The 115,343-nt window shown below is 40.6% G+C and carries 111 protein-coding genes, 3 tRNA genes, 3 rRNA genes and 1 pseudogene (2 of these 118 only partly in view); 28 read left to right on the forward strand and 90 right to left on the reverse strand.

Going from position 1 to position 115,343, the window contains the following annotated elements:
• Positions 1–45, reverse strand: the 5' portion of a protein-coding gene (gene proB, locus FFU37_RS13925) for a glutamate 5-kinase (RefSeq protein ID WP_002957876.1). Its footprint begins 1,062 nt before the window's first position; the window shows 45 of its 1,107 coding nt (coding positions 1–45); it begins with the start codon at positions 43–45; the stop codon falls past the left edge of the window.
• 869 nt (positions 46–914) lie between these two features.
• On the opposite strand from proB, the gene FFU37_RS13930 reads away from it, so the two are divergent.
• Entirely contained in the window at positions 915–2,762 is a 1,848-nt protein-coding gene (locus FFU37_RS13930) for a cation:proton antiporter (protein WP_002957877.1), read from the forward strand.
• Positions 2,763–2,831: 69 nt separating this feature from the next.
• On the opposite strand, the gene FFU37_RS13935 is transcribed toward FFU37_RS13930, so the two are convergent.
• The 21 genes from FFU37_RS13935 to rpsJ all read right to left on the reverse strand — a co-directional run bounded on the left by FFU37_RS13935 (position 2,832) and on the right by rpsJ (position 19,196).
• Complete coding sequence (locus tag FFU37_RS13935) at positions 2,832–3,470, reverse strand: tetratricopeptide repeat protein (protein WP_024597265.1); 639 nt, start codon at positions 3,468–3,470, stop codon at positions 2,832–2,834.
• Positions 3,471–3,581: 111 nt separating this feature from the next.
• The gene (locus tag FFU37_RS13940; RefSeq protein ID WP_024597266.1) at positions 3,582–4,895 is read right to left on the reverse strand and encodes an adenylosuccinate synthase; all 1,314 of its coding nucleotides are present in this window, start codon (positions 4,893–4,895) and stop codon (positions 3,582–3,584) included.
• A 214-nt stretch (positions 4,896–5,109) separates the two neighbouring features.
• Positions 5,110–5,988: a protease modulator HflC gene (gene hflC, locus FFU37_RS13945; RefSeq protein ID WP_138489740.1), complete on the reverse strand. Its 879-nt coding sequence runs from the start codon at positions 5,986–5,988 to the stop codon at positions 5,110–5,112.
• A 5-nt stretch (positions 5,989–5,993) separates the two neighbouring features.
• Positions 5,994–7,163 carry an FtsH protease activity modulator HflK gene (hflK, locus tag FFU37_RS13950; protein WP_002957881.1) on the reverse strand — a complete coding sequence of 390 codons (1,170 nt, stop codon included), beginning with the start codon at positions 7,161–7,163 and terminating at the stop codon, positions 5,994–5,996.
• Between the two features lie 100 nt (positions 7,164–7,263).
• A complete protein-coding gene (gene hflX / locus FFU37_RS13955) occupies positions 7,264–8,553 on the reverse strand; it encodes a ribosome rescue GTPase HflX (protein ID WP_138489741.1) in 1,290 nt (429 codons plus the stop codon).
• Between the two features lie 15 nt (positions 8,554–8,568).
• Positions 8,569–8,832, reverse strand: coding sequence for an RNA chaperone Hfq (hfq, locus tag FFU37_RS13960; protein ID WP_024597268.1), 264 nt, complete (start codon positions 8,830–8,832; stop codon positions 8,569–8,571).
• A 78-nt stretch (positions 8,833–8,910) separates the two neighbouring features.
• Entirely contained in the window at positions 8,911–9,828 is a 918-nt protein-coding gene (gene miaA, locus FFU37_RS13965) for a tRNA (adenosine(37)-N6)-dimethylallyltransferase MiaA (protein ID WP_138489742.1), read from the reverse strand.
• Between the two features lie 10 nt (positions 9,829–9,838).
• Positions 9,839–11,686, reverse strand: a complete 1,848-nt coding sequence (mutL, locus tag FFU37_RS13970) for a DNA mismatch repair endonuclease MutL (RefSeq protein ID WP_138489743.1) — start codon at positions 11,684–11,686, stop codon at positions 9,839–9,841.
• Positions 11,687–11,722: 36 nt separating this feature from the next.
• The gene (locus FFU37_RS13975; protein WP_138489744.1) at positions 11,723–13,066 is read right to left on the reverse strand and encodes an N-acetylmuramoyl-L-alanine amidase; all 1,344 of its coding nucleotides are present in this window, start codon (positions 13,064–13,066) and stop codon (positions 11,723–11,725) included.
• Between the two features lie 27 nt (positions 13,067–13,093).
• On the reverse strand, positions 13,094–13,561 hold the full coding sequence (tsaE, locus tag FFU37_RS13980; protein WP_002957887.1) for a tRNA (adenosine(37)-N6)-threonylcarbamoyltransferase complex ATPase subunit type 1 TsaE: 468 nt from the start codon (positions 13,559–13,561) through the stop codon (positions 13,094–13,096).
• A gap of 671 nt (positions 13,562–14,232) precedes the next feature.
• Positions 14,233–14,490, reverse strand: coding sequence for a 30S ribosomal protein S17 (gene rpsQ, locus FFU37_RS13985; RefSeq protein WP_002957888.1), 258 nt, complete (start codon positions 14,488–14,490; stop codon positions 14,233–14,235).
• Positions 14,490–14,681: a 50S ribosomal protein L29 gene (rpmC, locus tag FFU37_RS13990; RefSeq protein WP_002957889.1), complete on the reverse strand. Its 192-nt coding sequence runs from the start codon at positions 14,679–14,681 to the stop codon at positions 14,490–14,492. Before rpmC ends, rpsQ begins: the two co-directional genes overlap by 1 nt.
• Entirely contained in the window at positions 14,681–15,094 is a 414-nt protein-coding gene (gene rplP / locus FFU37_RS13995) for a 50S ribosomal protein L16 (protein ID WP_002957890.1), read from the reverse strand. Before rplP ends, rpmC begins: the two co-directional genes overlap by 1 nt.
• 12 nt (positions 15,095–15,106) lie before the next feature.
• Positions 15,107–15,808: a 30S ribosomal protein S3 gene (gene rpsC, locus FFU37_RS14000; RefSeq protein WP_002957891.1), complete on the reverse strand. Its 702-nt coding sequence runs from the start codon at positions 15,806–15,808 to the stop codon at positions 15,107–15,109.
• 11 nt (positions 15,809–15,819) lie between these two features.
• The gene (gene rplV, locus FFU37_RS14005; protein WP_002957892.1) at positions 15,820–16,152 is read right to left on the reverse strand and encodes a 50S ribosomal protein L22; all 333 of its coding nucleotides are present in this window, start codon (positions 16,150–16,152) and stop codon (positions 15,820–15,822) included.
• Positions 16,153–16,165: 13 nt separating this feature from the next.
• On the reverse strand, positions 16,166–16,444 hold the full coding sequence (gene rpsS / locus FFU37_RS14010; RefSeq protein WP_004588689.1) for a 30S ribosomal protein S19: 279 nt from the start codon (positions 16,442–16,444) through the stop codon (positions 16,166–16,168).
• Between the two features lie 15 nt (positions 16,445–16,459).
• A complete protein-coding gene (gene rplB / locus FFU37_RS14015; protein WP_002957895.1) occupies positions 16,460–17,284 on the reverse strand; it encodes a 50S ribosomal protein L2 in 825 nt (274 codons plus the stop codon).
• 15 nt (positions 17,285–17,299) lie between these two features.
• The gene (gene rplW, locus FFU37_RS14020; RefSeq protein WP_002957896.1) at positions 17,300–17,602 is read right to left on the reverse strand and encodes a 50S ribosomal protein L23; all 303 of its coding nucleotides are present in this window, start codon (positions 17,600–17,602) and stop codon (positions 17,300–17,302) included.
• On the reverse strand, positions 17,599–18,204 hold the full coding sequence (gene rplD, locus FFU37_RS14025) for a 50S ribosomal protein L4 (RefSeq protein WP_002957897.1): 606 nt from the start codon (positions 18,202–18,204) through the stop codon (positions 17,599–17,601). Before rplD ends, rplW begins: the two co-directional genes overlap by 4 nt.
• Before the next feature lie 17 nt (positions 18,205–18,221).
• Positions 18,222–18,857 (reverse strand): 50S ribosomal protein L3, encoded by a 636-nt coding sequence (gene rplC, locus FFU37_RS14030; RefSeq protein WP_002957898.1) that lies wholly within the window; start codon positions 18,855–18,857, stop codon positions 18,222–18,224.
• Between the two features lie 27 nt (positions 18,858–18,884).
• Positions 18,885–19,196: a 30S ribosomal protein S10 gene (gene rpsJ / locus FFU37_RS14035; protein WP_002957900.1), complete on the reverse strand. Its 312-nt coding sequence runs from the start codon at positions 19,194–19,196 to the stop codon at positions 18,885–18,887.
• A gap of 417 nt (positions 19,197–19,613) precedes the next feature.
• On the opposite strand from rpsJ, the gene plsB reads away from it, so the two are divergent.
• The gene (gene plsB, locus FFU37_RS14040; RefSeq protein ID WP_138489745.1) at positions 19,614–22,052 is read left to right on the forward strand and encodes a glycerol-3-phosphate 1-O-acyltransferase PlsB; all 2,439 of its coding nucleotides are present in this window, start codon (positions 19,614–19,616) and stop codon (positions 22,050–22,052) included.
• Positions 22,053–22,072: 20 nt separating this feature from the next.
• Here plsB and tesB read toward each other — a convergent pair whose 3' ends face one another.
• On the reverse strand, positions 22,073–22,930 hold the full coding sequence (tesB, locus tag FFU37_RS14045) for an acyl-CoA thioesterase II (RefSeq protein ID WP_002957902.1): 858 nt from the start codon (positions 22,928–22,930) through the stop codon (positions 22,073–22,075).
• Between the two features lie 77 nt (positions 22,931–23,007).
• Here tesB and FFU37_RS14050 point away from each other — a divergent pair, with 77 nt between their 5' ends.
• Both FFU37_RS14050 and FFU37_RS14055 read left to right on the forward strand, forming a co-directional pair.
• Entirely contained in the window at positions 23,008–23,466 is a 459-nt protein-coding gene (locus tag FFU37_RS14050; protein ID WP_138489746.1) for an EVE domain-containing protein, read from the forward strand.
• 69 nt (positions 23,467–23,535) lie between these two features.
• Positions 23,536–24,570 (forward strand): cytosolic protein, encoded by a 1,035-nt coding sequence (locus tag FFU37_RS14055; RefSeq protein ID WP_138489747.1) that lies wholly within the window; start codon positions 23,536–23,538, stop codon positions 24,568–24,570.
• Positions 24,571–24,606: 36 nt separating this feature from the next.
• Here the strand turns inward: FFU37_RS14055 and FFU37_RS14060 are convergent, their stop codons facing one another.
• Positions 24,607–24,804: a PLDc N-terminal domain-containing protein gene (locus FFU37_RS14060; protein ID WP_002957905.1), complete on the reverse strand. Its 198-nt coding sequence runs from the start codon at positions 24,802–24,804 to the stop codon at positions 24,607–24,609.
• Complete coding sequence (locus FFU37_RS14065) at positions 24,804–25,871, reverse strand: potassium channel family protein (protein WP_138489748.1); 1,068 nt, start codon at positions 25,869–25,871, stop codon at positions 24,804–24,806. The genes FFU37_RS14060 and FFU37_RS14065 overlap by 1 nt, the downstream gene beginning before the upstream one ends.
• Before the next feature lie 169 nt (positions 25,872–26,040).
• On the opposite strand from FFU37_RS14065, the gene FFU37_RS14070 reads away from it, so the two are divergent.
• Complete coding sequence (locus tag FFU37_RS14070) at positions 26,041–27,351, forward strand: short-chain fatty acid transporter (RefSeq protein ID WP_138489749.1); 1,311 nt, start codon at positions 26,041–26,043, stop codon at positions 27,349–27,351.
• Positions 27,352–27,397: 46 nt separating this feature from the next.
• Here the strand turns inward: FFU37_RS14070 and FFU37_RS14075 are convergent, their stop codons facing one another.
• From FFU37_RS14075 to FFU37_RS14110, 10 genes are all read right to left on the reverse strand, one after another.
• A complete protein-coding gene (locus FFU37_RS14075; RefSeq protein WP_138489750.1) occupies positions 27,398–29,536 on the reverse strand; it encodes a peptidase domain-containing ABC transporter in 2,139 nt (712 codons plus the stop codon).
• Between the two features lie 152 nt (positions 29,537–29,688).
• Entirely contained in the window at positions 29,689–29,952 is a 264-nt protein-coding gene (locus FFU37_RS14080; RefSeq protein ID WP_039488988.1) for a hypothetical protein, read from the reverse strand.
• Positions 29,953–30,000: 48 nt separating this feature from the next.
• Complete coding sequence (locus tag FFU37_RS20430; protein WP_175413908.1) at positions 30,001–30,261, reverse strand: hypothetical protein; 261 nt, start codon at positions 30,259–30,261, stop codon at positions 30,001–30,003.
• Positions 30,262–30,452: 191 nt separating this feature from the next.
• Positions 30,453–31,709 carry a peptidase domain-containing ABC transporter gene (locus FFU37_RS20510; RefSeq protein ID WP_336432858.1) on the reverse strand — a complete coding sequence of 419 codons (1,257 nt, stop codon included), beginning with the start codon at positions 31,707–31,709 and terminating at the stop codon, positions 30,453–30,455.
• 161 nt (positions 31,710–31,870) lie between these two features.
• A complete protein-coding gene (locus FFU37_RS20515; protein ID WP_336432859.1) occupies positions 31,871–32,593 on the reverse strand; it encodes a cysteine peptidase family C39 domain-containing protein in 723 nt (240 codons plus the stop codon).
• Positions 32,594–32,924: 331 nt separating this feature from the next.
• Positions 32,925–33,152, reverse strand: coding sequence for a Blp family class II bacteriocin (locus FFU37_RS14095; protein WP_138489751.1), 228 nt, complete (start codon positions 33,150–33,152; stop codon positions 32,925–32,927).
• A gap of 200 nt (positions 33,153–33,352) precedes the next feature.
• On the reverse strand, positions 33,353–33,589 hold the full coding sequence (locus FFU37_RS14100) for a DUF1496 domain-containing protein (RefSeq protein ID WP_138489752.1): 237 nt from the start codon (positions 33,587–33,589) through the stop codon (positions 33,353–33,355).
• Positions 33,590–33,607: 18 nt separating this feature from the next.
• The gene (locus FFU37_RS20320) at positions 33,608–33,751 is read right to left on the reverse strand and encodes a hypothetical protein (protein WP_175413909.1); all 144 of its coding nucleotides are present in this window, start codon (positions 33,749–33,751) and stop codon (positions 33,608–33,610) included.
• 203 nt (positions 33,752–33,954) lie between these two features.
• Positions 33,955–35,196, reverse strand: coding sequence for a beta-barrel domain-containing protein (locus FFU37_RS14105; protein WP_138489753.1), 1,242 nt, complete (start codon positions 35,194–35,196; stop codon positions 33,955–33,957).
• A 186-nt stretch (positions 35,197–35,382) separates the two neighbouring features.
• Positions 35,383–36,399 (reverse strand): site-2 protease family protein, encoded by a 1,017-nt coding sequence (locus FFU37_RS14110; RefSeq protein ID WP_138489754.1) that lies wholly within the window; start codon positions 36,397–36,399, stop codon positions 35,383–35,385.
• Positions 36,400–36,565: 166 nt separating this feature from the next.
• Here FFU37_RS14110 and FFU37_RS14115 point away from each other — a divergent pair, with 166 nt between their 5' ends.
• Positions 36,566–37,777 carry an EAL domain-containing response regulator gene (locus FFU37_RS14115; protein WP_138489755.1) on the forward strand — a complete coding sequence of 404 codons (1,212 nt, stop codon included), beginning with the start codon at positions 36,566–36,568 and terminating at the stop codon, positions 37,775–37,777.
• 32 nt (positions 37,778–37,809) lie between these two features.
• Here the strand turns inward: FFU37_RS14115 and FFU37_RS14120 are convergent, their stop codons facing one another.
• Positions 37,810–38,886 carry a hemolysin family protein gene (locus tag FFU37_RS14120; RefSeq protein WP_002957910.1) on the reverse strand — a complete coding sequence of 359 codons (1,077 nt, stop codon included), beginning with the start codon at positions 38,884–38,886 and terminating at the stop codon, positions 37,810–37,812.
• Positions 38,887–38,970: 84 nt separating this feature from the next.
• Here FFU37_RS14120 and FFU37_RS14125 point away from each other — a divergent pair, with 84 nt between their 5' ends.
• Together FFU37_RS14125 and FFU37_RS14130 are read left to right on the forward strand one after the other, a co-directional pair.
• A complete protein-coding gene (locus FFU37_RS14125; RefSeq protein ID WP_138489756.1) occupies positions 38,971–41,466 on the forward strand; it encodes an alpha/beta hydrolase family protein in 2,496 nt (831 codons plus the stop codon).
• A gap of 216 nt (positions 41,467–41,682) precedes the next feature.
• The gene (locus FFU37_RS14130) at positions 41,683–42,387 is read left to right on the forward strand and encodes a response regulator transcription factor (RefSeq protein ID WP_002957913.1); all 705 of its coding nucleotides are present in this window, start codon (positions 41,683–41,685) and stop codon (positions 42,385–42,387) included.
• On the opposite strand, the gene FFU37_RS14135 is transcribed toward FFU37_RS14130, so the two are convergent.
• The 7 genes from FFU37_RS14135 to nudE form a co-directional block, all read right to left on the reverse strand.
• Complete coding sequence (locus FFU37_RS14135; protein ID WP_039488984.1) at positions 42,384–43,895, reverse strand: YifB family Mg chelatase-like AAA ATPase; 1,512 nt, start codon at positions 43,893–43,895, stop codon at positions 42,384–42,386. The two genes, FFU37_RS14130 and FFU37_RS14135, sit on opposite strands and share 4 nt — an antisense overlap.
• A gap of 34 nt (positions 43,896–43,929) precedes the next feature.
• The gene (locus tag FFU37_RS14140; RefSeq protein ID WP_002957915.1) at positions 43,930–44,544 is read right to left on the reverse strand and encodes a trimeric intracellular cation channel family protein; all 615 of its coding nucleotides are present in this window, start codon (positions 44,542–44,544) and stop codon (positions 43,930–43,932) included.
• Positions 44,545–45,185: 641 nt separating this feature from the next.
• A tRNA-Met gene (locus FFU37_RS14145) sits at positions 45,186–45,262 on the reverse strand.
• 62 nt (positions 45,263–45,324) lie between these two features.
• Positions 45,325–45,401 (reverse strand) — tRNA-Met (locus FFU37_RS14150).
• Between the two features lie 77 nt (positions 45,402–45,478).
• Positions 45,479–45,555, reverse strand: a tRNA-Met gene (locus tag FFU37_RS14155).
• Positions 45,556–45,691: 136 nt separating this feature from the next.
• Entirely contained in the window at positions 45,692–46,495 is an 804-nt protein-coding gene (cysQ, locus tag FFU37_RS14160) for a 3'(2'),5'-bisphosphate nucleotidase CysQ (protein WP_138489757.1), read from the reverse strand.
• A complete protein-coding gene (gene nudE / locus FFU37_RS14165) occupies positions 46,488–47,060 on the reverse strand; it encodes an ADP compounds hydrolase NudE (protein WP_039488983.1) in 573 nt (190 codons plus the stop codon). The genes cysQ and nudE overlap by 8 nt, the downstream gene beginning before the upstream one ends.
• Before the next feature lie 61 nt (positions 47,061–47,121).
• On the opposite strand from nudE, the gene yrfG reads away from it, so the two are divergent.
• A complete protein-coding gene (gene yrfG / locus FFU37_RS14170; RefSeq protein WP_007378908.1) occupies positions 47,122–47,769 on the forward strand; it encodes a GMP/IMP nucleotidase in 648 nt (215 codons plus the stop codon).
• A gap of 15 nt (positions 47,770–47,784) precedes the next feature.
• Here the strand turns inward: yrfG and FFU37_RS14175 are convergent, their stop codons facing one another.
• The 3 genes from FFU37_RS14175 to FFU37_RS14185 form a co-directional block, all read right to left on the reverse strand.
• The gene (locus FFU37_RS14175) at positions 47,785–48,408 is read right to left on the reverse strand and encodes a dUTP diphosphatase (RefSeq protein WP_002963012.1); all 624 of its coding nucleotides are present in this window, start codon (positions 48,406–48,408) and stop codon (positions 47,785–47,787) included.
• A gap of 80 nt (positions 48,409–48,488) precedes the next feature.
• Entirely contained in the window at positions 48,489–48,857 is a 369-nt protein-coding gene (locus tag FFU37_RS14180) for a YacL family protein (protein ID WP_002963010.1), read from the reverse strand.
• Between the two features lie 116 nt (positions 48,858–48,973).
• A complete protein-coding gene (locus FFU37_RS14185) occupies positions 48,974–49,198 on the reverse strand; it encodes a hypothetical protein (protein WP_002963009.1) in 225 nt (74 codons plus the stop codon).
• A gap of 303 nt (positions 49,199–49,501) precedes the next feature.
• Between FFU37_RS14185 and uvrD the strand changes: the two genes are divergently transcribed.
• The 3 genes from uvrD to FFU37_RS14200 all read left to right on the forward strand — a co-directional run bounded on the left by uvrD (position 49,502) and on the right by FFU37_RS14200 (position 54,666).
• Positions 49,502–51,667 (forward strand): DNA helicase II, encoded by a 2,166-nt coding sequence (gene uvrD, locus FFU37_RS14190; RefSeq protein ID WP_138489758.1) that lies wholly within the window; start codon positions 49,502–49,504, stop codon positions 51,665–51,667.
• Complete coding sequence (locus FFU37_RS14195) at positions 51,645–53,714, forward strand: tRNA(Met) cytidine acetyltransferase TmcA domain-containing protein (RefSeq protein WP_138489759.1); 2,070 nt, start codon at positions 51,645–51,647, stop codon at positions 53,712–53,714. The genes uvrD and FFU37_RS14195 overlap by 23 nt, the downstream gene beginning before the upstream one ends.
• A gap of 103 nt (positions 53,715–53,817) precedes the next feature.
• Entirely contained in the window at positions 53,818–54,666 is an 849-nt protein-coding gene (locus tag FFU37_RS14200; protein WP_039488976.1) for a hypothetical protein, read from the forward strand.
• Positions 54,667–55,057: 391 nt separating this feature from the next.
• Here the strand turns inward: FFU37_RS14200 and rrf are convergent.
• From rrf to FFU37_RS14305, 21 genes are all read right to left on the reverse strand, one after another.
• Positions 55,058–55,172: ribosomal RNA gene (rrf, locus tag FFU37_RS14205) — 5S ribosomal RNA — on the reverse strand.
• Positions 55,173–55,317: 145 nt separating this feature from the next.
• Positions 55,318–58,207, reverse strand: a 23S ribosomal RNA gene (locus FFU37_RS14210).
• A gap of 300 nt (positions 58,208–58,507) precedes the next feature.
• Positions 58,508–60,043, reverse strand: a 16S ribosomal RNA gene (locus FFU37_RS14215).
• Together the 16S, 23S and 5S rRNA genes form the textbook arrangement of a ribosomal RNA operon.
• A 1,092-nt stretch (positions 60,044–61,135) precedes the next feature.
• The gene (gene rplQ, locus FFU37_RS14220) at positions 61,136–61,537 is read right to left on the reverse strand and encodes a 50S ribosomal protein L17 (RefSeq protein ID WP_002959450.1); all 402 of its coding nucleotides are present in this window, start codon (positions 61,535–61,537) and stop codon (positions 61,136–61,138) included.
• A gap of 39 nt (positions 61,538–61,576) precedes the next feature.
• Positions 61,577–62,563 (reverse strand): DNA-directed RNA polymerase subunit alpha, encoded by a 987-nt coding sequence (locus FFU37_RS14225; RefSeq protein WP_002959452.1) that lies wholly within the window; start codon positions 62,561–62,563, stop codon positions 61,577–61,579.
• 24 nt (positions 62,564–62,587) lie between these two features.
• Complete coding sequence (gene rpsD / locus FFU37_RS14230; RefSeq protein ID WP_002959461.1) at positions 62,588–63,208, reverse strand: 30S ribosomal protein S4; 621 nt, start codon at positions 63,206–63,208, stop codon at positions 62,588–62,590.
• A gap of 21 nt (positions 63,209–63,229) precedes the next feature.
• Positions 63,230–63,616 carry a 30S ribosomal protein S11 gene (rpsK, locus tag FFU37_RS14235; protein WP_002959471.1) on the reverse strand — a complete coding sequence of 129 codons (387 nt, stop codon included), beginning with the start codon at positions 63,614–63,616 and terminating at the stop codon, positions 63,230–63,232.
• Between the two features lie 12 nt (positions 63,617–63,628).
• Positions 63,629–63,985 (reverse strand): 30S ribosomal protein S13, encoded by a 357-nt coding sequence (gene rpsM, locus FFU37_RS14240; RefSeq protein ID WP_002959473.1) that lies wholly within the window; start codon positions 63,983–63,985, stop codon positions 63,629–63,631.
• 125 nt (positions 63,986–64,110) lie between these two features.
• Positions 64,111–64,224: a 50S ribosomal protein L36 gene (gene rpmJ, locus FFU37_RS14245; RefSeq protein ID WP_002959476.1), complete on the reverse strand. Its 114-nt coding sequence runs from the start codon at positions 64,222–64,224 to the stop codon at positions 64,111–64,113.
• Positions 64,225–64,246: 22 nt separating this feature from the next.
• Positions 64,247–65,575, reverse strand: a complete 1,329-nt coding sequence (gene secY / locus FFU37_RS14250) for a preprotein translocase subunit SecY (protein ID WP_002959478.1) — start codon at positions 65,573–65,575, stop codon at positions 64,247–64,249.
• Positions 65,576–65,585: 10 nt separating this feature from the next.
• Entirely contained in the window at positions 65,586–66,020 is a 435-nt protein-coding gene (gene rplO / locus FFU37_RS14255) for a 50S ribosomal protein L15 (RefSeq protein WP_002959480.1), read from the reverse strand.
• Positions 66,021–66,024: 4 nt separating this feature from the next.
• Positions 66,025–66,207 (reverse strand): 50S ribosomal protein L30, encoded by a 183-nt coding sequence (gene rpmD / locus FFU37_RS14260; RefSeq protein WP_002959482.1) that lies wholly within the window; start codon positions 66,205–66,207, stop codon positions 66,025–66,027.
• 2 nt (positions 66,208–66,209) lie between these two features.
• A complete protein-coding gene (gene rpsE / locus FFU37_RS14265) occupies positions 66,210–66,716 on the reverse strand; it encodes a 30S ribosomal protein S5 (protein ID WP_002959485.1) in 507 nt (168 codons plus the stop codon).
• Between the two features lie 9 nt (positions 66,717–66,725).
• Complete coding sequence (gene rplR, locus FFU37_RS14270) at positions 66,726–67,076, reverse strand: 50S ribosomal protein L18 (protein WP_002959486.1); 351 nt, start codon at positions 67,074–67,076, stop codon at positions 66,726–66,728.
• Positions 67,077–67,085: 9 nt separating this feature from the next.
• Positions 67,086–67,619, reverse strand: a complete 534-nt coding sequence (gene rplF / locus FFU37_RS14275) for a 50S ribosomal protein L6 (RefSeq protein ID WP_002959488.1) — start codon at positions 67,617–67,619, stop codon at positions 67,086–67,088.
• A 13-nt stretch (positions 67,620–67,632) separates the two neighbouring features.
• Complete coding sequence (rpsH, locus tag FFU37_RS14280) at positions 67,633–68,025, reverse strand: 30S ribosomal protein S8 (protein WP_002959491.1); 393 nt, start codon at positions 68,023–68,025, stop codon at positions 67,633–67,635.
• Positions 68,026–68,046: 21 nt separating this feature from the next.
• Positions 68,047–68,352: a 30S ribosomal protein S14 gene (gene rpsN / locus FFU37_RS14285; protein WP_006794245.1), complete on the reverse strand. Its 306-nt coding sequence runs from the start codon at positions 68,350–68,352 to the stop codon at positions 68,047–68,049.
• A 10-nt stretch (positions 68,353–68,362) separates the two neighbouring features.
• The gene (gene rplE / locus FFU37_RS14290; RefSeq protein ID WP_010554915.1) at positions 68,363–68,902 is read right to left on the reverse strand and encodes a 50S ribosomal protein L5; all 540 of its coding nucleotides are present in this window, start codon (positions 68,900–68,902) and stop codon (positions 68,363–68,365) included.
• Positions 68,903–68,918: 16 nt separating this feature from the next.
• Positions 68,919–69,233 carry a 50S ribosomal protein L24 gene (rplX, locus tag FFU37_RS14295; protein WP_002959496.1) on the reverse strand — a complete coding sequence of 105 codons (315 nt, stop codon included), beginning with the start codon at positions 69,231–69,233 and terminating at the stop codon, positions 68,919–68,921.
• A 10-nt stretch (positions 69,234–69,243) separates the two neighbouring features.
• Positions 69,244–69,612 (reverse strand): 50S ribosomal protein L14, encoded by a 369-nt coding sequence (rplN, locus tag FFU37_RS14300; RefSeq protein WP_002959498.1) that lies wholly within the window; start codon positions 69,610–69,612, stop codon positions 69,244–69,246.
• Positions 69,613–69,884: 272 nt separating this feature from the next.
• Entirely contained in the window at positions 69,885–71,855 is a 1,971-nt protein-coding gene (locus FFU37_RS14305; RefSeq protein WP_138489760.1) for an AsmA family protein, read from the reverse strand.
• 232 nt (positions 71,856–72,087) lie between these two features.
• On the opposite strand from FFU37_RS14305, the gene FFU37_RS14310 reads away from it, so the two are divergent.
• The 8 genes and pseudogenes from FFU37_RS14310 to FFU37_RS20520 all read left to right on the forward strand — a co-directional run bounded on the left by FFU37_RS14310 (position 72,088) and on the right by FFU37_RS20520 (position 79,063).
• A complete protein-coding gene (locus tag FFU37_RS14310) occupies positions 72,088–72,507 on the forward strand; it encodes a hypothetical protein (RefSeq protein WP_002959502.1) in 420 nt (139 codons plus the stop codon).
• Positions 72,508–72,515: 8 nt separating this feature from the next.
• Entirely contained in the window at positions 72,516–72,716 is a 201-nt protein-coding gene (locus tag FFU37_RS14315) for a helix-turn-helix transcriptional regulator (protein WP_002959505.1), read from the forward strand.
• Positions 72,717–72,871: 155 nt separating this feature from the next.
• The gene (locus FFU37_RS14320) at positions 72,872–74,035 is read left to right on the forward strand and encodes a hypothetical protein (protein WP_024606326.1); all 1,164 of its coding nucleotides are present in this window, start codon (positions 72,872–72,874) and stop codon (positions 74,033–74,035) included.
• 276 nt (positions 74,036–74,311) lie between these two features.
• Positions 74,312–74,998, forward strand: a complete 687-nt coding sequence (locus FFU37_RS14330) for a TorF family putative porin (RefSeq protein ID WP_033020855.1) — start codon at positions 74,312–74,314, stop codon at positions 74,996–74,998.
• Positions 74,999–75,190: 192 nt separating this feature from the next.
• Entirely contained in the window at positions 75,191–75,904 is a 714-nt protein-coding gene (locus FFU37_RS14335; RefSeq protein WP_138489762.1) for a YIP1 family protein, read from the forward strand.
• 55 nt (positions 75,905–75,959) lie between these two features.
• The gene (locus tag FFU37_RS14340) at positions 75,960–77,126 is read left to right on the forward strand and encodes an efflux RND transporter periplasmic adaptor subunit (protein ID WP_138489763.1); all 1,167 of its coding nucleotides are present in this window, start codon (positions 75,960–75,962) and stop codon (positions 77,124–77,126) included.
• Positions 77,126–77,833, forward strand: coding sequence for an ABC transporter ATP-binding protein (locus FFU37_RS14345; protein WP_024594267.1), 708 nt, complete (start codon positions 77,126–77,128; stop codon positions 77,831–77,833). The genes FFU37_RS14340 and FFU37_RS14345 overlap by 1 nt, the downstream gene beginning before the upstream one ends.
• Positions 77,826–79,063, forward strand: a pseudogene (locus FFU37_RS20520) (ABC transporter permease). Before FFU37_RS14345 ends, FFU37_RS20520 begins: the two are co-directional and overlap by 8 nt.
• 13 nt (positions 79,064–79,076) lie before the next feature.
• Here FFU37_RS20520 and FFU37_RS14355 read toward each other — a convergent pair.
• The 4 genes from FFU37_RS14355 to FFU37_RS14370 all read right to left on the reverse strand — a co-directional run bounded on the left by FFU37_RS14355 (position 79,077) and on the right by FFU37_RS14370 (position 84,367).
• Positions 79,077–79,406 carry a Bor/Iss family lipoprotein gene (locus FFU37_RS14355; protein WP_138489764.1) on the reverse strand — a complete coding sequence of 110 codons (330 nt, stop codon included), beginning with the start codon at positions 79,404–79,406 and terminating at the stop codon, positions 79,077–79,079.
• Positions 79,403–79,714 (reverse strand): Bor family protein, encoded by a 312-nt coding sequence (locus FFU37_RS14360; RefSeq protein WP_002959514.1) that lies wholly within the window; start codon positions 79,712–79,714, stop codon positions 79,403–79,405. The genes FFU37_RS14355 and FFU37_RS14360 overlap by 4 nt, the downstream gene beginning before the upstream one ends.
• 183 nt (positions 79,715–79,897) lie before the next feature.
• Positions 79,898–83,476: an ABC transporter permease/M1 family aminopeptidase gene (locus FFU37_RS14365; protein WP_138489765.1), complete on the reverse strand. Its 3,579-nt coding sequence runs from the start codon at positions 83,474–83,476 to the stop codon at positions 79,898–79,900.
• A gap of 9 nt (positions 83,477–83,485) precedes the next feature.
• Positions 83,486–84,367, reverse strand: coding sequence for an ABC transporter ATP-binding protein (locus FFU37_RS14370; RefSeq protein WP_002959519.1), 882 nt, complete (start codon positions 84,365–84,367; stop codon positions 83,486–83,488).
• Positions 84,368–84,554: 187 nt separating this feature from the next.
• Here FFU37_RS14370 and FFU37_RS14375 point away from each other — a divergent pair, with 187 nt between their 5' ends.
• Entirely contained in the window at positions 84,555–85,232 is a 678-nt protein-coding gene (locus tag FFU37_RS14375; protein WP_024594835.1) for a nitroreductase family protein, read from the forward strand.
• Here FFU37_RS14375 and FFU37_RS14380 read toward each other — a convergent pair.
• Positions 85,225–85,533, reverse strand: coding sequence for an ArsR/SmtB family transcription factor (locus FFU37_RS14380; protein WP_024594836.1), 309 nt, complete (start codon positions 85,531–85,533; stop codon positions 85,225–85,227). The two genes, FFU37_RS14375 and FFU37_RS14380, sit on opposite strands and share 8 nt — an antisense overlap.
• A gap of 287 nt (positions 85,534–85,820) precedes the next feature.
• Between FFU37_RS14380 and FFU37_RS14385 the strand changes: the two genes are divergently transcribed.
• Positions 85,821–86,165, forward strand: coding sequence for a rhodanese-like domain-containing protein (locus FFU37_RS14385; protein ID WP_024591370.1), 345 nt, complete (start codon positions 85,821–85,823; stop codon positions 86,163–86,165).
• 15 nt (positions 86,166–86,180) lie between these two features.
• Here FFU37_RS14385 and FFU37_RS14390 read toward each other — a convergent pair whose 3' ends face one another.
• The 7 genes from FFU37_RS14390 to FFU37_RS14420 all read right to left on the reverse strand — a co-directional run bounded on the left by FFU37_RS14390 (position 86,181) and on the right by FFU37_RS14420 (position 95,921).
• A complete protein-coding gene (locus FFU37_RS14390) occupies positions 86,181–86,582 on the reverse strand; it encodes a DUF1801 domain-containing protein (RefSeq protein WP_138489766.1) in 402 nt (133 codons plus the stop codon).
• A gap of 36 nt (positions 86,583–86,618) precedes the next feature.
• Entirely contained in the window at positions 86,619–87,164 is a 546-nt protein-coding gene (locus FFU37_RS14395) for a PH domain-containing protein (RefSeq protein WP_138489767.1), read from the reverse strand.
• A 176-nt stretch (positions 87,165–87,340) separates the two neighbouring features.
• Positions 87,341–91,642 carry an alpha-1,6-glucosidase domain-containing protein gene (locus tag FFU37_RS14400; protein WP_138489768.1) on the reverse strand — a complete coding sequence of 1,434 codons (4,302 nt, stop codon included), beginning with the start codon at positions 91,640–91,642 and terminating at the stop codon, positions 87,341–87,343.
• Positions 91,643–91,664: 22 nt separating this feature from the next.
• Positions 91,665–94,538, reverse strand: a complete 2,874-nt coding sequence (locus FFU37_RS14405; protein ID WP_138489769.1) for a TonB-dependent receptor — start codon at positions 94,536–94,538, stop codon at positions 91,665–91,667.
• A gap of 166 nt (positions 94,539–94,704) precedes the next feature.
• A complete protein-coding gene (locus tag FFU37_RS14410; RefSeq protein WP_039490504.1) occupies positions 94,705–95,322 on the reverse strand; it encodes a LysE family translocator in 618 nt (205 codons plus the stop codon).
• Positions 95,323–95,505 (reverse strand): hypothetical protein, encoded by a 183-nt coding sequence (locus FFU37_RS14415; protein ID WP_002959534.1) that lies wholly within the window; start codon positions 95,503–95,505, stop codon positions 95,323–95,325. It lies immediately after the preceding gene.
• A 17-nt stretch (positions 95,506–95,522) separates the two neighbouring features.
• Complete coding sequence (locus FFU37_RS14420) at positions 95,523–95,921, reverse strand: DUF3224 domain-containing protein (protein ID WP_138489770.1); 399 nt, start codon at positions 95,919–95,921, stop codon at positions 95,523–95,525.
• 91 nt (positions 95,922–96,012) lie between these two features.
• On the opposite strand from FFU37_RS14420, the gene FFU37_RS14425 reads away from it, so the two are divergent.
• Positions 96,013–97,791, forward strand: a complete 1,779-nt coding sequence (locus tag FFU37_RS14425) for an ABC transporter transmembrane domain-containing protein (protein WP_138489771.1) — start codon at positions 96,013–96,015, stop codon at positions 97,789–97,791.
• On the opposite strand, the gene FFU37_RS14430 is transcribed toward FFU37_RS14425, so the two are convergent.
• Positions 97,792–98,424, reverse strand: coding sequence for a YiaD family glycine zipper/OmpA-like lipoprotein (locus tag FFU37_RS14430; RefSeq protein WP_002959537.1), 633 nt, complete (start codon positions 98,422–98,424; stop codon positions 97,792–97,794). It lies immediately after the preceding gene.
• A 190-nt stretch (positions 98,425–98,614) separates the two neighbouring features.
• On the opposite strand from FFU37_RS14430, the gene chrA reads away from it, so the two are divergent.
• On the forward strand, positions 98,615–99,769 hold the full coding sequence (chrA, locus tag FFU37_RS14435; RefSeq protein ID WP_039490510.1) for a chromate efflux transporter: 1,155 nt from the start codon (positions 98,615–98,617) through the stop codon (positions 99,767–99,769).
• On the opposite strand, the gene FFU37_RS14440 is transcribed toward chrA, so the two are convergent.
• The 4 genes from FFU37_RS14440 to speA are packed head-to-tail and all read right to left on the reverse strand — an operon-like array spanning position 99,726 to position 104,747.
• The gene (locus FFU37_RS14440; RefSeq protein WP_039490513.1) at positions 99,726–100,985 is read right to left on the reverse strand and encodes a mechanosensitive ion channel family protein; all 1,260 of its coding nucleotides are present in this window, start codon (positions 100,983–100,985) and stop codon (positions 99,726–99,728) included. The two genes, chrA and FFU37_RS14440, sit on opposite strands and share 44 nt — an antisense overlap.
• Positions 100,982–101,902, reverse strand: coding sequence for a 1-acylglycerol-3-phosphate O-acyltransferase, YihG family (yihG, locus tag FFU37_RS14445; RefSeq protein ID WP_138489772.1), 921 nt, complete (start codon positions 101,900–101,902; stop codon positions 100,982–100,984). Before yihG (FFU37_RS14445) ends, FFU37_RS14440 begins: the two co-directional genes overlap by 4 nt.
• Before the next feature lie 25 nt (positions 101,903–101,927).
• The gene (gene yihG, locus FFU37_RS14450; protein ID WP_002959542.1) at positions 101,928–102,806 is read right to left on the reverse strand and encodes a 1-acylglycerol-3-phosphate O-acyltransferase, YihG family; all 879 of its coding nucleotides are present in this window, start codon (positions 102,804–102,806) and stop codon (positions 101,928–101,930) included.
• A gap of 60 nt (positions 102,807–102,866) precedes the next feature.
• A complete protein-coding gene (gene speA / locus FFU37_RS14455; protein ID WP_002959544.1) occupies positions 102,867–104,747 on the reverse strand; it encodes a biosynthetic arginine decarboxylase in 1,881 nt (626 codons plus the stop codon).
• 198 nt (positions 104,748–104,945) lie between these two features.
• On the opposite strand from speA, the gene speE reads away from it, so the two are divergent.
• On the forward strand, positions 104,946–105,809 hold the full coding sequence (gene speE, locus FFU37_RS14460) for a polyamine aminopropyltransferase (RefSeq protein WP_010554937.1): 864 nt from the start codon (positions 104,946–104,948) through the stop codon (positions 105,807–105,809).
• A 180-nt stretch (positions 105,810–105,989) separates the two neighbouring features.
• Here speE and FFU37_RS14465 read toward each other — a convergent pair whose 3' ends face one another.
• The 3 genes from FFU37_RS14465 to FFU37_RS14475 form a co-directional block, all read right to left on the reverse strand.
• A complete protein-coding gene (locus FFU37_RS14465; protein WP_138489773.1) occupies positions 105,990–107,591 on the reverse strand; it encodes a methyl-accepting chemotaxis protein in 1,602 nt (533 codons plus the stop codon).
• Between the two features lie 65 nt (positions 107,592–107,656).
• Complete coding sequence (locus FFU37_RS14470) at positions 107,657–108,889, reverse strand: hypothetical protein (protein WP_138489774.1); 1,233 nt, start codon at positions 108,887–108,889, stop codon at positions 107,657–107,659.
• The gene (locus FFU37_RS14475; protein ID WP_039490518.1) at positions 108,879–109,502 is read right to left on the reverse strand and encodes a cupredoxin domain-containing protein; all 624 of its coding nucleotides are present in this window, start codon (positions 109,500–109,502) and stop codon (positions 108,879–108,881) included. The genes FFU37_RS14470 and FFU37_RS14475 overlap by 11 nt, the downstream gene beginning before the upstream one ends.
• Before the next feature lie 158 nt (positions 109,503–109,660).
• Here FFU37_RS14475 and FFU37_RS14480 point away from each other — a divergent pair, with 158 nt between their 5' ends.
• On the forward strand, positions 109,661–111,703 hold the full coding sequence (locus FFU37_RS14480; RefSeq protein WP_138489775.1) for a glycoside hydrolase family 97 protein: 2,043 nt from the start codon (positions 109,661–109,663) through the stop codon (positions 111,701–111,703).
• A gap of 42 nt (positions 111,704–111,745) precedes the next feature.
• On the opposite strand, the gene FFU37_RS14485 is transcribed toward FFU37_RS14480, so the two are convergent.
• From FFU37_RS14485 to ompR, 3 genes are read right to left on the reverse strand one after another with little or no spacing between them, the layout of a single operon-like run.
• Positions 111,746–112,459 carry an ion transporter gene (locus tag FFU37_RS14485; RefSeq protein WP_024594282.1) on the reverse strand — a complete coding sequence of 238 codons (714 nt, stop codon included), beginning with the start codon at positions 112,457–112,459 and terminating at the stop codon, positions 111,746–111,748.
• Positions 112,460–112,517: 58 nt separating this feature from the next.
• Entirely contained in the window at positions 112,518–113,825 is a 1,308-nt protein-coding gene (gene envZ, locus FFU37_RS14490; protein WP_138489776.1) for a two-component system sensor histidine kinase EnvZ, read from the reverse strand.
• Positions 113,826–113,830: 5 nt separating this feature from the next.
• Positions 113,831–114,550: an osmolarity response regulator transcription factor OmpR gene (gene ompR / locus FFU37_RS14495; RefSeq protein WP_002959552.1), complete on the reverse strand. Its 720-nt coding sequence runs from the start codon at positions 114,548–114,550 to the stop codon at positions 113,831–113,833.
• Positions 114,551–114,745: 195 nt separating this feature from the next.
• Here ompR and greB point away from each other — a divergent pair, with 195 nt between their 5' ends.
• Complete coding sequence (greB, locus tag FFU37_RS14500; protein WP_002959554.1) at positions 114,746–115,225, forward strand: transcription elongation factor GreB; 480 nt, start codon at positions 114,746–114,748, stop codon at positions 115,223–115,225.
• A gap of 116 nt (positions 115,226–115,341) precedes the next feature.
• Positions 115,342–115,343, forward strand: partial view of a hypothetical protein gene (locus tag FFU37_RS14505; protein ID WP_138489777.1) — a 2-nt sliver only. Its footprint extends 310 nt past the window's final position; only 2 of the gene's 312 nt are visible here; only part of the start codon is in view: it crosses the right edge, with 2 bases visible at positions 115,342–115,343; its stop codon lies beyond the right edge, outside the window.

The raw sequence follows: 115,343 nt of genomic DNA on the forward strand, positions 1-115,343 counted from the left end.
ACTACCTACTTTAAGTACGATACGTCGCCAATTTAACTTTTGCATAAATGCTCAACTTTCCATTTTATCTGCGCTCACCTTAATTAGACGAGCTAAAACTAAGTAGCTAGGTTTAAAACATAGCTTCGAATTTGTCTTTCATTTAGGCAACACTTTTTTACACACACGCGAAAACCATATCTAAAACAATAAGCTTAGATTTAAGGTTAAGTATAAAGTAGCAACAACCCAATAATATTGAGCAGCACTAATCAAAAAATTTAAAAGTGTTGTTTATGCATCGCTGTAAAAAGCTGTGTGTGGCTTTTTTATTAACAACATACATAGAGCCTCTAAAGTCTGATACACCAACAGATAGGGTGAAGACCAAAGGACCGAGATTTAACCGCCACGATGGGGGTTAAACATTGAAAGTAATAGTTCAACTCAAACCTTTATTTACTTAAATAATTAAATAAACTTGTTTAGCAAAACCATACCAAGAGTTCGGCAAATGAAATTATGTAGTGTTCGAATACTAGTAACACCACTAATGCATGATTATAAAGATTAAAAATGACGTTAAGATTAACAAACCACTTTTACTTCCAATAAACTTCATTAGATAACTAATTATTAGAACACGAAGTATATTACACTAAATACCCCTTAAAAATCAAGGTTAAAATTCGAGCGAAGCTAATTCCTTCTCGTTTGTGGTGTTAGATTGTTATTAAAATTCAACCAATTAAACAATTAATACCGCTTAAAATAAGGCGGCTTTACACGCGCAAAATAATTTAAGCCTACTAATCTTCTATAAGCAGCTAAAATTGATTAGTAATATTTGAATTTCCCGTGTATACCCCTGTATTAATAATTAACAAAAGTTATACTTTCTAAACAAACCGTCATAAATAAGGAATTCTTAATCTATGTCAGCAATTTACATAGCCGGTATCGCACTTTGCTCTGTGCTTGCCCAATGGGTCGCGTGGGCTTTTAGAGTGCCCGCTATTCTTTTCTTATTGCTTACTGGTCTTTTACTTGGGCCATTTAGTGGTGTTTTAGACCCTGATGCATTGTTAGGTGATTTACTGTTTCCAGTTGTATCACTAAGCGTTGCCATCATTTTATTTGAAGGATCCTTAACTCTGCATTTCAGAGAGCTCAAAGGAATCGGAAAAGTTGTAAGGAACCTTTGCTCCATCGGCATGCTTACTACCTGTATTATTATTAGTCTCAGCGCCTATTGGTTACTTGAACTTAATTGGCGTGTAGCTGCGGTATTAGGTGCAGTGCTAGTTGTAACAGGCCCTACTGTTATAGCACCGCTATTAAACTCAATGCGCCCAACACAAGACATTGACCGCATACTTCGATGGGAAGGTATTGTAATAGACCCGATCGGCGCATTATTCGCTGTATTAGTATTTGAAGCCGTAATGCTGGTAGGCCAAGGCGAAGTATTTAGCCACACTATTATTGCTTTAGTTAAAACCCTAGGTGTTGGATTAAGTATTGGTGTTGCTGCTGGTTGGTTAACAACACTATTAATGCGCCGCGAATGGCTACCATTTGAATTACATAAGTTTGGTATATTGGCATTAGTACTCATTAGTTTTTCTGTATCAAACTATTTAAGCCATGAATCAGGCCTATTAGCAGTGACTGTATTTGGTATTTGGCTTGCTAACCAAGACGATTTAGAAATAGATTCTGTACTTGAGTTCAAAGAAGACTTGTCGATGATATTAATATCAACGCTGTTTATTTTACTTGCAGCACGCTTACAGCTCTCTGATTTAATGATGCTCGACAGCGATGTATTTATATTTTTAGCTATCGTGCTTTTTGTTGCTCGTCCACTGTGTATTGCTATTTCGACCTTTGGTACTGACTTACCAATGAAGTCTCGTTTGGTACTTGCCTGGATAGCTCCACGCGGTATAGTCGCCGCAGCCGTTGGGTCGGTATTTGCGCTTAGTATGATGGAGTCTGGTGTTGCTGATGCTGAAAAAATGGTACCTCTTATATTTACAGTAATTATAATTACCGTTGTACTACAGAGCTTAACCGCCATCCCTGTTGCCAAGCTATTAGGTGTACGCCAACCGTCGCCAAATACAATATTAATTATTGGTGCAAACCATGTATCGCGTGCAATCGGCCGAGGCTTACAAGAGCAAAACATTCCGGTTCACCTGTCAGATCCTGCATGGGAAAACTGCAGAATGGCACGTATGGATGGTTTAGCTTGTTATTATGGTAACCCGCAATCAGAGCATGCTGAACGCTACTTACCTCTAACAACGATTCGTAGTGTATTAGCGTTATCGCCAAATCGTCATCATAATGCGTTAGGTGTTCAATACTTTTCTCATTTACTTAATGAAAAAAATGTATTTTCGCTACGCTCATCAACGTCGCATGCAAAAGCAAATAAAGACAGCGCAACGTTTTTATCTAGACAAATACTGTTTGGAGACGAAGGCTCGTATGCACGTTTAAGCAGTATTATAGCTAAAGGCGGTAAGGTTAGTTCAACACGCATCTCGGATGAGTTTAGCTGGGAACAATACTTAGAAATGAACCCTGAGGCTATCCCTTTATTTATTCTCAAAGGTGATAAAGACAGTGATGACGATACACCAATTAAGCTAAGACCGTTTACAATCAACATGGAAAAACCGCCGCAAGAAGGCGAACGCGTTGTTGCATTGCAGCCGCCTAAAATGTCAGTTTTAAAAGACCCGCAAACAAAGGCTAAAGAAGACAGTTAAATACTTTTACAAACTGTAAAAACTAAAAAACCCTAACTTAAAAAGTTAGGGTTTTGTTTTTAAAAGCCATTAAATAGGAAGGCGGGCTCGAGCAACCACACTATCTGGCATTTTTTGCGCTAACTTAGTCAGCGCTCGCTCAATTTTTTTATGAGTCGCTTTATCTGCCACCATAGAATTAAATAGCCAACGATAGGCATCTTCAAAATCACGCGGGCTGCCATAGCCATCATTAAATAATTTAACTAAACGTAGTTGTGCTTTTAAATTGCCTTGCGACGAGGCTTCACGCAAATAGGTAATTGCCATTGCTTTATCTTGCTGAACTAAGCGACCAGTGTCATAGTATCGTCCCAATTGCTCTAGCGCTGCCGCTAAGCCTTGCTCAGCTGCTTTTCGCATGTAATACACACCTAACTCTACATTGCGATCAACGCACACGTTATAAGCCAGCATATCGCCGTATAAAAATTGATAAGACGGCAATGCCATTTTATTGGCTCGTGCTTCTATATCTTGCACCAACTGGCAATCATCTGCCTTTACGCGCGCTAAATGCGTATTTTTATTTATTAACGCAATTAGCTCTGATTCTGTATACAGCGGCACAGCAGCAGGGCTTTCTGTAGCTAAGCTGTTGGTTGCTATAAATAAAGACAGCGGTATTAGCGAAAGCCTTAGTACGCAATTACGATTAAATAAACGCATGTTCACCACTTATATAAATAAACTTATTAAATAATATACAAAGATCGTTCCAAGGTGAATTTTAGACACAAAAAAAGCTGCACGAAGCAGCTTTTTTTAATCTAATGGTAATTACGCAAACGGATTGCGAAGCACCATAGTTTCTACACGGTCAGGACCTGTAGAAATAATATCAATTGGAACACCCGTAATTTCTTCAATACGTTTGATGTAGTCAATCGCAGCTTTTGGTAAACCGTCAAGACTCGTTACACCAACAGTGTTTTCTGACCAACCTGGCATCTCTTCGTATACTGGTGTTACTTTATCGTAACCTTCGGCCGCTAATGGTGTTACGTTAGTAACTGTGCCATCTTCAAGCTTGTAACCAGTACAGATTTTAAGTGTTTCTAAGCCATCTAAAACATCAAGCTTAGTTAAACAAAAACCTGAAATACTATTGATTTGAACTGCACGGCGCATAGCCACTGCATCTAACCAACCAGTACGACGAAGTCGACCTGTTGTAGCGCCAAACTCATGGCCTTTATCACCTAGGTGCTTACCAACTGGATCTTGTTTATCAAGACCGTCGTAAAGCTCTGTAGGGAAAGGACCTGAACCAACACGTGTCGTGTACGCTTTAATAATACCTAAAACGTAATCAAGGTTTAATGGACCAAAACCTGCACCAGTCGCAACGCCACCAGCGGTAGTGTTTGAAGATGTTACATAAGGGTAAGTACCATGATCTATATCAAGTAACGTACCTTGTGCACCTTCAAATAAAATGTTTTCGCCTGCTAAACGCGTTTGATCTAAAAGCTCAGTTACATCTACAACCATTGCTTTTAAGATATCAGCAACAGCCATTGCATCATCAAACGTTTTTTGGAAATCTACAGCATCTACTTTGTAGTAGTTAACTAAAGTGAAGTTGTGGTACTCAAGCACTTCTTTTAATTTAGCTGCAAATACTTCAGGATTAAATAAATCGCCTACGCGTAAACCACGACGTGCTACTTTATCTTCGTACGCAGGACCGATTCCACGGCCAGTTGTACCAATAGGTTTATCGCCACGAGCTGTTTCGCGGGCTACATCTAATGCAACATGGAAAGGCAAGATTAGCGGACATGCTTCACTTATTAAAAGACGCTCGCGTACTGGTACGCCGCGCTCTTCAAGCATGCCAATTTCTCTCATTAGCGCTTCTGGTGATAAAACTACACCATTACCAATCACACATTTAACATTGTCACGTAATACACCCGATGGAATAAGGTGTAGAACCGTCTTTTCACCTTCGATAACTAAAGTATGACCCGCATTGTGGCCACCTTGATAACGAACTACTAAAGATGCTTTGTCTGTAAGGAGATCAACTACCTTACCCTTTCCTTCGTCACCCCATTGGGTGCCTAATACAACAACGTTTTTACCCATCGTAAATTCACTTAGAGAAAATTAGGACGAGATTTTACCAGAAAACTAAAGTAAAGATCACCCCTGTTCAGCTTATTTTTTCTGCGGGCAATTGTTATATCCAAATATTGACCAATAACCACATAAATAACAGTGATTTAACGCACTAGTTTGTATTTAACAAAAAGCCCCGCAAATGCGAGGCTTTTTAACTTTTAAATAATTAACGTAAAGTCTATTGAGCTTTAGCGCCTTTCATATATTGGAAGAAGTCGCTATCTGGTGAAAGCACCATAACGTCTTGCTTATCTTTAAAAGTCTTTTTGTAAGCTTCCAGCGAACGTACAAAACTAAAGAACTCAGGGTCTTTGTTGTACGCATTAGCATAAATGCCTGCAGCATCAGCATCGCCTTGACCACGTACAGAACGTGCATTACGTTCAGCATCAGCAAGCATTACAGTTACTCGACGGTCAACTCCCGCACGAATAGTCTCTGCTTTTTCCTGACCTTCAGAACGGTGCTCTTTTGCAACCGCAGTACGCTCAGCGCGCATACGTTGGTAAATAGAGCTACTCACTTCTTGTGGTAGGTTAATTTGCTTAACACGTACGTCTAGTACTTCAATACCTAGCTCACGTGCACTTTCAGAAGCTTGTACTAACGCTTCTTCCATTAACTCGCTACGCTCACCTGATACAATTTCGCGAATTGTACGTGTACCAAAGTTTGTACGAAGACCATTGTTTACTTTTTGCTTAAGTAGCGTTTCAGCATATTGCTTATCGCCACGAGCACGTAAGTAAAAGGCACTAAAGTCATTAACGCGCCATTTTACAAACGAATCAACAATTAAGTCTTTTTTCTCGCTAGTAACAAAGCGATCTGGCGCACCATCTAGCGTTTGAATACGTGCATCAATACGACGTACTTGGCTAAAAAATGGTACTTTAAATTGTAGGCCTGGGCCATATACAATCGCTTTATCGCCGCTATCTTTTTGTACTTTACTGAATAACATTACAATTGCTTTTTGCCCTTCAGGTACAACAAATACCGATGAGAAAGACATAACAATGGCAGCTAATAGTATTACTAAACTAAAGTTTTTCATTATGATTATCTCCCATCATTGAAGCGGTCGTTGTTAAAGCGGTCATTGCCACTATTAACAGAGCTATTGCGCGACGTATTCACTTTATTACGTAAGTCTTGAATATCACTTGAACTTGGAAGTGCAACTCGTGTTGCGGTTCCTTGCTTGTCCATGATTTTATCAAGAGGTAAATACATCATGTTATTGCCGCCTTTAACATCAACCAATATTTTAGAACTACTCCCTAACACTTCTTCCATTGCATCAATGTATAAGCGCTCACGAGTAACTTCTTTAGCTGCTTGATATTCAGGTAAAAGCTTTTCAAAGCGAGCTACCTCACCTTGTGCTTCCAATGTAATGCGCTCTTGATAACCTTCCGCTTCTTGAGTCATACGCGTTACTTGACCACGAGCACGCGGTTCAATTTCACGAGCATATGCTTCTGCTTCACGGATGAAACGTTCTTCATCTTCTTGTGCAGCAATTGCATCATCAAATGCATCTTTAACTTCAGTTGGTGGACGAGAGTCTTTAAAGTTCACGTCAGTAACAATTAAACCTAAGTTATATGGTTCGATAATCTTATTAAGCTCATCCCATGTATTTTGACGAACAACCTCACGGCCATTAGTTAATACTTGGTCCATTTTTGCATGGCCCACAACATAACGCAGTGCACTGTCTAGCGCTTCTTCTAAGCTACTATCAGCGTTAGTTACGCTAAATTCATAAAGGTATGGGTCAATAACACGGTATTGCACCTGAAACTCAACGCTCACTACGTTTTCGTCTTCAGTAAGCATAAAACCAGAAGCCGATAATGAACGAACTGCTTCAATATCTACTGGGATTACCGTTTCGATGAAAGTCATTTTCCAACGCAAACCAGGATCAGCAATTCGGTCATATTTACCAAATTGTAGAACCACACCACGCTCGGCCTCTTTAACCGTATAAATACCACTTAACGCCCATACAATAACGGCGATAATAAGTATGAATGAAATACCGGCTCCGCCAAGTCCACCGCCGCTACCATTGCCGGATTTTTTCCCGCCAAATAAGCCGCTGAACTTGTTACTAAACTTGCGGAACACCTCGTCTAAATCAGGTGGGCCTTGATCACGTCCGCCTTTATTATTCCACGGATCTTTGTCATTGCCATTATTACCCGGTTCATTCCAGGCCATAGCTATACTCCATTGTTATCTAAATAAATTAGGAAATTGTGTTAAATCTAACAAATCTACCGCGTTTCTCATACAAAAACCGACATTAAAACGTCAATTTTTAATTACGGTTGATAAAACCAGCAATTTCAGGACCAAATTCTTTAATTAAACGATTCCACTCAACCATTGGCATTCTAACATCTAACAGCCAATTACCTTGCTCATCAAATTGCTCTTCATGCACTGCATTTAAACTGAACAATGCAGCCCTTAAGCGACCATACAATGGCGTAAGAAACAATGTTTCGTTAAACATCTTCTTAGCTAGTAGCTCACTGATAGCCTCGCTAAGTAATTCACACCCTTCACCAGTCTGAGCGCTAAGCCATACTCTTATAGGTTGGCCTTCGTCGCCTCGATCAATACGTGGGCTTACGTTATCCAGCGCATCAATTTTATTATAAATTAATAGCTGTGGTACTTCATCGGCCTCAATTTCTTTAAGCACCGATTGTACTTGTTCAATATTTTCTTGCAGACGTGAGTCTGCTGCATCAATTACATGTAACTGCAAATCAGCTTCGCGAGTTTCAGTAAGCGTTGCTTTAAAAGCAGCAACTAAGTCATGTGGTAGGTGACGAATAAAGCCCACTGTATCAGCTAAGATAACAGGGCCAACATCACCTAACTCAAGCTTACGTAGAGTCGGGTCAAGCGTGGCAAACAACTGATCGGCCGCGTATACATCTGAATTTGTAATTCGATTAAATAATGTAGATTTACCCGCATTGGTATAACCAACTAATGAAACTGTAGGTATTTCGTTGCGAGTACGAGCTCGCCTACCTTGTTCACGTTGCACTGCAACTTTAGCTAAACGTGCACGAATATTTTGAATACGGGCGCGAAGTAATCTTCTGTCAGTTTCAAGTTGAGTTTCACCAGGGCCACGTAAACCAATCCCGCCTTTTTGACGTTCAAGGTGAGTCCAGCCTCGAATTAATCGAGTCGACATATGGCGAAGTTGAGCCAATTCAACTTGCAGCTTACCCTCGTGGGTACGTGCGCGTTGGGCAAAAATATCAAGAATTAGCGTCGTTCTATCAAGCACACGACATTGACAAACGCGCTCTAAATTACGCTCTTGTGATGGCCTGAGTTGATGATTAAAAATTACGACATCTGCTTTGTGGATTTTGACAATCTCAGCTATTTCTTCTGCTTTACCGGTACCGACGAATAGTTTCGGATGTGGTGCTTGACGGCTGCCTTGCACAACCGCCAAACTACTAACACCAGCAGAAGATACCAACATTTCTAATTCGTGAAGATCTTCACGATCTCCTTCTTTAGGCAAGTCGATATGAACTAAAATTGCCTGTTCGCCGGATTCATAGCGGTCAAACAAACATTATGCTCCTAATTAAAAGTTTCCAGCTTCTGCCTCTTCAGTGTCTTCACTCCCTTGAACTGCTTGGAAGTTAACTGCGCGAGCAGGGACAACTGTAGAAATTGCATGCTTATAAACCATTTGATTTACGGTGTTCTCTAGTAAAATAACAAATTGGTCAAATGACTGAATTTTGCCTTGTAATTTTATGCCATTTACCAAAAAGATTGATACTGGAATGCGCTCACGTCGTAGTGCATTCAAAAATGGGTCTTGTAACGATTGGCCTTTTGCCATGTTATTGTTCCTTCGTTCTAGGTGTTATTATAATTAAGTGGCTGAACTTATTTGATAAAAAACAATATTCAACTACTACTAGCTTAGCGAACTTACTACACGATGCAAGTTTTCTTCGTCGCCTGTTGTTAACCAAGTAACATCAGGCCAACTACGAAGCCACGTTAACTGCCGTTTTGCCAGCTGACGTGTTGCTGCGATGCCACGAAAAACCATTTCATCATGGTTTGTTTCACCCGCAAGGTAATCCCACATTTGTCTATAACCAACACAACGAATAGAAGGCATATTGGGGTGTAAATCCTTACGTAGATATAGGGTCGAAACTTCATTTTCAAACCCCTGATCAATCATTATTTTAAACCTTTCTTCAATTCGGCGGTGTAATTCACTGCGTTCTTGCGGTGCAATCGCAAATTGATGAAAAGTATAAGGTAAAGCCGGCTGTTTTTGCATTTGCAACTCAGTCATGGTCTTACCAGTTAACCTGTAAACCTCTAAAGCTCGATTAATTCTTTGTGAATCATTTTCACTTATTTTTTCGGCTGCTTTTCGGTCAACTTTAACTAATTCTTTATATAAATGAGGCCAGCCAAATTCTTTCGCTTGCGCTTCTAACTCTGCTCTTATCTCTGTATCTGCTTCAGGTAAAGGCGATAAACCATCAATTAAAGATTTGAAGTACAGCATTGTACCTCCAACCAATACAGGCACTTTACCTTGTCTGTGAAATTCGTCAATTTTTTGCACTGCATCGCGCCTAAAATCTGCAACTGAATACGTTTCACTCGGGTCAAGTAGATCAATTAAATGATGCGGAGCTTTGGCTAATTCTTCCGCATCAGGTTTTGCTGTACCAATGTCCATACCTTTATACACTAGCGCTGAATCTACGCTGATTATTTCTGTATTTAAATGCTCGCACAGCGAGATTGCCAATGCTGTTTTACCTGCTGCAGTTGGACCCATTAAAAATATAACTGGTAAATTACTCAACACTGATACCTTAATCTAATTGCGTTAAATAGTGATTTAGCTCTATTTTAACTGCTTTTTTACGCAAGCGTTCAATAGTTTGTGGATTATTTTGTAAGCGCATTTGTTGCGCTAAAAATACATTGCTTAAATAAAATCGGGTCGGCACGCATTTCATTTGCCATTCTAACCAATTTTCTATATTTTCAAGTTTTGCTTTACACGCATCAAGTAGCTCACCTACCGCTGCACTTACGTCAAGTAAATATAAACACGCTGGCAATTTTTTAACCATTACAAATTGTTTTTCTATTACAAGTTCAAAACCAAGTAAGGTAAACCACGATTGCTGGGATTCTATAAGTAAGCAATCTTCTTTTTCTAAGTTTACTCGCACTGGTAACAAAAGGGCTTTCCCTTCTAAACTTCCGAACTCTTTAATTTGACTATGCCAATCATCAACTAATGCATATTTAAAATGTGAGCAATACAATTGCTGTTCTTCACTAAAGACACACACTCCTTCACTAACACTTATAATAGAAACAGCTTTTAAGACATTATCCACAGATACGGACTGGTGTTGTGCTGCAGATATATTGGCTGCATTATCAAAATGCGCGGCGTGTTGCTCACTCACTCCTTGATAAAACGCATTTACGTCATGATGGCTCGTACTTGGTGCAGCACGGTATGCACCGCCAACACTTCTAGTACCTGAGGACGAACTTGAGCTACCAGCACTTCCAGAGTAAGAGGGCTGTAATTGCGATTTAGGGTAATCAAACACTCCTTCGCTTTCTATATTATTAGCACTGCTATGCGTTGACTCAATGAACGCTGGCGTGAATTCTGCTTCTGTGCTCGCTGATTCGTTAGTGAATTCGCCTTGCAATGGCACGACTACCTGTTTAATAGCTTGCAATATAAAATCATGAATTAACCGCCCTTGATGAAAACGCACTTCATGCTTAGCAGGGTGAACATTTACATCAACCTGCCGAGGGTCAATATCAATATAAATGACAAAACCGGGTAATTCTTGTGTTCCACTTACTTCTTCAAATGCCTGGCGTATCGCATGCAAAATAAGCTTATCGCGCATCATGCGATTATTCACATAAGTGTACTGAGTCGTATTCGCTGAGCCTACAGGCAGCACCCAACCATGCAACTGTAAACCGCCTTCTCCTGATTGAATATGCAAACCTTGCTCGGCAAAGGCCTTGCCTGCAACTTGTGCTACGCGTGTTATAGCCTGAGAGGGATCAGTTTTGGCACGATACTGCCTTACTACTTTTTCGTTGTGAGTTAGTGTAATAGAGACATCAAAGCGACTAAGCGCAATACGCTTTATCAACTCATCAATATGGCTAAATTCAGTTTTTTCGGTGCGTAAAAATTTACGACGTGCTGGAGTATTAAAAAATAAATCTTTTACTTCAATGGTTGTGCCATCGGGATGCGCTACAGGTTTTACTTGAACGGCCATGTCGCGGCCTTCTGCAAAAGCTTGCCAAGCTGCTTCTTGCTCTTTTGGTTTTGAGCTCAGCGTTAAACGCGACACAGAACTAATTGACGCAAGTGCTTCCCCTCTAAAGCCAAGTGAGCAAATGTTTTCAAGGTCATCAAGTGATTTTAATTTACTTGTCGCGTGGCGAGAAAGTGCGAGCGTTAGCTCATCTTTACTTATCCCTGCGCCATTATCACGAATACGAATAAGTTTGTGGCCGCCGCGCTCAATATCAATTTGAATACGCGTTGCGCCAGCATCTAAGCTATTTTCAACAAGCTCTTTTACTACCGACGCTGGGCGCTCAACCACTTCGCCTGCGGCAATTTGGTTGGCTAAACGCGCGGGTAATATTTCAATATTCATGAGACTTCCTAGCAAACATTGCGCTAATAATAATGACTAACTTTGAGGTATATCGAGCTCTTGCCCAATAAATAAGGTATTAGAACTAAGCTTATTAACTTGTTTTAATTTATTGACTGTAACGCCATAGCGACTCGCTAACATACTTAAAGATTCACCGGGGCGTACTTTATGCTTTGTTGGATATTGCGACTTTAATTTAGCAAATAAAGAATCATCCGGTGGATTTTTCAAATAATAATTTTTAATTGAAGTAAATATAGCTTTAGCTAAACGCTCTTGATGATTAGGGCTTTTAAGTAGCTTTTCTTCTCGCGGGTTAGATATAAACCCTGTTTCTACCAAAATAGATGGAATATCTGGTGATTTTAGTACTGCAAGGCTTGCATGCTGGGGATCTTTTTTATGCAGTTTGGCAACCTTACGAAGCTCTTTAACCACTTCATCAGCTACATTTAAGCCAGTTTTCATAGAGTGGTCCATCGACATATCAAGCAACGCTTGTGCTAGATATTTTTCATTGGCGGCATCTTTCATTACATCAGCAGCGCCACCTAATAGCTCGGAGTGTTTTTCTTTATCTTCTATCCATTTACCTATTTCTGAATTAGCACGTCTTAATGATAAAACCCACACAGAGGCACCATTTGGCCCAGGGCTTGTAAATGCATCAGCATGAATAGAAACAAAAAAATCTGCCTTTTTTTCACGGGCTCGATTAGTACGGGTATTTAATTTTACAAAATAGTCACCGCTTCGTACCATGCGCGAAATCATGCCACGTTCGCCATCAATCATGCGCTCTAAACGTTTAGCAATTTGCAGTGTAACTGTTTTTTCGTAGGTGCCTGATGGCCCAATTGAACCAGGATCTTCGCCGCCATGCCCCGCATCAATTGCAATAACAATGTCGCGCTCTTGGCTTAGTTGACGGTTTTTAGCGGCTGTTTGAGCAGGAGAAACAACTGTAGTAGCTTGGCTTTTATTGTATAAATCAACAACGAGTCTATTTTTATAAGGGCCTGTAGGTGCGAGGGCAAATACCACTGGCTTTATTGGCGCACTTAATTCAAATACTAAACGTACGCTTTGTTTATTTTTAGGTTTTGAGTAACGTAATTTGCTTACTATTTGATGTTTCGGGGGCACACCTGGCAATGTTTTTAACTCGCTAGTATTTTCTAAATCAATCACTAGGCGGCTAGGGTTTTTAAGCATGAAATAGCTAAAGTCGGGCTTATCATTTAAATCAAATACCACGCGCGTACTATCTGGAGACGGCCATACACGCACACTATTGATTGTGTTTTTAGCCCATAGCGGCAAGCTTATGGTAATAACCATAAGATAAATAAAAAGTTTAACTACACCTCGGCTCATTGGATAATTACTGCCTTAACTATATTATTATTGATTATTTAGTTTTTCGACAATTGCTATACCGCGCTCACTCGCACTATTTATAACAATTTTACGTTCGTTACCCACATAGCTTAGAGTAATATCTAAATCAGGCACAGGAATAAATTCACCACCCTTTTCAGGCCATTCAACAACACAAATTGCGTCTGCTGAGAAATAATCGCGTATTCCCATGTATTCGAGTTCTTCAGGATCACCTAAGCGGTATAAGTCAAAATGATAAACATTTGCACGCTCAAGCTCATAAGGTTCTACTAGTGTATAGGTCGGGCTTTTAACCTTACCTGTATGGCCAAAGCCTTGCACTACACCTCGTGTAAACGTTGTTTTACCAGCACCTAAATCACCATGTAAATAAATAACCGCACCTTGCTCTATAATATCAGCAACGCGATTACCCATTGCAACCGTGGCAATCTCATCAGTTAAATGAAATTCAAAACTACGCGTCATTATTACCTCAAAAATTCATTCAAAAGCGCATATTTGCTAATCATACCAGAATATTCATTTAAGGCGATAAATTGAGGTTTTAGACATAAAAAAACCACACAAGCGAATGATTAAAGTTATATTTGAATATCTATTTTCGATACCTTAAAACTGTAACATTGAAATAAAGTAAGAGAAAAGTAACGCTACGGCTGAGATGCCTATAGCAAGTATTAAAGTTACTGAGATATGTAAGCTTATAATCAAACTTTTGTGATTCAACCACTAGTTCTGATACCAAAAATATATAACAACAACGGAGTTGATGACACAAACCAGAATAACTACCCTGCATGCTTTTGTATTTCTGATAAAAAGATAATACCAACTAACTTAACGTCTTTAGTTTTAAGAGTTTTCATAAAATAATACCAATTCGCTTAATTAAGTGATCTATTTTGAGGCTGGAAAAACGTGTTGATAGCTAGGCAAAAAATTCGCTATTTAGTTGTTCTAAATGAGCATTTTTTAACGCAGGTAGCTACACGTTTAGCCCCGCAAAATGATTAAGTATTATTGCGGATTGGTATAAGTCCTAAATGTGTAAACACGTTTCAGGATAAGGCAGTTCCAGAAAACAAAAAGCCCCGGCTAATGCCAGGGCTTTTTTACAAAACTAACTTAATTAAAAATTAAGCTTGTTTTGGACTAGAAATAACGTCTACTAAAGTCCAAGATTTATTCTTAGAAATTGGTGCGCATTCACGGATAGTAACTACGTCACCCGCTTTTGCTGTGTTATTTTCGTCATGTACGTGTAACTTAGTCGTACGTTTAATGAATTTCCCATAGATTGGGTGCTTCACATAACGTGCGATAGCGATAGTGAAAGATTTTTCCATCTTGTCGCTGATTACACGGCCTTGAAGAGTACGAATTTTATCGCTCATTATTGACCTGCCTTCTGGTTAATAACTGTTTTTACACGCGCGATATCGCGGCGTACTGTTCTTAGCGTGTGTGTCTGAGCTAACTGACCAGTGCTAGCTTGCATGCGCATATTAAATTGCTCACGAAGTAGTCCTAGAAGTTCAGCATTAAGCTCTTCTACGCTTTTATCTTTTAGTTCGCTAGCTTTCATCACATTACCGTCCGAGTTACGAAAGTTGTTTTGAATGGCAGTTTACGAGCAGCAAGGTCAAACGCTTCACGAGCAAGCTCTTCTGAAACACCTTCCATTTCGTAAAGTACTTTACCAGGCTGAATTTCAGCAACCCAATATTCAACAGAACCTTTACCTTTACCCATACGAACTTCAAGAGGTTTTTCTGTAATCGGTTTGTCAGGGAAGACACGAATCCAGATTTTACCTTGACGTTTCACGTGACGCGTCATAGCACGACGAGCTGCTTCGATTTGACGAGCAGTCATACGGCCACGGCCAGTTGCTTTCAATCCGAAAGTACCGAAGCTTACTTTGTTACCGTTTTGCGCTAAACCGCGGTTGCGGCCTTTGTGCATTTTACGGAATTTTGTACGTTTTGGCTGTAACATTACTCGCTACCTCTACTTAGCACTTTTCTTGGCTTTCTTTGGTGCGCGTTTAGCTGGCTTCTCTTGCTCTTGTACTAGTGGTAAACCACCAATAACTTCGCCTTTGAAGATCCAAACTTTAACACCAATGATACCATAAGTGGTTAAGGCTTCAGAAGTTGCGTAATCGATATCAGCACGAAGAGTATGTAGAGGTACACGACCTTCACGATACCATTCTGAACGTGCGATTTCAGCGCCGCCAAGACGACCGCTAACTTCAACTTTAATCCCTTTAGAACCGATGCGCATTGCATTTTGTACCGAACGCTTCATAGCGCGACGGAACATAACACGACGTTCTAGTTGAGAGGCAATGCCGTCTGCTACTAGTTGTGCATCTAGTTCTGGTTTACGTACTTCAGAGATATTAATCTGAGCAGGTACACCAGCGATTTTAGTTACCGCTTGACGTAATTTTTCTACGTCTTCGCCTTTTTTACCGATAACAACACCCGGACGAGCCGTGTGAATTGTTACTCGGATTGATTTTGCTGGACGCTCAATAACGATTTTAGACACAGAAGCCGTTTTTAATTCCTTAGTAAGGAATGTACGAACTTTGTGATCGCCAAAAAGCTGTGCAGAGAAATCTTTTGAACTCGCGTACCAGGTAGAAACCCAAGGTTTAGATATACCTAGGCGAATACCAGTAGGATGAACTTTTTGTCCCATTACTTATACTCCTAGCTATCTGAAACCATAACAGTGATATGGCTTGTACGCTTAAGGATGCGATCTGCGCGTCCTTTAGCACGAGGCATAATACGTTTCATTGTAGGACCATCGTCCACAAAGATCGTTGTTATACGAAGCTCATCAATGTCAGCACCTTCGTTATGCTCTGCGTTAGCAATAGCAGACTCAAGTACTTTCTTAACTAATACAGCCGCTTTCTTAGGGCTGTACGCCAGGATTTCTAGTGCGCGATCTACAGGTAACCCGCGGATCTGATCTGCAACTAGACGTGCTTTTTGCGCCGAACCAGAGGCGAATTTATGTTTAGCTAATGCTTGCATTTATCTTCCCCTCTTATCGTTTCTTCGCTTTCTTATCCGCAGCATGGCCACGGTAAGTGCGAGTTGGTGCAAATTCACCTAGTTTGTGACCGATCATTTCGTCAGAAACGAAAACTGGTACGTGCTGGCGACCATTATGGACAGCAATGGTCAATCCGATCATGTTAGGTATGATCATTGAACGACGGCTCCAAGTTTTAATTGGCTTTTTCTCACCGCTTTCCAAAGCTTTCTCTACCTTCTTCAGCAAGTGTAGGTCTATAAAAGGACCCTTCTTGAGAGAGCGTGGCATGGCTATTCCTCAATATTACTTAGTACGACGACGTACTATAAATTTATCCGTACGCTTGTTCTTACGCGTCTTCGCACCTTTAGTCGGTTTACCCCATGGAGACACAGGATGACGACCACCAGATGTACGACCTTCACCACCACCGTGTGGGTGATCTACCGGGTTCATGGCAACACCACGAACTGTCGGACGAATACCACGCCAGCGATTTGCACCTGCTTTACCAAGTGAACGAAGCATATGCTCAGCATTGCCTACTTCACCTAGAGTCGCACGACAATCAGATTCAACTTTACGAACTTCGCCTGAACGAAGACGTAATGTTACATACTGACCATCACGAGCAAGGATTTGAACGTATGCACCAGCAGAACGTGCGATTTGAGCACCTTTACCTGGTTTTAATTCTACGTTGTGAACAGTCGAACCTACAGGCATATTACGCATTGGTAATGCATTACCAGGTTTGATTGGTGCATCAACACCAGACTGGATTGCATCGCCAGCTTTTAAGCCTTTTGGTGCGATAATGTAACGACGCTCACCGTCTGCATATAATACAAGAGCGATGTTTGCGCTACGATTTGGATCGTATTCTAAACGTTCAACAGTGGCTGGAATGCCATCTTTAGTACGTTTAAAATCGATTAAACGGTAATGTTGTTTATGACCACCACCGATATGACGAACCGTAATACGACCATTGTTATTACGACCACCTGATTTAGAGTTTTTCTCTAAAAGTGGTGCGTATGGCTTACCCTTATGTAGATCAGAGTTAACCACTTTAACTAGGTGACGACGGCCCGCAGAAGTAGGCTTACACTTTTGAAGTGCCATAATTCTATCCCCTTATTACTCGGCGCCGCCGACAAAGTCTAGCTCGCTGCCTTCTTTAAGAGTAACGTAAGCTTTTTTCCAGTCGCTACGACGACCGAAACGTGCGCCAGTACGTTTTGTTTTACCCTTAACGTTAAGTGTGCGAACACCCGTTACTTCTACTTCAAAAAGCTTCTCAACTGCTACTTTAATTTCAGCTTTAGTTGCGTCATTTACTACTTTAAAAACAATAGTATTGTTTTCTTCAGCAGCAATTGTGCTTTTTTCAGAGATATGTGGAGCAAGGATCACTTTTAAAAGACGTTCTTCGCGAATCATGCTAGCGCCTCCTCAAGTTGCTTAACAGCAGCGGCTGTAATAAGTACCTTATCGAAAGCAATTAAGCTTACAGGATCGATACCAGCTACATCACGTGTGTCAACCTTATAAAGGTTACGTGCCGATAAGAAAAGATTTTCATCTACTTCTTCAGTCACGATAAGAACATCTTTAAGCTCAAGTTCTTTAAGCTTAGCAACTAGTTCTTTAGTTTTTGGTGCTGCTAGAGCAAAACTTTCAACAACGATTAAACGCTCTTGACGAACTAATTCAGATAAGATGCTTTTAATCGCACCACGGTACATTTTACGGTTTACTTTTTGGCTGTGGTCTTGTGGTTTAGCTGCAAAGCTAACGCCACCTGAACGCCAAATTGGGCTACGGATTGTACCGGCACGTGCACGGCCAGTACCTTTTTGAGCCCATGGTTTTTTACCACCACCGCTTACTTCAGAACGTGTCTTCTGAGCACGAGTACCTTGACGAGCACCTGCTGCGTATGCAACAACTACTTGGTGTACTAATGCTTCGTTAAACTCACGTCCAAAAGTAGCTTCAGAAACTTCAAGACCGCCAGAAGCGTCTTTAATTGCTAATTCCATCACTAAATCTCCAGGACTTATGCTTTAACAGCTGGTTTAACGATAACGTCACCGCCAATAGCTCCAGGTACTGCACCCTTAACTAAAAGCAAATTACGCTCAGCGTCAACGCGAACTAGTTCTAAGTTTTGAGTCGTTACACGCTCAGCACCCATATGACCGGCCATTTTCTTACCTTTAAACACCTTACCAGGTGATTGGTTTTGACCGATTGAACCAGGAGCACGGTGAGATAGAGAGTTACCATGTGTAGCGTCTTGCATGCTGAAATTCCAGCGCTTAACACCACCTTGGAAACCTTTACCTTTAGAAGTACCGGTTACGTCAACCTTGTTGATTTCGTTGAATAATTCAACAGTAAGCTCAGCGCCTACTTCAAAATCGCCTTCACCACCGTTAAGGCGGAATTCCCACAGACCGCGACCCGCTTCAACACCAGCTTTAGCGAAATGACCCGCTTTAGCTTTGTTTACACGACTTGCTTTTTTAGTGCCTGCGGTTACTTGAAGCGCGTTATAACCGTCTGTTGCGTCAGATTTGATCTGAGCAATGCGGTTAGGTGTCGCTTCAATAACTGTCACAGGGATAGATACACCATCTTCAGTGAAGATTCGTGTCATACCCACTTTACGACCGACTAGACCTAATGCCATTTTCCTAAAACCTCTCTAATCTTTCGATTAACCCAGGCTGATTTGAACATCAACACCAGCAGCAAGATCTAAACGCATAAGCGCGTCTACAGTCTTGTCAGTTGGTTCTACGATGTCTATCAGACGTTTATGGGTGCGGATCTCGTACTGATCACGCGCATCTTTATTAACGTGCGGTGAAGTTAGTACAGTAAAACGTTCAAAGCGTGTAGGTAGTGGGATTGGACCACGTACTTGTGCGCCAGTGCGTTTCGCAGTTTCCACGATTTCTGCCGTTGATTGGTCAATCAAACGGTGGTCAAAAGCTTTTAGGCGAATACGAATGCGTTGATTTGACATTCTTAACCTCAATATAAAGAGCATATAAAAGAGCATAAAAAAACGACCGAAACAATCTTAAAACTTAAGATGTCGGCTGTTTGATTATATCTACGTTGAGTTCCAAATCGGAACTCCTGTTTATTAGCTTGAAATCCAAGCTTAATTTATCCTTTCTAATTCCCAGAGGAATTTTGAAAGCCTGCGTATTATAGAGGTATTGGTGATAAATGCAACAACTATTTAGAAACAATGTAATGAATACTAATTTGATTAAATATGCGTCCATACATGTTCAATAGCTATACTTGAACTAATGCTTTTGATGCTAGTCAACAAACAACTAAACATCTTAATTGCGCAAACTAAGGGATTTTTAGATATTATGGTATCCTGTTGCGCTAATTTTGCCCTTAATACTCTCAATATGGTGAGTCGATGCGTATTTTTAATTATTGTTTAAATGTTATGTCTGCTGGATTTAGTCGCTTATTTGTGAAAAGCAAAGTGCTGCCAGAAAATCCTATTAAACAGTATGATCTAAACCCTGAGTACCCTACATTTTACATAGTGCGTTTAAATTCACGTTTTGATTTAGCCGCGCTGGCACATGTTTGTAAAAAGAATGGCCTACCTAGCCCAACAGAAGAGCAAGTGCTAGGGACTCAAAATTTAGACCGTTTTATTGGTATTAAAAATCCTCCACCGTTATTTGGTGATGAAGCAAAACCAACCAATGCTTTAGCCCAAGGCAAGCAAATTATTGAGTACTTAATAAAAAGCGGTCAGCAAAACGTACAAGTGGTGCCTGTTACTATTTTATGGGGGCGCGATCCAGGTAAAGAAAAGCCAGGACTACGTACTTTAATTACACACTCTCTTACTCCAAGCTGGTTTAGAAAGTTTTTTGTGGTGTTATTTTCAGGGCGCGATAACTTTATTCGCTTTAGCCAACCACTCGACTTATCACTTTTAGTCAATGAAAAAGCCGATGTAAGTGAGTTACCTCATAAATTATTACGCGTAGCGCGTGTTCACTTTAAGCGCCAAAAGCTAGCTGCTACAGGCCCTAAAATGCCATCTCGTGAGCAATTGTTTAATTCATTATTAGCGTCACCTACTATAAAAAAAGCAATTCAAGATGAAGCTAACGCTAAAAACATTAGCCAAACAGAAGCTCGTCAAAATGCACTTAAGCTACTTGATGAAATAGCCGCTAATTACTCTGAAGCAATGATACGTGTGGCCGAAAGGTTTTTAACTTGGTTATGGAATAAGCTTTATAATGGTATTGATATTAAACACGCCGAACAAATTCATGAACTAACAGATAAAGGCCATGAAATAATTTATATGCCTTGTCATCGCAGCCATATGGATTACTTACTGCTTACTTACTCTATTTATCATTTAGGTTTAGTACCTCCGCATATAGCTGCAGGTATAAATCTTAACTTTTTCCCTGCCGGAGGCATATTTAGACGCTCTGGTGCGTTTTTTATTCGTCGCTCGTTTGCAGGTAATAAACTTTATTCTGCCATATTCAAAGAGTATTTAAGCCAACTGTTTATTAAAGGTTACTCTGTTAAGTTTTACACGGAGGGCGGTCGAAGCCGAACTGGACGCTTACTGCCGCCTAAAACGGGCATGCTATCTATGACATTACAAGCAATGCTACGCGGAATAGACAGACCAATATCTATTGTACCTGTGTACATTGGCTACGAGCACGTCATGGAAATTAACACCTACCTTAAAGAGCTGGATGGTAAAGATAAAAAAGGCGAATCTATATTTGGTATTTTTAAGGCAATCAAAAACCTTAAAAACTACGGTCGTGGTAATTTAAACTTTGGCGATCCAATCTCTATTAACCAATACTTAAACGATAACCAACCTGATTGGCGTGATTCAATACACCCAACTGACGTGCAAAAGCCACAATGGTTAGCACCACAAGTAACTAAACTTGCCGACCAAGTAATGGTTAAAATTAATAATGCAGCGGCGCTTAATGCGGTTAATTTACTAGCGATGATATTGCTGGTTAACGATAAACAAGCATTGAGTAAACCAAAGCTATTAGCTCAGCTTGATTTTTATCTGCGCTTACAGCGTGATGCCAGCTACAGTAACAAAGTAACTACACCAGACGAAACTCCAGAGCAATTACTAACGCATGCATTAAAGCTTAATAAGTTTGAAGTTATCAGTGATGAGTTTGGCGAAATTATTACGATTAGCGATAAAGAAAAAGTACTGTTTAACTACTACCGAAACAATATTTTGCACTTGTTTGCAGTACCAAGCTTAATTGCACTACATCTATTTAAACAACACAGCACTACGATTGCTCAATGCCAACAACTTGTAAAAACATTTTATCCGCTATTTGCTAAAGAATGGTATTTACAACCTCTTGATGAAAACTACATAACGCGTATTTTAGCTAATTTTGCCGATCAAAATTTAATTGAGTTTGATGGCGATAACATTCATATAACGAACAGTAACGACTGCTTAGCTAAGCTAGAAATGCTTGGACGAGCACTTAGCTTTACCCTACAACGTTACGCTATTGTGATTGGTTTTATTCAAACAAGTGATGGCATTGAAAAAGCCGAGCTTGAAAGAGAAAGCCAAGTACTCGCACAACGTTTAGGTACACTGCATGGTATTAAAACACCTGAGTTTTTTGACAAAAAAGTACTTGTTAGTTTTATTGAAAACTTACGTGGTGAGTCATTAATAACAGAGGGTGATAAGGGCTTAGTAGGTAGCACACAACTATGTGAAACCTACGCACACCTTAAAACATTACTGCCAGCACGCGTCTGGCAGTCAATCAGCGATATAGTTCAAGATCTGTGTAACTAGCAATGAATTTACAGAAGGGGTTAGCGTTGACGCATAACCCCTTCTTGCATTGTTGAGGCAACCAAGTTGCCTTGGCGATCAAAAAACTGCCCCCGTACCAAACCACACCCATTACTCGCACTTGGACTATCAATTGAATACAAAATCCAATCATCCATTCTAAATGGACGATGAAACCACATTGCATGATCAATAGTAGCTACTTGCATATTTGGCTGCATAAACGATACACCATGAGGTTGTAATGCAGTTGGTAAAAACTCAAAATCAGACGCATACGCTAATAAGTAATTATGGATACGCTGATCGTCCGGCATTTCACCATTAGCTTTAAACCAAATATGCTTTACCGGCTCCATAACTTCTGGTTTAAACGGGTTATGAAAAGTAACCGGTCGCATTTCAATAGGCATTTCACGGGTAAACTTATTACGGATAACCTCTGGGATATGCGAAGCGTTATCTTGGTAAAACTCAAGCGATGAACGTAATTCTTCAGGTGCGGGAACATCAGGCATTGTCGCTTGATGCGACAACCCATTTTCTTCACCCTGAAATGACGCGGTCATATAAAAAATAGGTTTACCGTACTGAATTGCTTTGACTCGGCGCGTACTAAAGCTCTTACCATCACGAATAGTTTCAACGTCATAAACAATGGGTTTAGCCGGATCGCCTGGGCGTAAAAAGTAAGAATGTAATGAATGAACTATTCGCCCTTCAGGTAGGGTTTCTTTGGCAGCAGAAAGCGCCTGCCCCATTACTTGACCACCAAATACAGCACCAAAGCCTAAATCTTGGCTTTGTCCTCGATATAAACCTTGCTCAATTTCTTCAAGTGTTAACAACGACAATAAATCATCTAATACTTGGCTCATTATTTCTTCCTCATTACCCTAGTGTCCAAATGATACTATACAATAGTGGGAAGTAAATATTTGTTAGGAATACTGTTATGGCTTACTGGCTATTTAAAACTGAGCCCGATGCGTTTTCATTAGATGACTTAAAAAATGCACCAAAGCAAACGACTCTTTGGGAAGGCGTGCGTAATTACCAAGCACGAAATTTTATGCGTGACGGCGTTAAGGTCGGTGATTCAGTCATGATTTATCATTCAAGCTGCAAACACGTGGGCGTAGCCGGCATTGCCGAGGTTACCAAAGAAGCTTACCCAGACCCCACTCAATTTGATTTAAGCAGCGACTATTACGATGCAAAAGCCACCAGCGACAAACCACGTTGGGTTGTTGTTGAGGTTACTTATCAAAGCCATTTAAAAAAATTAATTAGCCTTAAAGATATTAAAGCCAATGACAATATTACTGAAATCGCACTTAAAAAGGGCGGACGACTATCAATAATGCCTGTTACTAAAAATGACTGGGATGAAATAATCAAAATGACGCAGTAATATCCTATCGGTTTGACCTAATTTCATTGAGTTTGATATGATCTATATTGACTTATAGCTGGAGGATTAATGAAATTACTGTATTGGTTAGATGAATGGTTAACTCTCCCGCGCAATGAGCAACAAACTCGATTACCCATGACGGGTAATGATTTACTCGGCGATGTATTTGTTAAGTATGATTTTGTTGACGTTAATAAACCCCTGCTTTTTACCTTCTCCCCTGCTGGCACTAACGTGCAAGAGCAAGATCTTCACCCTGATTTTGCACCATGGGGTTATCACTTAGCTCAAAAACAAAACGTAAACGTAATCGCTTTTCAGCATTTAGGTAAAAGTAATTGGTTTCGTAATCGTAATTTAATCTTTTTTCTCGAGCAATTATCAACATTACTTACGCCGTTTAATTGTCGACTTGGCTATGGTTTAAGTCGTGGCGGATTTGCTGTTGGCGCTTTTGCTAAACTATTAAAGCTAAATCAGGTGTTGTTCTTCCACCCGGTAAGTACTAAAAATAAAGAATTAGTACCGTGGGATGACCGCTCTAGTACCGATATAGCTCAGCAGTTTGATTGGCAGCAAGATTATCACGATCTAGATTTAGGAGATGCCCAAGGCTATATTATTTACGATCCTACTAATCGTATAGACCGAATGCACGCTAAGCGCTATAAGCAGTTAACTCACTTACGAGTATTTGGTATGGGACATGGCACACATGCCACATATTTGAATAAGTTTGGATTTTATAAGCAAGTAGCCGTCGATTTTATCCAGCATCAGCAAATTGATATTGCGCAATTTCGTATGCAAACTAAAACCTTACGCTTTAAAGAGGATTATTACAAAAGCCTTAATAAAGCGAATGTAAACTCAGCTCACCGTCAAACACTATTAAGCAAAGCTCATAATATTTTGATTGATGAAAAAGAAGTTCACGTACAGGAACATCAGGCAAAAATTGATATTCAGCCATTAATAGATGTTGCCCTTAAGCATCAAGATGAGCATCCTAATGATGCCATTCAGTTATTAGAAGTTGCTCAACAACTTGTACCTGACGATCCTTTAATTGAGCATAAAATTAAGCAACTAGAAGAGTAACAACGCCAGTAAAAGCAGCTGTAAAGGCCAACTACTCTATTTGGCCTTTTTCTTTTTGTGCCCATACTTGGGCACAATGGCAAAGTACATCATTAACCCTAACCAAGAAAATATAATTATTCCCATTAGCCAGCCATTCTTTTCATGACCCTGTGTACGCTTACTGTTGAGTACAATAACGACAGGTAATATATAAGCACTTAAAACAACAATTAAAAATACAACTTCATTCATTATTTTTCTAGGCTCGACCAGTCTACTTCACTACTTAATACTCGATCTACCGATATATAGTGCAAAATATCGCCTTCACTTACTTTGTAATCTAATGGTGGATTTAAATCCATATTTTGCGCACTTAAATTATGAGCAACACCCAACAGTATTGCATCATGCTCAAGCTTAAAATGATGAAACAAAGTACCAAACTCCATATCTTTGCATCCGTTTGGTATTTTCAAGCTAAATTGTGTATCACCATGCAAAGTAGATAGCAGCTCCTCTTGCACACGGCTCGAACCTGGATCTTGCATTGAGCGTACTAGTATCTCAGCTGATTTTGCACTACTACACTCTACATTTTGGCAATGCTCTAACATCATCTCAACTTTGGTTTCATCTAAAAAGTGAGCGCTTATATGGCAATCATCTTTTACTAAGCGACTAATGCGCAGGGCTGTTGTAAATGTCTGATCGTCATCTTGACCATCAATAATCACTTTATCAGCACTACGAATAGCTACCCGCTCTAGCTCAGCTAAATTTGTAAAACTCGTTAAACGTGCAAAATCAACGCTTTCGTTAGCTAAAAAAGGATGATCCATTTGCTCTGTTACCGCGAGTAATATACGACGGTCAGTACGTTTCGTATCTGCCAAAATGTAATCAATCATCTTTTTTGTACGAGTGTCGTGCCAACCAAAAATAATAATATGGTGGTTACTGTGAGCAAAGTTTTTATCACCAGTCATAGCGCGCCTAATTAAGTAAGTAACAGTTTGTCCTGCTTTTCCTAGCAAAACACCAAATAAAGCTAAACCAAATGGAATTTGTATTAATGCAACCACCCAACGACCAAGATCAGTAGTTGGACTAAAGTCACCATATCCCACTGTTGATGTTGTTACTGTGTAATAGTAAAAAAAGGTAGTAAGCGAGGTTAACGCTTTCTCATTCGCTATAAATAGTAAGCTCCATGTTAATAGCATATGAGTCAAAATAGCTAATGCCACTGCTTGCCAACTCAACTGATCTATATGAGCGCGAACAAGTAACGCTAGCCTTTTAAATATCACCGGCATAATACAAAGTCTTCGTTAGTAAATTATCTATAAACAGTACGTTACTGTAAGCGATGCTTTTAAGCAATGTTTAAGCTTTTAACCGCAAATATTAGACTAAATGCTGTTTGCCAATGGTGATTTTTCATGATTAATTAGCGTTAAAATAATAACCAAAACAGTTGTGCTTATGCTTAATAAAATAGCCCGCCCTTTTACTAAAATTGTAGAGCGTTATCTTCCCGACCCTTTTATATTTGTAATTTTACTTACAATAATTACCCTTGTCAGTGCGAGCTTATTTACAACTGCAACTAACATTGAAGTATTACAAGCGTGGGGAGGTGGGTTTTGGAACTTATTAAGTTTTGCTATGCAAATGCTACTAGTGTTAATTACAGGCTATATGTTGGCAAGTACGCCACCTATAAGTAAGTTATTAGAAAAGCTAGCAACATTTGCAAGCACCGCACCTAAAGCAATTATATTAGTCACGCTTATTTCGCTTTTAGCGAGCTGGATAAATTGGGGATTTGGCTTAGTTATTGGTGCCCTTTTTGCCAAGGCAATTGCTAAACATACTCGTGTTGATTATCGATTATTAGTAGCCAGCGCTTACTCAGGTTTTGTTGTATGGCATGGCGGATTAGCGGGTTCGATTCCTTTAACTATCGCAACCGATGGTCACTTTTCAGAGGCCAGCATTGGTATTATTAGTACAGAGCACACTTTATTTGCGGGCTTTAATATAACCATATTAGTTGGTTTATTCATTATTATGCCGCTCGTTAATCGCTATATGCTGCCAAGCGAGCAAGAAAGCGTATATATCGACCCAGCTCTTTTACAAGAGACAACACCTAAGCCCACAACAATAACCAGACCTGCCCAACATTTGGAACAAAGTAAACTACTCGGTATGACAATTGGCTTATTAGGTTTGGCATATTTAGGCTATTACTTCTTTATTACTGGCGGAAACTTAAACCTTAATAGCGTTATTGCCGTATTTTTGTTTTTAGCTATTACGCTGCATCAAACACCCCATAATTTACTTAACAGTCTGCAACAAGCAATTCCAAGCGGGGCTGGCATTGTTATTCAATTTCCTTTTTATGCTGGCATTATGGCGGTAATGGTTGATAGCGGATTAGCACAACAGATATCACGTGGCTTTATTGCCGTTGCAGATGCTGATAGCTTGCCATTTTTTAGTTTTATAAGTGCAGGACTCGTTAATATGTTTGTACCCTCTGGCGGCGGCCAATGGGCAGTACAAGCGCCTATTGTTATACCCGCAGCACAAGAGCTAGGTGCCGATATATCTCGCGTTGCAATGGCTGTTGCATGGGGTGATGCATGGACTAATTTAATTCAACCTTTTTGGGCATTACCCGTCCTTGCTATCGCAGGCTTAAAAGCAAAAGATATTATGGGGTTTTGTGTTGTGCAGCTATTTGTAACTGGGGTTTTTATATCGCTGGTATTGAGCTTTTATTAACTGTAAACATAATAAAAAGGCGTGTAATACACACGCCTTGATTGTTTTATGCACTCTCGCTCTGCTGTTGTAGCTCCACCAACCTACCCTCTTTCAGTTGATAGACTTTGCTGGCCATGTTAATGGTTTCTTGGCGATGAGCAATCATAATCCGTGTGATTGGTAAGTGCTGAATTTGCTCACTTATTTTCGCCTCGTTGTCTTTATCTAAATGACTAGTTGCTTCATCCATAAACAACACGCAGGGCGATTGATACAATGCGCGAGCAAGGAGTAAACGCTGTACTTGACCGCCAGATAAGTTTGATCCCATATCACCTACTAATGAGTTATAACCCATAGTCATTTTGGTAATATCATCATGAATAGCCGCATGACGAGCACACGTCTCTATTTTTAAATAATTCGGCTGAGGGTCAAAAAAACTGATGTTATCAGCGATTGAGCCAGCTAACAATGTGTCATCCTGCATTACTGCAGCTATTTGTTTGCGATAGTTTTTAAGGCCAAGCTGGGTGATATCTTTACCATCCAGCAGTACTTTACCCGAGGTCGGCTGTAATAACCCCAGCATAATTTTCATTAGCGTAGTTTTACCCGCGCCAGATGGCCCTGTAATCGCAATCGAGTCACCGGTATTCAGCGTTAAATTAACATTATTTAAAATAGGCGCTTGCTCTTCACTGTAACTAAAGCAAATATTCTCGAGCGTAAGCTGACCTTTTGCTTTACCTTCGTCATCACCTGTATATGCCATTTCACCGTCACGATTAGCTTCTTGTTTCGTGAGTGCTATATCTGCAATACGGTCTAAGTGTAAGCGCATCATTTTGAATTGAATAATTTGCTCAATTAAGTTGGCAAAGCGGCTGGTTAACTGGTTTTTATAAGCAATAAACGCCAGTACCATACCAACAGACAAGCTATTGCTCATAACTAGCAATGCAGCAAAGTAAATCACCAATACATTTTCAAGGCCAAATAACAGTTTATTAAATGAATCAAAGCTAATGTTTAAACGCCCTAAACGGATTTCACTATTAATGACTTCAGCATAACGGTTTTGCCAAATGCCTTGGCGCTGCGATTCATTACCAAACAATTTTATAGTTTGCATACCGCGAATATTTTCTAAAAAGTTCGATTGCTCTTTGGCAGATGATTGAATCATTTCTTCAGTAGCTTGGTGCAGCGGCCTATACAGCGCTAAACGTACTAAGGTGTAAAGCACAATTGCACCTACAACTATTGCAGTGAGCTTTAGCGAATAAATTAGCATCATAATCAATACGGTAATAGCCATCACGCCATCGACCAGTGTTTCTACAAACCCCGTGGTAATACGCTCACGTATTTGCGCTAATGAGCCAAAGCGCGACACAATATCGCCGACATGGCGCGACTCAAAATAATTCATCGGTAGCCGCAATAAGTGCCGGAGTAAGTTCACACCCATTTGCATATTCAAAAGGCTGGAAAGACGTAAAATTAGCCAACTTCGTACCGCATTAGTCACCACCGAAATAATAGCAATCAGCGCAAAACCCATAGCAAGCACCGTTAATAACGATTCATCAAAACTAATGAGTACTTCATCCACCACCCACTGCATATAATAAGGGGTCATCAAGGCAAACAACTGTAATACAAGTGATAATGCTATCAGTTTTAGTAATCCCGCCTTTAAGCCCTTCATGGTGCTCCAAAGTTGGGTAAACTTCATCTGCGCTTTTTCTTGTTTAGCTTCAAACTTACTCGTTGGCGTGAGCTCTAAACAAATACCGGTAAAGTGCTTACTAAATTCATCACTACTTAAACTGCGTTTACCCACAGCAGGGTCATTAATTGCAAATTTAGCCGCAGCACCTTTGCCTGATACTTTAGTCAGCACTACAAAGTGATTTAAATCCCAATGTAAAATACACGGCGTTTGCAGTTTATGGACTTCCTCAAGCGGGCATTGTAACGCACGGCTAGCTAACCCTAAGTTATCACCCAACTCAATCAGCTGTTGTAAGTTCATCCCCTTTAAATTCGCCGAAAAGCGCTTACGCATGGCTGGCATATCCAGCCTATGACCGTGATAACTTGCCACCATAGCAATAGAGGCTAGGCCGCACTCAGCTATTTCGGATTGGAGGATAAGAGGTACTGATTTTAATACAGAAAAGTTCAAGCTATCCATGAAGCAAGTATTCCTTGATGAAACTTATACATGTGCTGTAAGGTTTGAAGTAACAACTATAAAAATTCAAATTCCTATGAGTTATAATAATCCTCAAAAGCTTATACTTTTATTAATCGTTATTTAATTACAGTTCTGTTTGAAGTTATAATTTACAAATAAAAATCAATATATCCAGCCCATTTGTTATGTGTTAGTATCAAGAAAAATAAGATAATAGGCGGCCAAATAAGGATTTTAACTCCAGAAAAAGCCGTTTTATCATTTTGTAAATCGGTTATGCTACGATTTCCATATTTTATATTTACTGGTAATAACGACATAATCAGGGCAATAAAAAGTTCTATGTGATCTGTAACTACTCCTATTGGTAAGAATACGATAAGAGCAAAAAGACTTGCATTATATACTTTCATAGCTGTCCTTTTTAGCATAGCTATAAGAATAGCTATGCTAATTATTTATTATACGTTTGAAGCAGCGCCACCCATGAAAGAGATTCTTGGTAGAAGGAACCTTGCTGCAGCTGAACCAATCGGCCCACCAACCGCACTAGATAACCCTCCAGCAGCGGTAGCAGCACCTAAACCACCCCAACTAAAATTGCCCGAAGTCGCTGCACTTCCTAAATAACCAGCAGCACCAATTACAGCTCCCAAACCAGCACCTGCAGGTCCAAAACCACCATTCGCTTCTTGAATTTCTTTTACATTTAATTCACGCATAATGTTATACTCCATAAATCCGATGCTTTTTAGTTAAGTCATCTGGTTGTTAAGATGCTCCCCTTCAATAAAGGTGAGCGATTAATAGGCTGGCTTTAGCTGCTCGCTAAAGTTAACTAAAGCTAGCCGCCTTTTCAGTGTTTGCATTTAGCAAATCACCAAAACTTTTAAAGTTACTTCTCTTCTCAACATTAAGCACTTTCACTCTGCGCTTGGTTATGCACTAATTTACCACTTTTAAGCACAAACACGTTACTCGCCATATTAATAGTTTCTTGGCGGTGAGCAATCATAATGCGTGTGATGGGTAAGTGCTGAATTTGCTCACTTATTCTAGCCTCGTTGTCTTTGTCTAAATGGCTAGTTGCTTCATCCATAAATAACACACACGGCGATTGATAAAGCGCTCGCGCAAGGAGCAAACGCTGTACTTGCCCGCCTGATAAGTTCGACCCCATATCACCCACTAGAGAGTTGTAACCCATAGTCATTTTAGTAATATCATCATGAATAGCGGCATGATGAGCGCACTGCTCTATTTTTAAGTAGTTAGGTTGTGGGTCAAAAAAGCTGATGTTATCGGCGATTGAGCCCGCTAGTAACGTGTCATCTTGCATCACGGCGGCTATTTGCTTACGGTAGTTTTTAAGGCCGAGTTGGGTAATATCTTTACCATCAAGCAGCACTTTGCCTGAGGTTGGTTGTAATAACCCCAGCATAATTTTCATTAGCGTAGTTTTACCTGCACCAGATGGCCCGGTAATCGCAATAGAATCACCGGTATTCAGCGTTAAATTAACATTATTTAAAATAGGCACTTGGTCATCACCGTAACTAAAGCCAATATTTTCAAGGGTAAGCTGGCCTTTAACTTTACCTTCGTCATCACCTGTATATGCCATTTCACCGTCACGATTAGCTTCTTGTTTCGTGAGTGCTATATCTGCAATACGGTCTAAGTGTAAGCGCATAATTTTAAATTGGATTATTTGTTCTATCAAATTAGCAAAGCGGCTAGTCAGTTGGTTTTTATAGGCAATAAAGGCCAGTACCATACCAACAGACAAGCTATTGCTCATAACTAGCAATGCAGCAAAGTAAATCACCAATACATTTTCAAGGCCAAATAACAGCTTATTAAATGAATCAAAGCTAATGTTTAAACGCCCTAAACGGATTTCACTATTTATTACCTCAGCATAACGGTTTTGCCAAATGCCTTGGCGCTGCGATTCATTACCAAACAGTTTTATAGTTTGCATACCGCGAATATTTTCTAAAAAGTTGGATTGCTCTTTAGCAGATGATTGAATCATTTCTTCAGTAGCTTGGTGCAGTGGCCTGTAAAGCGCTAAACGCACTAAGGTATAAAGCACAATTGCGCCAACAACTATCGCAGTGAGCTTTAGCGAATAAATTAGCATCATAATCAATACGGTAATAGCCATCACGCCATCGACCAGTGTTTCTACAAACCCCGTGGTAATACGCTCCCGTATTTACGCTAATGAGCCAAAGCGCGACACAATATCACCCACATGGCGCGACTCAAAATAATTCACCGGTAGCCGCAATAAATGCCTGAGTAAATTAACTCCCATTTGCATATTCAAAAGGCTAGAAAGCCGTAAATTAGCCAACTTCGTACCGCATTAGTCACCACTGCAATTATAGCAATCAGCGCAAAACCCATGGCAAGTACCGTTAATGACGATTCATCAAAGCTAATTAATACTTCATCCACGACCCACTGCATGTAGTAAGGGGTCATCAAAGCAAATAGCTGCAATACCAGTGATAACGCTATCAGCTTTATTAACCCTGCTTTTAAGCCCTTCATGGTGCTCCAAAGTTGGGTAAACTTCATCTGCGCTTTTTCTTGTTTAGCTTCAAACTTACTCGTTGGCGTGAGCTCTAAACAAATACCGGTAAAGTGCTTACTGAATTCATCGCCATTCAAACTGCGTTTACCTACAGCAGGGTCGTTAATTGCAAATTTAGCTGCAACACCTTTGCCAGAGACTTTGGTCAGCACCACAAAGTGATTCATATCCCAGTGTAATATACACGGCATTTGTAGTTTATGGACTTCATCAAGTGGGCATTGTAGCGCACGACTAGCTAGTTCTAAATTATCACCTAGCTCAATCAGCTGCTGTAAGTTCATACCCTTTAAGTTAGCCGAAAAGCGCTTGCGCATCGCTGGCATATCCAGCTTGTGACCGTGATAACACGCCACCATAGCCATAGAAGCAAGACCGCATTCCGCGATTTCGGATTGAAGGATAAGAGGTGTGGTTTTTTGTAAGTTAAAGCTTAATAAAGAATCCAATATATACCCCAAAACCACACATATTTAACACGATATAGCTCATTTGTACCTTCGATTCATTTCAACCCAGCAGGAGTAGCTCCAAAAAGGAGAAGATATAAATAAAATGAAAACAACCCAAAAAGATTCTAAAGTTAAAGAACTTAAAAGCAACTTAGAGACAATAAATATGAGACTGGACATTACACCAAACAAAAAGCCATAAAAAAGTATAAATTTCTTTTTCCCAATACCTTTTATTTTATCCCACTTCTTATTTTTATTTCTAATCATATAAACCTCTAAAATTTAGGAAGCCTGGCCGCTTACGCTTTAGACTTCCTAACTTAAATTATGGCTCTATTTTACCAAAATAGGCTGCAGCTAGAATTCCGATACCACCCGAAATTGCAACCCTAGAAGCGCCTGTTACAGCACCAACAAGCATTCCAGCAGGTCCACCCATCATAAATCCAACAACAGCTCCACCTAGAATTGCAGCACCATAACCAACGGCAACATCACCTGCAGCAACTCCACCATTCACTTCCTGAATTTCATTTACGTTCAATTCACGCATAATTTTAAACTCCATAAGCCCGATACTTTTTAGTTAAATCATCGGGTTGTTATATACATAACCTTTACAACAAAGATGAGTGTTGGCTGGCTTTAGCTGCTCGCTAAATTTAACTAAAGCTAACCGCCTTACGATGTTTGTATTAAATAGACATCCAGATATTAAAACATCTAAAACCAGCACTTCACTTACTAATAGGACTATTTATTCTTTATCTCAGACCAAAAAAGCTCTTTACTCTTAGGATCTAAATTACAGACTAACTTACGCTTTGAAGCGGTATCTATAATAGATCCAAGTGAGTACGCTAAATCATTAAAATAACAATATCTTGATAAATCGATTTCGCGTTTATTTTTCTTTTTATCTGAATGCTCATCCGCTGTAACAGCAAAAGGCAAAAATAAGACAACAAAGGCTACTATTAATTTATTCATATCTATTCCTTTAATTTATTATGGCTCTGATTGACTCCAGCTACCATCAGCTTGGCAAATTTGACCATTAGGAAGTTCAGCACCTGTTGAATATGATTTATCGGCATAAACACACTCTCCACCACTCACTTCTTGAATTTCATTTACGTTTAATTCACGCATACTGTTATACTCCATAAATCCGATGCTTTTAGTTAAGTCATCGGGTTGTTAATGTGCTCCCCTTCAATAAAGGTGAGCGGTTAATAGGCTGGCTTTAGATATCCGTCTAAAGTTAACTAAAGCTGGCCGTCTTTTTCGGTTGTTTGCATTTAGCAAACCACCAAAACCTTTAAATTTTTTCTTTATCTCGTAAAACGCTATAATTAACTTACTCGTCCTTTTAGGCTATACAGCGGCTCGAGCAGCCATTCAATTAGTGTGCGTTGCTCTAGCATAATATCCGCCTCAAACAACATGCCGCTTTTAAGCTCAAACGCTTTACCATAAGCCTGCATTTGTTGTTGGCTGAGTGTTGCTCGCAAACGGTACACAGGCTCTTGCAGTGAAATGGGCAAACGTATTTCATTTGGGGTAATGAGTGCTTTGTCGATGCGGATAATTTTGCTGTTAATAAAACCAAAGCGTTGGTAAGGGAAAGCATCAAAACGCAGGCGCGTATCGTTACCTAGCTGTATAAAGCCTGCTGAACGTGTTGGTAGCAGTAACTCTGCTACTAGCTCTGATCCTTCGGGAATAATATGCAGTAGCGGTTTGGCTTGGGTGAGTGTTTCACCTTCTACTACTTGAATCCCCGTCACAACACCGCTGTTACTGGCCGTAATGGTGTACTGATAGTTACTTTTAATTTGCGTAAGTTGGTTTTGAATGTCGGCTTGCTGGCGTTTAAGACTATTTATGCGCAGCGTATATTGCTGGGGTACATTGGCAATATTAAAGCTAAGTTGGCTTAACTGGTTTTCTTGCTGCATCAGCAAACGCGCTAGGTTTTGTTTTTCTTGTTTGGCATCTAACAGGGCTTGTTGTTGTTGCTCACGCTCAATATTTGATAAAAAACCGTTTTTATTAAGCTGATTAAGGTTACTTTGTTGGCGGTTCAGTAGCGCTAGTTTTTCATCAGTAAGTTTAAGTTGGCTTTGTAATGCAGCTTGCTCATTAGTTAGTGCACGTTTTTGTGCCTGCAAGTTAAGTGACTCTTGCTTTTGTAGGGTGTGGTTTTGTGTAATTTCGTCATTAAGCAGTTGTATTTGCATACTTAGCTGCTCAACAAGTTGAGTACTTAATGCAATACCTTGACTATTATTTTGCTGCACAATGATGGTCGCCAACGGCTGACCTTTAGTAACGGCATCGCCCTCTTGTACCAACAACCGCTCAATCATGCCACCTTGATTAGCAAAGCTTTGGATCACCCCTTTATTGGGCATTAAAAAACCACGCACTGTTTCTTTACGAGAGTATTCCGCGGTAAACAAGAAGGTAATAACTGCGATAGCGACACAAGCCAGAACAAACACAGTTAATTTTATTGATAAAGGTTGGGCGAGGGTAATCGCCCCTGTTAAACGCTCACTTTGCTGAGCGACAGCTTCCTTTCTAAATAACATCCCTGAACAATCCCTGAACAATCCCTGAACAATCCCTGAACAATCCCTGAACAACTCTGATAGCGGTAAATTACATCTTTAGTTACAAAAAAACAACAATAAAAATACAAAAACTTTTAAAAACAACAACAACCGAGCAAAAAACAGCAGATTGAGCATTTTTAAACTTTCATGCTGTTTTAAGCGTTAGCTTGCCAAAATAGTCATTGGTAAACTAAGTATTGGATTGTCAGAGTCTGCAAAATGCATCATCACTGCCACATGGCCTGCAACTACCAGTGCATACATAACCGCTGAAAAACCTTGGCCGTATTTATCAAGCGGCAATAAATGGGAGTAATGTCGGCCGCGCCATTCAAATACAATTTCCAGCGCACCTACAAACAAAAAGAATACCAGTAATATTAAGCCAAATGTGTAGCTCAGCCATAAACCAAACAGTACACCGAGTAAACATACACTTAGGCCAATCCATGAACGCATTGAAAAGCTGATACTTTTTAAGACATGCCCGCCATCAAGCGGCAAAATTGGTAACAAGTTAAATAAATTTAATAACGCACTAAGAACTGCCACACCTGCAAATATTTCCATCTCGGTGGCGTAATATAAAACGACACCCAACACCGAGGTAATTAAACCAAATGCAGGCCCCATCAGTGATATAACGACATCTTGCCAACGGGTTGTTATTTTATCGTCACTTACAGCAAGCCCACCAACAAACGGGATTAAGTAAATACCTTTGGTTTTTATGCCAAAGCATTTCATTGCTCGCACATGGCCGTACTCGTGTACGACTAAGCAACCAATGAGCATTAGTGCAAATTCAATACTAAATAACCACGCATAGCCTGCAACAGAAGCCCCTGCAAGCACTACTTTAATTACCTTAGCGCTTTTAAAAAGCTTAAAACCTAATGCAGCTAGCCCTAAAAAGCCTTTTTTAGGTGACCCATTTGTAGGTGCTGGCAACGCAAGTTGTGTTGCAAATTGATCATCTACAAAGAGCGAAATGCTTTGCTCTTCGACTGCCCCCGTATCGATACCTATTTTTTTGTTGTCGTAAGTAAACTGATAGTAGTTTTCACGAGGGTTATCAAAGGTAATGGCTTGTTGCGCATGAAATACCTGTACAATTTTTTGCCCAGACACCATAAGCGAAAATGGTTGCTCGGCTAAAGTAAGATCTATTCTTATCATAATTAAGACCGTTTAAAACAATGGCGCTAGTATACCTAATCAGCTTAAAAACACGAGGGAAGGTGCTAGGTAACTATTTTCAAAATAAAAGCATTTGATACTGACAAAATAAAAAAACACTACTACTTTTATAGTAACTCCAAGCGATACCTTGAAAGGGATAACAGTGAAGAAGATAGTGCCTAATATTTTAGTTGTTGACGATTCAAAAGCAATTTTGATCGTTATGGAAGCTATACTTAACGAATTGGGTATATCCAACACTATAACTACGTGCCTAAATGCAAAAGAAGCGCTTGAAAAAGTTAAAGAGGATATCAACTACTTTGATGCTATTTTTACTGATCTCAATATGCCCGAAATGGACGGCATGGAATTAATCCGCCACTTAGGAGAGTTACATTATCAAGGCGGTATAATAATTGTTTCTGAAATGGACCATAAAGTTATTAGCTTAGCTGCCAATCTCGCGAAACAACATAACGCTCACCTCATTGGTAATATTGCAAAGCCAGTGCAACTGTCTCAGGTTAGTAGGTTACTTATTAAAGTGGCGCAATTAAACAGCCACACTTTATTAAAAGAGTCAGCCATTTCAAAAGATGAGCTTATTGATGCATTAAAAAACGATGAAATAACGCCTTTTTATCAACCAAAGATAAATGCTGATAACAATAAAATTGAAAGCGTTGAAGTGTTAGCGCGTATTTTATCAAGTAAAGATGGCAATATTATTTTACCTTGCCGTTTTATAAATACTGCCGAACAACACAACTTAATTAATCAAATTACATTTTCTCTTTTTGAAAAGGCCACCAGCGAATTCAAAAATATGACAGCACAACTAGGTCATGATTTTAAAATGGCCTTTAACTTATCGCCAACCCAGCTCGATGACCTAAACTGCCCAAATAAATTACTGCTCATTTTAGAATTAAACCAACTCACGCCTAGTAATATAATTATAGAAATAACAGAACAACATGCACTCTCAAGCCTCATGCAATTAGAAACACTAAATAGATTAAGAATGCATGGCTTTGGTATATCGCTAGACGACTTTGGTGTTGGCTTTACTAATATGAACCAGCTTCGAAACCTTCCTTTTACTGAAATTAAAATAGACCGTTCACTCATTAGCCATATAGAAACAGATTTATTTTCTCAAGTGGTTGTAAGTTCGTTATTTAATATTACGAATAAAGATCATTTAGATTTAGTGGCAGAAGGCGTTGAACGCCCAGAAGAGCTCGATTATTTAAGGCACTATAGAAGAAACCTAGCCATACAAGGTTTTTTATTTAGTCGCCCTAAACCACAAGACGAATTTATATCTTGGGCTAAAGATTGGCTAAAAACTGATGGCAGCCTCGCTTAAAGCGGTACTAATATTTACTCGGGGCCTGTTAGCTAATTATCACCCCGCGTGTGTTTATCTTCTTCACTAACTATATGTGCACTACTTGCTAAGCGTTTGTGCCAACGCTGCCTTGCTACTGCGCGCATATTAGTAGATTGGTCACGCTCATCTACAATCTCTAGTCCCATTAAAGCTTCAATCATATCCTCTAACGTTACAATACCCTGCACGTCACCATACTCATCAACAACTAAGCATATATGAGTGCGCTTTGTTAAAAGTGTTTGCAGTAACGACGATACGTTCTGAGAAGTTGGTACCGTATAAATAGGCTTAATCAATTTGCTAATTTTGTAATCGGTGCCTAAGCGGTGAAATGCCAGCATAATATCGTTTTTATGCACAAACCCAACGATATCATCGGCATCTTTATCAAATACCAACACTCTAGAAAACGATGACGATCCATGTTCATTTAAATACTGATTAACTGTTAAGTCTTTATGGATTTTGAAAATAACAGTTCGCGGCGTCATTAAGTCGCATAATTTTGCATGCTTAAAATGCAACAAATTACGGATAATATCAGATTCATCTTGATGTAATGCTCCCGACTCCGTGCCTATATCTGCCATTGCCTCTATCTCTTGACGAATATAATAAGCCTCATCGTGCTTTGGACCCATTAAATTTGTTAGCTTTTGAGCAAACCATACAAAAGGCTTTAGCGATATAACTAAAAACCGCAAAGCGTAGGTAACGCTTGGCGTTAAAGCTCGCCAGTAATTAGCCCCCAAGGTTTTAGGTATAATTTCAGAAAGAATTAATACGAGAAATGTCATAATGGCTGATGCAATACCTACAGCCGCATCGGAAAAAACGACAGCCGCTTGTGCACCAACTCCCGCTGCACCTGCTGTATGGGCAACTGTATTTAAAGTTAAAATAGCAGCTAAAGGCTGATCTATATTGTTTTTAAGCTTTTCGAGCTGTTTAGCAAGCTCAGGGTGTTTTTTTCTAAGTGATGCAACATAGCTGGGCGAAATACTTAATAACACAGCCTCCATCACAGAACATAAAAACGAAATAACAATCGCCACTACCATATAAACTATCAGTAAAGTCACTTTCTCTCCTCTATATTGGATATGTGAGCATGGTAACAATACATGCTATATTTGGCCAAACTTCCAATAATAATAGGCATAATAATGAAATTTAGCGCACCATGGTGTCATCAAAATAAGCTATTTAAGTACGCAGCAGCTCTTTTAACGCTTAGCAGCTTAAGCTTTGCTGCAATAGCTGCACCATTGGATAAATCAAAAATTCAGTTTATCGGCCCACTTGCCGAAGATATGCAGTTAAAGCCTTTTCAGACACCTCATGGCAGTGCGATTATTAACAACCTATTGCCACAACTACAAGCAGACACAGATAGTTTTTCTGTATTTGGGAAAAAACAAAACTGGCAGCCGTTTAATAAAATCAATGCGCTCACTTTAGGTGGGTTACAGGCACTAAAATTTAATATTGAAACAACCCGCTTTACGCAAGGTACGCTTACCTTAAAAGGGATTGAGCAAGGTCAGTTATTTATTAATGGCGAACTACAAACAGGCGATAAAAATAGCTATAAGTTAGCTTTAAATAACAGTACTCACACTGTTTTAATAGTAGCCCAGCAAGTAGCTAATTGGCACGATGTAACGCTTGATTTTGCACCTAAGAGCGACATTGATAAAATTACGCTTAGCACTTCACACATAAAACGTTTATCTGCAAAACAACTGTTTGATGCTCCTACAATTAGCCAATTATCACTCGCACCTAATGCCAAGCAGTACGTTACTACCACTCGCACTTATAGTGATAAAACACAAAATCAAGCAAATACAGTTACTGTACTTAAAGATTCAGACAATCAAACGCTTTATCGCTTTGAAGCAGGCCAACCAAGTAACATTATTTGGAGTCCAGATAACCAATATTTAGTGTATTTGTTAAATGGTGAGCTTAAACAACTTAACCGTAAAAACTTCTCAATAAAAACATTAGCAAACGATTTAGAAGGAGCTAATGGCTTTACCTTTTATAACGACACCAGTCTTTTGTTTAGCTGGTCTAAATCACCCGAGAGCACTAACAGCTTAACCAAGCACTATAAAGGTCTACAAGATCGCTGGTCGTATGCACGTTCCATCAGCCAAATTTATATGCTTGATACTAAAAGTGGTTTAACAAAAGCACTTAGCCAAGGTCCTCTTTCTTACAGCCTTGAAGATTCAAATAGTAACCGTGGCAAAGTATTAATGAGCCGCCCTGTAATGGCAATGCAAGCATCAACCCACCCTGAAACAGAGCTTGTTGAACTCGATTTAAAATCCAACAAGCTTTCATCGCTTGGTAAATTCAAAACGTTTAATTTAGCTAAATACGCAAATAAAGATGTTTATGTAGTTGCAGGCCCTGACTTTAAAAATGGCGCAGGCAGAGCACTACCAAAAGCAATGCTTGCTAATAACTACGACGGGCAACTTTACCTACTTACTGAAAGCGGTAAAAACGTAAAAGCACTCAGTAAACAATTCGACCCCGCTATTGGCCTACTGCACGTTTTAGAAAACGGCGATGCGCTCATTAAAGTAACAGAGCAAGACACTCAACCACTTTACCTATTTGATTTAAGTAAACAGCGCTTTAAAAAGTTAAATACGGGATTGGATATTGTTGAACAATTTAGTTACTCACACGACCGTAATACCGAAATTTTATTAAGTGGCACTAACGCTTTAGCGCCACAACAGCTAAAACGCCTTAACGTAAGTAAAAATAAAACAGATTTAATATGGGATTCAAAACCAAGTAGCTATGCAAATACACGACTCCCTACATTAGAGGAGTTTAATTTTAAAAATAAACATGGGGTTGAAATAACTGGCCGCGTTTATATTCCTAGCAATTTAGATAAAACTAAAAAGCACCCGGCGCTCGTGTATTACTACGGCGGCACTTCACCAGTTACGCGTGGTTTTACAGGTCGTTATCCGTTTAACTTATGGGCAGAAAATGGCTACGTTGTTTATGTAGTACAGCCTACTGGCGCAACAGGGTTTGGACAAAAGTTTTCAGCGCAGCATGTTAATGCCTGGGGCGACTACACTGCAGACGATATTATCGAAGGCACGCAAGCCTTTTTAAAGAAATACAACTATGTTGATAGTGAAAAGGTAGGAAATTTAGGGGCATCATACGGTGGCTTCATGACCATGTTATTGGCAACTAAAACCGATATATTTAGTGCTTCAATAGCTCATGCGGGTATTTCTAATATTACCTCGTATTGGGGTGAAGGTTGGTGGGGCTACTTATATTCTGGCGAAGCATCAAAAAATAGCTTCCCATGGAATAACCCTGAGCTTTACAGCCAACATAGCCCTGTATTTCATGCCGACAAAGTAACAACACCTATGCTACTTCTTCATGGTGATAGCGATACCAATGTACCTGTTGGCGAAAGCTTAACAATGTACACTGCGCTGAAACTGCTTAATAAGGACGTAGAGTTAATCGAATACAAAGGCGCCGACCACCAAATTTTTGCACGCGATAAACGATTTGATTGGTGGAACACCATGCTTGCATACTTTGATAAAAAGCTAAAAAACGAGCCTCAATGGTGGGACTCAATGTATAAAAATGACTGAGTCTAAACCTTTAAAATAACGACTTAATACAGATTTATTAATAGTAGTATTAATTATTTAGCACCTTTTAATTAGTTTAAAGGTGCTAACCTCATCCTCTAATAACGTCTTATACACCTTTGAAATATTAAGTTACTTAAAACTAATAAACCCCCTTCTCAGCATTTACCTAATGGTGCTACCATACAGAGCTATAAGCATTCAAAATAAAGTACTATGGCTATTAATGTTTTATTGGTTGAAGACGATGAACTACTCGTTAAACGCATCCAAAATCACTTTGCAGATACCGAATTTACAATAGAGGTAGACCCAACTGGCGCTGATGCACTTAACATTGTAAGGCAGCGGGTAAACCTGCGCGGTGCTATATCATTAGCCATAATTGACATTGTCTTACCAAAGCGCGACGGGCTTCAGCTCGCAAAAGAATTAAACACACTGACCGATATTGGCGTTATTGTATTATCGAGTCGTGACTCCCAAGCCGATCGTATCGCTGGTCTTGCACAAGGTGCTGATGACTATATTTGTAAGCCCGTCGATTTACTTGAGTTAGAGCTTCGCATGCGCGCGCTCTATAAGCGTGTTGCCGTCAACCTAGAAGACGACGAAAGCGAAGAGTTTATAGAATATGCTGACTTTAAGCTTCATCCTGATAACCGTACATTAATTACTGCTGCGGGCGTTGAGTCACGCTTAACTGAAGCCGAACATAAAGTGCTTATTTGCTTAATTAGTAACGCAGGTAAAGCCACATCCCGTGAAAAAATATCTGAAGAAATAGGCCAGCCCGATTGGAGTCCAAACGATCGTACTGTTGATGTGCTTATTGGTCGTTTACGTAAAAAATTAAATGATGAAAAAGATCAAAAACGCATCGTTACCGTCCGCGGTAAAGGCTATATGCTTTCTATTTAATACTTAGTTAATTGCGCAATAAGGCGCTCAAATGCGCGGTAATTAAGTGCTTCTTTAAGCTCATTTAAACTAATGTTTTCAGCGCCTTTTAAATCACTAATTGTACGCGCCACCTTAATTACTCTATGGTAGGAGCGTGGCGATAAAGACAACTTCTCGCTTGCTCTAGCTAAAAATTGCAACTCTGCAGGCGCAAGTTCACAGTGCACACTCATTTCTTTATTATTAAGTCTCGCATTAACCTTACCTTGGCGTTTTAGCTGCACATAATAAGCAGCCTCAACTCTTGCTCTAACCTCAGCACTGGTTTCCTCTGGTTTGGTACTTTGTAGCTCAACACTCGTTAAACGAGGTAGTTCTATTTGCAAATCTATACGGTCAATAAAAGGCCCCGACACGCGTGATAAATAACGCATAACTTGATCGGGAGTTGCCCGCTTATCAGTATGGCTCCCTGTTGGGCTTGGGTTTAATGCTGTAATAAGCTGAAACTGCGCTGGGAACTCCATTTGCCTAGCTGCACGTGAAATAGTAACCGTACCGGTCTCCATTGGTTCACGCAGTGAATCAAGCACCTTACGCTCGAATTCCGGTAACTCATCTAAGAAGAGCACACCGTTATGTGCCAGCGAAATTTCACCAGGCTTGGGATTTGAAGACCCCCCCACCAAAGCAACAGCTGAGCACGTATGATGCGGATTACGAAATGGCCGCTGTCGCCAATTAGTTAAATCTATGGATTGTCCAATAATAGAGTAAAGCGCAGCTGTTGAAATAGCTTCATCGTCCGACATAGTGGGCATTATAGTAGCCATTCGCTGGGCCAGCATTGATTTACCAGTACCAGGAGGGCCTAAAAATAGTAAATTATGCCCGCCAGCTGCAGCAATTTCGAGTACTCGCTTTGCACCGGGCTGACCTTTAACATCGCTTAAATCGAGCAAAAAGTCAGGGGCTTGCGTGCAGTCGGGGTACTCTATATTTAATGGCAAGGGTTGTTGATTAAGTAGGTCGCCCCATACTTCTTGAATAGAGCTTACGGCTTTGCGTTTAACGCCATTAACTAGGCTTGCTAGGCTGTCGTTTGCAAGAGGTAAAAAGCAGCAGCGATCTTCTTCTTTAGCAGCAAGTACCGAAGGTAAAATAGCGTTTACACCACGCACTTCACCATTAAGAGCAAGCTCACCATAAAACTCGTACTTATGAATATCAGGACACACTATTTGCCCAGAGGCGACTAAAACTCCCACCGCAATAGCCAGATCAAACCGCCCTCCATCTTTTGGCAAGTCGGCTGGGGCTAAATTTACAGTTATTCGTTGATCGGGAAAACCAAATTGTGAGTTTTCGAGTGCGCTACGTACCCTGTCTTTCGACTCTTTAACAGACGCTTCGGGCAGACCTACAATATGAAAAGCGGGTAAACCATTTCCTAGGTGAACTTCTACAATAACTTCAGGGGCATTTATACCCACTTGAGCACGAGAAAATATACGAGCTAACGACATTCCTTATCCTAGTAAATGGTGTGATTACACCAGTTTAGTCAGGATATTTAAAAACGTGTAATGTGATTTGCCATTTTATAGCGGCTAAACGAAGTAATAAGGTCATTAACATGCCTAATACCATCGCCATTTCGGTTGCTAACGAAAAACTAATGCCAAGCGTATAAACAGTACCACCCGCTATACAGGTAATAGCGTAAAGCTCACCCTTTAATAGCATAGGGATCTCGCGTGCAAGCACATCTCGAATTAATCCACCAAAGCAGCCTGTAATTACAGCCATAATTACCGCAGTCATATCGGGCATACCAACAAGCTGTGCTTTTTGCGCCCCCATTACTGCAAAAAAAGCTAACCCGAACGCATCCGCTGTTTGTAAAATATAATGAGGTATCGGCTTTTGTTTATTTATAAGGCGTGTTGTAACAAATACTGAAGCGAGTATGGCAAAAAAGTAACTTTGATCGTGTAACCAAAACACAGGAACATCTAAAATTAGATCTCGCACTGTACCACCACCAATAGCAGTTACTGTCGCTAAAACTACGACCCCAAAGCCATCCATTTTTTTCTCGTACGCTAGCAAAGTGCCCGATACAGCAAACACCGCAATGCCTATTAAATCAAACCAGTGGTAAAGTTCAGTCATATTTGTAACAACCTAAAAATATTTGTGCCGTTTTAACACAAACCAAACAAGGTTTTAAGTAATAACGATTTATTTTAAGAAGTTTATAACATTTTAAAGTGTATCTCAGGGGGCGGGAGCTTACGCTTATGAGAAGTGAATGCCTCATGCAGTGCAGATGATCTTTAACCTATAAGCTAAATCACCACACTCATCAAATTTCAGACATAAAAAACACGCTTTAAGCGTGCCGTTTCATTCTTATTTATTTCAGTGGTTGCGGGAGCCTGAACTTATAAAAGGTGAACCGACGACCTTCGGGTTATGAGCCACAATATACACACTAAATTTTAGACATAAAAAAACACGCTTTAAGCGTGCCGTTTCATTCTTATTTATTTCAGTGGTTGCGGGAGCCAATTTATAAAAGGTGAACCGACGACCTTCGGGTTATGAGCCACAATATACACACTAAATTTTAGACATAAAAAAACACGCTTTAAGCGTGCCGTTTCATTCTTATTTATTTCAGTGGTTGCGGGAGCCTGAACTTATAAAAGGTGAACCGACGACCTTCGGGTTATGAGCCACAATATACACACTAAATTTTAGACGTAAAAAAACACGCTTTAAGCGTGCCGTTTCATTCTTATTTATTTCAGTGGTTGCGGGAGCCGGATTTGAACCGACGACCTTCGGGTTATGAGCCCGACGAGCTACCAGACTGCTCCATCCCGCGCCTGAAATTTGTATACTTGTTTAAAGTTGCTTACATTACAACTTGGCTTCCAATTAAAAAATTGGTTGCGGGAGCCGGATTTGAACCGACGACCTTCGGGTTATGAGCCCGACGAGCTACCAGACTGCTCCATCCCGCGCCTGTATATTTTAAGTCTATCGACTACTTTTTTGATCTCTTAAGCTAGAGTTATTACAGTAACCAACATTAGAAAATTGGTTGCGGGAGCCGGATTTGAACCGACGACCTTCGGGTTATGAGCCCGACGAGCTACCAGACTGCTCCATCCCGCGCCTGTAATTTCTTTAAAACATTTTCGTAATATTTACGAGCCTGCCTTGAAGAGAGCGCTACTATATAGGAATAAACATTTAATGCAAGACCTAAACTAATTAAAGTTGTTCAACCGAACAAAAAGCAACCAAATTACTATTCTGCGCTCAATCTTTGATGCGGATTAATCATTTTTTGCCATTCCCAGTCGGGATGTCCCATCACTATAAAGTCAGGGTTCTCAGTACTCTCGCGTTGGTTGTACGTTAGCGGGTTAAATTCTGCATCGGTAATACAACCACCGGCTTCTTCAACAATAACTTGTGAAGCACCTGTATCCCACTCTCCCGTTGGACCAATTCTTAAAAAACAATCTGCTTTGCCCTCTGCAACAGTACAGGCTTTTAAAGAACACGAACCAATAGCAATCGTTGTAAACTGACTATTTAAATACTGACTCACCGCTTCTATTTTTTGGCGGCGGCTCACTGCAAGCGTCAAGCTCTCTGGCGGCGCTACAGATATTTTCTTATCAATTGAGTTTTCACGTTTAAAGGCACCATTTTTAGCTGTAGCAAAATAAGTCACACCTTTTGCAGGCCAATGAATAACTCCAAGCACAGGATGATTATTTTCAATCAATGCAATGTTTACTGCAAAGTCGCCACTTTCTAAAATAAATTCGCCTGTACCATCCATCGGATCGAGCAACCAATAACGCTGCCAGTCCTGTCTGTCGGCGAGTGCTGGTATAGGTGTTTCTTCCGACATAATTGGGATATCGGGTGCAAGTGCTTTTAATCCAGCAACCAGTACGTCATTTGCTGCTAAATCAGCTTTGGTAACAGGCGTATTATCTGATTTCTCTTGTTGGCCAATATCGCCTTTTTTATAAATGGCCATAATTGCATCGCCAGCACGCTCAGCTAATTCAATGCACGGTTCGATTAATTTATTCATCGGCAGCTCCAGACGCTAAATACTTATCTAATAATAGCAAAGCTGCAACACTGCGTGCTTCGGTAAAATCTTCTTGGTCTAATAATGACTGCCACTGAGTTAATGGCCACTTAACAACAACTAGCGGCTCTGGTTCGTCGCCAATAAGGGTTTGTGGGTATAATTGCTTAGCAAATAAAATATGCATAGTGGCATTAAAGTAACTCGGCGCCATTGTTACTGTTCTTAATGGTTTAAAATACTCAGCACCAAAGCCAATTTCTTCTTTAAGTTCTCTGTTAGCAGCTTGCTCTGGATTTTCGCCCGGATCAATTAAGCCTTTAGGAAAACCTAACTGGTAATTGTTTGTGCCCGCACAGTATTCACGTACAAGTAGTAACTCATTATCTGCATTTAACGGAACAATCATCACTGCTCCCCGGCCACCGCCGCGAATTCGCTCATACTGGCGCTCTTCGTTATTAGAAAACTTTAACTCTAAAGACTCCACAGTAAACAGGCGACTTTTAGCAACAACATTGTTACTGAGGATTTGTGGTGGTGTTGGGTGCTTTTTCTGTGTCATTGGCGTTAATTTGCTATCATGGCAGTTAGTTCAATAATAAACCTTATAAGTTGAAATTCCTATGTTAAATTGGTCAAAAATCGATACCGTTTTGCTCGACATGGATGGAACATTACTCGATTTACATTACGACAGTCATTTTTGGCTTAACGTTATCCCTGCGCAACACGCATTAGCTAGAGGCATTAGCCTAGATGCAGCTAAAGCAGATATTTTAAAACGCTATCAAGCTGTGAGCGGTCAAATACAGTGGTATTGTTTAGATTATTGGGAGCAGCAATTAAGCTTGCCTATAATGGAACTTAAACGAGAGTCTCAGCATTTAATTAAAATGCGCGAAGACGTACCTCATTTTTTAACCGAGCTTAAAAAAGCAGGCAAAGAGTTAATTTTACTTACCAACGCCCACCCTGAGAGTGTCATGCTGAAATTTGAGCATACAGCGATTGATAACTACCTAGATGGTGTAGTGTCTACTCATGAATATGGAGTAAGTAAAGAGCAGCAAAGTTTGTGGCACCAAGTACAAAAAGACTTAGGGTTTAATAAGCAGCGCACTTTGTTTGTAGATGACAGTGTGCCGGTATTAAATGCCGCACGAGAATACGGCATCGAGCACTTACTTGCAGTTGCTAACCCTGATAGCCAACAACCACATAACGAAATAGCCGATTACCTGAGTGTTACCGACTATCGTAAGATTATTTAACTCAGTTTACGTGGGCTAGATTTTTGGGTAACGGGCTTCAAGGCCTTGGTATACTAACTTTGCAAAATCTGCATGTTCTGTATCAAGGCTTTTAACTACTTCAACTAAATGCTCGTTATCTTCTTGCCCGTTCCACTCTTTAATATAGCTACCGTCTTTGTAGCCATGATCTTGGCGGAAAAAGTTTAACGTGTTTTTACCTACGTAGCCGCGATATAAATCATCAATATCCATACCCATTTGCGCCATACAGCCGGCAAAGGCAGCGGCATTAAACGTTTTATCTGCAACAGCGGAAGCCGCTAATATTTCTAGCGTTTGTTTAAAGTCATCCGCTTGTTGAGCATTACTAAGCTCAGCTTCAAGTTGCTTTGCTAAGTCTTCGTAGCTAGTTTTGCCGTCAATTCTAAGCGATAGACCAAAATGAAAAATATCAACCAACTCTAAAATAACTTGTTCAGTATCTGGTGTTTGTTTTTTCCACCATTTCCAACCATGATGATCCAGCATTTCAGCGCACTCAACCCAAATAGCGCGGTACCATTCGAACCCTTGAGTAAACCATTGCTCATGTACTTTAGTGTTCATGGCGTTTTGCATTTCTAGCATAACTACTAGCTTGTTTAAATTGGCAGACATATTCATTCCTGTCGTTTTTGATTAGTGTAATAGTACAGATAAAGGAAGCTTAACGCATCAGCACTATCTTAATATGTAGTTTACTTTGAGCCGCTAAATTCAGCCCATGAATCAATTAAATCAATGAAATCTTCAAAGCCACAACCACTACTTAAACCATTTTCTTCAAGCGCTAAATCGTCATCTTGATACGCTATTAGGTCTTCGCTATCTTGATGAAGCGCATGGGCTTCAAATAGTGCTTCGTCTTTGGTTAATATTAAATCTATTTCTTGGCCTTTTAGCGTTAGCGGCTCATAGCTTGAACTCACCGATGCAATAAGCGCTTGCACCATAGCTACTTTGTCTTTGCCTATTTCTTCGTTTAGCCAGCGACCAATAATAGCGTGTTCACTGCTTATTTTAATGCGTAGCCCACTAATAGGGTCGCGAATAAATTGATATTCCATAGGGTTTGCCTGTAAATCTTTAATTGCGTAATTATATACGTAAACGCCCGCAAACCACAGGACATATAAAGTAAAATAGCGCCACAAGGGCGCTATTTTATTCCACTTTAAAGCCGTTAACTTCGCGATCTATAACGCGCTGCGTCAATAATCGACCATAAGTAAATAATAGGCACAAGTACAAAACCTACAAGCACATAAATTAGTGCGTAACTTATTATAATAGCGAGTGCAAAAAATATAGCCGCTAAAATACGCCCTTGCACTAACTGCCCTAAACCAGGAAAAAATATATTACATAATGCTGCGATTACGTTACCGCCAGAACCTTGATCTGCCATACTAACCTCTGTATTTATTTGATTTTATAATTATTTACTTACACACTCTATGCCAATTTATTAAAGCTTACAAATCAAATAGTTAAATTACCCTAGATTTAGAGAGTTAGTAAATTTTGCTAACTTTAGGTCAAATTAGCAATTTTTATTGTGCGTTTACACTTTTTTGTTTGTTCAAAAAATTAGCAAGTTACTCGTTTTTAAGGCTATTTTATAAATAGCTGTTTATAAAAACAGTATTTTATTTAGCCTAACAAAAACACCTGTTATACTGCCCACAATATTGATTAAAAAGGCGTAACGATGGACGTTTCACAATTACTCGATGGCTTAAATGACAAACAACGCGATGCCGTTGCAGCCCCACTACAAAACATGCTGGTATTAGCAGGTGCTGGGTCTGGTAAAACACGAGTGTTAGTTCATCGTATTGCGTGGCTTATGCAAGTTGAGCAAGCATCTGCTTACAGTATTTTTGCCGTAACCTTTACTAATAAAGCGGCTAAAGAAATGCGTAGCCGCGTTGAAGAAACACTAAAAGCCCCTGTAGGTGGTATGTGGATTGGTACGTTCCATGGTTTGTCGCATCGTATTTTACGTGCTCATCACCGTGAAGCTAACTTACCTGAAGCCTTTCAAATTTTAGACTCTGACGATCAACTTCGGATGATCAAGCGCTTATTAAAATCGATGAATATCGATGATAAAAAATGGCCTGCTAAACAATTTGGCTGGTACATTAGCGCCAAAAAAGATGAAGCACTTCGCCCTAAAGATATTCAAGCATACGATATTAACGAGCAAATGATGCTGCGTGTTTACGCCGCCTATCAAGAAGCCTGTGATAGAGCTGGTTTAGTTGATTTTGCCGAAATATTACTACGCAGCTACGAAGTGTTAAAAAATAACCCTACGTTACTACGTCATTACCAGCAACGCTTTGCACATATGCTCGTAGACGAGTTCCAAGATACAAATACCATTCAATATGCTTGGTTAAAGTTACTTGCAGGCGATACTAACAGCATTATGATTGTAGGCGACGATGACCAAAGCATTTACGGTTGGCGTGGTGCTAAAATCGAAAACATTAAACGCTTTTTAACTGACTTTAGCGCTGAAACCATTCGCCTTGAACAAAACTACCGTTCAACCGCGACTATTTTGAAAGCATCTAATGCATTAATTCAAAATAACTCAGAGCGTATGGGTAAAAGCTTGTGGACCGACGGTAACGACGGCGAGCCAATTTCTATTTATGCGGCATTTAATGAGTTAGACGAAGCACGCTTTGTAAGTAGCAAACTACGAAGCTGGTTAAATGCAGGTAATGCCCTACAAGATGCCGCAATTTTATACCGTAGTAACGCGCAATCTCGTGTACTCGAGGAGGCTATGCTGCAAGAAGGCTTAAAATACCGTATTTATGGTGGTATGCGATTCTTCGAACGACAAGAAATTAAAGATGCGTTGTCGTACTTACGCCTAGTAGGTAATCGTCAAGACGATGCCGCGTTTGAGCGTGTAATTAATACGCCAGCACGCGGTATTGGCGATAAAACATTGAGCCATATACGCGATTGTGCACGAGCAGAATCGTTACCGCTTTGGTATGCCGCCAAAGCAATTGTAGAACAACAGCATTTATCTGGTCGCGCTTCTGGTGCAGTAAGTAAGTTTGTAGAACTCGTTGAACAAATAGAAGATAAAATTAGCGACCTAACTTTGCATGAGCAAGCTAAGTACACAATTCAAACCTCAGGCTTGATGGCAATGTACCAAGCCGAAAAAGGTGAAAAAGGTCGTGCTCGCGTAGAAAACTTAGAAGAGCTAATTAGTGCGTGTGATCAGTATGAGCTGCCTGAAGACGAAGAGTACAGCTCACCACTACAAGGCTTTTTAGCGCATACATCACTTGAGTCAGGTGAAGGACAGGCAGAAGAACACGAAGACGCCGTACAAATGATGACGCTTCACTCAGCTAAAGGCTTAGAGTTTCCGCTAGTGTTTATGGTAGGCGTAGAGGAAGGCATGTTCCCTTCTCAGCAAAGCAACGAAGAGTCGGGTCGCTTAGAAGAAGAGCGCCGCCTTTGTTATGTAGGCATGACACGAGCAATGGATAAGTTATACATTAGCCATGCTGAGAGTCGCCGCTTATACGGGCAAGAAAAATACCATAGCCCATCTCGCTTTTTACGCGAAATCCCTGAGGACTGCGTTGAAGAAATTCGTATTAAAACACAGATTTCTCGTCCACCTGCCGCCGGGCGTTTTAGCGCATCAGTTAGCCATGCAGCATTTGAAGACAGTGGCTTTAACTTAGGGCAACGAGTTTTGCATGCTAAGTTTGGTGTTGGTACCGTACTTAATTACGAAGGCAGTGGCGCGCAATCTCGCGTACAAGTTAACTTTGACGACCTTGGTAGCAAATGGTTAGTAACGGCTTATGCACGATTACAAGCGGTATAAAGCACACCTAAATGAGTTAGAGCAACAATTAGCTGGCGCGTATCATCGTCAGCTGGTGCTAATTACTGGCAGCTCAACTTGGTGTTATGAAATACTTAACTCATTAATAGATGAAAACAATACACTTGTTGTATCCAAGCAGTGCGCGATTAAAAATTCGTACTGGCCTACTCGCACACACCAAATTTTAGGGCAAGAATTTGCTCATGCTGTTTACGATGGCTTTAGTGGTTTGCACCCTGATAAACTTGCAGCACTTGCCGGCACCGTTAAAGCAGGCGGTATACTGTTTTTATTACTGCCTGAACTGGATGATTTAGCCTCTTGGCAAGATCCAGCATTGAGTACAGTGCAATCACACGGTCAGAGCATTAACTACAGCATATTTAATCAGCGTTTCGCGACTATTATTAAACCGTTGCCCGCTTTTCACTTTAGTGAAAAAAATGGCTGTATTAGTAATAACGCTAGCTATGTAATGCATAATAAAATTGATTATGAGCCACAGCAAAACTGTATTGAGCAAATAGTAAAAGTAGCTAACGGTCGTGCCAACAGGCCTTTACTCATTAATGCCGATAGAGGCAGAGGTAAGTCGGCAGCACTTGGCTTAGCAACGGCAAAACTAACTGATAAAAAAGTAATTATTTGCAGCACTCAGTTTAAAGCGACCCATAGCAGCTTTAAACATTTAGCCCAAGAGTTAAGCCTTCAATACAACGCTGAACATAAACAGCTCGCCAATTTGCACTACGTTGCACCTGACGCGTTATTAAACACACTACCTGAGTGCGATTTACTACTCGTTGATGAAGCTGCAGCAATTCCTGTTCCGTTATTACTACAAATGCTAGCTCATTACCCTCGTATAGTATTTGCAAGCACTCTGGTTGGGTATGAAGGCAATGGTAGGGGTTATACCATTCGCTTTAGTAACTATATTAAAGCACACTATAAAGCCTCTAAAGTTGTAACACTTGATGAGCCACTGCGCTTTGCTAAACACGATCCTCTTGAGCAACACATTCGCACACTACTAGCACTCGATGCACAATATATAGAGTTAAGTAGTAATGAATTAGAGCAGCCAGTACATAGCGAAATAACTCAGCAATCCCTTGTAAACAATGAGCCTTTACTGCAGCAAGTTATTGCCCTACTTGCACTGGCTCACTATCAAAGTAGTGTCAACGACTTACGCCAACTACTAGACGCACCATCGCAAAGACTATTTATTAGCAAAATTAATAATCAATTAGTTGGCGTATGCTTAATCGCCATAGAAGGTGGTTTGAGTGAAGAACTTGCCCTACAGATTATAAGTGGAGAGCGCCGTCCGCAAGGGCATTTAATGGCGCAAGCACTCTCACAACTTAGCTTTAATAATGACTGTTTAACGCAACTGAGCGCTCGCGTTGTACGAATAGCGATTGATCCGAGTTCCCACAATATAGGACTTGGTAAAAAGCTACTTAGTTTTTGCGAATCGCAGGTAAAAAGCCAATGTAGTTGGCTTGGTGCAAGCTTTGGGGCAACAGCGCAGTTACTTAATTTTTGGCAAAACCGAGGGTTTGATACTGTAAAATTAGGTTATCAACGCGATAAAAGCACCGCTGAACATTCGGCGCTTGTGGTTAAATGCTTAAGTGACAAAAGTACAATTATTCAACCTTTGAAAAAGCAGTTTAAAAACGATTTTTTTTATGGGCTTTTAACACACTTTAAAACACTAGATTGGCAACTCGTGAATATCCTAATTGAAGGATTTCGCGACGAGTTAATAAGCCTAGAGACTCACGAGCGACTAGCGCTGCTCACTAAAAGTAACTTCACTCAATTTAGTATCTCTGCAACTCTTTGGCAGTTACTGAGCCAGTCACCTTCTTGTATATCTCAATTAACAGAGTCGGATAAACAACTTTTAATAAAGTTAGTGCTTCAAAATGAAAGTAATGAAAAAATGATTCAACACTTAGGTTTATTAGGAAAAAAACAGCTTGAGAATCAATTTAAACGTGCCATAAAAAACCTCACAAGTACCATCTAATAGCTTTTAGTTGCCCTATCACTGTTAAATTTTATCCATCTTTAAGCTATTTATTTAATTTGTTCTATCCTTAAAACATTAATAGGTAAATTAAGATAAAGGCATGGAATTAATAAACTTTAAAGTGGGCTGCAAAACAATTTCACTTAAAATACTCGATATTTTATTAACAGAGCGCTTTGACAATAATCTAACAACTTTACCCAACAATAATAAAAGCTTTATTGGTGTTAAAGATTATATGGATATACCAACGCCTGTTTTTGATTTAGGTATTATTTTAAATAATATCTCAACCGAACAAAGTAATGCGCATATACTAAAACAACTAAGAATATGGCAAGAAAAACTATTAAACTGGTTCAATACCCTTCAAAGTAACTTATTAAATAGCTCGGCTTCTATTTCAAGCAATGATGCAGAACTACAAGATTTTATTCTGTTTTACAAAGAGTTCAACACCGATAATGAAGACTTAAAACTAACAATGTCTCGGCTTAACGAACCTTTCCAATCATTGCTAGAAACGGTAAAGGAAGCTATATCAGCTCATAATCAAAGCGATTATAAACAAGTATCAGCTCTGCTCGAAAAAATTAAGCGTAGTAACCTAATTCAGCTAGAGCGTTTATTTGAATCAGCTAAAGAGCAAATAACCTTAGACTATAAACCTATTATTGTTTTCACCACCAAAGACGGCTTAAACCCACATGTAGGGTTATTGGTAGATAAAGTCGAAGATAATATCGACTATAAAAAAGAAGACATTAAACCACTAGATAAGCTCACTGAGGTCGGTTTTGATCTAGACCCACAAACTAAAAATATGATGCGAGGATTAATCAAGCTCCCCCAAAAACACAGTGTATTAATTGATCCAAGCGTAATATTTAAACCAACTCAAATAGAAGAATCCGAAAGTGAAGAAACCCAAGCTTATGGACTATTTTAAATAGCCTTTAAATTTGGTTATTAACTTTAGTACTGGAATAATGAGCTATTCCGCTCAACTCGTACATTTAGATGAATTGGAGAAGAATCGAGTATGTAATGTCCGTTACTTCCCCATATTTCACTTTTCTGCAGACGTAAAAAAGCCCGACTATTTCTAGTCGGGCTCTCTACAATTTGAAGCCTGCGCGCTACGCAATAGGATGTCGTAGTGCCCACAGCGGTGGAGAGCCACATAACAAATGCTACACTCTCTTTGTGTCGGGAATCGTTACGCTCGCCCGAACTACGTTATAGGTGTTGCTGTGAGTGTGTATTAATTGCGCACATTTTACTTTTCAGCAGACGTAAAAAAGCCCGACTATTTCTAGTCGGGCTTTCTACAATTTGAAGCCTGGTAATGTCCTACTTTCACATAGCAAATGCTACACTATCATCGGCGCTGTTTCGTTTCACTACTGAGTTCGGCATGGAGTCAGGTGGGTCCAAAACGCTATTGTCACCAAGCAAATTTGGGCGTTAATACGTATTTCTGCGTATTAACTGAATTTGGAAAATATCTGATAATATTTTTTAAGTTTTTCTAAGTAATATCTACTTTAGTTATATTAACTTCTGTCTAAACTGTCGCATAAAACGCGTTTGGCGTTGTATGGTTAAGCCTCACGGGTAATTAGTACAAGTTAGCTTAATGGCTCACACCACTTCCACATCTTGCCTATCAACGTTGTAGTCTTCAACGGCCCTTCAGAGACTTTAAAAGTCTAGTGAGAACTCATCTCGAGGCCTGCTTCGCGCTTAGATGCTTTCAGCGCTTATCAGTTCCGAACGTAGCTACCGGGCAATGCCATTGGCATGACAACCCGAACACCAGCGGTTCGTTCACTCCGGTCCTCTCGTACTAGGAGCAACCCCTCTCAATTCTCAAACGCCCACGGCAGATAGGGACCGAACTGTCTCACGACGTTCTAAACCCAGCTCGCGTACCACTTTAAATGGCGAACAGCCATACCCTTGGGACCGACTTCAGCCCCAGGATGTGATGAGCCGACATCGAGGTGCCAAACACCGCCGTCGATATGAACTCTTGGGCGGTATCAGCCTGTTATCCCCGGAGTACCTTTTATCCGTTGAGCGATGGCCCTTCCATTCAGAACCACCGGATCACTATGACCTACTTTCGTACCTGCTCGACGTGTCTGTCTCGCAGTTAAGCTGGCTTCTACCATTACACTAACCGTACGATGTCCGACCGTACTTAGCCAACCTTCGTGCTCCTCCGTTACTCTTTAGGAGGAGACCGCCCCAGTCAAACTACCCACCAGGCACTGTCCGTAACCCCGATTCAGGGGCCAACGTTAGAACATCAAAACTACAAGGGTGGTATTTCAAGGTTGACTCCACAACAACTAGCGTCGCTGCTTCAAAGTCTCCCACCTATCCTACACATGTAGGTTCAATGTTCAGTGCCAAGCTGTAGTAAAGGTTCACGGGGTCTTTCCGTCTAGCCGCGGGTACACAGCATCTTCACTGCGATTTCAATTTCACTGAGTCTCGGGTGGAGACAGCGTGGCCATGGTTACACCATTCGTGCAGGTCGGAACTTACCCGACAAGGAATTTCGCTACCTTAGGACCGTTATAGTTACGGCCGCCGTTTACCGGGGCTTCGATCAAGAGCTTCTCCCTAAGGATAACCCCATCAATTAACCTTCCGGCACCGGGCAGGTGTCACACCGTATACGTCATCTTGCGATTTTGCACAGTGCTGTGTTTTTAATAAACAGTCCCAGCCACCTGGTCACTGCGGCTCCCGTCCGCTTAGAGAGCAAGTCTCATCACAGATAGGAGCGTACCTTCTCCCGAAGTTACGGTACGATTTTGCCTAGTTCCTTCACCCGAGTTCTCTCAAGCGCCTTAGTATTCTCTACCTGACCACCTGTGTCGGTTTGGGGTACGATTCCATATAATCTGAAGCTTAGAGGCTTTTCCTGGAAGTATGGCATCAACAACTTCATCACCGTAGTGACTCGTCTCGCGTCTCAGTCTTAACAGCAACCCGGATTTACCTAAGTCGCCAACCTACTCACTTTCACATGGACTACCAACGCCATGCTTGTTTAGCCTGCTCCGTCCCCCCATCGCAATTATATCGAGTACAGAAATATTAATCTGTTTCCCATCGACTACGCCTTTCGGCCTCGCCTTAGGGGTCGACTTACCCTACCCTGATTAACATGGGATAGGAACCCTTGGTCTTCCGGCGTGGGAGTTTTTCACTCCCATTATCGTTACTCATGTCAGCATTCGCACTTCTGATACGTCCAGCATACCTCCCGGTACACCTTCAACCGCTTACAGAACGCTCCCCTACCACTCAGAATAAATTCTGAATCCGCAGCTTCGGTGCATAGTTTAGCCCCGTTACATCTTCCGCGCAGACCGACTCGACCAGTGAGCTATTACGCTTTCTTTAAAGGATGGCTGCTTCTAAGCCAACCTCCTGGCTGTCTGGGCCTTTCCACATCGTTTCCCACTTAACTATGACTTTGGGACCTTAGCTGGCGGTCTGGGTTGTTTCCCTCTTCACGACGGACGTTAGCACCCGCCGTGTGTCTCCCGGATATTACTTTACGGTATTCGGAGTTTGCAAAGGGTTGGTAAGTCGGGATGACCCCCTAGCCTTAACAGTGCTCTACCCCCGTAAGTATTCGTCCGAGGCTCTACCTAAATAGATTTCGGGGAGAACCAGCTATCTCCCGGTTTGATTAGCCTTTCACTCCTAGCCACAGGTCATCCCCTAACTTTTCAACGTTAGTGGGTTCGGTCCTCCAGTTGATGTTACTCAACCTTCAACCTGCCCATGGCTAGATCACCGGGTTTCGGGTCTATACCTTGCAACTAGTCGCCCAGTTAAGACTCGGTTTCCCTACGGCTACCCTATTCGGTTAACCTCGCTACAAAATATAAGTCGCTGACCCATTATACAAAAGGTACGCAGTCACCCAACAAGTAGGCTCCTACTGCTTGTACGTACACGGTTTCAGGTTCTATTTCACTCCCCTCACAGGGGTTCTTTTCGCCTTTCCCTCACGGTACTGGTTCACTATCGGTCAGTTGGGAGTATTTAGCCTTAGATGATGGTCCACCTATATTCAGTCAAAGTTTCACGTGCTCCGACCTACTCGATTTCACTTAAAATGTCTTTTCATGTACGGGACTATCACCCTGTATCGTGGCACTTTCCAGAGCCTTCCATTAACACATAATAAGCTTAAGGGCTGTTCCGATTTCGCTCGCCGCTACTTTCGGAATCTCGGTTGATTTCTTTTCCTACGGGTACTTAGATGTTTCAGTTCTCCGCGTTCGCCTCGTTAACCTATGTATTCAGTTAACGATACCTGCAAGCAGGTGGGTTTCCCCATTCGGAAATCCTAGTCTCAAGCGCTTTTTACTAGCTTGACTAGGCTTATCGCAAGTTAATACGTCCTTCATCGCCTCCAACTGCCAAGGCATCCACCGTGTACGCTTAGTCACTTAACCATACAACCCAAACGGGTCTTTGTTTTGTGACAGTTTAACTTCGCCAGAAGTTAATATTGAATACTAAAGTAGATACCAATCAATCAACTCATAAGAGTTAATTAAATGGCACTGAATGGTACTGCTACCATTCTTTTTTTACTTTTGAAAACTCTTGATAAATAACAATGTTATTCATCAGAATTTTATTATCAGCTTTTCCAAATTTTTAAAGAGCATATTAATTAGTTATCCCGAAGGACACGCACTAATTAACAATCATCTGTGTGGACACTACGAACAAATAAGTTCTAAATCGTATAAGGAGGTGATCCAGCCCCAGGTTCCCCTAGGGCTACCTTGTTACGACTTCACCCCAGTCATGAATCACTCCGTGGTAAACGTCCTCCCGAGGGTTAGACTATCTACTTCTGGAGCAACCCACTCCCATGGTGTGACGGGCGGTGTGTACAAGGCCCGGGAACGTATTCACCGCGTCATTCTGATACGCGATTACTAGCGATTCCGACTTCATGGAGTCGAGTTGCAGACTCCAATCCGGACTACGACGCACTTTAAGTGATTCGCTTACTCTCGCGAGTTCGCAGCACTCTGTATGCGCCATTGTAGCACGTGTGTAGCCCTACACGTAAGGGCCATGATGACTTGACGTCGTCCCCACCTTCCTCCGGTTTATCACCGGCAGTCTCCTTAGAGTTCTCAGCATTACCTGCTAGCAACTAAGGATAGGGGTTGCGCTCGTTGCGGGACTTAACCCAACATCTCACAACACGAGCTGACGACAGCCATGCAGCACCTGTATCAGAGTTCCCGAAGGCACCAAACTATCTCTAGTAAGTTCTCTGTATGTCAAGTGTAGGTAAGGTTCTTCGCGTTGCATCGAATTAAACCACATGCTCCACCGCTTGTGCGGGCCCCCGTCAATTCATTTGAGTTTTAACCTTGCGGCCGTACTCCCCAGGCGGTCTACTTAATGCGTTAGCTTTGAAAAACAGAACCGAGGCTCCGAGCTTCTAGTAGACATCGTTTACGGCGTGGACTACCGGGGTATCTAATCCCGTTTGCTCCCCACGCTTTCGTACATGAGCGTCAGTGTTGACCCAGGTGGCTGCCTTCGCCATCGGTATTCCTTCAGATCTCTACGCATTTCACCGCTACACCTGAAATTCTACCACCCTCTATCACACTCTAGTTTGCCAGTTCGAAATGCAGTTCCCAGGTTGAGCCCGGGGCTTTCACATCTCGCTTAACAAACCGCCTGCGTACGCTTTACGCCCAGTAATTCCGATTAACGCTCGCACCCTCCGTATTACCGCGGCTGCTGGCACGGAGTTAGCCGGTGCTTCTTCTGTCAGTAACGTCACAGCTAGCAGGTATTAACTACTAACCTTTCCTCCTGACTGAAAGTGCTTTACAACCCGAAGGCCTTCTTCACACACGCGGCATGGCTGCATCAGGCTTGCGCCCATTGTGCAATATTCCCCACTGCTGCCTCCCGTAGGAGTCTGGGCCGTGTCTCAGTCCCAGTGTGGCTGATCATCCTCTCAAACCAGCTAGGGATCGTCGCCTTGGTGAGCCATTACCTCACCAACTAGCTAATCCCACTTGGGCCAATCTAAAGGCGAGAGCCGAAGCCCCCTTTGGTCCGTAGACATTATGCGGTATTAGCAGTCGTTTCCAACTGTTGTCCCCCACCTCAAGGCATGTTCCCAAGCATTACTCACCCGTCCGCCGCTCGTCAGCAAAGTAGCAAGCTACTTTCTGTTACCGCTCGACTTGCATGTGTTAGGCCTGCCGCCAGCGTTCAATCTGAGCCATGATCAAACTCTTCAATTAAAAAGTTTTATGTCTTTCGACAGCTCAATGAATTCTGAATTTTTTAATATCTTTCGATATTGAATTGACTGTGCCGAATAATTACCGAAATAACTATTCTGTTGGTCACTCAGTTTTCAATTGAGACTCTAATTTGTTTGCCTCGCTACCTAAGTAGCTTGGCTGTTAGAACTCAATCTGTACGAGTGCCCACACAGATGATTGCTTTATATTGTTAAAGAACGTTGCGATTATAAAGTTGAACTTTATCTCGCTAGGGCTGCGCATATTACGCTTTCCTATTTTTTTGTCAACACTTAAATTTAAACTTTCTAAAAAGATTCAATCTAAGTTTTACTTAACACCCTGAGTTGTTCGTGCCTCGCTGTGCGTTGGCGTTTCCCGTCTCAGTGGGGTCGCATTATAGGGAGATCCAAAAACAGATCAACCCTTTTTTGAAGAAAACTTGAAATAATGTGCTGTTCGCTGAGTATTTGAGCTAAACGCTCAAAAACACAACTAAACCACCTGTATTGAGAGGTTTATAGAGCTATTTAAAGTCAAAGTTATGATAACTAGTGATCAGTAGGGACATATTTGGATCATCAATGCTGAAAAAGCCAACCAATAAGTTAAGAGTCGTGTTACTAAAATCATTTGAAATAGTCAAAAGCTGAGATTTAAATTCATTGGGCTATATTTTTATTTGAGAAGTGAGTTTATTAAGGCCCCAATGGTTAGCTTTACTATGAGGTTCTTAGTACCGGTATATAGATAAGAGAGCGACCCTTATCTTCTGATCAGCTCTAATCAATAAAAACTTCGTTAGGGATTGCTTAATGGCAGTTAAATTCGAAGTGCTATTATTAATAACTGTAAATCACTATATAAAGTGAAAATGCTCTTTAACTAAAACCGGATAGGCTATTTTGGATCGATGGTAAGTAAAGGGTAACTAGGCAGAGCTATTAAAATAACTGTAAAAACAACCTATCGATTCAGAATCTATGAGTCGATGCACATAATAGAAGGTAATTACTGGTTCATATAGTTTGACAAATTTTAGGCAAGAAAAAGCCGAGCATAAGCTCGGCTTTTAGGTTTCTTTAAGACTTACTCTGCAGACTGTGCGTCTTCTTGAACTGCTTCGCTAGTCGCTGGGCGACCAACTAGTTCAATATAAGCCATTGGTGCATTATCACCAGTACGGAAGCCACACTTAAGAATACGAGTGTAACCACCTGGACGATCCGCGTTACGTGGACCGATTTCACTGAATAATTTACCAACAACTTCATTATCACGCGTGCGAGCAAACGCTAAACGGCGATTTGCTACACTGTCAGTCTTAGCCAGTGTGATTAAAGGTTCAATTACACGACGTAACTCTTTCGCTTTTGGCAAAGTAGTTTTGATGATTTCATGTTTCACCAAAGAACCTGCCATATTGCTAAACATCGCTTTACGATGGCTACTGTTACGGTTTAATTGACGACCACTCTTACGATGGCGCATGACCCTATCCTTCTAACTAAACTAATATAGTGATTTAGATTATTCAGCTAAGCTTGCAGGTGGCCAATTTTCTAGGCGCATGCCTAGAGAAAGTCCACGTGAAGCTAGCACGTCTTTAATTTCAGTTAGAGACTTCTTACCTAAATTAGGCGTTTTAAGAAGCTCAACTTCAGTGCGCTGAACTAAATCACCGATATATTGAATTTGCTCGGCTTTCAAACAATTTGCTGAGCGTACTGTTAATTCAAGATCATCAACTGGACGAAGTAGAATAGGATCGAATTCTGGCTTCTCTTCTTTCTCTTCTGGCTCAGTTACATCACGTAAATCTACGAATGCATCTAATTGCTCAGCTAAGATAGTAGACGCACGGCGGATCGCTTCTTCTGGATCTAAAGTGCCGTTTGTTTCCATATCAATGATTAACTTGTCTAAATCTGTACGTTGCTCAACTCGAGCTGATTCAACCGAGTACGCAATACGTTCAACTGGGCTAAATGATGCATCAAGCAACAATCTACCAATTGGACGCTCATCGTCATCAGAGGATAAACGACTAGATGCCGGCACATAACCACGACCACGTTCAACACGAATACGCATGCTGATCTCGCTGTTATTTGTAGTTAAATTACAAATAACGTGATCTGGATTAGCAATTGTTACATCGCCATCGTGCTGAATATCAGCCGCAGTAACAGGGCCTACACCAGATTTAGTCAGGGTCAGAAAAACTTCATCTTTGCCTTCTAACGTTACTGCTAAACCTTTAAGGTTTAATAGTATTTCAATGATGTCTTCTTGAACGCCTTCTTTCGCGCTGTACTCATGTAATACACCGTCGATTTCAACTTCAGTTACTGCACATCCAGGCATAGATGAAAGTAATATACGGCGTAAAGCATTACCCAGAGTATGGCCAAAGCCACGCTCTAATGGTTCTAAAACTATTTTAGAACGCGTTGGGTTGATAGCGTCGATGTCGACTAACCTTGGTTTTAGAAATTCTGTAACAGAACCCTGCATTTTATCCTCTCTTAACTCTTAACTTTACTTAGAGTAAAGTTCGACGATTAGTTGTTCATTAATGTCCGCAGACAGGTCTGAACGCTCAGGTAGACGCTTAAAGCTGCCTTCCAATTTCTTACCGTCAACTTCAACCCAAGTCGGCTTTTCACGTTGCTCAGCCAACTCTAGAGCAGCGATGATACGTGCTTGCGTCTTAGACTTCTCACGGATTACAACAGTATCTTCTGGAGTAATTACGTATGAAGGAATGTTCACAACACGACCATTAACTAAAATCGCTTTATGGCTTACTAACTGACGTGCTTCTGCACGTGTGCTAGCAAAACCCATGCGATATACAACATTGTCTAAACGTTGCTCTAAAAGCTGTAACAAGTTTTCACCTGTGTTGCCTTTAAGGCGAGCAGCTTCTTTGTAGTAGTTACGGAATTGCTTTTCTAATACACCGTAGATACGACGTACTTTTTGCTTTTCACGTAATTGTAAACCGTAATCAGATAAGCGACCTTTACGAGCGCCGTGCTGACCAGGTGCAGTCTCAAGTTTACACTTAGAGTCGATAGCTCTTACGCCGCTCTTAAGGAACAGGTCAGTACCTTCACGACGACTCAGCTTGAGCTTAGGGCCCAAATATCTTGCCATGTTATTTCTCCTAACCTATTGTTAAACGCGACGTTTCTTCGGTGGACGACAACCATTATGTGGTATTGGCGTCACGTCAGTAATGTTGGTAATACGGTAACCAGCAGCATTCAAAGCACGTACAGCAGATTCACGACCTGGACCTGGACCTTTAATGAAAACTTCTAGATTTTTTAAACCGTATTCTTGAGCAGCAGTACCTGCACGCTCTGCAGCAACCTGAGCAGCAAATGGTGTAGATTTACGTGAACCACGGAAACCTGAACCACCGGCAGTAGCCCATGATAGTGCATTACCTTGACGGTCGGTAATCGTTACAATAGTGTTGTTGAAAGACGCATGAACATGAGCCATACCATCAGCAACTTGTTTTTTAACCTTTTTACGACGAATTGGTGTCTTAGCCATAATACTATCCCCTTATCGCTTAATAGGCTTACGAGGACCCTTACGGGTGCGCGCGTTAGTCTTAGTTCTTTGACCACGTAGTGGTAAAGAGCGACGGTGACGTAGGCCACGATAACAACCAAGGTCCATTAGGCGCTTGATATTTAAAGTAACTTCACGACGAAGATCACCTTCAACAGTGTACTTGCCAACTGCATCACGCAGTACGTCAAGAATTTCGTCTGAAAGTTCACCGATTTTTGTGGTTTCGGCGATACCAGTCGCTTCTAAGATAGCCTTAGAGCGAGTCTTACCTATGCCATAAATAGCTGTTAAACCAATAACTGCATGTTTATGATCAGGGACGTTAATGCCAGCAATACGGGCCACTAACACATCTCCTATATTCGAATTTGGTAATCAAAAGTTTGAAAAGCCCGTAAGGATACTCAAACGAAGACCAAATCACTACTAAAAACACAGGCCGAGAAAACTCAGCCTGCACGACTGTTTACTTAGCCTTGCCTTTGCTTATGCTTAGGCTCACTGCAAATTACGCGTACTACACCAGCACGTTTAATAACTTTACAGTTACGGCATATTTTCTTAACGGAAGCACGTACTTTCATTGCTCAACTCCGTAAACTGACCTTATCGACCGTAGCCTTTAAGGTTCGCTTTTTTCAGCACAGAATCATACTGATGAGACATCAGGTGAGTCTGTACTTGTGCCATAAAGTCCATGATTACTACAACGATAATCAAAACTGATGTACCGCCGAAGTAGAATGGCGTTTGCCACGCCATCGTCATGAATTCAGGCACCAGACAGATAAAGGTTATATACAAAGCACCTGCCAATGTCAGGCGTGTCATCACTTTATCAATGTATTTAGATGTCTGCTCACCTGGACGAATACCTGGGATAAATGCGCCAGATTTCTTAAGGTTATCTGCTGTTTCACGTGGGTTAAAAACCAACGCTGTGTAGAAAAAGCAGAAGAAGATAATAGCCGCAGCTAAAACAAGCGAGTACAACGGTTGACCTGGAGTCAACGTAGTAGCAACAGCTTGTAATACATCAGCGACTGGACCTTCACCTTGGCCGAACCAGCTAGCAATTGTACCAGGGAACAGAATTATACTGCTAGCGAAGATTGGTGGAATAACACCCGCCATATTTACTTTTAGTGGTAAATGCGTGCTTTGGGCAGCAAATACTTGACGACCTTGTTGGCGTTTAGCGTAGTTAACAACAATACGACGTTGTCCACGTTCGAAAAACACTACAAGATAAGTAACAGCGAATACGATTACCGCAACCATCAACAGTACAAAAACATTCAAATCACCTTGGCGCGCCATTTCGACTGTCGAACCAATAGCAGACGGCAAGTTAGCTACAATACCAACAAATATTAGAACAGAGATACCGTTACCGATACCACGCTCTGTTATTTGTTCACCCAACCACATAAGGAACATAGTACCAGTAACTAAACTCACCACAGCGGTGAAATAGAAACCCATACCAGGGTTAACAACTAACCCCTCCATCATGCCCGGTAAGCTAGTAGCAATACCGATTGATTGAATAGTAGCTAGCACAAGCGTGCCATAGCGTGTGTACTGGCTAATTTTTTTACGCCCTTGCTCACCTTCTTTCTTAAGCTCTATAAACGGAGGATACATATGCGTTAATAGTTGCGTAATAATCGAAGCCGAGATATACGGCATAATACCCAGTGCTAACACTGAAGCTCGCTCAAGTGCACCACCACTGAACATGTTGAACATTTCAACAATGGTGCCCTTTTGTTGCTCGAAGAAATCGGCAAGTACAGCGGCGTCAATCCCAGGGATCGGCACAAATGAACCTAGACGGTAAATTATGATAGCACCCAATACGAAGAGTAATCGGCGCTTCAATTCCGAAAGTCCACCTTGTGCACTTTTTGTATCTTGACCTGGTTTAGCCATTAGTACTTCCTTAGTCTTCTACCTTGCCTCCGGCAGCTTCAATAGCTTCGCGAGCACCTTTAGAGGCTTTAAGGCCTTTAACGGTAACAGCGCGTGAAACTTCGCCAGATTTAACAACTTTAACGAAAAGAACGTTCTTTTTAACTAGACCAGCTGCTTGTAACGCGCTTAGGTCTACCACATCGCCTTCAACTTTAGCGATTTCAAAAAGGTTTATTTCTGCAGATACTAAAGATTTGCGAGAAGTAAAACCAAATTTAGGTAGACGACGTTGCATAGGCATTTGACCGCCTTCAAAACCAACGCGTACTTTGCCGCCAGAACGTGATTTTTGACCTTTGTGACCACGACCACCAGTCTTACCTAGACCAGAACCGATACCACGACCAACACGTTTTGGAGCAGTTTTTGAACCTGCAGCAGGTGAAAGTGTATTCAAATGCATCGAATTAACCCTCTACCTTAACCATGTAAGAAACCTTGTTTATCATACCACGTACACATGCTGTGTCTTCTAACTCAACAGTGTGGTTGATACGACGTAAACCAAGACCGCGTAATGTAGCTTTATGTTTCGGTAAACGACCGATAGAGCTTTTTACTTGTGTTACTTTTACAGTTTGATTTGCCATGGTTACCCCAGTATTTCGTCTACGCGAAGGCCACGTTTTGCAGCGATTGACTGTGGAGAATTCATATTCTCAAGAGCCGAAATCGTTGCACGTACTACGTTGATTGGGTTAGTAGAACCGTAACATTTAGAAAGTACGTTCTGAACACCAGTCACTTCTAGTACTGCACGCATAGCACCACCTGCGATGATACCAGTACCTTCAGAGGCTGGTTTCATGAACACTAGTGAGCCAGCATGACGTCCCTTAACAGGATGCTGTAATGTATTGCCATTTAGGTCTACATTGATCATGTTGCGACGTGCTTTTTCCATTGCTTTTTGAATAGCAGCTGGAACTTCACGTGCTTTACCATAACCAAAACCTACTTTACCTGCGCCGTCACCAACTACAGTTAGTGCAGTAAAGCTAAAGATACGACCACCTTTAACTACTTTAGACACACGGTTCACCGCGATTAGCTTTTCAGCTAGATCAGGCTGTTGTTGCTTTGCTTCTACGTTAGCCATAGTCTACTCCTAGAATTGCAAACCGGCTTCACGCGCAGCATCAGCTAGCGCCTTCACACGGCCGTGATATTTAAAGCCACTGCGATCAAAAGCAATCTTTTCGATGCCTTTGTCAGCCGCACGTTCAGCAACCGCTTTGCCAACTGCTTGCGCAGCTTCAACGTTACCGGTGCCTTTAACTGTTTCGCTAATAGCCTTTTCAACAGTAGAAGCAGCAGCCAGTACATTACCCTCAGCATTTACAACTTGAGCGTATATGTGACGTGGCGTGCGGTGGATAACAAGACGCGTTGTGCCTTGTTCAATATAATTTCTACGAGTGCGTTTAGCACGACGTAGACGAGCTGTTTTTTTATCCATCGTCTTACCTTACTTCTTCTTAGCCTCTTTACGGCGTACATTCTCATCTGAATAACGAACACCCTTACCTTTATAAGGCTCAGGTTTACGGTATGCACGAATGTTAGCAGCTGTTTGACCAACTAACTGCTTGTCTACGCCCTTAACTAGAACTTCTGTTTGGCTTGGAGTTTCAATCGTAATTCCTTCAGGAACTGCGAAATTAACTGGGTGTGAGAAGCCAAGAGTTAAATCTAATGTTTTACCCTTCGCTGCAGCACGGTAACCCACGCCTACTAACTGAAGTTTCTTCTCGTAACCTTCATGCGTACCAACAACCATGTTGTTGATTAGAGCGCGAGCAGTACCTGCTTGAGCCCATGCATTAGCTACGCCATCACGAGGTAAAGTAGTAATAACGTTGTCATTTACTTGTACTTCAACAGCGTTGTTGATTGTACGAGTAAGTTCACCGTTTTTGCCTTTAACTGTGATTTCCTGGCCTTTTAATGTAACTTCTACACCGGCAGGAACAGTAATTGGTGCCTTTGCTATGCGAGACATAGTTCCCCTCCGATTAAGCTACAAAACCAATGATTTCACCACCAACACCAGCACTACGTGCTGCGCGGTCTGTCATTAGGCCTTTAGAAGTTGATACGATAGCGATACCAAGACCACCCATTACCTTAGGTAATTGGTCACGTTTCTTATAGATACGTAAACCAGGGCGACTTACACGCTGGATATTTTCAATTACAGCTTTGCCTTCGAAGTACTTCAACTCGATAGAAAGCTCAGGTTTAGTTTCGCCGTTAACAGCGAAATCTACGATATAACCTTCGTCTTTTAGTACTTTAGCTAATGCTACTTTCAGCTTTGAAGTTGGCATCGTTACAGATACTTTCTTCGCTGATTGACCGTTACGAATTCGTGTGAACAAATCCGCGATAGGATCTTGCAAGCTCATAGTCTTACTCCCATGATTCTATTACCAGCTAGCCTTTTTAAGGCCAGGAATTTCACCGCGCATAGCTGCTTCGCGAACTTTAATACGGCTCATGCCGAATTTGCGAAGGAAACCATGTGGGCGGCCCGTAATGTTACAACGATTACGTTGACGTGCAGGGCTAGAATCACGTGGTAAAGCTTGTAGCTTAAGTACCGCGTCCCAACGATCATCTTCAGATGTATTAACATCACTGATGATAGCTTTTAGTGCAGCGCGCTTTTCAGCGTACTGAGCAACTAGTTTTGTGCGCTTTGCTTCGCGCGCTTTCATAGAATTCTTTGCCATAACCCTACCCTTATTTCTTAAATGGGAAGTTAAACGCTTCTAACAACGCACGGCCTTCCTCATCAGATTTCGCAGAAGTAGTGATAGTAATATCCATACCGCGTACACGGTCTACTTTATCGTAATCGATTTCTGGGAAGATGATTTGTTCACGTACGCCCATGCTGTAGTTGCCACGTCCATCAAAAGACTTTGCACTTACGCCACGGAAGTCACGAATACGTGGGATAGCGATTGATACCAAACGCTCAAAAAAGTCCCACATACGCTCGCCGCGTAGGGTTACTTTACAACCAATCGGGTAGCCTTCACGCACTTTAAAGCCAGCAACAGATTTGCGTGCTTTAGTGATTAAAGGTTTCTGACCAGAGATTGCTGCTAGATCCGCTACTGCGTTATCTAAAATCTTCTTGTCAGCTAGGGCTTCGCCCACGCCCATATTCAATGTGATCTTTTCGATCTGAGGGACTTGCATGACAGAGCTGAAACCAAACTTCTCTTGAAGTTCAGCAACTACTTTGTCTTTATATACTTCATGCAGTTTCGCCATCATTCTACTCCAACTATTAGATAGTTTTACCAGTAGATTTAAAGATACGTAATTTCTTACCATCTTCAATCTTGAAACCTACACGATCAGCTTTACTCGTTTCCGAGTTGAAGATCGCAACGTTTGATGCATCCATAGATGCTTCTTTCTCAACAATGCCGCCAGCTTGGTTCAATTGTGGAACCGGCTTTTGGTGTTTCTTGATCAAGTTTATGCCTTCGACAAAGATTCGACCAGATTCAGTAACAACTGAAAGCACTTTTCCGCGCTTACCTTTGTCTTTACCTGCTAGTACGATTACTTCGTCATCACGACGTATTTTTGCTGCCATGATTGGCTCCTTACAGTACTTCTGGGGCTAGTGAAACGATTTTCATGAACTTATCATTACGAAGTTCGCGAGTCACAGGGCCGAAAATACGTGTACCAATTGGCTGTAAGTTATCATTTAAGATAACAGCAGCGTTGCTGTCAAAACGGATCAGAGAACCATCTGGACGGCGAACACCTTTTCTGGTACGCACAACTACCGCGTTTTTAACATCACCTTTCTTCACTTTACCGCGAGGAATAGCTTCTTTTACAGAAACTTTAATGATGTCGCCAATCGCTGCGTAGCGACGGTGAGAACCACCAAGGACTTTTATACACTGCACTTTGCGAGCGCCGCTGTTATCAGCAACTTCCAGCTGAGTTTGCATTTGGATCATGTTAATGACCTCCGGTGTAGTAATTACAACGTGTCTTAAATTTGTTTAAAATCAAGACATTTCGATTAAATCCCACTCAAAAACAAACGAGTTGTCTCTTAAGGGCGGGCAATTGTACCAGCATTGAGGGGGTAGCGATAGGTTATTTTTTAATTAATTTGGAGTGATGGGAAATTAAAGCTGAGTAATTACGGCTATGTAGCTATTTTACAGGTGGTTACAAAACAAACAAGGCACCTGTAATGTGCCTTGTTTGTTTAAAGTGTAATAAATTAACCAAATAAACCTTTTAATTTATCTTTAATTTTATCTTTTGCTTTGTCTTTGGCTTTTTCTTTTGCCTCATCGACCTTCTGCTTAGCTTCATCTTTGAGCGAATCACCAACATCTAGCTTTATACCTACATCGTGGAAAGGCCCTTTTATACGTAGTGGTATTTTAAAGCCAGTGCTGTCATCGGTAGTTCCCTGACCTTCGATAGATCCAACTATACCTGTAACCAAACGATAGTTGACCATTGTTTGCGGTAAATCAACGTCGCCTTCACCTGATATTCTAATAAGTGGGCTGATAAGTGATAGGTCGGTATTTTTGCCAACGCCATTAGTAAAGTTAAAACTTCCAGTTAATGCTGAAAAATCGGTTTGCTCAGATTCTTCAAATCCGGTATCAAGCCCTTCAGATGCAGCACCAAAGTTACCTGAAATGAGTTCCTTACCTTTACGAACCATCTCAGCTATATTCGCACCTTTTACAGCTCCATCAGCAAACTCAAATCCAAGCTTTCCATTAAGCGCACCAATAAACGACTTTTGACTTTGGCCAGTTGTGTTTAGGTTCCAATTTAAAGACCCCTTACCCATTAGCTTGTCAAAACCTGCCGCATCCGTTAATAAAGGCTGTGCATCTATTCCAGCTAAGTCAAAGTTAGTTGATATTTTATAAGGTACTTGCTGTGCGTTTACATTGATAACGCCTTTACCTGACCCTTCATAAGCAGAAAAGCTATCTAGGCTTAGTTTTGCAACGCTATCTTTTAAAGCAACAGTAAATTGATTTGCGCCTAATTTAATATCATTGGCTTTTAATCCACTTGAACGAATCACTACATTTGCATCTAGTGAATTTAATGCACTTAAATCAATTTTAGTGTCATCCCATACTATTGGCTCTGCAGGTTTATCTTCTTGCTCTTCTGGCTCTTCTTGTTTTGCCACTGCTTCAGGTAGATACGGGTTTAAGTCAAGCATACCTAAATCAATATCAGCATTTACTGCTAAACGCTTACCTAGGTTAAGCTCGCTCTTACCTTTTATTTCTAATGCGTCTAACGTCGCAACTAAATCTTCTAAATTAAATTTCTCACCTAGTAGGTGCATTTTACCGTTTACACTAAATCCGTTAAAAGCATTGTCTTTAGCGTCTAGCTCTACACCTTGCCATTTCGCAATACTTTTAACAGACTCACCGCTTAGTGCTAACTGACCTTTAATATCTTGACCTTGCTTAGCTATGCTCCCTTCGAACGTTAAATCAACTAAACGAGAATCTAAGGTTTGTTTAACATTAAAAGTAGCACCTTCAATTGCTTTAGCAGGAGTATCTAATTTTATATCAAGATCAAAACGCTCTTGCATGTAAGTAATACCCCCTTTTACTTCTAATGTTTTACGAAGTGAAGGAAGTAAAATAGCGAGTTCTAAATCGCTAATTTGTTGTTTGGCACCGGTTTGACCATCTAGATAAGTGAATGTGCCGCCATAAATAGCCACCTCACCTAACTCAATATCAAAGTTATCTGGAAGCTTTATCGCTTCACCTGGTTGGCTCTGCTCTTTTGGTTGCTCTGCAACTGCATCAAACAACTGCCAATTGGCTTTACCATTTTTGTCGGTTTCTAATAGGATATTTGGTTCGTTTATAACAAACTTATCTAATTTAAACTCACCACCAAATAATGAAAACCAAGGTATGTGTACAGCAAGCTGTTTCATACTCGCCATATCGGCGCGCGAACCTGATTCCATATTTGCAAAATGCACGTCGTTAAGTTCTAACTTTAATGCAGGGAATACGCTAAGTGTTTTATCACCTTTAATAGTAAGAGTGCGCCCAGTTGTTTGTTCTACCTGTTCTGAAACTTTGTTAAAAATAGTATCAGTAGGGATTAGAAACGGTGCGGCAACAATTAGTGCTATACATAGTAAAAGTATTACACCTACAATTTTAAGTAAGGTTTTCATGATCGTCCTTTCAAACGTGCAAATAATGTTCTTATCATAGCGAGTGTTAGCCTTAAAATCATTGTCGTTCTGATAAAAAAGCTTTTTATTAGATATTACATTCCCATCCTGAATCGCCCCTGAAACATTTTGATACCTTTAGGTTACAAATAAATATTGACCCGGTGAAACCTTAAGGTTACATTGATACCTACAGGTTACATGTTGTAAATATTTTAAAAGGAAATGAGCTATGTCTAATTACGATATTAAAAGTGAAGAAAAATTTATGGGCCAAAATGCATGGTTTTCATTATTCATGGGGGTCACTTTATTAATCATTAGTGTTTACCCAATGCTTAATCAAACATCAGCCCCACTATTGTTTTTAGGAACTGCTGCTTTTTTAGGTTCATTCTTTATGTTTGTAATCAGAGGCGGGTTTACATGGAGAATGAAATACCACCTTACATATAAAGATGAGTATTTAAATACCATCGACACTATTGCCTATAAACATGTCGTGCTTGGCTTACTTTTTAGTATGGGTGGCGTGTACTTACTCTCCGATACTCTTGCTTTAGAAGTATCTCACAGCATGATGGCTACATTTTACCTTGCTGTAATGAGTTTAATATACGGCGTATCAATTCTTTGGCAAAGCAAAGATTAGGAGCAAAAGTGCAAAATAAAATTGCAAAATACCGCAAAGAAGCAGGCCTTTCTCAACAAGACTTGGCTGATCTAATTGCGGTTTCACGTAAGACTATTAGTACAGTAGAAACGGCACGATTTACCCCTTCGGTAATAATTGCTCTAAAAATAGCAAAGCATTTTAATACCTCAGTTGAAAGTCTCTTTGTACTAGATAAAAATGATTGATACATGTTAAAGCGTTAGTCTCATTCTATTAGCAAAAACACCGATTTAGCTACTTCAATTACAACGTATGGAGGACAGCGCTGTTGTTATTAGCGTAATTGCGCTAAAATAGACCAGCAAAAAAATATATATCTAAACCGGAGATTCTACAAGGCATGAAAAAACTGCTAATTTCACCGTCAAAAATGACGCTAGGCGAACAAGAAAATCAAATCTATCAGAACATTCTGAAGCAATCTTCAGAATTAAGCCTTAACCTTATGGCCGTGAAAGTAGAAAACCACCCTGATGATTTTTTACCTTGGTGTTACGAATTGCTAAGTGCAAGCAGAGATCGTATGAACTACGATTTACTAGAGCCGCAGCAATTACCAGTACTTAAGAAGCTACACGATCAGCTTATTTCAGCTATCAGCTTTTTACAGGTTAAAACTTTACGTATTGCTCCGTGGCCTGTAGTAAGTGTATTTGTAGAACAACACAAAGACGTTATTGCTCTTGATGAACAGCTTCGCTTAGTAGACTACATTAAAAGCATTCGTGAACAATCTCTTAAAGATATGATTCCTGAAGACTTACTTGCGTTTAGCGGTAAGCACATGGCATCACTTGATCCAAGCACATACAACTTTGACGTTGAATGGTTTGCATCAACAAAAAGTGCGAAGAGCTTTCATCAAATGCTTGGCGATTTACCAGGTGCCTTTGACGATGCACTAGTAAATATTCCACTTGAAGGTGACATTACTCAATACGAATATCAACAATTTGTTGCTGCTTATTCAAAAATATTCACCGACAATAATGAAAAACCAACACTTGCGCCTGCAACACGACTGCTTGCAATGCGTCGCCCTGATATATTTACTCCGATCACAAACAATCGATTAGATGCATTATGCGGTGCCCTTGGTGTTTCTAAACTAAAAAATAGTGATTTTGAGCGTTACTGGCAAGATATTGTAAAAGGTATTCAAGCTATGTCATGGTACAAAATGGCTAAACCTAGTAATGAGTTAGAAGAACAATTAGTTGCTATTAAAGCGCTAATCCCATGTTTTTTTCACTATGCTGATGCTAAAACACCAGATAACTCTAACTACATCAAACTGTTAAGTAAGCCTAAACGAACTACAACTACGACAGGTAAAACTCAGCGTAGAGGTAAAGAGTCTGCAGAAATTTTAGTAGACCGCGCACTTGCTGCTGACGATATTCCTGAGCACATTCGCAGTAAGCGCGATTCAATTGTGAGTGAAGTTCAAAAAGGTCGTAGTGTAAACGAAACAATTAGCCTTATGCGCACTATATTTGGCTAAAAACTTCTAATTTAGCCGTACTTTTATGGTGCGGCTAGGTTAATTTATGCACCAGCAGTGTGCGCAACATCTTCCTACATGCCATATCTCTTCTCAATCTATAAAATACAAGCCCATGTTTTTAATGTATAAAAATAATTTTTAATAAAAAATAATGAAGCTGGCACATACAGTGCAATTATCCCGTTAGTTAAACAATAAAAAGCCGTCAGCCTAAAGGTTCCGAATACATAATAAAAACCTTGGCGAGCAAAAATCATATAACGGGAAATGGACATGCTAAAACTAAAAAAAACCATTGCTATAGGTGCTATAGCATTAATGGGCGCAACATCTTTAACGTCAACAGCCGTACATGCTGAAGTAACTGCTAATGCAGCGGCAACATCAAACTACTTATGGCGTGGTCAAGAGCAAACTGGGGGCGATGCAGCTATTTCAGGCGGTATTGATTACGCCAATGAATCGGGCTTTTATGCAGGTACTTGGGCTTCAAACGCATCGTGGGCCGATGAAATGACCTATGAGCTTGACTTATATGCAGGCTTTGGTGGCGACATTAACGAAAGTGTTAGCTACGATGTTGGCTATATTTATTACGCTTACCCAGATGCCGCTTCTGAAGCTGACGCCGATTTCTCTGAAATTTACGGTAGCATTAGTGTTGAAGGCTTCACATTTGGTGCTTCAGTACTTGCAACATCAGCTGCAAGTGGTGATGGTACAGACTTTGGTGATTCACTTTACCTGACAGCTGACTACGGTTTTGCTGTTGGCAGTAACGGCACTGAAATGGCACTTCACTTAGGCCACTACTCTGGTGACTTTATTGGCGATGATAATATCTTAGATTACGGTGTATCAATTTCGAAAGATGGGTTCACTTTTGGTTTATCTGATACAGATATGGATGACTCAGATATTAAAGCTTACGTTGCTTATTCTGTAGACTTTAATTTATAAGAAAGAATGTGTTACTTGCTGCGACACGAAGGGCCTTTTGGCCCTTTTCTTGTTTTTGAACAAGACCCCTTACATCTGTTAACAAACCGTTACAATTGAATGAAAACAATACATACATTTTCCTTTATTCTATTACCTAGTCACTGGGCATTTATAACTGCCTAGCCATAAAATAGGTATAAAGGAATAATAATGAAATCACCTAACGCGTTTAGCGCCCTACTCGATATTTATATAAGTCCTAGTAAAGCTTTCAATGGTGTTGAACACGCCAAAGGTTGGTCATGGCTTGCTTTTATAGTGATGTCTTTAGTTTCAATGGCGAGTATTTATATTTTTTATTCCACTGTTGATATGCAGTTTTTGATTAATGAGCAAGTAGCAGCATCAACTATTGATGCGACGATTGGCGAGCAAAAAATGATTCGCCAAAGTATAGAGCAAAATGCAGAAGGCCAAATATGGTTTGGTTTGTTTGGCGGCGTAATTGCGCTGGCTATCATGAATGCATTAATGGCACTTTATTATATGCTTGTGGCAAAACAAGATCCTGAATCAGAACATAGCTACGGAGCTTGGTATGGATTCGCTACCTGGACAATAATGCCAGTTGTTATTTCAAGCCTAGGCACAATTGCTCTTGTACTAAGTGCAAGTACAGATCAAATATCTCAACAAGCCGTATTTAGCTACGCATCTATTAACCAATTAATAATAGGACTTGAAGTTGGCCATCCTTTTTATAGCTTATTAGAATCAATAAACTTATTTAGCTTTTGGAGCATTGCGCTGGGAATGATCGGCTTAAAATGCTGGACTAATTTTTCAACTAACAAAGCACTCCTATTCTCTGCACTTCCTTCAATTATTATTTTTGGTATTTGGGCAATCATTGCAGCAAGTTAACTCTTAAGTGGAGGTAGATACTAGCTCCACATTACTTAATTCACGGATAGATAAAATGAAAAAAGCAATAATCATCACACTCGCTGTAGGCGCATTTATAGCCCTAATTGTGTCAAAGCAAATTTCTGGCGATAAAAAACAAGCCGAAGTAAATATTGCTCAAGTAGAGCTTGGCGACATTGCTGACTCAATAATGGCTTCAGGTAATTTAGTTTTTAATACACAAGTGCAATTACGCTCTGAAGTGACAGGCCGAGTAGATAAAATATTTGTTCAAGAAGGCCAAGGAGTTAAACAAGGCGATATGTTAATGCGCCTTGATACAACTGCTTTTGAATCAGAAGTCACCCGTAGTAAAGCAATCCTTCGCGCCACAGAAATTGAAATTAAACACAATAAAACACGCCTTGCTAACCTAGAGCGCCAACTTAAAAGACAAAAAGACTTATATGATGTCGGTTTAGGTAATCAAGAGAGCTACGAGAATATTGAAAGCGCACGCGATCTAGCTAAAATCGATATTGAATCACGCATAGAGTCGTACAACCAAGCACAAGCGTCACTACAAATTGCGCAAGATCGCTTAAGTAAAAGTGTATTTAGAGCTCCAATGAGCGGCTTGCTTGCATCTGTAAATATTAAAGAAGGTGAAACCGTTATAGCCGGTACGACTAATATTATTGGCTCTGATTTAATGCTAGTAGCCGATCCTAGCGCTATCTTAGCCGAGCTACGTGTGGATGAAACCGACATTGCGAGCATTAAGCTTAACCAAAAAGCGAATATTTATGCGGCCGCATACCCTAATAAACCATTTAGCGGCACAGTAATCAATATTGGTACTTCAGCTAAAAACCAAGCCGGCTCTCAAGGTTTATCGTTTAAAGTAAAAGTATTACTCGATACTACTGAGCGCCAGCTATATGCAGGAATGAGCTGTAGAGCAGAGATCGCAACAAGCATTGCCGAAAACGGTTTAAAACTTCCAATAGAAGCAATCCAAAAAGAAGACGATAAAACATTTGTATGGCGACTAAATAGTGATAACACCGTTAGCAAAATTGCCGTAACTGTTGGAATATCATCTGATATAGAGCAAGCAATTACTGACGGCTTAAATGAGGGCGACAAAATAGTTATTGGCCCTGCGCGCCCAGTAAGTCTTCTGACTGAAGGTGATGTGGTAAAACTTAAATCAGATGCAGACAAGGAAGAAGCCTAATGTCTGCGGTAATCAAGCTAGAGCATATTAATAAACAATACAAAATGGGCTCAGAGGTATTTAAGGCACTTGATGATGTAAACGTACATATAATGCAAAACGAATACGTGGCGATTATAGGACCTTCAGGTTCAGGCAAGTCGACCTTAATGAACTTATTAGGCTGTTTAGATACACCCAGCAGTGGCGAATACTACTTAAAAGATAAACTAGTAAAAAGTATGACCGAGACAGAGCTTGCTCATCAGCGTAATGAAAGTGTCGGGTTTATATTTCAAAGCTTTAACTTAATACCACGTGCAACCGCACTAGAAAATGTAATGCAGCCTTTAGTATATCGCTTTATTCCTAGTAAACAACGCAAGCAACAAGCTCTAGAAGCACTAAAGCGGGTAGGTCTCGGTGATAAAGTTAATCATTTATCTAGCCAGCTATCGGGCGGGCAACGTCAACGTGTTGCTATTGCCCGCGCTTTAGTCACAAAACCACATATATTATTAGGAGATGAACCCACAGGTAATCTTGATAGTAAAACGACCCGCGAAATTATGGATTTGTTTGATGAGCTGCATAACGAAGGTCACACTATTATTTTAGTAACACATGAGCAAGAAATTGCCGATCATTGCCAACGCGTGATTCGTTTAGTGGACGGTAAAGTGGTAAGTGATGTAACTAAAGATGAAGGAATCAAGCAGCATGTTTAAATCAGCTCTTGCCATAATGGAAGGCACTAAAGCCGCTTTTTCAGCTATTAAAGCTAATGCAATGCGCAGCGCACTGACCTGTTTGGGCATTATTATTGGTGTTGCCGCCGTAGTTACTGTCGTTGCAGTAATGCAAGGTTTTACAAAGCAAATAAACGATCAACTTGCGGATATGTCGCCAGATGTAACAACAATAAAACCTTACACCAGTATTGAACTTGAAATGGTTGGTAAAAATGCCAAGCTTACCTACGACGATTTTTTAGCTTTAAAGTCGCGTATAAAAGAAGCTGAAACGCTAACTGCCCTAATGTTTACCTGGCGCTTTTCGGGGGAGCTGAGTATGGAAATAAAAGCCATTCATCGCGTGTTATCGGTACCGAGCAAGACTATCAAAAAGCGTATCGTACTTATCCTGAACTTGGTCGTTTTATTCGTGCTGAGGACGATGATAAACGAAGAAGGGTCGCATTTATCGGCCCTTCAATCATAGAAAAGCTAAACCTTCCTGAAAACCCAGTAGGTGAATATATAAAGCTAGGTGGTGAATGGTTTAGAATTATTGGCGTTGCTGAAAAACAAGGTAGCTTATTTGGTTTTGACCAAGACGATTACATTAATATTCCAATTAGTACCATGAGTGCTTTAGAAGGCGGAAGTACACAAACTAATGTGCAAATTATGTTTAGGTTAAATGAAGGTACTAACGAAGAACAAGTGCTTGCAAAAATAACTCGTGTATTGCGCCAACTACATAAACTAAAAGAGAAAGATGAAAACGACTTTGAATTTGAAACCGCTGAAAAATCTCGTGCTCAAATAGATAAATTTACCAGCAGTGCTACTGCTATTACTGCTGGTATTGTAGGAATAAGCTTACTTGTTGGCGGTATTGGTGTTATGAATATAATGCTAGTGTCGGTCACTGAACGCACACGCGTTATTGGTACATTAAAAGCACTAGGCGCAACACCTGGTTTTATTATGCTGCAGTTTTTAGTTGAAGCCGTTGTGCTTTCACTTTTTGGTGGCTTAATAGGACTCATTATAGGATATGGCGCTGCAGGGCTTATTTCGTTTTTAGTCCCAAGTATGCCTGATGCATATATACCAGTATGGGCTGTAATACTATCGTTCGGATTTACATCAATGATTGGGATTATATTTGGTTTAGCCCCTGCTATTAAAGCAGCAAGACTAAACCCTATAGATGCACTGCGTTACGAATAACTATTTTAAATAATTATTTAGCTTTAAATGGTACCTTATTACATTGTACTTCTACTGTTTTAGGGTACCAAGCTGGGCCGATTTGATTCACAACCACCTCAGCTAAACCATTAGTAAGCGATTTATACGTATGAACGCTTTGCCACTCCCCTTGTGGGCACTGTTTTGTTAAATCTAACGGCTCTGATCCCTCGTATAACGCAAGTGCGAAATTATGATGCCACTGTGAACTTTTTAGCATCTTATTGCTTACTTTGCTCTGTATACCGTTATCAAAGTAAATATTTGTACACCCCGTTAAAATAATCAGTGTGCAACCGGCTGCAAATAGCTTGATGCTCATAATGTCTCCCCTAGTACTTGCTCTTGGCACCACACTTTAATGGTATGAGGCGAGTATATTCCAAGCGTAATTAAACTCAGCGCTCCATCACTAAACGTTTGTTGTGACTGCATTTGAATAACCGGTGTATTTGAACATATTTGTTTTACGTCTACCCGCTGCTCACCCACTAATCCCCATAAATAAAATGGGCGGCTATCTTCGTAATTAGCTTGGCTCGTTATTTTTGCTGTTGCCTGTGGCTGAATGGTTACCGCAGAACAAGCACTGAGGCTTAATGCTATCGCCCCTATAATTAATGGTTTCATACTCCTCCTTATAAACTAAATACCAGTAAGGTAACTTTATAAGAGAACATAAAATATTAGCGTAAAAAGCTGTGGGGAATATGTAGAAACGCTATGAAGTTTTATACAGTTTATTACACATAAAGGCCGCATAAATGCGGCCCTTAAAGTAGTAAACTTAAGTGGTTAGTAAATAAATAGACGTTAGAATTTAGCTAAATTATTTTTACTGTCTTTGTCGACCAGCTTAATGTAAGGATCTACCCCCGCAAATAATGGTTTTTCTTTTACTTTTAGCTCAATAGTATTGGTACCAGACACTATTTGATGCTTTTTCGAGTAAATAACAAAGTCTTCAGCTAGTAAGTTTTCAGGGTCGTCGCTAAACAATGCAATATCAACTAGCTCATCGAGCGGCTGCTCAGTTTCTTCACCTTGGCCATCCGCACGCTGTTTAACGGCTTCTACGCTAAGTGTTACAGTATAAAATCCTTCTCTATCAACGCTATCTGTAACTGAAACGTCTTTCATCTCAAGCTCATACAAAGTGATATATTTAAACTGATCGTCAATAAAACGTTGTTCAGCTTGTGTTGCATCTCGCTTTAAATAGCTAAGTAAATCGAGCGTAGTTGGGTATGGCGTTGACTGGTACTGAAATTCATTTAAAAATGCTTTGAGTGCATTATTTAAACGTTTTTCACCTAAACGATCATAAATCGCCATCATCACAACTGATCCTTTATTGTAATGAAGATATTGTTGCGACTGTGTTTTATATAGTGGCATTTCTTCAAAGGCTTCCCCTGTACGCCCTATTAAGTACCTATCAAGCTCATATTTTAAAAACTTACGTAGCTTCTCTGCGCCAAAGCGTTTCTCAAGCACCATAAGCGCACTGTACTGTGAAAGCGTTTCAGAAATAACCGCGCTCCCCTCTACATTAGCCGCCGATACTTGATGCCCCCACCATTGGTGCGCTACTTCATGTGCGGTAACATAGTAAGGGTAGTCAACTTTACTCTCATCTCTTAAGTCTGTAATAAACCCCATGCTTTCGGAGTATGGCACTGTGTTGGCAAAACTTTGTGCAAACGAGCGATACTTAGGAAATTCAATAATACGTAGTTGTTTATGCTGATACGGCCCAAATGCTTGTGTAAAGTAATCTATAGAGTCTTGTACCGACTCAATCATACGGTCAACATTCCATGCATGATTTTTGTGGTAGTACACCTCAACATTTACCCCATTATGCTCAACCTTTTTACTTTCAAGTTCTGCCGAAAGCACCGCGTAAAAGTTTAAAATGGGCGCATCCATTTCATAAACAAAGGTACGGCGCCCCTCTTTTACACTTTCACTTTGTAAATACCCTGGGGTAATAGCAAATTGCGACTCGTCGGTCGTTACCGTCGCCTTAAAGTTAATAAACCCATTAGCTGCACCTAAATCACTTTGTGTATAGTACTGACTGTCCTCTAGCTTATGGGCACGTTCAAGTTCTGGTAAATCATGCTTACGACGTTCAAATTTATCAGCTACCTGTAAACCACGGTTATAACCAAAGCTAGGAAGGAGTTCCCAATTATTAATAAAAGTGCCATTGGCAACTAATTGTGTATCAGAGTCTTTATCGGTAAAGGCTGTATGATCACGAGTAACCGACAGTTGCCCTTCTCTTACTTCGTTTGGCATAAGCGGCTGCTCAAACTCAAACCATGCTGAATAAAACGCTGGTAATTTTTCAACTATCTTTCCGCCAGCCATGGCTACATCCCAACTTTTAGCGTGTTGAGGTGAGGTAATCAAAACTCGCGTAATTGGCTCTTTAGATGTATTGGTAAATTTAATTTTTGCCACAGCACTTAAAGCACGCTTTTTTGGATAAATATCAACAGTTAAGTCAACATCGGTCACCATAGGTAGTGCTAAGTCTTTGTATTGTGCAAACTGCTGCTCATAACTTATTTGCTTGTCTTGAAACTCATCGCTCGTAGTAAACTCGTTCAAAACTCTTGTGTTGTTATAAATATTGTAGCCTGCACCAACAAACACTAATGCACTAATAACCGCAACCGCTTGCCCTTTTAACGACATATTATAACGAAGCATAGACAGGCGTGTGCGCAGCGTTTGTGAAGGACCACGATGCCATAACGCAAACCCAACAATCGCTAAAACAAGACTTAACGCACCCCAATATAATGTGTACCAATGCGCGCCTTGTAAAAAGTGCCCATAACCATTTATATCAGAATACGGTACGCTACTGCTTTGCGAAAAGTGATACATATGGTGCTCAAACCCATAAGAACCCATTACTGTTTGCACTATGTAATACAAAATAAACAAGCCCATTCCTACATATTTATTCGGGCTAATAATTTGTAAAAAGAAGGCGAGTACCGTCAGCATAATTAACGGTAAAATCGATAAATAAACAATCCTAAATAAATACTGTCCTAACTCTAAATTAAATTGACCTTTAAATAACTGAACTGTAATTGTGAGTACCATTCCCACGAGGAACAACCCAGAAATAGCGGCGATTAAAGCCAGTATTTTTGACACCCAAAAAACACTGTTATGTACAGGAAAGCTGTCAACAATATCGCCCATGCCACTTTGTCGCTCTCGCCACACAAGCTCAGCACTATAAAAAGCGATAATAACAAACAAAAATAAACCGGAAATACCACTAATAACATTTACCATATTCTGAGTTAAAGGCCAGTTAGTAGTGCCATAAGCACCGATAGGCGCAAAAAGAGGGATCATAAGCGTTACAATGCTTACACCCGCTAAAATCATAAAAGGAGCACTAAATATAACTTGTTTAAGTTCGAATATACTGCGCATTATTAGCTGAGATTTAGTACTAACCCCCGCTGATTTATAATTTTTAGCACTATTGATAAGTGCAGCTTGTTTATTTTGTACAAAAGCAGAGACTTTAAATTGCTTCTTCTGTTTTTTAGTTACTATGCGATTGCTTAGCTTTCCAAGGCCAAAAAACATTGCAACACTGATTGCCACCCACAATATACGGTTAACTAAAAGGTCACCTGTGAGCGTTAGCACTTCTGTGTTTTTATCATTTACAGTCCAATAACGTGTTAAATCAATTAACGAACCAGAACCAAATGGGTCGGCGTAAACAACAATATTTCTAAATGCTAAATCATCAAAGTAAACGCCGGCAATTTGATAGGCTATAAAAATCACAACAGCTGCTACATACACCGACATCATGGTTTTAAAATAGACCGCTACACTATTAAAAATAGCCGAAAGCACCAGTAAACTTGGCACTGCTAAATAAAGATAAGGCGCAGCGTAGTACATTAGCTTATTAGGACCAATCAATTCGCCATCGAGCCAGCCAACTAATAAACCAAATTGCGACCCTAAAAACACACCCAATGGCACGCTTAAAAACACAATAAGTACAACTAAATAAGAACCAAAAAAACGCCCTGCTTGATAAGGCACAGGATTAACAGGCTTACTAAAAACCAGCTCATCCATTTTGCTTTCACTGTTGCGAATAGCAGAGCTGGCAACAAAGTTAACCACTAAAAACATCGCAAACGTACAAAATGTAACGGTTAAAAGCATAATAGAGAAAGGCGAGTTCATATGAACATTCGCCCCACCTAACGGAAACTTACTACTGGAGCTTATAAAAAACGCCATAAAAAAGAATATTAATGAGGTCACATAAAACGAAGGCTGACGCATAAAATAGCGCAGCTCAAACGCGAGCATATTAAAAAACATAGCGCCCCCTTATGCTACTTGGCTGTTACGATGATTAAGCAACGTAGAAAAATACACATCTTCTAGGTTTGCACTGCTGAGCTCAAAACCTTCAGGGGCTTCATTGGCTAATACATGTAATATGGTTTGCCCAGCAAATAAGCGTTTTGAAATAACAGGCAGCTGCGGTTCAAGCTCTAGCGCTTCTTCTTGGCTCATGGCTTTGCGCCAAATTTGGCCTTGGAGTTTATCGGTAAGGGCAATGGGGTTGCCCTCTAATAGTATTTTTCCGCCTGCCAGCACCGCCATGTTTGGGCAAAGTTCTGCTACGTCTTCAACAATATGGGTCGATAATATAACTACTTTTTGCTCGCCTAAGCTTACTAACAAGTTATGAAAACGATTACGCTCTTCAGGATCTAGCCCCGCTGTTGGCTCATCAACTATTAGTAAATCAGGGTCACCCAGTAATGCCTGTGCAATACCAAAACGCTGGCGCATACCGCCCGAAAAGCCACTGACCGCTTTTGAGCGATGTTGATATAAATTAGTGTGCGCAAGTAATCCTTCAACCGACTCTTTACGCTCTGCTTTATTATGAATACCCTTTAAAACAGCCATATGGTCCAGTAAGTCGTAAGCACTAACACGCGGGTACACACCAAAATCTTGTGGTAAGTAACCTAAGCGTTGGCGCAGTGCCTGTGGGTCTTTAAATACATCAATGCCATCAAAAGTAATTGAACCTGAATCAGCCGACTGCAGTGTTGCAATGGTACGCATAAGCGATGATTTACCTGCGCCATTTGGCCCAAGCAATCCAAACATCCCTTTACCGATAGATAAATCAACACCTTGTAGTGCATGTACGCCGTTATCGTAGGTTTTAGATAACCCTGTTATTGATAGCATTTTTACTTCCTTGAATATGAGTAATTATTTTTATAATGTTTTATACCACAAGGAAAATAGGAACATAAGTTACTTGCTGGTTAAATTTGTAACAACAAATAAACATATTTTAAACTCATAACACTTGCCTGTACTGTATTCACTCGGTATAAAAACCACATATACTTTTTATAAGAAGCGAAAAGCCATGCAAGATCACCAAAGCCAGCCGTTAAATGACTTTATAGAATATCCACATGAAGAAATGCTAAATCGTGCTAACGAGTTTTTACAAACCAGCCAACGCCGCCATAGCATTCGCAGCTTTAGCGATCGCCCAGTACCAAAAAATATTATTGAAGCATGTATAAAAGCAGCTGGCACAGCACCAAGTGGAGCGAATCATCAGCCTTGGCATTTTGTGGCTATAAACAGTAGCGATGTAAAAAAACAAATAAGAGAAGCCGCAGAAAAATTAGAGCGTTCTTTTTACGAAGGCAGAGCAGGTGAAGAATGGTTAGATGCGCTAAAACCGTTAGGTACCGACGCCAATAAACCTTATTTAGAGCATGCACCTTGGCTTATAGCTGTATTTAGTCAAAAAAAGGGCGGCGTAAGCACCGATGATAAAAATACGAATTATTATGTGCATGAGTCTGTTGGCTTAGCTACCGGCTTTTTAATTCAAGCTTTGCACCGCAGTGGTTTGGCAACCCTTACTCATACTCCAAAGCCAATGAGTTTTTTGACCGACATATGTAATCGCGATAAAGATAACGAACGCCCATACATGCTACTTATTACAGGCTACCCAAGTGATGATGCAACAATACCTGCTCATGCACTGGATAAAAAATCACTCGATGAAATAGCTACGTTTATTTAGTATTTTCTGCTCGGCAAAACCACTCATATAGCAAAGCAATGATCGACTCAACTTTTGGGTCGGTCAACGAGTAATAAATAGTGTGCCCTTCTCTGCGAGTAGCAACCATATCTGCCTTGCGTAAACTTGCTAAATGCTGAGATAACGCTGACTGTGCTAAAGGTACATTTTTATTTAGCTCACCTACACTTTGCTCACCTTGTAATAAACTACATAAAATCATTAAGCGATTTTTGTTAGCCATTAATTTTAAAAACTGTTCGGCTTGCTCTGCGTTGACAGCTAGTTGTTCAATATTCATTTTTATTATTTCTCTTTTTTAATACCTTTTTAAGTATAGACTTTTACATTAGTAAGTTCTAATATAATTAACATTAGGTTTTACTAATATTAAGATGGCCATGAAACTAGCGATGCCATTTTATTAATCGGCGGAAGTGCTGTGGCAGTATCCGCGCTATTAAGTTACTTTATATAAAGTAACTTTCAGTTTTTAACGTTATTTATAAGTATTAACTCAATTCAACCTACTTATACCAAGTAGCACCTATTAATGTCTTTTTTAAGAAAAAGAGGATTTACAAACTAATGCTTACATCAATCCCTGACTTACTAAAAATTATCACACCTAACCAACGCCGTATTGACGCAGCGCAAGCAAAACTCGAGCTTGAACAAAATAAAGGTTTACTTATTGATGTGCGAGAACCTGCAGAGCACGCGACAAAATCGGCTGCCGGCGCTATAAATATTCCGCGTGGATTACTCGAGATGAAACTGATGGAAATAGAAAAAGACGCAGCTCGCCCTATTTACGTGCACTGCGCAAGTGGTGCGCGCGCAACGTTGGGAGCAGAAGCGTTAACGCGTGTGGGTTATGAAAACGTAACCGTTATTACCTGTGACGCAAACCAAATATGTAGTGTGTTTTAAACATCAACTGAATACTTATAATGATGCGCCTAGTAAAGGTAGGCGTTTAACTTTGTGATAAGTCAGTGCTAATTTAATACACTCTTTAACTGGGTACTCTGGTAATGGCTTTTCACTATTAAATACAATTGCCCGGTTACCTTCAAAGGTGAGAGTGTGGGAATACAACTCTCTAAATGTGCTTACTAGCTTTGATTGGCAATGAAAAAACAAATAACACGAGGAGCCCTTAAAGCCTACGCGAATGGGGCTGCCATTTATTGTGTTATAACTTGGCTCTCCCCACTTTAAAGACTCTTCAACAGCTCCTAAGTTTTGCTCTTGTGCTACGGTATAAATTAACTCTCGTAATTTTATAAGCTTAGTTTTTACTATCTCAGGATAATTATTAAATATATTTTCTATTTCCGTATTCATAAAAATATCCTTATAAGCATTACAAGTTCAAACAAGTTACTTCTGCTGCCTTTCATCAAGTAAAACAAGTAGCATCTGCTCAATATTTTTAACGCTATAAGTAAGTGCTCTCAGTAGCTCTTTTTCACTTTGCTCTGTTGCCTGCTGCGACGTTTTACCTTGATTAGCCAATACATCTTTTTGCTCAAGTATCGCCTCTCTAAACTCACTCGCATTAACCACACCAAGCAAAGACACTAAAGCACCATTTCCTGACTGCCCTGCTGTTTCAAAGCTTAAACGATATAATCCAAAAATTCGCATGAGCGGCCCTTGGCTTAAACCTACATCTGTTATTTTTTCAAGCGGAATAGATTTTTCTTCTTTAAATAATATGCCACGTTTAACTACCAATTTTTGTGGTAATAAGTCAGCCGACATAGCTGCGAGTATTCGTCCGCCCACCAGCCATACAATAAGTAAAATGATAGGTATAAGCGGTATAGTAACAAGAGCCAACATTGCAAATAGCGAGGCAGTAACCATCCAGTATTGTTTTACTTTAGGATTAAAATTAGCACTTTTTAAGGTTAAGTTACTCATTAGCTTTCTTTTGTATGGTTGGGGATTTATAAAAGTACGCCAATCTAATATTGAATGCAATTTAGTCCAAACATTTATAATTAGCATTCAAATATACTTTCACACACTTATGTACATACAAAAAAGCCGAGCATACAGGGCTATGCTCGGCTTAGGTCTGGGAAAATAAACTGCTACTACTTATTAATAAGTATGCTTACATTTTCTCTATCTGGGCCTATTACATTAAACGTGTAAGTACCTTGTTCGGTAATATTTAGTGCTATATTGGCACCTACGGCTTCAAGTGGTGTTAGTTCATCAATTGCCACTACCGGCGTATCGCCTGCTCCACCGTAATCAACGGTACTCCAATCTTCAGACGCTACTTTAAATTCGTAGTCACCTGCTTCTAACTCTATTGATGTAGAGTAAATTGCATCACCCTCGTACATCAGCGGGTTATCAGTACTCCAGTCATTTAAGCTACCACGAATAAACACTGTCGTTTGTGCAAACATTTCAGCGTTGAGCACTTTTAGCGATACGTTATTTAAATCACTGGCGTCAAATATAAACTGGTATTCACCTTCTTCTGCAATGTTTATGGTCATATTCGCGCCCGCAACCGACAACTGCTCTGCAGTGCCAACCATAACACTGGCATCTCCCTCAGCCGATCCATAATCAACCGTGCTCCAATCTTCTGACGCTACTTTAAATTCATAACTTGCAGCGCTCAGTGTTTTAGTAAAGGTGTAAATACCTTTACCTTTATAACTTAGCTCATCGGTTACTCCCCAGTCATTAAGCGTACCGCGCACATAAATAGCAGTGCCTATAAATGGCTCTTCGTTGTATAAAGTAAGCGTTGGATTTTCAGGGTTTGAAGCATCAAGCGAAAATACATAGGTTGCATCAATAGCAGCGCTGAATGTCATGTTTGCACCTGAGCGCGTTAATGCCTCGCTTTGGTTTTCAACTACATCTTTATCAGCGTCAGTAAGCGCGCCAAAATCAACTGTAGACCAATCTTCAGAGGCAATTTTAAATTCGTAATCGCCAGCGCTCAGCGCAATTGCTATACGGTATTCACCGTCACCAATATATTCAAATGCATCGCGTGTGCCCCAGTCGTTTAAACTACCGCGCACAAACACAGCGGTGCTGCCATAAGGTACTACATCAGGTGCACCCACTGTCGCATTTGCACTTAAACCAGCACCTTGGCTCTCACCTTGGTTTTTAGTAAATACAGCTAATGTGTAAGGCGGTACAGTAAATGTGCCTTCGTTATCGCCAGCAGCAAAATTGGCGCTAGCCATACTTGCATCAACACTGTTTTTTAATACATCGTGTAATTCAAAATCCGCTGCGGTGGCAATAGTATGGCTAAGGGTTTGCTCGGTTGCGTTAATCACGACAACAAGCGCGTCAAATGCAGGGTCTAAGTCTGTTAGCCCTTCGCCATCATCAATGCTCATTACTATTAAGCCATGTTGCTGCGCTTTACCTACGTTATGAAAACCCACTCGCTCAATAACATCTTGCTCTGTGGTTAATCTAAAGAGTGCGCTGCTACTACGTATTTGTAAAAACTCGTTAAATACATCATGTGCAAAGGTAATATCTTGTGGCTGTGCGGCCGCTTGGGTATTAGCAGAAATAGGCATAATTTCTTGCCATTTCACTTCGTTGTCTTGTGCGAGTGGCAAGCCAATATTCCAGTTATTGGTATCTTTGGTAAAATCAACAAAGTTAAACCAGTCGCCAGAGTCGTAGCTGTTACGATCCATCGATTTTGAACGCAGCAAGTCGGCGCCCATTTGCATAAATGGAATACCTTGGCTCATAAGCGGAAGTGCTAACGCCATATTATGAGCACGAACGCGCTGCTCAATACTCATATTAGTGCTGTGTTTATATTGCAGCTGATCCCATAGTGTTTCGTTATCATGTTTAGATACGTAATGAATGCTATCGGCAGGGTCTAGTGCATACGCCGTTGGCTGAGTATTCCAAGTAAAGCTATTACCCTTTGCTGAGTTACCTTTAAAGTCTTTTAAAATGTAATTTTGTAAATTACCCGCAAGTGACAAACGTAAAGTATCTTGCTCTGCTAAATTGCCATCTGTTGAGCTATTACTAAATAATGCACCACCGCGAACGGCTTCACGAATACGGTCGTTAAAGGTACCTACTTCGCTACCGGCCATATCGGCTTGTTTGGCTTGCACAAATAAGCGGTTATTTGCCACCTCACCAAAGTCCCAACCTTCGCCATAAAAGTAGTTATCTTCATCAACAGCTTGCACTGCATCACGTGCTGCAAGAATTGACGATTTTGGCATGTGCCCCATTACATCAAATCTAAAGCTGTCGTAACCAAATTCGCGCGCCAAAATAACTAATGAATCACTAACAAACTTATCCATCATTACATGCTCTGTAGCTGTATTTTCACAACACGTTGAGCGCTCTATTTCACCACTTACTTCGTTATAGCGATGGTAGTAACCCGGTACTAGTTTGTCAAATACCGATTTATCCCAAATACCTGATGACGTTGTATGGTTATAAACCACATCAAGCACTACGCGCAGACCAATAGACTGCAGTGATTGCACCATAGCGCGGGTTTCTTTAACGCGGGCAATGCCCTCTGGACTTGAGGCGTACGAGCCTTCAGGCGCTATAAAGTAATGCGGATCGTAACCCCAGTTAAAGCTATCTAAGCTGCGCATAGCATTAGCAAGTGCTTGTGCGTCATCTGAGCCTGGTAAATAACCGCCCATTAAATCAATAATGGTGCTGTTTTTATCTTGGGTTTTACACGCATCGGCTTCATCGTCGATTTGCTCACATAAATCACCTAGCGTATCGCTAATATCTACACGTTTACTTACGTCTTCATCTATGGTGCCAATATCAGTAATAGGTAATAAATGAAAGTGCGTTAAGCCATTTTGAGCCAAAGTTTGTAAGTGCTGCATAGGAGCACTATTTAGCTCAGTAAACGCAAGGTACTTACCACGGTTAGCCTCTGTTACGCTGTTATCGCGTGCGCTAAAATCACGTACATGGCCCTCGTAAATAATCGCATCTTCTGGATTTTCTACCGTAGGAATAAGGCGTGTATCCCACCCTTCGGGTTTAGTGTCTTCATCGGCTAAATTAATCAACTGGCTGTATAAACCATTGGTAGATACATTTAGTGAGTAAGGGTCTGTGCTCCAAAGCGACTCTATTTGCTGAGTCAGTGGGTGGTAAACATCAAAATTAAAGCGGTAGTAGTGGCGGTCGTATTGCATATCTAAACTTGCTTGCCAAATACCTGTCTGTGTATTTAATGTCATTGGCGTAGAGTGCACTTGTGTTTTTGCATCATCAAACACGTTTAGCATCATGTTATTAGCGGTGGGTGCCCACACAGTTACATCAATCGCGTTATTGCCATAATTTACACCCAGCACAGCTTCATTAGCATCGTCTTCGCCTTGCGTATAAAGGGCATCGAGTGCTTTAGCGGTTTGCACATAGCTTGCTTCTAGCAGCGTGCCTTCACTATCGTAACCTGCAATAACAAGCTGCGATTTAATAAGCGTTTTGGCAGTGCTTGTATCCCAACTTCCTTCGTATGCGTTCCAGGTGGTTAAATGCGGTACTTTTGACGCTTGCTTATCAGTTATATTGCTTGATTGCAGCGTAACAGTATCGCCGTTTAAACCAGTATCAATATCCACTTCAAGCTCAGCCGTAGCTGATGAATGTAACTTAATTAGGCTTGTAAACTCGTTACTTGGTTTATACAAAATAGTATTTAAATCAATCCAATGCGCTGAAGCACCTGTTATAGCAACTGCGCGTTCGCCTAAACTTAATATAGGGTATTCAAACACCGAAGGCTCGCCATGAATGGTAAAGTTCATACGCTGAAAGGTTTCATCGTCTTGCATCAGCGGCATGGTTAAATCCACATCACCAAACGCCTTACCTGACCCTTCTGTACCAATATGAATAATAAAATTGGCACATTCGTTATAACCCTCTTTAAGGTTAATTATCCAGTACGCACCGTAGTTTGGATCAATACCATCGTATTCATGGCCGTTAGCCCAATCACTGGTATCAAATGGTGGTGCATAAGCATCACACACATCGTTATTCCACGAATGTAATCGGTAGCCTTCGTAGTTATCATCGGCTAGGCGGTTATAAAATAAAACCGCCTCTCCTTCCCCTGCAAATACCACAGGGTCTGGCAGGGTTGGGTCGGCGCCAACCACACAGCTTTCGTTATTTTCATCAGGTACTGTAGGTGCAGGGCACGATATAGGTTCGGGATCGACACATTGTGACCCAGCTTCATTAGGTACTTGTGGCACATTACAGGTAAGTAATGGTTCACCAGATTCAACATCACCTGTTCCACCACACGCTGCTAATAGCATTAACGCTAACGTTATTAGCAAATATTTAGACATAGTTATAATTTTCATTTTTAAACGCTCCGTTTGCTAATTAATGACTGTATGTAAAACCAAGGTAGAACTGACGACCAAAATACTGAGTCGTCCCTGTTCGTTGCTCTGAGCCAAAGTAACTTTGGGTTGGTTCATCGGTTAAGTTATTAACTTGCAAAAGCATTGTTAGCGAGTCGCTAAAGCGATAAGAGGTTTGAAAGTCGACTACGGTTTCAGCATCAAAATTAACCACTTGCTCGTTAATGGCAACCTGCTCTGATACAAACTCATCGCGGTAGCGCACATTGAGGCGGGTTTCAAAATCATCCATTGAGTAAAAAACCGTGGCATTAAGCACGTTATTAGACAGCCCAGGTAAAGATTGCGCTAACGTGTCGCCCCCTAAACTGGTAATCGATTCAATTTCACTTTCGGTGTATGAGTAACTTGCATTAGCGCCTAAGCCATTAAATGGCTCAGGTAAAAAGGTAAACACTTGCGTATAAGCAAGCTCTAGCCCTCTAATATAGCCACCTTCACCGTTATTAACTGCCGTGGTGTAAATACCGTTTGTTGTCGCAACTTGCTCGCCACTAACGGGGTCTTCTATAGAATCAGGTACGTTAAAGCCATTGCCTTTAAAGTCGAAGTTTTCGATTGATAAGGTTTCAACAAACGAGTCTATATTTTTATAAAATAACGCTGCTGCGATAGTGCCGTTACCTTCTTCAAAATAATATTCGTAAGATAAGTCGTATTGGTCGGCATAAAAGGGTTTTAAAAATGGGTTATTAGTACTTGAACCATTAATAACACCATCATCGCTTACGTTTGCACTGGCATCGCCCGCTAAGCGGTTAATTGGCGCACGCGACATTACTTTAGCCGCAGCAAAGCGTACAAGTGAATTATCGTTAAGTTGCAGGTTTAAATTTAATGATGGTAAGTAGTCGGTGTATTTAGTGCCTAATACATTAGGTGCGTATAAATTATTTACAATGCCGTTCTCATCAACAATATTTTGCGCACCTAAGCGCGCATCGCCTGCTACGTTCTCTAGTACCGTTGCAGATTGGTCGGTTTCAACGCGGCGCACACCCACATTACCCGATAGGTCGAGCCCGGCAATTTGCGTGTTAATGTTTACCATAACGTACGCAGCTAGCACATCTTCAAACACCGAGCCGCTTTGCAGCACTGACCACGAATAGTTAGTTGTGTAACCTTGCGCGTCGTCTACGCCATCGGCGTTGCCCCATGTTTGAACAGGCTCTGGCGTACCATCTGGAAACCACGCATTGAGCGCTTTGTCTAAATCAATCGCTAAATACGATGGGAAATAACTAAACTCGCCCTGCCAGTCAACCACAGAGGCCATATCGTCGGTTAAACGCAAAGGCGGTTGCGTTGCTGAAAACGCCCCGTCGTTACCGTACTCAAATACCGATCGTTTACGGCTGTACTCTCTATCTGAATAGCGCGCACCAAACTCTACTGAGCTAAATATGTCGCTTTCTAGCTCGTATTTAAAATCGAGCTTAAATGCCGTTACTTCATCTTCTGTTTGATCTGGGTAAATACCATATTTGCTGACCATTACACGGTCTATATCGCTAAAGGCGGCCGCCTGATTAAACCCAACGTCAGGTAAATTTAAGCCGTTTAATTGATAGTTAATTGCTACGTTGTTATCAAATACTGGCGTTTCTGCATTGGCATCTTCTGCTACTAAGCTCCACAGTAAGCCATTTCTAAAATTACTTTTTGCGCGAGAAAGCGACACATCGGCATTTACGTTTAGTCTATCGGTTACCTGCCAATCGGCATTAACGCCAAAACTATCTACTTCGTCAAAGTCTTGGTTGTCGTCGTTAACTATTTCAACGCGGGTATAGCTTTGCGAAGTACGGTTAACCGCTGCGCCTATTACGGCATTACCATCGAGCTGAGCGTTAGCATATGCAGCTGTTGGCCCGCCTAATTTAACCCTAAGGCCACGGGCAAACGACTCTTTATCAAAGCGCGATAAAAACGCATCACCTTTTAATTTAAAGTTATCTACCGGCGCCCACTCTATAGCTGCTAAGTAACCATTACGGGTTTCTTCGCCGCCTAAATGCTGTAGCTCAAAACCTTCGCTAATGTATTCGTTTTCTGGATTAGCTAAAGGGCCATTGGTGTCGTTAACTGCGCCATCAACGTCTTTTGTGTCGTTGTACGCAAGGCCAATAAACTGCGTTGCTACACTTGGCTGAAACAAACGCGCATAGCCCAGCGCTACGCCTAACGTGTCGTCTAGGTATTTGCCTTGATACGAAAAACTAATTCGATCGCCAAATTCAGTGGCATCCGATACCTCTGAGGCGCGGTCGTTATACATACCGCGCACATTAGCTACAAATTTATGCGTTTGATCATTATTAAGTGGACTGGCGGTTTCAAGCTCTACCGTACCGGCCACGCCACCTTCAATAAGCGATGCCTTTGGCGATTTGTATACCGCCGCAGAGCTAATTAATTCTGACGGATATTGGTCAAACTCAATACTGCGGCTGCCACTTGTAGATACTTGCTCGCGGCCATTAAGTGTTGAAAATACAAACCCGCCCGACAGCCCGCGTATATTAATTTGCGCCGCTTGCCCACCCGTTCGCACCGCTGAAATACCAGGTAATCGTGTAAGTGCATCGGCCATTGAAATATCAGGCAGTGCCCCTAAATCATCGGCAGAAATTTGTTCTGACACCGTATCGCTAAAACGCTTTTGATTTAAAGATTGAATTAAACTGCGACTAAAGCCTCGCACTTCAATAATTTCTAAATCTTCAGCTTGTGTGCTGGGTGATTGATTTGTTGAGTCTTCGTTTGCAGCCAATGCACTATTAGCGGCAAATAAAGCCAGCATAAGTGCACTTAGTTTAAACTTGTCCATGTGTGTGAACCTTTGAGTTATTGTTGTCAGGTGTTGCTGTGTTGTTCAAAACACAACCAACAAATTGTAACTAAAAGGTAAAATTAATGTGATGAATACGTATGCAGGGCATGAGGGTTAGGCTGCAGGTGTATGCGCGTACATACACCTACATTTGGAACGCTATTTAAAGACTAAGCACCACTTTTATCGCAAGAGCAATAAATACGACTCCCAGTATTTTATCAAGCCACGGGTTTTGTTTGGTAAATCCAAAGCGGTTTTTTGAAACCTCGGTCAGTAACGCCACCAGCAAGTACCAACCGGTATCAATTACAAACACGGTTAAGCACATAATTATGCCCACACTTAAAGTAAGTAGCTGAGGGTCAATAAACTGTGAGAACAAGGCTAAAAAGAAAATAGCGAGCTTGGGGTTTAAAAAAGCAATGGCAAAACCATCTTGTAATGCTTTAGCTGCACTTACCTCACTTTTTTGTACTTCAAGTTCGTCATTACTTGGTTTTGCTAGCAATATTTTTATGCCTAAATACGCCAAATAGGCCGCACCTAAGTAAACGAGTATTTGATAAACAGTTGGAAACTGCGTCATTAAAGCGCCTAACCCTAATAACGATGCACCGGCATACAAGCCAACGCCAGTACCATGACTGAGCGCGGCAAGCATACCGTTTTTCATACTACCGTTAAGTGAGTGCTTTAAAACCACCGCTAAACTTGGTCCTGGCGACATTGCGCCCATCATACAAATAGCCGCTAGGCTTAACCATACTGTAAATGTCATTTAAAGCTCGTCAGTTTCAATAAGTAATGTATAACCGTGCACTTGCCCATAAAAACCTGCCAAGGGCACTGCGTTTATTACTTTCCAGCCATCTTGGTTTAATTCCTGTATGCGGTCATTTAGTGCGGCTATATCTACACCACCCAAAAAACGGGTCTTTCTAAATTCGATTACTTTTTGCATTTTAATCCTTGAGTATCTTATAACGTGTATTCAAAATCGTAGTAGTGAATCCCTTGCTCAATACGTATTTTCATACTGCCCGTTAATCCTTCTAGCTCATTAGTGCCTGAGTCGGGAATTACATTTAAAATTAGGCTGTTTTGGCCTTTATCCATAGTGCCAAAATGCTGCAGTACAAAACTGCCTTTTTTGCCGTCAAGCTCGCCTATTACTTGCTCTATGGCAACATAACCGGCACTGCCTTGTGTGGGTGTCATGGCGCTTAGCATTTCGCCTTGGCTGGTGGCATTTAAGCTACCTTTAAATGTTTTATCTATCGACATACGCCCTAAATTAACGCCGTTTTGGCCGCTTGCGTAACCTTCAATTGGGGCTAGATTTACATTAAATTCTCCACTTACAGTTGCAGTAGTCATAACGTTTCCTTATTGATGCTAATGTTTAAAAGTATTGATTTTTATTATCTTAGTGCCATATCTATACCTTAACCTTTAAAAAGAATCCACTATGTCAAAAACAAGCCCTAAGAACGAAAAAGCCGCTTTTAGTAGTTTATTACCTATTTTTGCTTTTATTAAACCGTATAAATGGATGGTAGTAGCGGCGCTTGCTGCCCTGTTAGTAACAGCAGGTGTTAACTTATCCTTAGGGCAAGGGGTTAAGTTTGTCATAGATCATGGCTTTATAGCTGGCTCTAAAGATCAGCTACAACAAGCTGTATTAGTGCTTATTGGTTTAATTAGTTTATTGGCCGTGGGCACCTTTAGCCGCTTTTATTTAATGTCGTGGATTGGCGAGCGAGTCAGTAACGATATTCGCAAAGCCGTGTTTAATCGCATTGTTACTTTGCACCCAAGCTACTTTGAAGAAAACCGCAGTGGTGAGCTTATGTCGCGTTTAACAACCGACACAACATTACTGCAATCAATTATTGGTTCATCATTTTCTATGGCGCTGCGCAGTGTACTTATGCTGGTTGGTGGACTTGCCATGCTGTTGTTTACTAATTTAAAACTTACTTTAGTGGTTGTTGCTTGTGTGCCGTTGGTACTTGTTCCTATGATGGTATTTGGTAAAAAGGTGCGCAAACTTGCAAGCTCCAGCCAAGATGCCATAGCCGATATAAGCACCTATGCCGGCGAGATCATTCAAAATATTAAAGTAGTGCAAAGCTATAGCCACGAAGAACAAGAGCAGCACGCTTTTGCACTTGAAACCGAAAAAGCCTTTAATGTGGCTAAAAGCCGCATTAAACAACGCTCGTTTTTAATTGCAGCGGTAATATTTTTAACTTTTAGTGCTATTAGCGCAATGCTGTGGGTCGGCGGCAGCGACGTATTAGCAGGTACCATGACTGGCGGTGAGCTAGGAGCCTTTGTGTTTTACGCTATTATGGTGGCAATGTCGGTGGCAACCGTTGCTGAAGTATATGGCGAACTACAACGCGCAGCAGGCGCAGCTGCAAGATTACTTGAGTTACTTGCTGTTAAAAGTGAGATAGAAAACCCACTAAATCCACAAGATAGTAACTTACTAAAAAATAGTAACAGCCCTGCTATTACGCTTGAGAATATAAGCTTTAACTACCCTTCTCGCCCAGACGTAAGCGCACTTAATAAAATAAGTTTAAATATACTTCAAGGCCAAACTGTGGCTATTGTTGGCCCTTCTGGCGCAGGTAAAACAACCTTATTTGAATTACTACAGCGCTTTTACGATCCGGCTAGCGGAGCCATCAAATTTAAAGATATAAACATTAAAGAATTATCGCTTAATACCCTCAGAGGTAAAATGGGTATGGTAGCGCAAAACCCTATCTTGTTTAGCTCCGATGTAATGCATAACATTCGCTACGGCAACCCAAATGCAAGTGACGAGCAAGTATATGCCGCTGCCAAACATGCTCATGCTGATGAATTTATTAAACAATTACCGCAAGGTTATAACAGTTTTTTAGGTGAGCAAGGTGTGAGGTTATCGGGTGGGCAAAAGCAACGTATTGTGCTTGCGCGTGCCATACTAAAAGACCCTGAAATACTTCTTCTTGATGAAGCCACCAGCGCACTCGATGCTCAAAGTGAGCACCATGTACAAGCAGCGCTTGAGCATTTAATGCAAAACCGCACCACGCTTATTATTGCCCATAGACTAGCAACGGTTAAACATGCCGATGTGATTGTAGTCATGGAAAATGGAGAGATTATAGCAACGGGTACCCACCAAGAATTAGTAGCAAGTAACCCGTTGTATCAAAAACTGTGTGAATTACAGTTTAATAAGGACTAATTATTCTTCAGTGTTTGGTACTATTTGAATTTCTACACGGCGGTTTTGAGCACGGCCATTTGCACTATCGTTAGTCGCAATTGGACGTGTTTCGCCATAACCCATAGTACTTACACGCTCAGCCATGATTTGCTGGTTCACTAAGTAGTTTTTAACGCTTTGAGCACGTTCACGCGATAGGTTCATGTTGTAGCTGTCTTTACCTGTGCTATCTGTATGGCCTTCAATACTTAGGTACGTTTTTTCGTATTTGTTCATCACTTTAGCAATAGCATCTAAGGTATCGTTAAAGCCAGACGAAATATAAGATTGGTCGGTCGCAAACGTAATATTAGATGGCATAACTAAACGCAAGTTATCGCCTTCACGTACAACTTCAACACCAGAGCCTGCAAGTTCATCACGAAATGCTTCTTCTTGCTTATCCATGTAGTTACCCACTGCAGCGCCAGCTAGTGCGCCGATAGCAGCGCCTATAAAAATACGCTTATCTTTATGGTTACTTGTTGCTTTACCTAATACGCCACCCGCTGCTGCGCCAATAGCCGCACCTTTGCCGGTGTTATTCATTTCACAACCAGAAAGTAATACAGCTACTACGGTTACGCTTAAAAGTGATTTAGTTAAAGTCATGGTGATACCCTATTCATTAAGAATTTAGCAAGAGTATGCAAATACATGTATGAACAAACTATGAAGAGAGTGTTAAAAGCAGCGCATCTTGCTTGATTGTTAAACAGACCTCAAACTAATGTGTCGTTTTAATAAAAATGTCATACTACGCTGTGACAATTTAATGAATTTTACAAAGGATATTGGCGCAATGTTAATTGCTATTTTTAGACAATTTTTTTTACTAGGGTGCATGAGTTTTGGTGGCCCCGCTGCGCATTTAGGCTATTTTAAGCGCCACTTTGTAGACTCGTTAAATTGGCTAACTAACACCCGTTACGCACAACTTATTAGTTTAAGCCAAGCATTACCAGGGCCAGGCTCTAGCCAAGTTAGTTTTGCTATTGGTGTTGAGCGTGCAGGAGTACTGGGTGGTATAGCTGCTTTTGTAGGCTTTACCTTGCCTTCGTTTTTAATAATGGTGCTGCTTGCGGTTAGTGCCCATCAGTTTGACGCTGTTTACTTTGCTATTATTGCAGGCTTAAAGTTATTTGCCGTTGTTATAGTCGCGGATGCAACACTTAGTATGGCTAAAAGCTTTTGTACAAGTGCTGCGCTTAAGTTACTTGCGATAATGAGTACACTTGCCTTGGTGTTATTTCCAATGATGGGAACTCAAATAGCGATTTTAATCACTGCTGCAACAGTAGGTGCTATATGGCCTTTATTAAAACTTGGCACAGTAGCAGAAGATGTTAGCAGTAAAAACAGTAATATTAATTGGATTGCACTGGGGTTATTTGCGCTCTTACTTGGGGTTAGCTTTATTCCACTAGGGCATGAGTTTGCTTTGTTTACCCCTTTTTACCAAGCGGGTGCAATGGTGTTTGGCGGCGGACACGTAGTACTGCCGGTACTTCAAGCTGGCGTACCAGCATTGAGTGATGATCAGTTTTTAAGTGCTTACGCGAGTGCACAGGCAGTGCCAGGGCCAATGTTTACTATTGCTACTTACTTAGGCGCACAACTTACTACCGAGCAGCCTTTAGTGGGTGCCCTTATAGCTACACTGCTTATATTTATGCCTGGTTTTTTACTTATACTGGCGTTTCAGAAGAGTTGGATTAATTTGGCAAGTAAGCCACGTTTTGCAAATTCAATAGCGGCGCTTAATGCAGCGGTAGTCGGTTTTTTAGCGGCCGCATTGTATTCACCAATTTGGACATCGGCTGTGCATAGCCTTTGGCAGGTTGCGTTAGTAATAATTACATTTGCATGGCTGCGATTTAAAAAGCCACCTATTTGGTGGCTCTTAGCTTTATTTATTGCTGTGGGTCTTTTGCAGCACTATTTGCCATCACTCTAAATGTTGGCTTATCTGTTTGTTGCTCGTTAGGAGGGCTTAATTGCCCACTCACACTTTGATATGCCCTAAGCCCAAACACTGGCAATACTGCAAGTAAATGGTCCATTATTTCGGCTTGTAGATGCTCGTACGAAATCCAGCGTTTGTCTTCACTAAAGCAATAAAACTCAATCGGTAACCCGTGGTTCATTGGTTGTAGCTCTCGTACCATTAACGTAAGCGACGTATTAATTTTACTGTGCTGCTTTAAATAGCCCTCAGCATAACGACGAAACAGCCCTAAATTAGAAACTTGAGCGGGTAATGTCGTCACTCGGATATAGTCATGAAGCGGAATAGCCGCATCTATTTGCTTTCTAAATTCATCACTTACTAAACAAATACTGTGCATATCTATATTAAGTGAACGTTTAATACGTCTACCGCCCGACTCTTGCATACCACGCCAGTTTTTAAACGAACCCGCAACTAGCATATAAGTTGGAATGGTTGTTATGGTGTTATCCCAGTTACGTACCTTTACAGTGTTTAAACCCAAATCAATTACTTCGCCATCGGCGCCGTAGTTTTCTACTTGAATCCAATCACCATAGGTTACTAGGCGATTTGCTGCGATTTGAATACTAGCTACAAAGCCTAAAATAGTGTCTTTAAATACTAATAACGTAACAGCAGCAATAGCACCAAAGCCAGAGAGAATATAAGTGGGTGACTTCTCAAGGAAAATACTTACAATTAAAATAGCACACACAATAAAGGTGATTAGCTTAACAACCTGAATTAAGCCCTGAATAGGGACTTCGCGTGCAAACTCCAATTGGTTATAAATAGAACCCGCAATACTTACAATACTGCTAAAAATAAAACCTACATGAATAATTAGTATAGCTTGGCCAACCGTTTTCAAAATTTCAGCGGTCAGCTCATTAACCGGATAAACACTGTCAAAGGTCGCCAAAAATAATACGCTGCAAAGCATACCTGCAATACGTCTATTAAGCTTATTAAGCATAGGCGACAACGAACCAATACGTTGAGGCGAAAGCTTAGTTACCACTTTTTGAATGCCTGGTAACATTAACCTACGAGTAAATAAGTAAACAATTAATAAAGAAAAAATCCCTATTGAAACTGCGGTAATAGAACTAAGAAAATCCGCATCGGGTACTTTTTCAAACCAAGGAGCGATTAACTCCTGTAGGTGGGTGTTGGTCATAGTGTTTCAATTTCCTTACTGATTTGTGGTTCAGGTAAATCTTGTTGAGCATAAATATCGGCAAGCTGCTGATCTTTCGCAACCCATAGCTCATTCACATAATGTTGAAAATTAGCTTTAAATACGTCATCGGTTTGATAGCTGCCCTGCATATTGTCATTAATGGGCGTTACGTCTATTGAAATATAAATAGAATCTAGCTCGCCTTTGAGTAAGTTCCGACAAACGTGATCTGTTTTACCGCTATACACTAAACTTGTATTTAGCATGGCATCAAATTGGTTGGCTAGCACTTCAAGCGCAAAAGCAATGCCACCCGCTTTGGGTTTTAATAAGTGCTTAAAAGGACTTTGCTGCAGATTATGCTTAGCTGGCGTAAAGCGTGTGCCTTCAACAAAATTAACGATGGTAGTAGGATAGTGACGAAAATTGCTACAGCTGTGCTTTGTGCGCTCTACATCCAACCCTTTCAACTTTGGGTTTTTAGCAAGCTGTGCTTTGCTTACCCGTTTCATAAACGGCATACCCATAGCCCACGCACCAGTGCCAATAAAAGGCACGTATTTTAATTCATCTTTTAAAAAAAACTTAGGGGCTGGCAATGCATGTAATGAGCTAAGCACGGTTATATCTAACCAACTCGTGTGATTACATATAAGTAAATACCAACTTTTTGAATTTAAATCGCCACTTATATCAACCACAATATTAGGACAACCTAGCCACAAGCCAAACCGATTGCCATTACACCACCCTCGATAAGCGCTATGCAATAAAGAGTTAACAACAGACAAAGGCAGTAATAACTTAATAAGCCCTAGTACAAATACTAGCGAACCAAAAAGCATTACATTAGAAAACAATACGCAGCCCACAATTAAGCCGTTAAGCCAATTTGGTAACCACTTTTTTAGCATAACTGTAAGCTCATATTTTTGCCTTTTATTTGGGATGTTTTTCGAGCGATTGTAATGTTTGCTCTTTATTTTCCCATAAACGATTTAGCTCGCTTTGAAAGCGCACTCTAAATTCAGAATCGCCGGTGTAGTCACCAATAAGCTCTTCGCTTACCGGCCTTACATCCACATGTACGTTGATATTTTTTACCTTACCACCTGCAAAATCCATGAATGTAGGAATGCCATCAGGGTAATGAATTGTAACGTTAACCACTTTAGTAATTTGCTCGCCCATTGCTTGCATTACAAAGGCAATACCGCCCGCTTTTGGTTTTAATAAATGTGGAAACGGGCTATTTTGGCGCGCGTGCTTTTGTGTAGTAAAACGAGTGCCTTCTACAAAGTTAACCACACTTACTGGCATTTCTTTAAATTTTTCGCAGGCTTTACGCGTGGTTTCTAAGTCTTTGCCACGCAGCTTTGGATTCTTTTTTAGTTGGCTTTTACTCGTGCGGGTCATAAACGGAAAATCAAGCGCCCACCAACACAAACCTAGAATAGGCACGTAAATAAGCTCTTTTTTCAAAAAGAAGTTTAAAAATGGAATTTTACGGTTAAACACGCGCTGCAATACTAAAATATCGACCCAGCTTTGGTGATTTGCAATTACTAGGTACCAATCCTTCAGTTTAAGTTCTTCAAGGCCAGTTACATTAAGTTTAGTTGGCGTAAATAACTTTTGATTTAAGCTATTAAAAGTCACCCAAATAGTTGCAAATTTCTTTGCAGCCCAGCTCATAATCTTTTGTAGAGGCTTAATAGGTATAAGCTTTATAAGCCCACAAACAAAAATAGGCACAAACCAAAAAAGTGTGTTTATTGTGTAAAAAATAATACTAAATACACCGCGAATAACTGACATTACTTCCATTCCTTTAAACATTGCGCAGCCACTAATACTGCGCTTTCAGTTGCTTACAAATTAATCTTCAAAATAGGTATAGCCTTCAAGGCCTGCATTAAGCTCAGCCAAGTAACCTTCTTTACACTGCGCTGATACATCAAGTTTATTAACTTGGTACGCAAAGTTGTCAGCTAAAATGGCGCTATCATAGTCAACAAACTTTAATACATCCTTAACGCTATCACCTTTTATGGCATTGGTTAACACATAACCTTCATCGTTAAGCTCTACATGCACTGAATCAGTGTCACCGAATAAGTTGTGTAAATCGCCTAAAATTTCTTGATATGCACCCACCATAAACATAGCAATGTGGTATTGCTCGCCGTGCTTATATTCTGGTATTGGTAGACTGGTTTCGATACCAGCGCCTTCAACGTATTCGCGGATTTGACCGTCAGAGTCACAGGTAATATCTTGAATAATCGCGCGCTGAGTCAATGGTTGAGTTAAGTTTTCGATTGGCATAACCGGAAACAACTGCTGAATACCCCATACATCAGGCAATGACTGAAATAATGAAAAGTTAACAAACAATTTATCGGCAAGCTTTTCGTTTAAATCGTCGAGGACTTCACGGTGCGCGCGCGCGTTATTACTAAGCGATGCACGTACACGATGTAAAATAGTAAAGTAAAGCTGCTCTATTTTCGCCCACTCTAGCATGCTTACTAAGCCATGCACGTACTGATCGTGCGCTTCGCTAAATAAGTGCATAGCGTCGTGATAAATCTCAAGTGCCATACGCGGGTTTAAACGCTGTAAACACTGCCACATTTCATCAAGCACTAACGCGCTATTTTCAAGCGGTGGCTCTGGATTTAAATGATTGGGCGCTTTTTCTACGTCAATTACATCGGTAATTAATACCGCATGGTGAGCGGTTAAAGCGCGCCCCGATTCGGTGATAATGGCCGGATGCGTAAGGTTATGCTGATCGCACACTTCTGCAAATGCATTCACTACATTACGCGCGTACTCTTCTACTGTGTAGTTCATTGAACACGCGCTGCGCGAGCCAGAGCCCTCGTAATCAACGCCTAAGCCGCCGCCTACATCAACGGTATTTAACGGTACGTTTAATTGCGTAAGCTCAGCAAAGTGGCGTGCGCATTCACGCAAAGCACGGTGAATATCACGAATGTTGGCAATTTGAGAACCAATATGAAAATGCACCATTTGCATTAAGTGCAGCTTATTATGCTTTTTCAGCACTTCAACAGCACTTAGTACTTGGCCTGCCGTTAAACCAAACTTGCCTTTTTCGCCACCCGTGTTTTGCCACTTGCCTTTGCCTACTGAGTTTAGGCGAATACGAATACCAATAGCAGGTTCAATGCCTAGGTTGTCTATTTCTTCAAGTAGTGTGGTCAGTTCTGAAAGCTTCTCTACCACAATTTTTACGCTGTGGCCCATGGCTTGACCAATACATGCTAAGCGTAAAAATTCACTGTCTTTATAGCCGTTACACACTATTGTGATTGGCTCTTTTGCTACGCCCAAAATAGCCATAAGTTCTGGCTTTGAGCCTGCTTCTAGGCCAACAAGCCCGCTTGGATGCGCTAATAGCTTACTTACTACAGAACGTTGCTGATTTACTTTTATTGGGTAAACACAGGTGTATTTACCGTTATATTCACGATTTGCTCGCGCTTGCGTAAACGCATTAGTAAGGGTGTCTACACGATTTTTTAAAATATCGGTAAAGCGTACTAAAACCGGCAACGTTAAACCTTGTTGTTTAAACTGCTCTGTTAATTGCGTTAAAGAAATGGCCGGTTTTGTTTGGTCGCCATCTGGGTAAGCCACCAGTTCGCCTTGTGCGTTAATATCAAAATAGCCATCACTCCAATGAGCAACGTTATAAGTGGCGCGTGCTGTTTCTAAACCCCAGGTCATGGCAACTCTTCTTTAGTCAATTAGGTATAAAGGCGCATTTTAATACGTCACTATCCACTAGGCTAACAAAAATTGAACTTTCACTCACTCCTAACTAACTTTATTCGTCAAATCAGTTAAAATGTCATTGAGCAAAACGCCAAGCACTGGCAGAATTGCCCCTTTTTCATACTCAACCTAAAAAGTGTAATAGTAACTATGGCAAATTTAGATCAAAGTAAGTGGTTTACTGAAATTAGCGACCGCGATGGCAGCGCATTTTCATTACGTATTAATAAAAAGTTAGATGAAAAACAGTCTCCTTTTCAAAAGGTAGAAATGTTTGAAACCACAGACTTTGGTAATTTAATGATCATCGACGGGTGTACTATGGTAACAACCCGCGAAAACTTCTTTTATCATGAGATGATCAGCCACCCTGCACTTTTAGCGCACCCAAACCCTAAAAACGTCGTTATTATTGGCGGCGGCGACTGCGGTACTTTACGCGAAGTATTAAAACACCCAGGCGTAGAAACTGTAACGCAAATAGATATAGACGAAGTAGTAACGCAGATGTCGTTAAAATACTTCCCAGAGCTTTGTGAATCTAACAACGACGCCCGTGCAACGGTTATGTTTGACGACGGTATTAAATACATGCGCGAAGCCGCTGGCGAATCTATCGACGTAGTGATTGTTGATGGCACAGATCCGGTAGGTCCAGGTGAGGGTTTATTTAACCATGCGTTTTACACAAGCTGTTTAGATGCACTGCGCCCAGGTGGTATTTTAGTACAACAAAGTGAATCGCCACTTATGCACATGCCATTATTAGTTGAAATGCGCGAAGCAATGCTAAGCGTAGGCTTTAACGATTTACAAACACTGCCATTCCCGCAACCAATTTACCCAAGCGGTTTATGGTCGGTAACACTTGCCCGTAAATCACAAGCATTTGACGGTTTTAGAGAAGACGGCGCAGCACAAATAGCTGAGCATAGCGAATACTACAACAGCGGTATTCATCATGGTGCACTCGCTACACCTAACTACATGAAACGCGCTTTTGATAAAAAATAATACTAATTCACTTTAGGCTTTGTTGACTTCTCAAGGTTAAAATTGCATTAAAAAAGGGACTTTTAAAGTCCCTTTTTATTTTTATAATGACTATTCAAACTGAACTCGAGCTAGCAAACAACATAAGTACAGTCATATTTCAAAACCTTAAAGAGCTATCTAACCAAATAATCAGTTTATTTAAACTTTAAATCGATGCACTAAGTGATTTAGCTCATCAGTCAATTGTTCCATTTTTTTAGATACATCCTCAGTAGTTCGAGCAAGCGCCCCCCCTTCTAAAGTTTGATCGTTTAATGATGATAGGTTTTGACTTATTTCATCTGCAACCGTTGTCTGCTCTTCAGTCGCTTGCGCTGTTTGCATCGCCATATCATTTACTTTAGTAGACGAGCTTTGCATTGCATTAAGCACATCATTAGTTTGACTAAACGAGCCAACCGCATCATCTGCAAATTGCTTACCTTCATCTATCGCTTTAATTGATTGTTCTACGCTCGTTGCAAATTGCTCTATCATTTTTTGAATATCGTTTGTGCTTACTTGCGTGCGTGTAGCCAATGTTCTTACTTCATCTGCTACCACAGCAAAACCTCTGCCATATTCACCAGCTCGCGCGGCTTCAATAGCAGCATTAAGCGCCAGCAGATTTGTTTGCTCTGCAATTGCACGAATAACCTCAAGTACTTTGGCAATGTTATCAGAACTTTGTTGTAGTTCTGTAGAGCGCGCCATAGCTTGCTCCATATTTTGCGACAAAGAAATAATACGAGAACTAGAGTGCGCAACCGCTGTTAGTCCTTGCTGAGCAAAATTTAACGATTTATCAGCTTCTGTTGATGATTGCTGAGCAACACCTGCAACTTCTCTACTTGCTACACTCATCTCATGCACTGCACTTACTATTGACTCAGAGGCTTGGCTGAGCGTTTGATTTACAGCATTGTTTTTATTTGCAACCTGACTTAACTCACCTCCTAATTCACTTAGCTCTTTTGATTGCTCTAAAATATCGCGAATTAATTGCTGTAAGTTGTCGAGAAAACGATTGAACTGCGTTGCAAGTTCAGAAAACTCATCTTTAGACGTTATAGCGATCCTGCCAGTTAAATCGCCATCACCAGAGGCTATATCGTTAATACGAGAAGTTACATAGTTAATTTGCTCTGTTAATTGCTTAGGAATAAGGTAACTAAACCAACACGCCACTAATAAAATTAATATGACAAAAATAAGCATAGTTAACTTAGTTGAAGCAATTGTGTCTGATAGTTTTTGAACTTCTTCGACCGATGTTTGCTCTGCTAATTCACCAGCTTGATCAAGCGTAGATCTTAATTCGTCAAATGCTTTTTCTGATTGAGACTGTTTTTTTAGATTTGTTTTATCATTCATATAGGCCAGTGAAGCGTTTAACCAAGTATTATAAGCACCATCAAAACCGCGAAGCCCATTTATAGCTTTTGGATAATCCGATAACAAAGCTAAGTACTGCTCTAACCTTTGCGTTACTTGCTCAGCATTTTCTTTATGCTCTTGCAAATAAGCTTCTTTATTGTCGTTATGTGCGACTAAATTTAACTCAGCAACCTTTGCTTGATACAAATCCCTGTCGGCACTCAAAGCAAGAGACACAGCCTTAATAAATTTATCGGATTGCACATCTAATGCATTTTTTTGTAAGTTAATTAAGTATGAATACCCAATAATTAACGACAAGATAGCAATACCTAAAATAACAATAGGAAAAGAGACTTTGACGCGGATACTATTCAAATTCATTACTTACTCCAAAAAAAATCACATTTAATACCTACCTTTTTGATAATAAATCTAGTTTATAAAACCTAAAATCGCCATTGAGCGTTTAGCATTATTTGCTGCTGCGAGATTCGTTCATTAAATCCAATTGGCTCTCTATTTTTTGCAACACTTTTAAGTGCAGAACCTTCAACCCCTATTTGTAGTTTATTAGTGAGCTGGTAGCGCCATGTTGCGGTTAAGCCTTCCCCATTACTTGCATTAGGGTCAAACGCGGTTGTGTCGTTATCTGTCACTTTAAAGTAATCGTAGCGTACTGAAACTCGATGCTTGCCTTCTTTATGGCTTAACATTAAATAATGACTGTAAAAGGCATTATCTATTAAAGCATTAGCGCCCATTTCGGTTTTACCATTGAGCACCTGTGCTATTAAACGTGTTTTATTATTAAACTTATAAAGCCAAGCGGCGCTAGTAAAGCGAGTATCCCAAGCATATTGCCCTGTACTAATATTAAGCGTGGTTGGGTCACCGTTATTGTTGTAATAATAAATTCGAAATTGTGATTTTTTTAAGTAATCCCAATGTACGCCAGCGTAATAGCCAAAACGCCCGTCTACTTCTTCAAACGGTAAAACCTGATTAGCTTGCCAGCGTAATTCATACGCATTTAATGCCGCTACAGGCGCAAATTTAACACTTTCGTTAAATGTAGTTTGCCTATCGTGTAATGCAAAACCACGCCACGCAAGCAAAGTACCTGCAGGATCATTGCCTTTAAATGTAGCACCTACAAAACTAAAGCTATGAGCGCTGTTGAAACGTTTTGCTGGGCGCTTAATAGTTACCTCTGCGCCAACAGTGCGTACTTCCTCGCCTATCCAGCTATTAATAGCTGAGTTTGTATAGTTATAAGGAGATGTCCACCCTATATCAGGGTTTTCAAGCGACATAAGTGGGTAAAAGCCCCCCACGCGCATGTGCCATTTATAGTTGCTGTTAGATAGCGGCTGATACTTTATATAAGCCTGCGTAAAACCAAGGCCAACATCAGGATCTTGATTCGCATTTAACACCCCATGAGCCGACCAACTAGATGCTAAATCAACATTAAAATCTAAAATACCTTGGGATAAAATAAGTTCGTCGCTTTTAGTATCGTGCCGATATAGCCCAAGGCCGCCCTCTTGGAAGCTACGTATATCGTCCCCCTGCACGGCTCTAATTTGTATCAAGCCTTTTACTTGTGCATACAATGCATTACTAAAACATAAAGCACCGGCTAAAAATGCCAGCCTCATTAAGCGATTAATAGTCATCAAATTCATCCGTAGCAAAGTCAATTTGCTCCGCAATTTCCTGCTTTACTTTATAAGTGATCGGGTTAGTAGCCACAGTAATAGTTTGAGATTCAACCTTACTAATATCACTAAACCCAGAATGCCAAACACTTAACGTGTATTCGCCTACATTAGCATTTAAATCAACATGACCATTTTCATCAGTGATTGCAAAAATAGTACTATCGACCACCACAATATAACCTAACATCCAATCATGAATATTACAGCCAAGCTCAACAACACCTGTTTGATCAAAAGTAATGGGCGCTTTTGGATGCTCCTTATATAGCTTTAATTCAAATGTTTTAGCTTTAGAAAATGAATAAACATGATGCATGATTGAGTCCGCATTCGGAAACTCTACCTTTGCATTTTGTGGGACAACTAAAATACGCGGCTTAAATTCTCGATTTTGCTGGGTCATCGCATAAGGTGCTTCTGGAGGAATAACGCTAGAGGAATCACCTGCAGTTAACCACACAACAGCATTAGGTAATGGGTCATTATTAGCATTTTTAATTGTAATATTTGCTGCAAAAACTCCAGTACTAACACTTAGTAAAAATACACAAAGTAAGCTTTTTATCATTTTCTTGTCGCTATTATCAATTTGTTTACATTATAGACCGATTAAGCCACCAAATTCTTTCTATTTTTTAAAACATTGAATACGTATGTAGGCAGTCGTATTAATCATCAACAGTCATTATCCTTAAATGTCACCACCGACTCATCTAAGGACACACCATGAGAATCCCTGCACTTGTGCTTTTAGCCTTTGCTAGTAATAGCTACGGACAAACCGTAGAGCTAAAATCGCCAGACACACAAATAACAGTAAGCATCTCTGACGAAAACAACACGCCAAGCTACGCAATAAAATTTAAAAACAAAGCGGTTATAAACAAGTCTTTACTGGGGTTTGAATTTAAAACACAAGCGGCCTTTAGCGACGGTTTTAAAATTAAAAACATTGAACAACAAAGCGTTAACTCTCAGTGGCAACAACCTTGGGGCGAACGCCAAAACGTTGTTGACGAATATAACGAAGTAGCCGTTACCTTTACAAAAAACGAGCCAAATAAAGGCGCCTACACTATTCGATTTAAAGCATTTGATAGTGGTGTAGGTTTTCGATACGAAGTACCACAACAAGCCGGGTTCGAACATACAGAAATAACCAAAGAGCTGACTGAATTTGCAATAAACAATAGCCATGATGCAACAGCATGGTGGATACCTGCTCGTGGCTGGAACCGCTACGAATATGTTTATAACACCACCGCGCTTAACGAAGCTCCACTAGCTCACACACCATTTACGTTTAAAACAAGTGACGGTACTCATATTAGTATTCATGAAGCCGCTCTTGTTGATTACGCGGGTATGGTGCTTAATCAGCGCCGTCCAGGCACATTTACAGCCGACTTAACCCCTTGGTCAGATGGTATTGCCGTTAAAAAGCAAGGCGCTTTTAAAACACCATGGCGCACCATTCAAATAGCCGACAGCGCTGTTGGCTTAGTTAATTCAGATATAATACTAAACCTAAACGAGCCTAATAAACTCGGTGACGTGTCGTGGGTTAAACCTGGCAAATACGTCGGTATTTGGTGGGGTATGCATATAAACACGCAAACTTGGGGTAGCGGTAAAAAACACGGCGCCACTACGCAAACCACAAAATACTATATGGATTTTGCAGCGCAGTATGGTTTTGATGGCGTACTCGTTGAAGGCTGGAATATTGGTTGGGATGGCGATTGGTATTTTAATGGCGATGTATTTAACTTTACCAAACCGTACGACGACTTTGATATAGCAGCGCTTGCTCAATACGGCAAAGAAAAAGGCGTACAGCTCATTGGCCACCATGAAACATCAGGCAATGTAAGCAACTACCGTGACCAAATGGAAGATGCTTTTGCCCTTTACGAAAAATCAAACGTAAGCCAAGTAAAAACAGGTTATGTAGCCGATGGCGGAAATATAAAACGTATAGACAAAAACGGTATTGCTCGCCACGAATGGCATGACGGCCAGTTTATGGTTAACGAATACCTTTATAACGTAAAACTTGCGGCTAAGCATAAAATTAGCATTAATACTCACGAGCCAATTAAAGATACAGGCCTGCGCCGTACTTATCCAAACTGGATTGCGCGCGAAGGTGCACGCGGACAAGAATATAATGCATGGGGTTCACCACCTAATCCACCAGAGCATTTACCAATGCTTGCTTTTACCCGCATGCTTGCAGGACCAATGGACTTTACGCCAGGTATTTTTGATATGAGCTTTAATGGTTTAGGAGGCGATACAAACCGCCCACAAACTACACTTGCCAAACAACTTGCACTTTATGTTGTTTTGTATAGCCCAATTCAAATGGCTGCCGACTTACCTAAAAACTATTTGGCTAAGCCCGATGCGTTTCAATTCATTCAAGACGTACCAACAGATTGGCAGCAAAGTATTGCTATTGATGGTGAAGTAGGCGACTTTATTGTATTCGCTCGTAAAGAACGTAAAAGCACTAAATACTCAGGAAACGATTGGTACCTAGGTGCTGTTACTGACGAGAAAGCCAGAACAATTGAAGTGAAACTCGACTTTTTAGAGCAAGGCAAAAAGTTTGAAGCACAAATTTATAAAGATGGTAAAAACGCAGAGTGGAAAAACAATCCGTACGATCTAGCTATCGAAAAACGTGTTGTAACTGCAAGCGATAAACTAACGCTTAAATTAGCCACTAGTGGCGGTACAGCTATTCGTTTTAAAGCACTTTAAAATAGAAATTAAAGGCCGCAGTAAAATATAGCGGCCTTTAATTTAGTTCTCTAAATTGCAACTAACTTCATCTTCGCGTCTGACAGCAGACAAGGCTGAAGCTACAATACCAGTGGGGACAGCTACGAGTCCAAGCCCAATCATTAAGATGAAAAAAGTAAAAAAACGTCCCCCAATAGTTATAGGGTAGATATCGCCATATCCAACTGTAGTTAATGTGGCAACTGACCACCAAAGGCTATCAAAAATTGATTTAAAAACCTCTGGCTGCGCAGTGTGCTCAAAATGATAAATACCTACAGCTGAAAGATATAATAAAACCAAACTCATCCCTGTAAAAATAACTAACTCTTCTTTTGCTAAGTAAATAGCCCTCGCAAATCGAAGTAAAGCAGTGTTATATCTTACTACCTTCAATACTCGAACTAATCTTAATAGCCTAATTAAGCGTAATGTCCTTAAATCTACAGCAAATGCTAGATAAAAAGGTAAAATAGCAACAAGATCCACAACTCCATAGAAGCTAAAAACAAAGTTTAGCCTGCGTTGCGATAAGGCAACCCTTGTTAAATATTCAAGAGTAAAAATTACAGCAATTAACAGTTCGGAGTACTTTAAAAATACTTTTGTTTCACTACTTAAGTCTGGCAATGTTTCAACTGAGAAACACAATACAGAAAATAAAATTAACCCGGAAATGACCCATACGAATATTGGTCTATCTAAAAATATTTTATCATCTTCCTTAACAACCACATTTATTCCTTGATATTAAAATTCAATAGTCTAAAAGCGCCTTTAGGTATTTTTTAAATTAATTCAAGACCTTTATTGGCAAATATACTTGTGCACTTAAACCGCCTTCTGGGCGGTTTTCTAGTTTTACTTTACCGTCGTGCATATCAACAATGCGTTTAATAATAGCAAGGCCTAAACCACTGCCTTCACTTCCGCGAGCTGCATCGCCTTGTTTAAAGGGCTCAAACACAGACTCTAGTTCGTTTTCAGGAATGCCGGGGCCATTATCGTTTACAGCGATAACTACATATTTTTTGTTTGAATTAAAGTAACTAAGTACTTCAATATCGCCCTCAGAATAACGCAGCGCATTACCAATCATGTTGGTAATTACACGTTTAATAGCCACAGAGCTTAAGGGTATATTGCCTATATTTGGATTACTTTTAAACGTAATAGTACGTTGATGCTGAAGCTCAGAATTAACAACCTCGGCAACTAAAGCATTTATATCTTCGCAGCTTAGTTCTTCACGTTTATGGTGGCGTAAATACTCAATAAACTGATCGATAATCCCGTTCATATCTTCTATATCGTAAATAATACCTTCACGAAGATAGTCATCTTCATCAACCATCATTTCGGTGGCTAAACGGATACGCGTAAGCGGCGTACGTAAATCATGCGATACACCAGCCATTAGTAAACGGCGGTCGTTTTCAAGTGCGGCAATTCCGCGCGACATTTGATTAAACGCACGCGTTACTTCTATTACTTCTGTTGAGCCTTCTTCTTCTAATTTGGTAGAAAAATCGCCTTTACCTACTTTAACTGCAGCTTGTTGCAGTGCTTTTAATGGCCTATTAAGGTGCCTTGCAAACAACCACCCACCCAGCACACTTAAAAAGCCAATACTTGATAAGTAAAAAGTTAAAAACTCTAAGTTATTCTCTTTAAAGCCTTTAAGCGGTACTTTTACCCAATAACCTGGCGCTTGCGGTGCTTCAACCCAATAAATCAATGGATCGGTTTGGCTAATACGTACACGAGAATAACCACCAAGTTGCTCAGTCATGCTACGCGATAGCATAGAATATTCGCGGCTTTGCCCAAGTCCTTGACGCATTGCTTCGCGCTGCGTCATTACTTCAATGCCGGTAATTTCAAAAAACTTCGCAGATACTTCGTCGTTTATTTCAACGCCATCTTCCCAGTCAATAAATACCGTTTTAATTTGCTTAGCAAGCATCAAGTTAACTTGCTCAATAGTTGGTTTTACAACATAAAAACTAACCGTAACATAAGACACTATTTGATTTATTAGCAACAAAGCCGCCACTAAAAAAACAGTTTGCCCAAAAGCACTGCGCGGAAACATGCCCATAAATATTACTTTTCACCATCGGGAACAAACACATAGCCCAAACCCCAAACGGTTTGAATATATCGCGGATTAGCAGCATCTACTTCAATCATGCGGCGAAGCCGCGATACTTGCACATCAATACTTCGCTCAAGCGCACTGTAATCACGTCCACGCGCCAAGTTCATTAGCTTATCGCGGCTAAGTGGCTCACGCGGATGCGAAACAAGCGCTTTAAGCACTGCAAACTCACCACTGGTAAGCGATATTGTTTTATCCCCTTCACTCATTTCGCGCGTTGCTAAATTAAGCGTAAATTTACCAAAAGCGATTAAGTTTTCTTCAGCAGCTGGAGCACCTGGCACTTCTTTTGCGCGGCGGCGCAAAATTGCTTTTATACGAGCAAGTAGCTCACGTGGATTAAATGGTTTTGGAATGTAATCGTCAGCGCCAAGTTCAAGGCCAATAATACGGTCTACTTCGTCGCCCTTTGCTGTAAGCATAACAATAGGAATTTCATTTTCTTTTTGGCGTAGTCGGCGGCAAATAGATAAGCCATCCTCGCCTGGGAGCATTAAATCGAGAACCATTAAGTGAAAGTTTTCTCGCTCTAGGAGTCTATCCATTTGCTCCGAGTTTCCTGCGGTTCTAACAATAAAGCCTTGCTCTACTAAGTAACGTTCAAGCAAACTGCGTAAGCGCATATCGTCATCAACAACTAATACTTTTGTGGTCTCGTGTCCCATAATCTCTTTCTTATTTTTATATCCAATTACTAGTTAATATAAATGAAAAACTTAATAATCAAAAACTAATTACTTGCTTAGATTGTTACTGAACATTTCAAAGCTTCCTTACTCGTACTTTATTACATTTTACGCTCGACAAGTTTTGGCAAATTTAATAACGTGCACACCATTAGAGTTAATAAAGAATTGGCCATGAAAACAAATTTAGTTACCCGCGAAGGTTACTTGCAATTACAACAAGAACACGATCAACTATGGAACGTAAAACGCCCAGAAGTAACAAAAATAGTTAGCTGGGCAGCCAGCCTCGGAGATCGCTCTGAGAACGCAGACTATCAGTATAATAAGCGTTTACTGCGCCAAATTGACCGCCGGGTACGCTACTTACGCAAACGCATACCTGATTTAAAAATTATTGACTACTCTCCCGTGCAAGATGGAAAAGTATTTTTTGGTGCATGGGTTGAAATTGAAAACGAAGAAGGTGAAGTTAAAAAGTTCAGAATTGTAGGTCCTGATGAAATTTACGACCGCAAAGATTACATATCAATAGACTCACCTATGGCGCGTGCGTTGATTAAAAAACAAGTAGATGACGAATTTGAAGTGACCACTCCTCAGGGAAAAAAGCAGTGGTATGTAAACAGTATCGATTACCAAAAAAAGAAATAAAAAGTTTTGATTCAGATCATGTTAACTTTTGATTGTGTAAATTAAAGCAATAAGCTATAACTGAATTATTCAAGTTGATTTGTTTAATTTGAAAGCAGTTAATTAAGGTCGTGATTAT

It is taken from the genome of Pseudoalteromonas distincta (genome assembly GCF_005877035.1).
Classification (GTDB): domain Bacteria; phylum Pseudomonadota; class Gammaproteobacteria; order Enterobacterales; family Alteromonadaceae; genus Pseudoalteromonas; species Pseudoalteromonas distincta.

Coding starts and splice junctions, on each gene's coding strand:
- FFU37_RS14340 (WP_138489763.1), top strand. CDS start 75,960: ATGAAAAAAGCAATAATCATCACACTCGCTGTAGGCGCATTTATAGCC.
- FFU37_RS14065 (WP_138489748.1), bottom strand. CDS start 25,871: ATGCCGGTGATATTTAAAAGGCTAGCGTTACTTGTTCGCGCTCATATA.
- FFU37_RS13930 (WP_002957877.1), top strand. CDS start 915: ATGTCAGCAATTTACATAGCCGGTATCGCACTTTGCTCTGTGCTTGCC.
- FFU37_RS14395 (WP_138489767.1), bottom strand. CDS start 87,164: ATGAGTAACTTAACCTTAAAAAGTGCTAATTTTAATCCTAAAGTAAAA.
- rpsJ (WP_002957900.1), bottom strand. CDS start 19,196: ATGTCAAATCAACGCATTCGTATTCGCCTAAAAGCTTTTGACCACCGT.
- rpsS (WP_004588689.1), bottom strand. CDS start 16,444: ATGCCACGCTCTCTCAAGAAGGGTCCTTTTATAGACCTACACTTGCTG.
- FFU37_RS14060 (WP_002957905.1), bottom strand. CDS start 24,804: ATGAATGAAGTTGTATTTTTAATTGTTGTTTTAAGTGCTTATATATTA.
- rpsQ (WP_002957888.1), bottom strand. CDS start 14,490: ATGAGCGATAAAATTCGTACTCTTCAAGGCCGTGTAATCAGCGACAAG.
- FFU37_RS14430 (WP_002959537.1), bottom strand. CDS start 98,424: ATGACTTTAACTAAATCACTTTTAAGCGTAACCGTAGTAGCTGTATTA.
- FFU37_RS14410 (WP_039490504.1), bottom strand. CDS start 95,322: ATGACATTTACAGTATGGTTAAGCCTAGCGGCTATTTGTATGATGGGC.
- rplW (WP_002957896.1), bottom strand. CDS start 17,602: ATGATTCGCGAAGAACGTCTTTTAAAAGTGATCCTTGCTCCACATATC.
- FFU37_RS14055 (WP_138489747.1), top strand. CDS start 23,536: ATGAAATTACTGTATTGGTTAGATGAATGGTTAACTCTCCCGCGCAAT.
- FFU37_RS13975 (WP_138489744.1), bottom strand. CDS start 13,066: ATGAGCCGAGGTGTAGTTAAACTTTTTATTTATCTTATGGTTATTACC.
- FFU37_RS14345 (WP_024594267.1), top strand. CDS start 77,126: ATGTCTGCGGTAATCAAGCTAGAGCATATTAATAAACAATACAAAATG.
- FFU37_RS14050 (WP_138489746.1), top strand. CDS start 23,008: ATGGCTTACTGGCTATTTAAAACTGAGCCCGATGCGTTTTCATTAGAT.
- rpsK (WP_002959471.1), bottom strand. CDS start 63,616: ATGGCTAAGACACCAATTCGTCGTAAAAAGGTTAAAAAACAAGTTGCT.
- rplR (WP_002959486.1), bottom strand. CDS start 67,076: ATGGATAAAAAAACAGCTCGTCTACGTCGTGCTAAACGCACTCGTAGA.
- FFU37_RS14380 (WP_024594836.1), bottom strand. CDS start 85,533: ATGAATATTGAACAACTAGCTGTCAACGCAGAGCAAGCCGAACAGTTT.
- FFU37_RS14415 (WP_002959534.1), bottom strand. CDS start 95,505: ATGCAAAAAGTAATCGAATTTAGAAAGACCCGTTTTTTGGGTGGTGTA.
- FFU37_RS14125 (WP_138489756.1), top strand. CDS start 38,971: ATGAAATTTAGCGCACCATGGTGTCATCAAAATAAGCTATTTAAGTAC.
- FFU37_RS14375 (WP_024594835.1), top strand. CDS start 84,555: ATGCAAGATCACCAAAGCCAGCCGTTAAATGACTTTATAGAATATCCA.
- FFU37_RS14185 (WP_002963009.1), bottom strand. CDS start 49,198: ATGGCAGATCAAGGTTCTGGCGGTAACGTAATCGCAGCATTATGTAAT.
- FFU37_RS14135 (WP_039488984.1), bottom strand. CDS start 43,895: ATGTCGTTAGCTCGTATATTTTCTCGTGCTCAAGTGGGTATAAATGCC.
- rplP (WP_002957890.1), bottom strand. CDS start 15,094: ATGTTACAGCCAAAACGTACAAAATTCCGTAAAATGCACAAAGGCCGC.
- rpmC (WP_002957889.1), bottom strand. CDS start 14,681: ATGAAAGCTAGCGAACTAAAAGATAAAAGCGTAGAAGAGCTTAATGCT.
- nudE (WP_039488983.1), bottom strand. CDS start 47,060: ATGACACAGAAAAAGCACCCAACACCACCACAAATCCTCAGTAACAAT.
- rplB (WP_002957895.1), bottom strand. CDS start 17,284: ATGGCACTTCAAAAGTGTAAGCCTACTTCTGCGGGCCGTCGTCACCTA.
- FFU37_RS14400 (WP_138489768.1), bottom strand. CDS start 91,642: ATGAAAATTATAACTATGTCTAAATATTTGCTAATAACGTTAGCGTTA.
- hfq (WP_024597268.1), bottom strand. CDS start 8,832: ATGGCAAAAGGCCAATCGTTACAAGACCCATTTTTGAATGCACTACGA.
- FFU37_RS14095 (WP_138489751.1), bottom strand. CDS start 33,152: ATGCGTGAATTGAACGTAAATGAAATTCAGGAAGTGAATGGTGGAGTT.
- cysQ (WP_138489757.1), bottom strand. CDS start 46,495: ATGAATAAATTAATCGAACCGTGCATTGAATTAGCTGAGCGTGCTGGC.
- FFU37_RS14080 (WP_039488988.1), bottom strand. CDS start 29,952: ATGAAAGTATATAATGCAAGTCTTTTTGCTCTTATCGTATTCTTACCA.
- rplE (WP_010554915.1), bottom strand. CDS start 68,902: ATGGCGAAACTGCATGAAGTATATAAAGACAAAGTAGTTGCTGAACTT.
- rpmJ (WP_002959476.1), bottom strand. CDS start 64,224: ATGAAAGTACGTGCTTCCGTTAAGAAAATATGCCGTAACTGTAAAGTT.
- FFU37_RS20320 (WP_175413909.1), bottom strand. CDS start 33,751: ATGCGTGAATTAAACGTAAATGAAATTCAAGAAGTGAGTGGTGGAGAG.
- FFU37_RS14335 (WP_138489762.1), top strand. CDS start 75,191: ATGAAATCACCTAACGCGTTTAGCGCCCTACTCGATATTTATATAAGT.
- FFU37_RS14370 (WP_002959519.1), bottom strand. CDS start 84,367: ATGCTATCAATAACAGGGTTATCTAAAACCTACGATAACGGCGTACAT.
- FFU37_RS14385 (WP_024591370.1), top strand. CDS start 85,821: ATGCTTACATCAATCCCTGACTTACTAAAAATTATCACACCTAACCAA.
- FFU37_RS14330 (WP_033020855.1), top strand. CDS start 74,312: ATGCTAAAACTAAAAAAAACCATTGCTATAGGTGCTATAGCATTAATG.
- hflC (WP_138489740.1), bottom strand. CDS start 5,988: ATGAAAAACTTTAGTTTAGTAATACTATTAGCTGCCATTGTTATGTCT.
- mutL (WP_138489743.1), bottom strand. CDS start 11,686: ATGAATATTGAAATATTACCCGCGCGTTTAGCCAACCAAATTGCCGCA.
- ompR (WP_002959552.1), bottom strand. CDS start 114,550: ATGGGACACGAGACCACAAAAGTATTAGTTGTTGATGACGATATGCGC.
- FFU37_RS14140 (WP_002957915.1), bottom strand. CDS start 44,544: ATGACTGAACTTTACCACTGGTTTGATTTAATAGGCATTGCGGTGTTT.
- rpsH (WP_002959491.1), bottom strand. CDS start 68,025: ATGAGCTTGCAAGATCCTATCGCGGATTTGTTCACACGAATTCGTAAC.
- FFU37_RS13935 (WP_024597265.1), bottom strand. CDS start 3,470: ATGCGTTTATTTAATCGTAATTGCGTACTAAGGCTTTCGCTAATACCG.
- FFU37_RS14425 (WP_138489771.1), top strand. CDS start 96,013: ATGTCAAAAACAAGCCCTAAGAACGAAAAAGCCGCTTTTAGTAGTTTA.
- rplV (WP_002957892.1), bottom strand. CDS start 16,152: ATGCAAGCATTAGCTAAACATAAATTCGCCTCTGGTTCGGCGCAAAAA.
- FFU37_RS14365 (WP_138489765.1), bottom strand. CDS start 83,476: ATGTTTTTTAATATGCTCGCGTTTGAGCTGCGCTATTTTATGCGTCAG.
- hflK (WP_002957881.1), bottom strand. CDS start 7,163: ATGGCCTGGAATGAACCGGGTAATAATGGCAATGACAAAGATCCGTGG.
- rpsD (WP_002959461.1), bottom strand. CDS start 63,208: ATGGCAAGATATTTGGGCCCTAAGCTCAAGCTGAGTCGTCGTGAAGGT.
- FFU37_RS14465 (WP_138489773.1), bottom strand. CDS start 107,591: ATGAATTTGAATAGTATCCGCGTCAAAGTCTCTTTTCCTATTGTTATT.
- rplX (WP_002959496.1), bottom strand. CDS start 69,233: ATGGCAGCAAAAATACGTCGTGATGACGAAGTAATCGTACTAGCAGGT.
- greB (WP_002959554.1), top strand. CDS start 114,746: ATGAAAACAAATTTAGTTACCCGCGAAGGTTACTTGCAATTACAACAA.
- FFU37_RS13940 (WP_024597266.1), bottom strand. CDS start 4,895: ATGGGTAAAAACGTTGTTGTATTAGGCACCCAATGGGGTGACGAAGGA.
- tsaE (WP_002957887.1), bottom strand. CDS start 13,561: ATGACGCGTAGTTTTGAATTTCATTTAACTGATGAGATTGCCACGGTT.
- FFU37_RS14480 (WP_138489775.1), top strand. CDS start 109,661: ATGAGAATCCCTGCACTTGTGCTTTTAGCCTTTGCTAGTAATAGCTAC.
- rplD (WP_002957897.1), bottom strand. CDS start 18,204: ATGGAATTAGCAATTAAAGACGCTTCTGGCGGTCTTGAAGTTTCTGAA.
- FFU37_RS14130 (WP_002957913.1), top strand. CDS start 41,683: ATGGCTATTAATGTTTTATTGGTTGAAGACGATGAACTACTCGTTAAA.
- FFU37_RS14405 (WP_138489769.1), bottom strand. CDS start 94,538: ATGGACAAGTTTAAACTAAGTGCACTTATGCTGGCTTTATTTGCCGCT.
- envZ (WP_138489776.1), bottom strand. CDS start 113,825: ATGGGCATGTTTCCGCGCAGTGCTTTTGGGCAAACTGTTTTTTTAGTG.
- rpmD (WP_002959482.1), bottom strand. CDS start 66,207: ATGGCAAATCAAACTGTAAAAGTAACACAAGTAAAAAGCTCTATCGGT.
- plsB (WP_138489745.1), top strand. CDS start 19,614: ATGCGTATTTTTAATTATTGTTTAAATGTTATGTCTGCTGGATTTAGT.
- rpsN (WP_006794245.1), bottom strand. CDS start 68,352: ATGGCAAAGAATTCTATGAAAGCGCGCGAAGCAAAGCGCACAAAACTA.
- FFU37_RS14225 (WP_002959452.1), bottom strand. CDS start 62,563: ATGCAGGGTTCTGTTACAGAATTTCTAAAACCAAGGTTAGTCGACATC.
- speA (WP_002959544.1), bottom strand. CDS start 104,747: ATGACCTGGGGTTTAGAAACAGCACGCGCCACTTATAACGTTGCTCAT.
- FFU37_RS14475 (WP_039490518.1), bottom strand. CDS start 109,502: ATGATAAAAAGCTTACTTTGTGTATTTTTACTAAGTGTTAGTACTGGA.
- rplC (WP_002957898.1), bottom strand. CDS start 18,857: ATGGCATTAGGTCTAGTCGGTCGTAAAGTGGGTATGACACGAATCTTC.
- FFU37_RS20510 (WP_336432858.1), bottom strand. CDS start 31,709: ATGGCTATTACCGTATTGATTATGATGCTAATTTATTCGCTAAAGCTC.
- FFU37_RS14195 (WP_138489759.1), top strand. CDS start 51,645: ATGCACGATTACAAGCGGTATAAAGCACACCTAAATGAGTTAGAGCAA.
- rplO (WP_002959480.1), bottom strand. CDS start 66,020: ATGCATTTGAATACACTTTCACCTGCTGCAGGTTCAAAAACTGCTCCA.
- FFU37_RS20430 (WP_175413908.1), bottom strand. CDS start 30,261: ATGCGTGAATTAAATGTAAAAGAAATTCAAGAAGCGAATGGTGGTTTT.
- FFU37_RS14075 (WP_138489750.1), bottom strand. CDS start 29,536: ATGGATAGCTTGAACTTTTCTGTATTAAAATCAGTACCTCTTATCCTC.
- rpsE (WP_002959485.1), bottom strand. CDS start 66,716: ATGGCTAACGTAGAAGCAAAGCAACAACAGCCTGATCTAGCTGAAAAG.
- yihG (WP_002959542.1), bottom strand. CDS start 102,806: ATGTCAGTTATTCGCGGTGTATTTAGTATTATTTTTTACACAATAAAC.
- FFU37_RS14440 (WP_039490513.1), bottom strand. CDS start 100,985: ATGACCAACACCCACCTACAGGAGTTAATCGCTCCTTGGTTTGAAAAA.
- FFU37_RS14200 (WP_039488976.1), top strand. CDS start 53,818: ATGGAATTAATAAACTTTAAAGTGGGCTGCAAAACAATTTCACTTAAA.
- uvrD (WP_138489758.1), top strand. CDS start 49,502: ATGGACGTTTCACAATTACTCGATGGCTTAAATGACAAACAACGCGAT.
- tesB (WP_002957902.1), bottom strand. CDS start 22,930: ATGAGCCAAGTATTAGATGATTTATTGTCGTTGTTAACACTTGAAGAA.
- FFU37_RS14305 (WP_138489760.1), bottom strand. CDS start 71,855: ATGAAAACCTTACTTAAAATTGTAGGTGTAATACTTTTACTATGTATA.
- FFU37_RS14100 (WP_138489752.1), bottom strand. CDS start 33,589: ATGAATAAATTAATAGTAGCCTTTGTTGTCTTATTTTTGCCTTTTGCT.
- FFU37_RS14355 (WP_138489764.1), bottom strand. CDS start 79,406: ATGAGCATCAAGCTATTTGCAGCCGGTTGCACACTGATTATTTTAACG.
- speE (WP_010554937.1), top strand. CDS start 104,946: ATGGCAAATTTAGATCAAAGTAAGTGGTTTACTGAAATTAGCGACCGC.
- FFU37_RS14360 (WP_002959514.1), bottom strand. CDS start 79,714: ATGAAACCATTAATTATAGGGGCGATAGCATTAAGCCTCAGTGCTTGT.
- FFU37_RS14175 (WP_002963012.1), bottom strand. CDS start 48,408: ATGTCTGCCAATTTAAACAAGCTAGTAGTTATGCTAGAAATGCAAAAC.
- rplN (WP_002959498.1), bottom strand. CDS start 69,612: ATGATCCAAATGCAAACTCAGCTGGAAGTTGCTGATAACAGCGGCGCT.
- FFU37_RS14310 (WP_002959502.1), top strand. CDS start 72,088: ATGTCTAATTACGATATTAAAAGTGAAGAAAAATTTATGGGCCAAAAT.
- FFU37_RS14110 (WP_138489754.1), bottom strand. CDS start 36,399: ATGATAAGAATAGATCTTACTTTAGCCGAGCAACCATTTTCGCTTATG.
- FFU37_RS14390 (WP_138489766.1), bottom strand. CDS start 86,582: ATGAATACGGAAATAGAAAATATATTTAATAATTATCCTGAGATAGTA.
- rplQ (WP_002959450.1), bottom strand. CDS start 61,537: ATGCGCCATCGTAAGAGTGGTCGTCAATTAAACCGTAACAGTAGCCAT.
- FFU37_RS14420 (WP_138489770.1), bottom strand. CDS start 95,921: ATGACTACTGCAACTGTAAGTGGAGAATTTAATGTAAATCTAGCCCCA.
- rpsC (WP_002957891.1), bottom strand. CDS start 15,808: ATGGGACAAAAAGTTCATCCTACTGGTATTCGCCTAGGTATATCTAAA.
- FFU37_RS14105 (WP_138489753.1), bottom strand. CDS start 35,196: ATGTTATTTAGAAAGGAAGCTGTCGCTCAGCAAAGTGAGCGTTTAACA.
- FFU37_RS14070 (WP_138489749.1), top strand. CDS start 26,041: ATGCTTAATAAAATAGCCCGCCCTTTTACTAAAATTGTAGAGCGTTAT.
- yrfG (WP_007378908.1), top strand. CDS start 47,122: ATGTTAAATTGGTCAAAAATCGATACCGTTTTGCTCGACATGGATGGA.
- rplF (WP_002959488.1), bottom strand. CDS start 67,619: ATGTCTCGCATAGCAAAGGCACCAATTACTGTTCCTGCCGGTGTAGAA.
- FFU37_RS14320 (WP_024606326.1), top strand. CDS start 72,872: ATGAAAAAACTGCTAATTTCACCGTCAAAAATGACGCTAGGCGAACAA.
- yihG (WP_138489772.1), bottom strand. CDS start 101,902: ATGCTAAAAAAGTGGTTACCAAATTGGCTTAACGGCTTAATTGTGGGC.
- FFU37_RS14180 (WP_002963010.1), bottom strand. CDS start 48,857: ATGGAATATCAATTTATTCGCGACCCTATTAGTGGGCTACGCATTAAA.
- chrA (WP_039490510.1), top strand. CDS start 98,615: ATGTTAATTGCTATTTTTAGACAATTTTTTTTACTAGGGTGCATGAGT.
- secY (WP_002959478.1), bottom strand. CDS start 65,575: ATGGCTAAACCAGGTCAAGATACAAAAAGTGCACAAGGTGGACTTTCG.
- FFU37_RS14470 (WP_138489774.1), bottom strand. CDS start 108,889: ATGACTATTAATCGCTTAATGAGGCTGGCATTTTTAGCCGGTGCTTTA.